Source organism: Larkinella terrae, from assembly GCF_009668025.1.
GTDB classification, from domain to species: Bacteria; Bacteroidota; Bacteroidia; order Cytophagales; family Spirosomataceae; genus Larkinella; species Larkinella terrae.
On record NZ_WJXZ01000001.1, the window covers coordinates 115,814 to 231,156 of the forward strand.

Below are 115,343 nucleotides of genomic sequence, written 5' to 3' on the forward strand. Positions count from 1 at the left end.
TGCGCGGCGCTCACAAACACCGCTTTTTTTTTTCTAGCCCCCCGCCACCAAAGGCAGTGAAACGGTTTCAGTTTTTACAAACATTCGGTCGCTACGCGACCAGAAAAGAGGTATTTATATTTTAGAAATGTACCCACGGACCCGGACATAGGTATCTTATATGTTATTTTACCAGCAGTTTCTTCACGAACTGCCGGTTTTCTCCGGTAATCTGAATAAAATACGGGCCGCTGGATACTTTCGGAAGCAAAAACCGCTTTTCAGTCTCGTTCAGTTGAAAAGTCTGTTCCTGAATGACCCGTCCCTGAACGTCGCTCAGCGTCGTCTGAACAGCTTCGTGAACGCCAAACCCTAAAAACCGCAGGGTTACCTCCGACTGGCTGCTAACCGGATTCGGGAAAACCAGCACATCGGTTTTGCCCCCATCCTCAACCGCAATTCCCTCCCGCGCCGTAGCCGAACTGGCCAGATAAATTTTATCTACGTAACAAACCGGGCGCGCGCTTCCCGTAGCTTCCTGGAAGTAAATGTCAGACACCGAAGTCGGATTATTGAAGGTCGAAAGCGGAATCGTAATTTGCTTCCACTGATTGGCGGTGGTCGTGAGGGTATAATACGGCCCGCCCCCGTTCAGGATAATCCGAATTTGCTGTCCGGTGTTGGTGCCGCCGTGAATCCAGAATTTAAGGTGCGTCAACCCCGATAAACTCACCGGCGAATTGGCGTGCAAATACAATCCGGCCCAACCCGCATCGTATTTGACCGACAGGGACTTTGTGCCGCTCTGGACGGGCGTTGTATTGCCGAAATTTCGGGTAGTGCTCCACGACCAGTCGGCCCAGTTGTTATTGAGTGCATCTTCATAAATCAAATAAGTCGTTGCCGTTGAACCGGTTACAGTCACCGACGTGGTTGCGGTTTTGGTGCAGAAATTCAGCCCGACGATCAGCGAATACGATCCGGTAGCCGCTGTTGTCACGTTTGCAATGGACGGATTTTGCGTGTTGGCGGTAAAATTATTCGGCCCGCGCCAGGTGTACGTTGCGCCCGTTCCGGCATTCGCAGCGGTCAGGTTCAGCGTCTGACCGGCTACAACCGGGCTGTTGCTGCCAGCCACCGCCGTCGGAATCGCGTTGACGGTTACGGCTGCCGTGGCAGTTTGTGACGTCCCGCCCGAAAGCATTGCGGTTAGCGTGTACGAACCGGTTGCGCTAACACTCGCGTTGGGAATTGTCGGATTTTGTTGAGTAGATGTAAAACCGTTTGGCCCGCGCCAGGCATAGGTCGCTCCCGTTCCCGCATTCGACGCCAGCAGGTTTAGCGGTTGTCCGGCACAAACCGGGCTGTTGCTCGATGCCGTAACGGTTGGGGGCGGAGTTGTGCCGCCGTTTTCGGAGAAATAAGCCACCACAAAGGTGTAAGCGGCCTGGTAATAAATGGCGGGTTCCGTCACTTCCCACGACGCATCCGGCCAAACCGTATTCCAGTCGCGGTAGGCTTTCATGGGTGGTTCGCCTTTCGGGGGTGCCGATGGGCCGGAGTAATACTGATTAGCTCCCCCCGCGACAAAACCGGGTGCCGGACCAAATTGCGAATTGGCTCCGTCGTACTTCGCCGAGCCATCCCGGTACCAGCTGTGGTAAATTTCCATTACACTGTTGTCGCCACCCAAATTCGCTCCTTTTGCGCCCATATTGCTCAAATACAGCCACGCCAGCGGATTTCGGCCGTGCATGTAATGCAGGTATTCTTCGGCAATTTCCCGGTAAAGAGCGGTTTTGGCGGGATTTATGCCCAGCTCAGCCGAAAGAATGGCCAGTTGCGCCCACTTCATTTTCAGTTGATTGGAACCCCAGGTGTAATGGCCGCTCCACATGAAGCCCAGATACGGGTCGTTTTTGCTGGTGTAATTCGATTCAATGTTCCAGTCCATCGCGTTCTGGAAACGGCTTTTTAGCTCGTTAACAACGGTTGGCGTGGCATTCGGTGTCTGGCAATACACGAAATAGGCCCGGTTCAGGTCCCAGCAAAGTGATGCATCCAGATTGCCGTTTGAGAAGGGATGAAAACCGTTCTCGCTGGTCGCGCCCACGTTTTTGTACAAACTCTCAAAATAGGTCTTGTACTTGCCGGTTCCGGTCGTGCGAAACAATTCGGCGGCCGCGTACACGCGCAACCGTTTGTCGGCGTTGGTGTTGGCTCCGGCATCGGCAGCAGCCATAGCAGCTCCGTCCGTTCCTGAAGCCGGAGCCATCGATGCGTTGGTTTCCAGATACGTCCAAGCCTTTTCCGCAGCCGTCCGAAGCGTGGTCGCGTAGGCCGGGTTAACCGTCTGGTACGTCCGGGCCGCGTGGGCGGTCAGAGCTGCGAAGGTAGCTGTTGCCCAGGTTGTTACGTTCGTATAATACCGGGCTTGCGTATCGGTTGCCGGATTATCGGTGCCGTTTTCGTAGCTCGTTACGGCCACGCGGTTATTGACGCCACCGTTGCTTTGCTGCATTTTCAGCATCCAGTCAAGTTCCCATTTCAACTCGTCGAGCACATCCGGAACCCCGTTCCCCGATTCGGGAATGGCGGTATTATCCGGAAAAACCGCCGGGCGCAACTCGTAGGCCACCAGCAAATCCCAGACCGTACCGCCCAAAAACGGAATATACTTGTTGTAATCACCCGCGTCGTACCAGCCGCCGGTAACATTCCGGGCCGTACCGGTTTGCGCCGAAGTGGTGTAAAGCAGGGCGTTCGAATCCTGTCCGTGGGCCATCGGGTGGTTCCAGTTGCCGCCGTGGGTAGCCGAAATGGCCGTGCCGCTGCGCTGGTAATAGAACGTTTTGACCGAGGTTTTCAAAACCGGTGCGTAGATGTCGTTCTTAATTTCAAAATCGTAGGATTTGACGTTTTGGGTCGGATCAAGGATGTAATAGGTTCCGGGGGTCGTTAAACCCGAAAAATCACCGTGCCAGATTTTATCGCCCGAATCGCCGTGGGTGTTTCCGTTATTCCAGGCCACTACATTTCCGGTAAAAACGACGCTGTTGTCCGCCTTTTTACGAACCTGAAATTGCGCTCCCGGCGTATAACTTACACTTCCGTTCTGTCCGTTAATTGGATCAGAAAAAACAATTACTTTTTTTGCATTGGCGCGCCAGCCAAACTGATCGACAATAAGCTGCTTGCTGAGCGTTTGGGCATTTGCGGAAAAAGAAAGAAGTAATAAACTGACAATGAAGCAGCAATAGAAGAAACAATGAAACGGTATTGCTGATTTGGGCAAACTGGTAGACCGGTTTTTCATAGCATTATTGCAGTAAAAGACAGGATCTTATCTTAATACAATAATACTGTTATTGTCTGACAATTACCAGAAACGGGAAAGAGAAGAAAAGATGGTGGGTACATTCTCACATTTCGCTCGTCACACTCACCCACCATCTTTTACTAACTGAAACACCGACAGGAGCGTATTGTTTAAAACTAATGTTCAAATGATGTTATTTTTGTAATTATTTATTGAGAAGAAAATTCAGTCCTCCATCGGGCTGCGTTCGAGACTGAATTCGACGGCTGCCAGGGCGTGCAGCGTGGTGGTATCAAATAAGGGGACAGTTGTATGTTCGGCCTGAACCAGCAACGGAATTTCGGTACAGCCCAGAATGACACCTTCCGCTCCTTGCCCGGCGAGTTTTTCGATGATGGTTACAAATTGAGCTCGCGTGCTGTCGCTGAAAATTCCCTTGCTGAACTCTTCGTAGATTTTCTGGTGAACGTAGGTCTGTTCCTCTTCGTCGGGCAAAATCACGTCGATGCCGTACCGGTTTTTCAATCGTCCGCGAAAAAACGGACGCTTCATCGTGAAGCGGGTTCCGAGTAAACCCACTTTCCGAAAACCGGCTTTCTGAATCGCTTCGGCGGTTACATCGGTAATGTGCAAAAGCGGTATGGGCAAGCGTTCGATGACGCCCTCGGCTACTTCATGCTGGGTGTTGCAGGCAATCACCACGCAATCGGCTCCGGCGCGAACGAGGCTTTGCGCCAGTTCATCGACGGCTTTCTCGACCGACGCCCAGTCATCGGCTTTTTGCCAGATGGTATACTCCTCAAAATCGGCGCTGGCCATCACCAGTTTCGCCGAATGATGACCGCCCAGCCGACGCCCAATTTCCTGGTTGATAATACGATAGTAAACCGCCGAACTTTCCCAGGTCATGCCGCCAATGATGCCGATGGTTTTCATACGTCTGAGAAATTTACTGGATGAATGCGGTTTTCAGATCACCATCGCCACGCCCCACAGCACGACGAAGAGAAGCGTCGACAGCGCCAGTTGGCCCAGTCGCGGGTTCAGTTCACCCGGTTTTTGGTGGTTCGCCACCGCCCGGCCGTTCAGCACAAACAGGGGAAAAGCGAGCAGATACAGCCAGCTAAACCAGTTATGGCCAACGATCAGGGTATATAAAACGGCACAAATCATTCCTCCCAGTAACAACAGCCAGTGGTAGCGAATGGCGCGCGCACGGCCCAGCCGCACAGGAATGGAGACTTTCCCGGTTTTGGCGTCGGTTTCAATATCGCGGATGTTGTTGATATTCAGCACGCCCGTGGCCAGAAACCCTACGCTCGTGGCCGGTAAAAGCAGCAGAGGTTCAAACGATAAAGTGTGCAGAAAGTAGGTACCCAACACACCCGTCCAACCGAAGAAGAGCAGGACAGCGAGATCGCCAAAACCGCTGTAGCCATACGGATGTTTCCCGTTGGTGTAGGCGATAGCGGCCCCAATGCAGAGAACACCCAGCCCCAGAAAAATCCAGAAATAGGCCGATGGCGCATCTCGCAATGCCGCAACCAATAGCCAGATACCGGAAATCAGCGCCAGCACCGACATCACGATCATGGCACGAAACATGGACTCTTTGGTGATCAAACCGGTGGCAACGGCCCGGCGGGGACCTACACGCTCGGCGGTATCTTTCCCCGAAACCGCATCGCCGTAATCATTGGCAAAGTTGGAAAGGATTTGCAGGAAAATGGTGGTGAGTGACGCCAGCACAAAGATCGTCCAGCTAAACTGACCTGCCGATGAGGCCAGAAAACTACCCAGAATAATGCTGGCCAAAGACAGCGGTAATGTACGCGGCCGGGCAGCCGCAAGCCAACTTTTCATTTTTCGAATGAAAAATGAACAATGAATAATGAACAATGAAAAGGAATTTTACCGGTTTTCATTATTCATTATTCATTGTTCATTAGTAATTAAATTCCAACAGCCGCTTTGAATTCGGCGTCGGTTGGTAAAACTTTGGAAGGGAAGAAAGCTACCAGTTCGCCTTTTTCGTTGATCACGTATTTACAGAAGTTCCAGCTCGGAACTTTGTCGTTTACGCCCCCATTCAATTCTTTGTCCGACAGCCACTTGTATAGCGGAGCCTGGTTTTCGCCTATCACATCGATCTTCTCGAACATCGGGAACGAAACGCCGTAATTCTTTTTGCAGAACTCGGCAATTTCAGCATTGGTGCCCGGGTCCTGGCTTTTGAAGTTGTTGGAAGGGAAGCCCAAAACGACAATTTTGTCGCCGTGGTCCTTGTAAAACGTTTCCCAGTCAGCAAACTGTTTGGTGTAACCACATTTCGAGGCCGTGTTCAGAATGACTACTTTTTTGCCTCTGTACTGTTTCAGCGGTACGGTTTTTCCCTCAATGGAGGTCATCGTAAAATCATACAGCTTTTTGGAAGGAGCCTTCGCTACGGTTTCAACTCCGGCCAGATTTACCAGTGATGTTTCGGCCACAAAGCTGGACAAGGTTACAGCCATGACGCCTGCGGATACTAAAAGAAGCAGCTTTTTCATTTGAGTTGGAAAAGGTTTACATTTTTGTAGGTACTTCAATGCCTAATAACTCCATACTTTTCCGGATAGTTTCGACAACGGCTTTTGACAGCGCAACCCGAAATTTCAGCTTGTCCGCGTCCGGTTCCGACAGAATCGACAGCTCACCGTAAAACTGGTTGTAGGCCTTGGCCAGATCGAAGGCGTACTGGGCCAGGTACGACGGCGCATAGTCGGTGCCGGCTTCGGTAAGCCGCTGAACAAACTGCGTCAGCAAATATACCAATTGTTGCTCACTCTCAGCCAGTTCAACCGAATTTAATGTACCGACAGGATTTACGCCCAATTGCTCGGCTTTCCGCAAAACCGAGCAGATCCGGGCGTGCGTATATTGGATAAACGGTCCCGTATGACCCTGAAAGTCAATCGATTCTTCCGGATTGAACGTCATCCGTTTTTTTGGATCAACTTTCAGCAAATAGTATTTCAACGCGCCCATTGCCAGCATGTGGTACAGCTGGGCGGCTTCTTCGCTCTCAAAATCGTCGATTTTACCCAACTCCATCGTGCGGTTTCGGGCGGTCGTTACCATTTCTTCGATCAGATCATCGGCATCGACAACCGTGCCTTCGCGGGATTTCATTTTGCCGCTCGGCAAGTCGACCATTCCATATGAGAGGTGGAATAAACCGTCGGCATACGGGCGGCCCAACCGGCGTAAAATGGCGAACAAAACCGCAAAGTGATAATCCTGCTCGTTGCCCACCACCCAGATGCCGCGCTGAATCGGAAAATCCTGAAACTTCAGGTCGGTGGTTCCCAGATCCTGCGTAATGTAAACCGAGGTGCCATCCGACCGCAGCACCAGTTTCTGATCGAGTCCTTCGTCGGCGAGGTCGATCCAGACGGAGCCATCGGGTTTCCGGTAAAACACGTTGCTCTGCAAACCGTATTCGATGACGTCTTTGCCCAGTAGATAGGTCTCGGATTCGTAGTAGGTTTTATCGAAACGAACGCCGATTTCGTGGTAGGTTTCGGCAAAACCGGCATACACCCAACTGTTCATCAGCTTCCAGAGCGCCACGGTTTCGGGGTCGCCCTGCTCCCAGGACCGCAACATTTCCTGCACTTTCAGCAGCAAAGGCGTTTTTTTCTCGGCTTCCTCCCGCGACATTCCCTCCTCGACCAGTTCCTCGATCTGCTGTTTGTGCGCTTTGTCGAACCAGACGTAGTATTTGCCAATCAGGTGATCGCCCTTCATGCCTGTCGATTCGGGCGTTTCGCCGTTGCCAAACTCCTGGTACGCCAGCATCGACTTGCAGATGTGAATGCCCCGGTCGTTGACCAGACAGGCTTTCACGACGTCATAGCCGTTGGCTGTCAGGATCCGGCTGACGGAATCGCCCAGAAAATTATTGCGCAGGTGGCCCAGATGCAGCGGTTTGTTGGTGTTGGGTGACGAAAACTCGACCATCACTGATTCGTTCCGCAATGGCAACTGGCCCCAATTGGGGTCGGCCAGCATATCGCTCACTTCGTCGACCCAGACCGCATCCGAAATGCTCAGATTCAGAAAGCCCTGAACCACGTTGAACTTGCTGATGATCTTCGTATTTTCCTGCAGATAAGTCCCAATCGCCTGCCCGATTTCGACCGGCGGTTTTCGGGTTGATTTGGTCAGCGGAAAGGTGACAAAGGTGTATAATCCTTCAAATTCCTTTTTAGTCGGTTGAATTAAAACGTTTTCAACGGGCAAGTTGAACAGCGAACTGATCGCTTCTGCAATGGCTTGTTTGAGTTGTGCCTGAATGTCCATTCGACAAGGTAAGATTCAAAGCACAAAACTACGCCAAAAATTACTTTCAATCCGTGTTGGGGGGAAGGAACTGAATTAAAAACCGTTTCTTCTTCTGTAGCCTTTCAGTTGTGAGTCGAATGAGATACGCAGCGGTCAGGAAAAACCGGTATTACCGGTAGCCCATACAAGTTGCTGCTAATAGACGTTTAATCGATCCGACAAGCCACTTTTCTTCTATTTAATCCTAATGAAGTACAAAATCTGTTTTGCGTAAAAACCGGATTTATGATTTGAGAAGATAACCGGAATACGTACCTTTAATCAGTATTTAATTGAAATGCTGATGAACAGACGTCTCGCGATCGGGTTGTGGAGCTTGCTGCTGGTGGCGTGTCTTCCTGCGCTGGCCCAGTTTGAACCTTCCGCCCGGCTGGAATTACCCGTTAGCCAGAACACGGAAGAGTTTTTCGACGTAACCACCCTTGGCGACCAGGGCCTGTTGCTCAACATCCGGCAGGGCGATTACTATTCATCCGCACCCACCAAATTTTTGTTCCGGCGGCTGGATACCAACCTTAAGCAACTGTGGGCCAACGAGTATAAAATCGATCCGTTTTACGAACCGGTACGCTCCTGCCGAACTGAACATTACGTCTACTGGCTGCTGAAAGAAACCCAGAATGAGAAGGTTGCGGTAATGCGGATTCACCTCACAGACGGTGTCATTGAAACTTTTCGGGGCGATCTGGTGACGCCTATGGACATTTTCCATTTCAAAGTGCTGGATAACGTTGCCTACTTCGGCGGTTATTACCGCTCCCGCCCGGTGGTGGTTTCGTTTTCCTTTTTCGACCTGACTTCCAAAGTATTACCCGGTTTATATACCAACCACATTCAGCTCAACAACATCGAGGTCGATGAAGACCGGCGGCTGGTGCACGTTATGACCGATGCCACGCACCAGCGGAATTGTGAGTTTACCGTGCGGACGTATTCCTACGAAGGAAAACTGGTGCGGACCGTCAATCTCGACGGCCGGGCGCACAGCCTGATTTCGGGCAAATTACTGCCGATCAACGACGAAGAATCGCTGCTGGTCGGCAATTACTCGAACGATTGCACGCCCTATTCGCAAGGCGTTTACATCACCCGGATTCGCAATTCCGCAGCTACGGTCGGAGCCTCCGAAACCGGGGAAAACATGACCATTACGCCCACCGAAGACACCCGCTTCATCGATTTTTCGGAGCTTCAGAATTTCTTTAACTACATGAAACCCAAGCGCCAGCAGAAATTGCTGGAACGGTTAGCGCGCCGGAAAGATCAGGGCAAAGACACCAAATTCCGCTACCGACTGCTGGTTCATGATCTGGTGCCGACCGATGAAGGCCTGATGCTGCTGGCCGAAGTGTATTATCCGCAATACCGTGGGGGCGCCTATCCGTACCTGGGCAGTGGCCGCTCCTACGACCGGTATCAGGAAGGCTACCGGTATACGCACGCTTTTTTATGCGGTTTTGACAAAAAAGGCCGGCTTTTGTGGGACAATTCGCTCTCGATTCCTGATCTGAGCAGCTACGATCTGCACCAGATGGTTCAGGTCACCCGGCACGGCAATTCGACGGTGCTGGCTTATCCGCACGAGGGCGAAATCAACGCGGAAATCATTCAGGGTGGTCAAGTGGTGAAGGTGCAGGAAAAATATTCACTCAAGAAACTCGGCGAACACGAGAAGGTGGTGTATTCCGAAAACGACCAGTTGGAAGCCTGGTACGACGGGCATTTTCTGGCCTGCGGTATTCAGAAAATCTCCACCGAACGCTCGCTCGCTCCCCCGCGCGAGGTGTTTTACATCAATAAAGTAACCTGCAACTTCAAGGATCTGAATGCCAATCCGGCCAACTGGTCGTCCAATCCGGAGGGCGGAAATGCTACCCGAGAAACTTCCGAATCAAAACAATAATCAGGTTCAGCAGAAGACTCACCACGATGCAGGTCACGATCGGAAAGTAAAAACCGCCGTTTTTGCCTTCCACCCGAATATCGCCCGGCAGCCGACCGAGCCAGCTCAGCTTATCGCCCAAAAAATAGACGACCAGCCCGATCAAAACAATCACGATCCCGATTCCAATCAGGTATTTCCCAATTCCTGCGTTCATACGTATCCTTATCGTACCCACGGCGGGCTTAAATCCGTGTCTTAATGCTCCTTGAATAACCCAAAATGCGGGATGGCGATTCAACGGAGAGTTGATTAATTTGTTTCTGAACCGGTCATCTCCATCGCCCATGCCCCGACTTCTCCCCCAAATTATCCTTTTTTGCGGTTTTCTCCATCCGGTGCTGGCTCAACCCAACGCGCTTTTTACGACATCTGGTTTTCGGATTGTAAAAACCTCTTTTTTCTCACTTATTTCTTCAAGCCAAAACCCGCAAACGGCGCTTTGGCGTCGTCCAAAACCAGCACCCAGTCCGTGGTTGGTCCGGCGATGGTGGGTTTGAATTCCTGCGGACCGGTATTCGGAAATTCGCCGATCTTCTGGCTTTTTCCGTCGCGGGGATTATACCAGTAGGCCAGAATTTTCGGAGCCGCCGTCAGCCGGGCGAGGTCGATTTTTAGCGGACTGCCGTTGGGCGTGTAGGCAAACAGAAAATTATCATCTTCCGAAATGGCCGCGACCTGGTGGTTGCCGTCGTCGGGATTGGTGTTCTGAAGCAGCCGGTCGTCGGGCATCAGCCGCGTCCAGGGGTGCGACTCGTACAACCGGCGCAAAATGCCCATCTGAAACGCCCCGGAATGATCAAGCGCCCGCTTCCAGTGCGTGCGCGCCAGACCCGCCGGAGGATTGCGGTCGGCATCGAAAAACTGCCAGATGTTGTGGTCGCCGTAGGTATGTCCGCAGCCGCCCGACAAAACCGCCCACCAGGCCGCCTGCCGCACGTCGAAGTCGTCGAAATACCCGAGTTCCGGTTTCCAGTTCACCGGGTGATCTTCGTAGCGCGGTTCACCGTCCAGCGTTGGCTTGGGGGGAAACATGGCGTAATTCTGCCGCTGAATGACGTAATTCTTTTTGTTCTTCGCGTTGTGCCCCGATTGAAACATATTGATGTTCAACCACTTGTCGCTATGAAAAAATCCGGCCGAATTGCTGTCGCCCTGCGGGTGGTACGTCATCAGTTTGGAACCGCCATCGCCTTTTTTAATGCCTTCGGCCATTGCGCGGATAATCGCCAGCCGCTGTTCGCCCTCCGGGTTCCTGTCACCGCCCAGAATCCAGACAACCGGTTTTCCGCGGTAGCGTTTCCCGATGTATTCGCCGTAGGTCCGGGCATTGGCGGTATTAAAAATCTCCGGCCCAAAACCGGTTTTTTTGTTGAATTTATCCCCCCAGGTGGGCAGCAAACCCATCACCAGCCCCAGCTCAGCCGCCCGGTTGACCACCCAGTCCACATGCTGGAAATAGGCTTCGTTCGGCTTGGTCGGGTCGCTGTCGACCAGCGGAATCTGGCCGTATTGGTTCGGTTGTTTCAGGCCGTCGATGTCCGCCAGAATAACCGCCTGAATCACGGTAAAGCCTTTGGCGGCCCGGTTTTTCAGGTAAAGGTCGGCTTCCTCGCGGTTCAGGCGGTGGAACAATTCCCAGGCCGTGTCGCCCAGCCAGAAAAACGGTTTGCCGTCGCCCCGCATGATGTAGCGTTTATCGGGAATGATGTAGAGTTTGGAAAGCGCAATGGCCTCTTTGGAGGCCGCAACGGGTTTCTGCGCCTGCGTCATCCATGTCGACAACAGGCTGATTATGGCGAAAGCAAGCGCCTTTTTTAACGGGTTTTGGGAAAGAATGGCAAAACGATTTGTACCTAAATTCATGGGAAACATGATACTAAAAAAACGACATTTGAATGAAATCTAAGACGGTTTCCTTATAATTCAAATACCTTTCCAAAAACTTGCCGTACTTTTGCGGCTCGTTACAACTATGACACCAACTCCGCGCGATATTGTTGCCACACTCCGGCAGGGAACGCTGATCCAGCTCTCCGACGAAACCGGGGTTTCGCTGGCTTGCGATCCTGCTCATGCTGAGGCCGTTGAGCATTTGCTGGACGTCCGGAAGGACCTGGTTCCGGCACCTTTGCCCACCATTCTCATTGCTGACAGCGGTCAGTTGAACCTCTATGTTCGCCCGGTTCCCGATGTGGCCTGGGATTTGATCGATTTTGCCGAGAATCCGTTGACGGTTTTGTTAGCCAATGGCATTAATCTGCCCGAAGCGTTCCGGGCGCAGGTTCCGGTGCGGAAAACGTTCAGCGAACCGGTGCGAAAATTGATCGGTGCGCTGGGCCGGGGTTTGCTTACGCTGCCGTTCGAAGATGCCGAATGGCCGGTTGGTCTGGCAAAACCGCCCATTTCCTGGGGCGAATTGCCGGGTAAAATCCAGCTCCCGCGTATCATGGAGTTGGGTCCCAAAGGAGAAGTAGCTTTTTTAAGAAAATAATGAGCCAAACCGCAGTCGCCGACCGTCCGTGGCCCGATTCATTATTGTTGTGTTCTATGAATTTTGCTGAAACGTTACATACCAATCCGATTTTTGACGTAGTTGCCCGGCAGGCGGCTGCGCTGGACGTGCGTGCTTACGTCATCGGCGGTTTTGTGCGGGATTTAATTCTGAAGCGTCCGTCGAAAGACATTGATATTGTTTGCATTGGCAGCGGAATTGACCTGGCCGAAGCCGTTGGTCGCGAGCTGAAAGTACCGGTCGTGGTTTTTAAAAACTTCGGAACGGCCATGCTGCCCTCCGGCCGGGAGCCGGACGTCGTAACCGAAGAATCTAAACCGGTTCCAGCGGGTCCAACGCTGGGGTGGGAAGTGGAATTTGTGGGCGCGCGGAAGGAATCCTACCGCTCGGAATCGCGAAAACCGATTGTGGAAGACGGCACGCTGGAAGACGACCAGAACCGCCGGGATTTCACCATCAATGCGATGGGTATCAGTTTGAACGAGAACGACTTCGGTCAGTTACTCGATCCGTTTGGCGGCCTGGAGGATTTGCGCCGGAAAACGATTCGCACCCCACTCAGCCCGGCCATTACGTTTTCCGACGATCCGCTGCGCATGATGCGGGCCATCCGGTTTGCAACGCAGTTGGGATTTGACATTGAGCCGGACACGTTCGATGCCATTGTGGAAATGAAAGACCGGCTTGCCATCGTTTCGCGCGAGCGGATTACCGATGAGCTGAACAAGATCATTCTGTCGCCCAAACCGTCCTACGGTTTTAAACTGCTTTACCACGCCGGTTTGCTGGATTTTATTTTCCCGGAATTGCTGCTGCTGAAAGGCGTCGAAACCATTGAGGGGAAAGGACATAAGGATAATTTTTACCACACGCTGCAAGTCCTCGACAACGTGTCCGAACGCTCGGATGACCTCTGGCTGCGCTGGGCGGCTTTGCTGCACGACATTGCCAAACCGGCCACCAAACGCTTCGATCCGAAAGTTGGCTGGACGTTTCACGGCCACGAGGATCTGGGCGCGAAGCAGGTTCCCGGAATTTTCCGCCAGATGAAACTGCCGCTCAATGAGAAGATGCGGTTTGTTAAAAAACTCGTTCGGCTGCATTTACGGCCCATTGCGCTGGTAAAAGAACAGATTACCGACTCGGCGCTCCGGCGGTTATTGATCGAAGCGGGCGACGATCTGGAAGCGCTGATGAACCTGTGCCGGGCCGATATTACGTCGAAAAATTACGACCGGGTCAAGAAACACCTCGCCAATTTCGATAAGGTCGAACGCAAGCTCCGGGAACTTGATGAACGGGACAAACTGCGTAATTTCCAGCCGGTTATTACGGGCGAACTCATCATGGAAGCCTTTGGGCTGAAACCGTCGAAGGAGGTCGGGCAGATTAAAATTGCCGTTCGCGAGGCAATTCTGGAAGGAACCGTTGTCAACACGCTCGAAGCGGCCATCCCGTTCATGCTCGAAGAAGGGCGCAAAATGGGACTGGAACCCGTTAAGGATCTGATCAGTAACCTCAACTCAACGTCAGCGGAAAATACGCATTAAACGCACACAACCCCTATCATTTCATTTAAAAAACAATGGATAAGAACAACTTTCGGCGTTTTTTTGGCGCTACGTTAACCATTCTGGGCATCATCGTCGTTTTGTTTGCCTGCGTAGCTTTCCTGTCGGATGCCAAACCGGTTTTGGGCATGAGCATTAACAAGTGGGAATCGCTGGCACCTTTTATTGTCGGACTGGTATTTTTAGGTGCGGGGGTCAGTATGATCAATAATTCATAGCGGTTTTACCTTTTTTTACATCCGCCATTGTTCCATTCACGAGTACCCACTTCCCCGGATCGGGGTTATTTATCTACAACTAGTCTAAATCAATAACCTATTTATCAAGCACTTATCAGCTGGTATGGCATTTGGGCAATGGTGATTGCAAAATCATTTTATTAACCCATTAATCTACATACCAGTATGGCTTCGTTCACAGATCAGTTAGCCAAATTTTTTGGCGCAAATGAAACGGACACGTCACTACGTGAATTGTTTATCAGCGAATTGAAGGGCATCTACTACGCTGAAAAACAGATAACCGACGCTTTGCCAGACATGGCGGAAGCAGCTACGACCGATGTGGTACGCGATGCGTTCCGGCAACACCTCGCCGAAACGGAAAACCAGATCCGGCGGATCGAGCAAATTTTCCAGCAACTGGGTATTGAAGCGGACGAAAAAACCTGCAATGCGATCGACGGTTTGGTCGACGATGGCGAAGTAGTCATTTCAGACACTGATGCCGGTACGTTAACCCGCGACGCGGGACTCATCATTGCCGGACAAAAGGTTGAACACCACGAGATTGCGGCTTACGGCTCGCTCCATTCACTGGCCCGCTTACTGGGTTACCACGAGGCTGCCCGACTGATCGAGCAGAGTTTGGATGAGGAAAAAAACACGGACAAGAAACTGACCGAAATTGCCGAATCGTTCATTAACGAGCGCGCCAAATTGGAATCCGATACCGACGACGATACCGATCGTGACGGTATGCGGAATCAGGTGAGAGATACCGTGAAGGAAGGTGATTACGGACAGACCAACTGGCCGAACCAAAGTGGGAGCAGCTATTCTGGTGTGACCGGAACCGGCACGGAAGAAAATGCCGGGGCTACGGCCTGGCGGAGCGATGAATCAAACCGGGCCGATCTCGACTGGACCACGGGCGGCAACAAACGGACTGAATCTGACTACAACACCAGCCGCCGGAGCGATAACGATCCAACGCTGGGTGGAACAAGCGGAGTATAGTTTAAAAGACAAGCGAGGATAGAAAAAGGCAAGAGAGTAAGGATGTGGGGATTGGGACTTGTTAAAACCTGTTCTCTATTGTCGCGGCTTTACTCTCTTGTCTTTTGCCTATCCTCTCTTGTCTTTTGTCTATCCTCTCTTCTCTATTTCACCAAACTCACCCCGATCTGACACGAAAGGCATTTCTTCATCTGGCAATAATTTCTGTAGAGCTCGATGGAGGCCTGTGAATCGAAAGCCGTGCGGATGGGAATCTTCAATTGCTGCCAGATTCGGGTTACCCGGTTATTTTCGGCGGCTAACTGTTCCAGCAAATCAACGGCGCGATCCCGGTATTCCGGCAAATCTCTGTGGTGTGAATAGGCCGTCAACAGGGGTACAACGGCATTGATAATCAGATTTTCAGCCGCCGTCTGGCCCAAAGTCGCCAGGACTTTCTCCGATGATTTTCCAAACCGGTAGTGCGCTTGCCAGTACGCTGTGGGCGTCACCTGTAAATATCGCAGCAAAACCGCACTGTCGCCGGTTTCGATCAAATACGAAAAAATACTGTTTGCCGACGTCAGCAGTTTTACAAATTGCGCCAGCCGCAATGTCGGAAAATTAGCCGGACGAAGTTTCGACCATTTCCAGGAGTAAGCTGGTAATTTTCTGTCGGTTAGCTGGTACTTCGTTGCCAGAAACCGGTATTCCCGCAGCAAAATCGTTTCATACTCATCCGGTTCTTCACTAGTCAACAGCCCGGCGGTTCCAAACAACAACGCTTCCAGTTGCAACGGGTTATCGCGGTGTTTATGCAATACCTTCAGCGGTACCTGCCGACTCAATTGCCCAAACGGCTCGGCGTTGACCTGAAAACCGAAAGCGGTTGCCAGCAACTGATAGGTGGTTTCTTCCCAATCCTGGTCAGCGCGATGAAACAAGGTCATCACACCGCTGGCTTTGCGCTCCAGGCGCTGCAACAGGGTCATATCGAACATGGCCGTTCGGCGAAACGGTTCCACGGCGGCTACGCGCCCGGCGCAGGGAATCGCTCCCGACTCCGCCAGCAGCGCCTGATACCGGTGCAGTAAAGTCACATCCGCCCATTCGCTCAGGCACAAGGTAGGAATCACCGAACCGTCGGATCGTTTCAGAAAAATGGGATCTTTGTCCCAGACAATGTGCAGAATCACATTGTCATAAGCCCGGTCGAATTGGTGGCGATGGAGCAGCCAGTCGGAAGCCCGGATGTGCGCTTCGATGGTTCCGGCCCACTCGACCTCACCAATAAAAAGCCGGGCCTGGGTAAAATCCGGTCCGGCATCGGGATTTCGAAATCCCGGATGAATCACCCGAACCGTCTCCCCTTCCACCGTCCGCAAATCGGTCGTCCGGAAGTACTGAAACTGCCAGAGGAAATAAATAAAGTCTTCGGACACGGTGGGGGGTTAAGAGTGATGAGTTATGAGTTAGAAGTAAAAAGCCGCGAAAAGTCACATTTCCAGCTTAATTCTTACTCTCTCATTCTTAACTCATAACTTTTAACTTATCACTCTTAACTCAAAGAAAGCCTGCCATTTCCTGCTGCAGGGTGCGGGCTTCGTCGGCGGCTCGCCGGGCAAAATCGGGGCCATCGGAGGCATACAGGATGCTGCGCGACGCGTTAACCAGTAAGCCGCACTGACTATTCAGCCCGTAACGCGACACTTCAGCCAGACTGCCACCCTGCGCGCCTACGCCCGGAACGAGCAGGAAATGATTCGGAATCAGGGTGCGGATGTGCGCCAGTTCGTCGGTGCGGGTGGCGCCTACCACGTACATCATCCGGTCGGCTCCCGCCCAGGTTTGCGAGGTACGAATTACTTTTTCGTAGAGTTTTTCGCCCGAAACCGGTAACTGCTGAAAGTCGGCGCTGCCGTTGTTGGAGGTTAATGCCAGCAAAATCACCCATTTATCCTCAAATTCAAGAAAAGGCTCGACGGAATCGCGGCCCATATAGGGCGCCACGGTGACCGAATCGAAATTCAGACCCGACGAAGCCGGATCGAAAAACGTGCGGGCGTATAAACCGGAGGTGTTGCCAATGTCGCCCCGCTTGGCATCGGCAATGGTAAAGCAATTTTCAGGAATATATTCCAGGGTTCGTTGCAGGCTTTCCCAGCCGCGCGGCCCCTGTGCTTCGTAAAAAGCGATGTTCGGCTTGTACGCTACGGCATATTCCGCCGTGGCTTCGATGATCTGTCGGTTAAATGCCGCCACCGGGTCCGGTTCCTGCCGGAGATGCGCCGGAATTCGTCGGATATCGGTATCCAAACCCACACACAAATAAGACTTTTTAGTTAAAATTGTCTGGTACAACTCCTTAGCCGTCATTACTAGTTCGTCTACGAAAATGAAATTAGTTGGATTCCTTAAAAAGGTGAGCCTCAAAATTACTGGAAGTAGATAGAGTTTCCTAAATTTGTCCGCTGATGCCGGACAAACCGGTTCAGTAGGCCAACCGTATTTCATGCAGATTATCAAAACGTCGATCGAAGGGTTGATCGAATTGCGCCCTAAGACATTTAAGGACTCCCGGGGAAGTTTTCTGGAGACGTATAATCAACCGGTTTTTGAGAGTTTGGGGATTCCCGCTCATTTTGTGCAGGATAATCAGTCATTTTCAGTAAAAGGCGTCTTGCGTGGATTGCATTTTCAGAAAGAGCCTTTTGCCCAGGGTAAGCTGGTGCGGGTCATTACCGGCAAAGTGATGGACATCGCCGTCGACCTGCGCGAAGGTTCGCCCACATTCGGCAAATACGAAGCCTTTATTCTGGATTCAGAAAGTAGCAATATGGCTTATATTCCGGAGGGATTTGCCCACGGTTTTGTAGCGCTGGAAGACAGCATTTTCAGTTACAAGTGCACCAATGTCTACAACAAAGCCTGCGAGTCGGGCATTATCTGGAACGACCCGGATCTGAACATCGACTGGGGAATCGACAATCCGATCGTGTCTGATAAAGACCAGATTCTGGCCGGTTTCCGCGACCTTTACCCGCAATCGTTAGCCTGACTTTAAACGAACGGATAGGATTACTGAGCCGCCCTGATGGGCGGTTTTTTTTGTATCTCGTTAACTAACTATTACTACCCACATTGTTAGTTTTGGCACGATTCATGTCCGTTAAAGATGGATAGTGAGGGTGCCGTGCCAAACTTTCGTTTGCTGCGCAGCCCTCTTAACTTCATAGTTAGACAGAACAATGCCTTTCGGTTTTCTGACTCGTTCCCGTTCAAAATATGCTAAGCCTGACTCATCGGCGGCCGGTTCTGAGCTTCGCGTCGATGTACATGCCCAACTGCTGCCCGGCAGTCAGGACGGAACCGATTCGGTTGAACACAGCATCAGCCTGCTCCGTGAACTGGCGGCCCTCGGCTATCGGAAAGTGATCGCAACCCTCCACATCATGGACGGTTTTTATCAGAATACCAACGACAGCATTTTTGCGTCGGCCTCCCTGCTGAAATACGAATTACAGAAACTGAAAATCAATATTGAAATTGAGGTTGCGGCCGAATATTTTGTCGATATCAATCTGTTGCGGGTCCTTTATTCCAAAACCGAATTATTGACGTTTGGTCAGAATACGACCGAGCGGTATTTACTTTTCGACACCAGTCTGGTAAAACGCCCTTTTGAACTTGACAAGGTCATTACGGCCCTTCAGCAGCGGAATCTGGTACCGGTTATGGCTCATCCTGAGCAATATATCTATTTGCAGAAGAACCCCGAAGCAATGCGGGAGCTGCATTACCAGGGGGTGAAGTTCCAACTGAATATGCTTTCCCTGTCGGGACATCCTTCGCGGGAAGCCCGGAATCTGGCCGAATGGATGGTCGATCAGCGACTGGTCTCATTCATCGGAACGGACATTTACCACGAAACGCAATTGCCCGCGCTGAAACAAACCCGGAAACTCCCCTATTATCAGAAAGCGCTGGACGGCGGTTTATTGAACAATTCCCTGATTTAGTCAATTGATGGCTCCAGCCATCCGCCTATTTCTCAAACATCTCTTCCATTACTTTTTTGCCAACTTTTCGGGCCGACAGCGGATTCTGACCGGTCACCAACCGTTCGTCAACTTCGATGAAAGGCAAAAAAGGAATCAGACTTCTACGGTACAACGCCTTTTGTTTTCGCAGCTCGTCTTCCAGTAAAAAGGGCACTTCGTCCGTCAGGCCCAGCAACTTTTCTTCGATGTTGGCAAAACCCGTAATCTGCCGGTTTTCGATCAGCAGGCTTCCGTCTGACAAGCGCACGTTTAGCAATCCCCCAACACCGTGGCAAACCGCAGCTACCATTCCACCGCTTTCGTAAATCTGGCGGGTAATGAGCTGCAAGCGTTCATTATTCGGGAAATCCCACATTGTCCCGTGTCCGCCGGTAAAGTAAATCAACTGGTAATCCGCCGGATTGACGTCCTCCGGTCTGAGTGAGTTTTCCAGTTTTTTGCGAAACTCCGGGTTGTGATACCACTTGTCGTTCGTGTTGTCTTTCCGTTTCAAACTCCGCTCATCAATCGGAACCGCTCCGCCTTTTGGACTCACGATGTCATACGGCAGGTCTTTGTCCGACAACTCATCGTAAAAATGCGTAGCCTCGCTTAACCACAGACCCGTTTTCTGCGGCCTGGTTTTGTAATCGGTATGGTTGGTGCAAACGATGAGTACACGGATGGAAGAATTCATAACTACCTGGGCGAATGATCTGAATAAACAAATATCCGCAAAATCACCGAAAAGAAGGCGGTAGTTTTTTCCGAAAACTACCGCCAACTAAAATTCTTCATATGTTGAGACAGACCATTAGTTTGTTTGGATTATTTCATTATTTTTGGGTTAACCGTACTGAAAACTTGTAAATAACCGATTATCATGAAAACCGTATCTTACGACTCGATCAAAGCTGATCAGGCCTGGATCACCGTAACTCAACTTCTTCAACGCCGAAATCAACTCCTCGCCGACGGAATTAAATTTCTAGAAAAACATTCCGCCGACCAGGCGCTGGCGGGCCGATTAGTCGTTATTCAATACCATTTACGCGCCACGGTTCGGCGGCTGGTGGACGAAACCTCCACTGCGCAATCGCCGGCTCAGTTGGCTCAACAGGTGAAACGGCAGTGGCTTATGGTTCATCAGCTTAATTTTTTGCTGCGCCAGATCGACGATGAGTTAAGCAAAATGGGCGTCAGCTACCCCAATTTCCGTTCGTGGATCAATACCAAGCAAAAGCACTTTTCCTATAAAGCGCCTTCCGGTTTGTTCCTCAATTAGTTGCAACAATCGATTAACTGTTTTTCGGCCTCAAACTGCTGTAAGCCTTTTCTTAATTTTTCGAGGTCTTCAACGGGCCAGTCCAGGCGTTTGTTAGACGACATCCGCCGAAGTCTCAACTGAGTAGCCTGTTCCAGCCGCCGACGTTTCCCGGCGGGCATTTGCAACGCCTGATTCATAAACGGCACCAGTTGTTTTTCCAGGCGAACGCAGGCGATTTCGGATAAACCAAAATACGCTGCCAGTAACCGCACTTCGCTTACACGCCAGAGGCCCGGTTTCTGGCGACGTAAACGAATGGTATTTTCCGTTAAGCGAACGGTTTCGCTCAAGCCACGACTGTCGACATCGCCGTCTTTCATGCGCCACATAATGGCTTTGAAGGTGTTCAGGTACGAGTCGAGTAACTGCTGAAATGATTCCATTAATTAATCTTTGAATGTGATTTGGGTTAACTTCAAAGATTATATTCAAAAAAAAAGCCATCTGACGGATCAGATGGCAGGAAGTGACTTATCGCAACTCCTTGAGTAGTATGCAGCTTAACTCGTAACTATTACAGAATTAGCATTAATTACATGTAATGATTGCCCAAAGAATGGTTACACGTAAACGCCACTGGCAATTACTATGCCTTGTTGCCGTTCCCTGGACTTAATTCGCCAGTTGATTCACTTTCTGGTTTAGCGTTTCGTCCGAAACCGTACCCGAAGTAATCAATACCTCGTATTTGAACGTCACGGATTTACCGGCGGGCAGCACGTAGTTCATCGGCTTGTCTTTGCCTTCGCTCATAATGCTGGGAGCCAGTGGATTGGCGGCATACAAACCGTAGCCCCGCGAGTGCCAGTAGGTCGGATAACCGACGTTTTTCGGATTATCGATAATCGCAACCGAAACGTTTTCGCCGTTGATGACGCCCGTCAGGTTCATCCATTTGGCACGGGTTCCCCATACTTTTTCGCCTTCAACGCCTTCGCTGCTTTTGTATTTGCCGGTTACACCCGAGTTGTCCATTTGCGCCACTTTGGTAGCGACCCCGCTGGCATCCGTAAACACTTCCGGTTTGTTCGACGGGTGTTCCAGCTGACGAGCCAGCCGAATGGCGATCATGCCCTCTTTGTTGTCCTTAAACGTAACGTCCTTGTCCAGCGCCTTCAGCGTGGTGGTGCGATCAATGGTGCGGTCTTTGGCCGTTCCGCGAAAAACAAACGTAGTCGTTTCCTGGAGCATCGGTTTGCCGTCTTTATCCAGCCAATCGGCGGTTACAACCAGTTCACCCACGTCCTTACCGCTTTTCAGGGATTTGATGGCGGTGTGAACGATGGTGCCAAACGGACCGCCGTGGCCTTTCACATCATTGGAGTTATTCCAGAAATCGTGGCCGTTCACGTCGCCGTAATTCAGCCACATGCCAACGTGGTGGGGGTGGTCAATCCGTTCGCCCGGCCGGGGGTCCATCGGCCAGCCCCGGGTAATGAAGTTTCCGCCAGCGGTCCGGATTGGGTACAGAACCGGTTTTTTCAGCACATCCGGTCCCGGATAAATGTAGGAAGTAAACGGTTTTCCGTCGATCGTCACATCCACGCGTTTCTGCGCGGTATTATTGATTAATTGCACGGACTGCTTCTGAGCCATCGCACCAAACGCCAACAGGCAGAAGGCCAAAGTGAGTTTTTTCATTTTCAGGTGGCTATTTATGGGAACGCGGATTAGACGGATGCCACAGATTCGAACAGATAAATCTGTTTAAATCCGTCCAATCCGTTTAATCCGCGTTCCTACCAAATTCAATCAAAATTAGACTTTAACGGTTTTTCCACTCGCCAGGATTTCCTGCTTGGTGTTATCAAAGGTAACCCGCTCACCAGTCTGGTAAGCGATGGTCGACATGATGCTGGCAACGGAGTGATTATAGCCGACTTTGGCCGGTGCATTCGGTTCTTTCCGGCTGCGAACGCACTCCATCCAGTTCCGCATGTGCGCCGAAGTCATCGGGTCAGCGCCGGTATTGGCCGAAGTCACCTGTTTTTCGCCCGTAGTCGCCAGCGACTGTGCAGTCAGCAAATTGGCTTTCATGCCCATTTCAGCCGCAGCTTTCGCTTCCAGACCACCTTCGGAAGAAATTTTGTTCGTATCCAGGTTGATCATACCACCGTTCGAGTAGTACAACTCTTTGGTTCCGCCCGCTTCGTTGTTCATCCGCGAGCTATACAGCACCTGAAACCCTTTGCTCTTGTCGTCGTCCGGGCCGTAATCGAAAACCGCCGTGAATGTATCGGGGTTTACGCGTCCGTCTTTCCAGACGTAAATACCGCCGTTGGCCACCACGCTGCGTGGGTGATCGTAGCCACTGAACCAGTGTACGGTATCGATCTGGTGTGACATCCACTGACCCGGAATACCGGACGAATACGGATAGAACAGACGGAATTCCAGGTATTTACGCGGATCCCACTCCACCTGCGGCCGGTTCATCAAATACCGCTTCCAGTCGGTATCTTCTTTCCGGATTTCGGCAACCAGTTTGGGCCGACGCCAGCGCCCCGGCTGGTTGACGTTCCAGGTCATTTCAACCATCGTAATGTCCCCGAATTTACCCGATTTGATGTATTCATTGGCAGCCCAGTAGTTCGGCGTACTCCGGCGCTGTGAACCCACCTGAACAATTTTCTTGCTTTTTTCGACGGCTTTCAACGCCTTGCGGGCATCCTCCAGCGATTCGGCAAACGGTTTTTCGACGTACACATCACGTCCGGCATCAACAGCTTCCGCACAGTGCAGGGCGTGCTGGAAATCCGCCGTACTGATGATCACGGCGTCCACATCCTTGCGGTCGTAGAGTTCGTCGTTGTTGCGGCATTTGACAAAGTTGTCACCGCTGATAAATCCTTTTTCCTTCAGATACGCCTGCGCTTCGTCGCGCCGACGGCTCCAGATATCGGAAACCGCCACAAACTCGAAGTTAAGTTCTTTGGCGTGGCCGGCAAAACTGGGGGCCAAAGCGCCCCGAAAGCGGTCTGAGAAACCGACAATACCGACCCGAACACGGTCGGCAGAGCCGAGAATGCGGGCATAACTGGCGGCTGAGAAACTCATTCCGAGTCCCGCCAGAGCAGATTTCTTTATAAAGTCGCGACGATTTTCCATGCAGCTGGTCGTTTAAATGATAAATACAATACGTCTGAATGCTGACAAAAGACTAGTACTGAAAGACTTATTTCTTGAAAGTCTACTGTAAATAGTTTACGGTTTACAGAACTTCCGTGTTCGTTATTCGATATTCAGTATTCGTTATTCGATATTCGGTGTTCGACATTAAGGTACGTAATAGCGAACACCGAATATTGAATAACGAATAATGAAGTTGATTGCGGGTCTACAAGGTTTTTATCTTGATATTCCGGAAAGCAACCCGGTCGCCGTGGTCCTGCAGCAGGATATGTCCTTTGGGGGCTTCGCCGAAACGACCGTGGGCATTATACGACGGCGCTTTGTACTTGCTCTGGGCAACCTCATTCCGGAATGCTTCGCTGCCCCGCTCGTATTCAACGACTTTTTTGCCGTTTAGCCAGTGCTCAACGTGCTTGCCTTTCGACACCACGCGCCCCGTGTTCCACTGGCCGATCGGGTTGGCCTTCTTATCTTTGGCCGGAATCAGGTCGTAAAGGGAGCCAACGGTCCGGTTTCCGTTGCGGCCCAGTTTCGCATCCGGGTGTTTGTCATCGTCCAGCACCTGAAACTCCAGGCCGTACGCCGAGCCTTTGGGTTTGGGAGATTCTTCCACCACAAAATACTTCAAACCGCTGTTGGCGCCTTCGGTCAGTTTGAAATCAAACATCAGGTCGAAATCGCCGTATTCGCCATCGGTTACAATGTCGCCGTAGTGCGTCGATTCGGAGCCGTCCGTTTTCGAAATGACCAGCGAACCGTCTTCGATCAGCCAGCCTTTTTCGGGGAAATTATCCTTGTAAGCGCCCCGCCAGCCTTTAGACGTTTTTCCGTCGAAAAGCAGTTGCCAGCCTTCTTTTTTCTCCCTCGCAGTCAATGTGTTAGGCGCCTGCGGATTTTCGGCGGCAATCAGGCTTACCCATAAAACCGCTGTAATCAGTAATGCTTTCATACCTATTGGGTGATTGAGTGAATGAGCGGTTGAGTGAGCGGTCCAGTATTCACTCAATCGCTCATTCACCCAATCACAATTATTTAAAGTGGGAAATTGAGCGTTTTGGTGATGTAATCTTTATTGATTTGCGCGCATTGCAACGGCGTTTTGTTCGTTTCCGGAACCTGATCGAGTTCGACGACACCCCAGCCTTTGAATTTGATTTTCTCCAAAGCCGCAAAAACCGCCGGAACGTCAACATTCCCCTGCCCCAGTTCCACGAATTTATACGCTTTCGGATCATCCGGTTTTTCCGGCAACGGGCTTTTGGTATCCTTCAGGTGCAACGCGTGCAGCACGTCTTTGTATTGCAAAACCGCCTTGGCCGGATCGCCCCCGCCCTGCTTATAATGCGCAATATCGAGCAGCAGTTTGACGTATTTCGGGTTCATTTCATGCACCAAAATATCCACCTCTTCGGGGGTTTCGCCCCACTGTTTCATGTGGTTGTGGTAAGTTGCCTGAACACCCAGGTCGGCGGTTTGTTTGCCCACCTCATTCATCACTTTAGCCAGTTGCTTCAATTCGTCGGTCGTTGGTGCCTGGCCACCTTTCCGCAAACTATTGGTCATCTGAAACGCCGAACCGCCCAACGCTTTCACAAAACTGGCGTGGGCGACGTGCGTATCAATGGTGCTCTGGAATTTCGCCGGATCAATTTCCACATTTCCGCTCGAAAACATCGCCAGTTTGATGTGATGCTGATCGAGCAACGCTTTCAGTTCCGACGGTTTGGCTTTGTAGGGAGCGAAGGTGTTGGCCCGAAGTTGTATGCCTTTATACCCCAGCGACGAAAGGTCTTTGATGGCCTGCTCGTCTTTGCCTCCCCAGGTAATGCCGGAGTAGCCGATCATCAGTCCCGATTTTTTGGCGGTTTCGGCCAACAGCTTGGTTTTAGTAGCCAGCACCAGCGCCGACAATCCGGCGGTGGCCAGAAACTGGCGTCTGTTCACGGTATTCTGTATCATCAATTTGTCCAAGTGACCGAACGTTTTATGGTTGAAAGATTCCAACACAAGAAGAATGCCCGCGCACGAATCTACTCAGCCCGGCCGCAAACAAACAGGCCCCGAACACGCTGGGCGGTTCGGGGCCTGAATAAGTTTAAGTGAGCTTTTCAGTACCCTGGATTCTGAGCAAAACCGGGGCTGCCATCGGCTCCTTTTTCCGTACGGTCAATTTGCGTTTGCGGAATGGGCCGCAGGTTATGCGTCTCTTTCACGTTCACGGCTCCCTGCGGATTGTATTTTTTAACCCGCTCAACCAGATTTCCCCAACGTTTTAAGTCCATCCAGCGCATTTGCTCGCCCATCAGTTCGCGGCCGCGTTCTTCCATCAGAAAGTCCATCGTCATGTTAGCGGCCGTGATTTCCATTGCGGCTTCCTTACCCGGCCAGGCGGCCCGGCGACGCACTACATTGATTGCGGTTGTCGCTTCGGCGGTTTTTCCCTGTTTTAATTGGGCTTCGGCCAGAATCAAATAGGTTTCGGCTAACCGGAACGCCAAATAATCCCGGCTGCCCGGTTCATAGGTCCGGTCCGGACGCAGGGGATCGAAGAACTTCGACAAGGGCAGGAACAAGGTTTCGGAGTAGGCACTCGGCACCAGAACCTGATACGGTTTTTTGGCCCGTTCGGCCAGCGGCATTTCGTAGCCCGGAATAAAAATGGCCGTATCGCCCGATTTGAACGTAACCGTTGCTTTCGATTTATCGAAGGCCGTGCTGTAGGTTCCGGGGTTATTGCTCAGCCACGTATCCCGGAACGACTTTTTATACCGGGAATCATTCACCCGATCCGCAAAAACCGTCTCCAGAGCGTAGGTGGTCGGGCGTAAGCGCCGGAATGGCCGGCCGTAAAAAATATCCCGCGTCATACCGGCCTGCGTATCGTACTGCATCCCGAAGAACAGGTGGAGGTTGTTCCCCCCGGTATTTCCCCCGGAACTGGCTAATGGCGGTGAGGCCGCATTGGTCAGCGGATCAGACGTATACTGAACCGAGAAAACGACTTCATCGTTGATTTCGCCCGCTCCCTGGGCAAATACGCTGGCAAAATCGGGGAGCAACTTAAACCCGTAGTTGGCAATAACATTCTGGGCATACGTCGCGGCTTTCGCATAATCGTCGGTTGCTTTCGCCGACGAGGTAGCTTTGGTCAGGTACACTTTAGCCAGAAGATGTTCCGCAGCGGCTTTCGTAGCGCGGCCGTAGTCCGACGATTTGGCTTTGTTCTCTAAATCCGGCAAGGCCGACTCAAGATCCGCCAGAATCGCTTTATAGATATCGGCTTCCGTGGCCCGGCTGGTTTTTTTGGTTGGCCCCAGCGTTTCCGTCAATCGCAGGTCGACCCCACCCCACTGCTGAACTAGGATAAAGTAGTAGTGGGCGCGCAGGAATTTGACCTCAGCTACCCGCTGCTTTTTCAACGCGTCACTAATACCGGTTGCGGTGGGAGCCCGATCAATCACCGCATTGCAGGTGTTGATACCCCGATACAGTTCTTCCCAGACCCCTTGCAGGATGTCGACGAAGCTATTCAGCTGCGTATCGTAGAAGTGGAAGCCTTTGTAACTGCCGTCGGAACCAGTTGCGTATAAGTCCGTCCCAAACTCGGTCATTGTCAGGCCCTGTTGCGTTGCGTAGAAACTCCGCAACGCAGCATAGGATGCGCGGACGGCATCTTCAAATCCCTTGGGCGTATTGATGTAATCGTTGCCGATGCTGGCAATTACTTTTTCATCCAGAACATCCTTACACGACTGGCCACCAAGCAGGAGTGCTGCCAGGCCCAAAATCCGGAATGATTTTATGGAAAATAGCGATTTCATATTTTAATAGCTGAAGATTGTAGTAAAGCAATGGAGCATTGCCGTTGCTTAGAATTTAATGTTTAAACCAAAGGTCGATACCCGGGTGGCTGGCGTCACGTTGTTGTTGATCGTACCATCGGCGGTTTCAGGATCGACGCCGTTGTATTTCGACCGGTAGGTCGAGAAGATAAACGGCTGCTGAATGCTGGTAAACACCCGCAACGACTGCAATCCCAGCTTCTGGGTCAGCTGGGTCGGGAACGTGTACCCAAAGTTGATGTTCCGAACTTTCACGAACGTGCCATCGAAGTAAAACAGGGCCGAGTTGTTGACAGGAAATTCCTGGTTGTGGTTGGGCCGTGGGAATTCGTTGGTTGGGTTATTGGGCGTCCAGTAATCCACTTTGATTTGGTTATACCGACCCGCCAGTTGGTTATTATCCCGGTGGAAACCGCTCAGGATGGTCTGGCCAAAACGACCGTAGACAAAGAACGACAAATCGAATCCTTTGAAATTGAACCGGTTGGTAATCCCACCGCTCCACGAAGGAATATCCGAACCCAGAAAGACACGGTCATCTGCCGTGATTTTTCCGTCCTTGTTGGTATCCTGAATCTTGATCATCCCAACGGCGCTCTGGTAGGTTTTGGCAACATCCGCTTCGCTCGTCTGCCAGATACCGGCTTTTTTGTAATCGTAGTAAGCCGTCAGCGGTTTACCGATAAACCACTTGTTTCCGACATCATCAATCGCTCCATTGTAGAGTGAAATGATGGCTTCCCGGTTGCGGGTGAAGGCAAAATCGGTCGTCCATTTAAAACCGCTTTTCGAATTGATATTGGTCGTCGAGATGCTGATTTCGATCCCCCGGTTGCGGGTTTCACCCACGTTGCGCGTAACGGCGTTGAAACCGATGGAAGTTGGTAACTGGTCCGAGAGCAGCAAGTCGGTGGTGTTGGTCTGATAAAGTTCGATCGAACCGGCCACCCGACCCCGCCAGAGGCTAAAGTCAATCCCGAAGTTGGAAGAGGTTGAGGTTTCCCATTTCAAATCAGGGTTCCCAATGGTGCTGGGGCGATAACCGTAAGCCGCCGTGTTGTTCCAGGCGTAAACGGTACGGCTCAACAATCCCTGCGTTTGATAGGGAACCACACCCTGGTTTCCAACCGAACCGCGGCTCACCCGGATTTTCAACTGATCCAGCCAGGAAACGTTTTTCAGGAACTCTTCATTGCTGATGTTCCAGGCCAGGGCAATCCCCGGGAAGTTACCGTACTTCGTATTTTCCCCGAAACGGCTCGATCCATCCCGCCGAAGCGTGGCCGTTACCAGATACTTATCTTTGTAGTCGTAATTGATCCGGCCCATGAACGAGTTGATCGTCCACTGGATCAGGTTACTGCCCACGCCCAGCACCAGGCTCGCATTACCCACGTTGTTATACTGCTGCGTCTCGGCCGGAACACCCTGTACCGACAGGTTACTGTATTCAAAATTATCCCGCTGAATGGATTGCAGGGCCGTTATGCCCAGGTTATGATCGCCGAACGTCTTGTTATATGTCAGGATATTTTCCAGCGTGTAATTGAATCCAAACTGATTATTGTTGGAAGCCGTTGGATCGCCCCCTTTCCGCTCGTTTGTTTGAGACCCAACAAACCGGCCAGCCTGCGAAACCGAGAAATCCGGTCCAAAATTAAGGCGGTATTTCAAGCCGTCGATAATCTTGGCTTCCGCATAAATACTGTTCAGGATGCGGTATTTTTTGATTTTGTCCACCTGCGCACCCGGTACAATTTCCGCTACCGGGTTGGTGAGCAGGGCGTCGTTGGTTGGCGAGAAGATGAGGTTTCCATTATCGTCGTACGGCCGGCCCAGGGGGTTTTGCTGAAGCGTAAAACCGTAGGGGTTCAAATTGGCTCCGTTCCGGACGCTATACATCATGTACGACGAAATCCCGGCCTTGAATATACTGTTGATTTGGTGATCAATGTTGGCCCGCAGCGAATAACGCGTGTAATCCAGGCCGGGGTTAATCCCTTTATCCTGAAAATAACCGGCCGAGATATAAAACTGCGTTTTATCATTCCCGCCCTGAATACCCAGCGAGTGGTTTTGCTGGAAACCCTGTTTCAGGATTAACGACTGATAATCCGTGTTCCGGTTGGCCGCAATACCGGCGGCTACGTTCGGGTCACCGCCCAACGGAGCCACGTGGGCGTCTGCATACGCATCGGCAACACCCGTCGGAACCGGTTTTCCACTCGCGTCATTGTATTCATTCGTCGACCGGTATGCTTCCCGCACAAATTCGGCAAATTCGGGCCCGTTAAACAAGTGAACCTTGTCCAGCGGATCAGTAACCCCGGCGTACGCATCGTAGCTGATGGTGGTTTTTCCGTTGGTATTGCCGCGCTTGGTGGTTACCAGAACAACCCCGTTGGCCCCTCTGGCTCCGTAGATGGCCGTTGCCGTGGCATCTTTCAGGATTTCTACCGAACCGACGTCATTGGGGTTTAAATCTTCGTAACCGCCGGTTACAAAATTGAAAGGCCGGGTGCCCAGCAATTCGTTCCGGTCGCCCGTCAGCGGAATGCCATCGACGACGTACAGCGGGTTGTTACCGGCATTGAACGACCGGCGGCCCCGAATCCGGATGGTCGGCGTTGCACCCGGTTTACTACCCGACTGCGCCACGTCAACCCCCGCTACGCGGCCCTGCATGGCCTGACCGATGTTAGTAATCGGCATTTCGGTAATCTGCTTGGCCGAAACGGACGAAATGGCACCGGTCAATTGGCTCTTTTTCACCGTACCGTATCCGACCACCACCACTTCATTCAGCGTTCGGTCGTCGGTTTTCAGCTGAATATCAACCGTAGAACGGTTTCCCACCGTAATTTCCTGGGTAATAAACCCAACCGATGAAATCACCAGTACGGCATTGTTGCTCGGAATGGCCAGCCGATAATTGCCTTCGGCATCGCTGGTGGTTCCGCGCGTTGAGCCTTTCACGGCGATGTTTACGCCCGGCAGTGCCGAATTGTCATCAGAACTCAGAACGCGTCCCGTAACCGTCCGATCCTGTAGGGCGGGGTCTGTCACAGTAACGGTTTTCGGGTTTGCAGCGCGAACGGCTGCCGGTTGCCGGTTTGGCCCGGTGGCTGCCTGAACCTGCAGACTGCCGGCCAGCAGACCGGCCAGTCCGCAGGCTCCCAAACGAGCGAGCAGCAGAGCCCCGTTTGGTTTCGCAAAATGGAAACGGGTAATCGTGTATTTCATAATAGAGATTGGTTGGTTAAAAAATAAATATGAATAGAAATTAGATTGTTGCTGGAGAAGGCACTAGGTGGAATGCACAACCGAAAAAAGTTGCCAGTCCGTGTCGTTGTGGATGTAAGATGTTTTGTTGTGAACGGTAACCGGTGCCGGTATTTCAACGGATTCACCGGGTTTCATCTCGATAATCTCCGGCTGGTCGTTCAGCATCAGTTTTATTTTACCGGCCGACAACTCTACCCGCGTTCCTTTTTTTCGTTGAGATACATTAAACCGGGTTCCCTGCACTTCCACGGTGAGCATTGCGGTGTGAACCCGGAACTTGCTGCCTTCGCCGGAACCGCTGCGCTGGGCTACGGTAAAGAAGGCTTCTCCTTCGAGCCAAACCGCCCTCGGTACTTCTTCGGACCAGACCCGCGCAAAACGAATCTGGCTATCGCCCACCAGTTTCACCAGCGTTCCATCCGGCAGTTTTACGGTTTTAGTCCCGCCAACCGGCGTACGGACGGTTTCCATTGCGTGTGACCACTGCATCCAGAGCACCCAGCCTACGAATAAAACAATACCGGCAGCCGCACTCACCCAGCGGAAAATATACCAGTTGGTGACCCAGCTCTGAATTTGGGGCTGCAATGGCTGCAACTCCGGCATTTCCTGAATCGACGACCGGATTCGCCCCCACAACGACACCACCTCCTCGCCTTCCATCGGCCGCGATGCCGGGCTGGAAGCCAGGCGGACCAGTTCGCGGGCGAAATCGACCGTTTCCGATTTGTAGGGGTGGTGCGCTAACCAACCTTCCCAATACGCCGAAACTTCGGCGTCGTCGGGATGCTGCACCCACCGGATAAACAATTCGTCAGCGGCTAACTCCTCGGCAGTATAGGCGGAGAAGTGCTTCATTTAGTATTATTAGCAGATAAAGTTTACTAAGGGTAGAAAGAAGACCGGCGAAATGTTCTACTTGCCGTACTTTGAAATTTGACGACAAGTCTTTTTTCCAACTCTTTCTTCGGGGAGGTGAGTTTCGTTCTTTCAGCGAAAATGCAACCAAAAAGGGGCTTTTCAGGATTATACTTAAGTAATTTTTCCAGAAAAATCGAAATTAATTAATCATTGAGAAGGTATCTGCCGGGCAGAATTTACGGAATGGAATAGGCACAATCGGCCGCCGGGTCCACCAGATTTACCACCACAACATGCCCCGTTCGCTGATACCCGGGGAATTTGGCGCAAGGCTGGTAGTCAACTTTGGTAGCCAGTCCAACCCCCAGAAACCCTTCGCTGCCGGCCGGACCACGGTTGTTGTGAAATCCCTCCCCGCCCGAAGCATCTTTGTCCTGAATCAACAGCGTTTCGCGGTGCCCCCAGGCCACGACGGCATCCTGATACAACCAGGAAAAAAGGGCCTGTTCCACGATAAAAACCGGCATTTCCAGAACCGGTTTGTCGCTGGAGTAATAGCAAAACATGTAAATATTCTCCGCCCGCGACATGAATTCATAGCATTTGCCTTTAAAAACCGCCTGGGCATTGATGCGTTGCAGGGCCGTGCGGCCGTCGTGGCTGGTGTGTCCAAAAAAATTATGCGCGGTCATATCGGAAGCGTGCGCCTGCGCAACCGTGTTCAGGTGCGTTTCCAGCGCTTCGAATGGCAAACCGGGGTTTTTGCCCGAACCATAATCGACAGTTGCCCGCGCCGTTCGTTCCTGATTCGCCAGAAACAACATTCGTTCGGCGGGGGAAATAAGGGAATAATTTTCCGGCAATGACAACGTACCGAGACTATTGACCGGTAGCTTCATCTGTTTTTCTTCCTGCCGCCGGGCATAATTGAACGCACTCACAACCTGATTTTGCGTATCGAAAACCGGAAAACCGTTGGGTGCCGCAGTATAAGCCAGATCCTTGGGCAGTTTAATATCGGCCTTCAGGTTCTTCGGTGCCTGACCGAACGCAAAGCAGTGGACGAATAGAAGAAAACAAACAATTGGGCGCATTACAGCGGTGTTATGGGCAGAACCGGTCCTTTTGCATAATTACGAATAAAACCGCAAAGGGCCACCACTCCGGTCAACGCCGAAATTGCTTCCGTTGCGGTTTTCGATCCGGCCTATTACTGACTGATGAGCAAACGAAGCACTTTCTGCACCCGGCCATCGGCGTCCTGAACTTTTACCCAATAGAGGCCCGTAGGCAGTTGTTGCCCCGGCACGACGGCCACTGAAGCAGTATTGGCAACGGTTCGAACGGGAAATTCCATTCCGGCGGTATTGACGAGTTTAACCCGAAGGTGATCGCTCCCGGAAGCAACCAGGGTAAACCGCCCGTCAACACTCGGATTGGGAAACAGATAAAAATCACGGTCGGCGGATTCAATCTGAACAGCTATTATTTTCGATAGTTCTGTTCGGCCGTTCGCATCGATTTGCCGCAAGCGGTAATAATAGGTTTCGCCCACCGTCACTTCCGCATCCGTCCAGTGGTAGGCACTCGTTTCGGAATTCGTCCCGTTTCCCGGTACAAAACAGATCTTTTCAAAGGCTTTGGCATCCCGGCTTTTCAGCACCTCGAATCCCAGATTGTTCTCTTCCCGGCCTGTCGACCAGCCCATTACCACTTTGCCTTCGCGCGAAACGCCGGAAAAAGAAAGCAAGCGGACCGGCAACGCGTCCGTAGTGTTGAAGGTACAGCTGGCATTCGCCGTCGGATCGGCAATGTTCATCACGACGACGTGACCGGCAAAACCGCCGGAACAGGAAGCCGAATAGGCGCCAACCTGCGTCGACGCAATCCCGATTCCCAGAAAGCCTTCGCTCGACGCACTGCCGTGATCATTGACGTAACCCCGGAGCGTGTTGGGCGGAGGAGCCAGATAAATGTCATCATTCTGAATCAACATGGCTTTTCGGTGCCCCCAGTTGGTGGCCGAGTCCCGATAAAGCCAGTTGAAAATGGCCTGTTCAACCAGAAAGGTCGGCGTGGTTGCACTGCTGCTACAGGCGACGTAAATATTTTCCGAATAGCCCATAGCAGTTTGGCAGGCTGCCGGATATGTATTGCCGACCCGGGTATCGGGCGTCGAGCCACCCGAGCCGGCGTGGGAAAAAACATTATTGGCAACCAGGTAATTAGCCTGCGTTTGGGCCGTGTTAACCAGGGCACTTTCAACCGCTTCCATCGGCAATCCGAGAACTGCCGTGGTTCCGGGATACACCTGACCAGCACGAGCGATCCGCTCCTGATTGATCAGAAACAACGCCCGGTCGTTGGGCGAAAAAGTAGCGTAGTTTGCGGGTAGCGACAACGTACCCAGGCTGTTGGCTGGCAGGCCCAACTGCGTTTCTTCGGCCCTCCGAGCCGCGTTAAAAGCCGCAACGATTTGGGAAGTACTGGAGAAGAAAGCACTGGGTGCGAAATCGGTTTGCGCTGGGGCTACCAACGCCACATTGGAGGTCAGATTCGTTGGAGATTGGGCGTATCCATTTAAAAGAATTGTACAGAAAAAAAGAATTGCGTTAAACCGTTGAAGAAAAAGTAAGGTTGTATTCATAATCCGGCTGGTTTTTGTTACCAATGAGGAACAGGTTTTTATTGAGACTGTTCCCAAACGATTAAGTAACAGTGCCCTACGAAAAAAATGTTGTTACCTCCACACTGACTGTTTAGTAACCGTTTCCAGCGATTATTAACTAATAATTTCCGTATTAACTACAATTATTTCAAAAACAAATACTATTTTACACCTTTGAGAGACTGTCTAAAATTTATATTTTTTTTCACTTTGCCCCCAACCCCCTAAAGGGGGCTTTGAAATGCCGATTAAAGCCCCTTTTGGGGGTAGGGGGCAGACCGAAGTAAGGGAAAATCTGAATTTTAGACAGTCTTTGATAGTCAGCCAAACTTTTTTGACATGAATACGCTACGCTCTGATTTCCGAAGAGGACAGACGCTGCTTGACTATTTCTATTATTGGGAGAAACAACAACCCAAAAAAGTCTATCTGCGGCAGCCTGAAGGTGACCGATATCGCGACTATACCTGGCGCGAGGTTGGAAAACAGGCCCGTACGTTGGCATCGTATCTCCATTCGCTCCATCTTCCCCCAAAAAGTAATATTGGTCTCGTATCTAAAAACTGCGCCCACTGGATTATTGCCGATCTGGCCATTTTGCTGAGTGGTCACGTTTCCGTTCCGTTTTATCCAACCCTGACTGCCAGCCAGTTGCATCAGGTGCTTACCCACAGTGAGTGCCGGGTGTTGTTCGTCGGGAAACTGGATAAATGGGACGACATGAAGGCGGGCGTACCGGAAAACGTACACTGCATTGCGTTTCCCCCATTTGCTTCGTCGGCCGCGCCCGACTTGGCTCAGGTGCAATGGGACGACATTCTGGACCGGTTTGAACCGATGACGGATAATCCGCAGCCGCATTCGGACGATTTATTTACCATTATTTATACGTCCGGCACCACGGGCAGTCCCAAGGGCGTGATGATGCCGTATAAAGCTATGATCAGCGCCATCGATTCCACCAAACCGCTGATGGGCCTCGACGTGCCGGACCCGCGTTTTTTTTCGTATCTGCCGCTTTGCCACGTCGCTGAACGGAACATTGTGGAAGCTCTCAGCCTCATTTCGGGCGGTACGGTTTATTTTGTCGAATCGATGGCTACGTTTGCACGGAACCTGGCGACCGCCCGACCTACGCATTTTCTGGGCGTTCCGCGCATCTGGCTGAAATTTCAGCAGAACATTCTGGCCAAACTACCGCAACACCGGCTCGACCAGTTGTTGAAAATTCCGCTGGTTTCCGGTTTTATCAAACGGAAACTGCGAATGGTGCTGGGTCTGAACGACGCCCGTTTGATCCTGACCGGGGCTGCACCTACGCCCGTCGCCCTGATCCGATGGTTTCGACAACTGGGCATCACCATTCAGGAAGCCTACGGCATGACTGAAAACCTGGGTGTGGTGTCGCTCATGCACGCCAATGTCATTAAAGACGGCACCGTCGGGATGCTTTTCAGCGGTATTCAGGTCAAATTCGATCCGGTTTCGGGGGAACTCATGACGCATTCCGACTGGACGATGCGGGGCTATTTTCGGGAACCGGAACTGACCGCAGCCGCTCTCGATCCCAACGGCTGGCTGCATACCGGCGATGTTGGCAAGCTCGACAAAGACGGTTTTTTAACGATCACGGGCCGGGTTAAGGAAATCTATAAAACCACTAAAGGCGAGTTTGTTGCCCCGGCGCAGATCGAAACCGGTTTTGCGGGCAATAATTTTGTCGACCAAATCTGCGTGGCCGTGGAGCAGTTGCCGCAGCCGATTGCCCTGATCGTGCTGTCGGAAACCGGTCTGAAAGCCGATAAAAATGTGGTTTCGCTAAGTCTGGAAGAAACCATCAAAGCCTTGAACCCGAATCTGCACACCTACCAGCGGGTCAAAAAAGCCGTGATTGTGAAAGATCCCTGGACAGTCGACAACGACATGATGACACCTTCGCTGAAAATAAAACGCAAAATCATCGAACGACGCTACGAACCCCACCTGCAACCGTGGTTTGAGCGGGAAGAGATGGTGATCTGGGAAGGCTGACGGTTTGTTTAATGAATAATGAACAATTAATAATGAATGGGCGGACGCACGTTTTCATTATTAATTGTTCATTATTCATTAAAAATCAAAACCGGTCAGGTCTTTAAGACCTGACCGGTTTTGATTTTTACAAAGGTGGACGAGAATTAGTGGGTACGAGCGGAAAGGCCCGAGGGCTTAGTTCCGCGCCAGAACCACACGGCTCACTTGCGTTTTGATGGCGAATGACTGAGAAACTTTCTCTTTGCCATAAGATACTTCAATGACATATTTGCCGTCGGCCAGTTGCGAGAAGTCATACACCCGGCCAGCTTGATCAGCCTTAGCCAGCGTGCCGTAATACAGTTTGTTGTTGGAATCATCGACGATGGAAACAACAACTCTATCATCAACGGGCTGATTGACCGACACTTTAAATTTCAGGTTACCAACTTCGCGGATTGAAACCGGAGCGGCTTTCGTTTCGGCTTTCGGGCCGTCCGTTACACGGGCGTTTGCTGATGAAGGAGCAACTGCCAACAGAGTCGTTGCGGCCAGCATCGCCAGGCCCAACTTTATATTATTATTTACAAAATTCGTTTTCATGGCTTTTTTTCTACAGGTTGTATTCAGACTTGATATAGTACAATAAACTAAACGCTTACCTTACTTAATTCTTGTCAGCTCCTTTGTTGACACAAATTTATACAACATTGAATACAAGTCAATTACCCAAATATTAACAACCGAAAAGTTGTTTATTATTTGAAGGTAAAACTTAGCAAAATACAATACTTTACGGTTGTTTACTACTAATACTTTGAAAAGTGAAATGGTTATTTTCCCGGAGAAATACCAGGTTTTATAAAAAAGTACAATTCATTCATCCGGGAATGAAAAAAGCCCGAAACGGCGAGTTTCGGGCTTCAGCAGATTTTTGATTTTAACCACTAAAATTATCTTATTTTATCATAATCAAACCCTATTTCCGTATTTTTAGTATCAAAATAGAGTATACTCTATCGAGAATCGGGTTGATCTTTAAAAACTACCACAATTTCTCAGGGTACTTTCCTTCGTCGTGCAGCCGTTTGAAGGAAGCCTGAACCAACGGCTTATCTTCGGGATAGGTTACTCCAAACCATTCCGAGCGACTGCGGAAAACCCGGCATCGGCCCTGGTTCCGCTGAATCAGATTCGTCATAATGGTCGGGATGTAAAACTCTGCTTTCGGCGAATTGAAATTCGCGCGTGCGTAATCCGCAAACTGCTCCTGAGCAAGCGGAAAAACCGACGGTTTGAATCCCCAGAAATTCATCGAAACCGGGGTTTCGGGCGACAGAACCGTCAAGCCATCCGGCTCTTCAAAGACAATCTCGCCAGCCTGATCTCCTTCGGTCTGCCGGTAAATTTTCGTTCGTTCAATAACCGACGACAGCGTTTCGTCCGCATTCAGGTCGCAAACACCCCGCGAAACCGAACCGTAGTCCGACAGCGTATTCTGGACTTCGTAGCCCACCAGCGCGTGCAGATCCGCTTCGGCGTTATTGATCAGAAAATCGGCCAGAATCTGGAACGCTTCCTGACCGTAAAAATCATCGGCGTTGATCACCGCAAACGGCGTATCGGTTTGCTCCCAGGCACACAGCATCGCGTGTCCCGTTCCCCAGGGTTTGGTCCGCTGAACGTCTCCCAACTCTTCCGGCACGTAGGAGTTCAGAGCCTGAATGGCAAAATCCACTTCGATTTTACCGGCCAGTTTCGGCAGAAAAGTATCTTCAAAATCTTTTCGCAGCTCTTCGCGAATGATGAATACGACTTTGCCAAAACCGGCCCGAATGGCGTCATATAAGGAATAGTCGATGATGGTTTCACCGTTCGGACCAAATTGATCCAATTGTTTGATTCCACCGTAGCGGCTACCAATTCCGGCGGCCAAAATCAGAAGTGTGGGTTGCATCAGGTCTATGAATTTGAGAGTTAAGCCCCCATCCCCCTAAAGGGGGCTATTTAAAATCAGATTATTAAGCCCCTTTAGGGGGTGGGGTAAGTCTAAGCGCGGGCAAAAATAAGGAAATGCTGATTGGTCTCTATAGTGGTTTTCATTAAATGCTTTTCAGGTCCGAAAAATCCACAAAATCAATTTATAAGAAAAATTATTCCTGAAATTGTTCAATATATTTACTAATTGTCGTTATAATTGTAAGCAAAACAATAATTAGTAAAACAAGTATTATAATCTGTTTTAATCCCGCCAGCGCCATGCCATTTTATCATACACTCGGACAGATCCCGCCCAAGCGGCACACGCAATTCGAAAAACCGCCGGGGCAGGCCGGGACCGTGAATCTGTATTACGAGCAATTGTTCGGCACCATCGGCTTCGAAGGCATGTCGTCGCTGCTCTACCACGTCCACCGGCCGACGATGGTCAAAGCCGTGCTGGGAAGTGTAGACACAACGCCGGTTTTGGCCGTCGAAAAGAACATTCTTTCGCGGAAGCTGATCGGTTTCAATCTGGAACCGGTGCAGGGCGATTTTCTGGAAAGCCGCGTGCCTTTATTAATGAACAAGGATCTGGTGATCGGTTTGGCGGCCCCGACCCGTTCTATGACCGACTATTTTTACAAGAATGCCGACGCCGACGAACTGTTGTTCATCCACCGGGGTTCGGGAAAACTCCGCACCTTACTGGGTACGATTCCGTTCGAATACGGTGATTATCTGGTCATTCCGCGCGGCATGATTTACCAGATCGAGTTCGATGAAGGCACCCAGCCGCGTTTATTGTATGTGGAGTCGCACGCCCCGATTTACACGCCCAAACGGTATCGGAACCAGTTTGGCCAGTTGCTCGAACATTCGCCCTTTTGCGAACGCGATATCAAACGCCCGCAAAACCTCGAAACCCACGACGAAACCGGCGATTTTCTGATCAAGATCAGGAAACAGGGCGCTTTGCATTCGCTGGTGTATGCCACGCACCCGTTCGATGTGGTGGGCTGGGATGGCTATAATTTCCCGTACGGTTTTTCCATTTTTAATTTCGAACCCATTACAGGGCGCGTTCACCAGCCGCCACCGGTTCACCAGACGTTTCAGACCGACGCGTTTGTGGTTTGTTCGTTCTGCCCACGGCTGTACGATTACCACCCGCAAGCCATTCCGGCCCCCTACAATCACTCCAACATCGACTCCGACGAAGTGATTTATTACGTAGACGGCGATTTTATGAGTCGCAACGACATTGCACCGGGCCACATCACCTTGCATCCGGGCGGGATTCCGCACGGGCCGCATCCCGGCGCAATGGAACGCAGTATCGGCAAGAAAGAAACGCAGGAATACGCCGTGATGGTCGACACGTTCCGCCCACTCATGCTGACGGAAGCGGGCCTGCAAATCGACGATGGAACCTATTACAAATCCTGGATTGAATAACTCATCAACAACTATGGAAACCCTGGAATTACCGAAAACAAAACCGGCTTCGGATTCAAAAACCGACTTTTTACCGCTGAACGGTACCGATTATATTGAGTTGTACGTCGCCAACGCCCGGCAGTCGGCGCACTATTTTCAGACCGCGTTCGGCTTTCAGCCGCTGGCGCATGCCGGACTGGAAACCGGCTGGCGGGATTGCGAATCGTACGTCTTGGTGCAGGGAAAAATCCGGCTGGTGCTGACCTCGCCCCTGCACGGCGGCACGGAAATCGGCCAGCACATCGATAAACACGGCGACGGCGTTCGGGTGGTGGCGCTCTGGGTCGATGACGCGACGAGCGCTTACGAAGAAACCGTTCGTCGGGGCGCCGTTCCCTTTATGGTTCCCGCGCGCGAGGAGGACGCCGACGGTTTTGTGGTTCGGTCGGGAATTCACACCTACGGCGACACCGTGCATATTTTCGTGGAACGGAGCCAGTACAACGGCGTTTTTCTGCCCGGTTATCAAGCCTGGCAATCCGAGTATCAACCGGAAGACGTAGGGCTAAAATACGTCGATCACATGGTGGGCAATGTAGGCTGGAACGAAATGAACACCTGGGTCAATTTTTACGCCAACGTTATGGGATTCAACCAGTTGGTTTCGTTCGACGACAAAGATATTTCGACCGATTACACGGCTTTAATGAGTAAGGTGATGAGCAACGGCAACGGGCGCATCAAATTCCCGATCAACGAACCCGCCGAGGGCAAGAAGAAGTCGCAGGTGGAAGAATACCTGGATTTTTACGGCGGGCCGGGCATCCAGCACATCGCCGTGGCAACGGACGACATCGTAAAAACCGTATCGGATTTGCGCGACCGGAGCGTCGAATTCCTGAAAGTGCCGGACGCCTATTACGACGATCTGCTCGACCGCGTGGGCCACATCGACGAAGAAATGAACGCGTTACGCTCGCTCGGCATTCTGGTCGACCGCGACGACGAAGGCTACCTGCTCCAGATTTTCTCAAAACCGGTCGGCCCCCGCCCGACGCTGTTCTTCGAGATCATCCAGCGAAAAGGCGCCAAATCATTCGGAAAAGGCAATTTCAAAGCCCTCTTCGAAGCCATCGAACACGAACAGGAATTGCGGGGAACGCTTTAACAATTGTGATTGAGTGATTGAGTGAATTACCTACCGGATATTTTCACTCAATCGCTCAACGACTCAATCACTCAATGAAAGATGGATCAGGCATATCAAAACTACTCCGCCGACGACCAGGCCGTTTGGCGGTTGCTTTTTGAACGGCAGATGAAGCTTTTGCCGGGCAAAGCCAGTCAGGATTATTTGGATGGAATCGGGAAGGTCGGTTTTGTGGCGGATCACATTCCGGATTTCGAAAACGAGCTGAATCCGCGCCTGCTGCGACTGACCAACTGGCGGGTTTCGGCGGTACCCGGATTGATTTCCAACCGGGATTTTTTTGAGTTGATGCAAAATCGCAATTTCCCGGCCACCACCTGGCTGCGTCGGCGCGAACAACTGGACTATTTGCAGGAACCGGACATGTTTCACGACACGTTCGGGCACGTTCCGATGCTGTCGAATCAGGCTTTCTGTGATTTTCTGGCGGCTTTGAGCCGGATAGCGCTGGCGCACGTCGATCATCCGGAAGCCATCGAAATGATTTCGCGGCTGTACTGGTATACGGTCGAATTCGGGTTAATTCAGGAATCAGGCGGTTCGGGCCGATTGCGGCCGGGCCGCGATCAGTTGCGGATTTACGGCGGAGGCATTTTGTCTTCCACCGGCGAAACCACGTATAGCCTGTCGAGCCCGCACCCAAAGCGAATTCCGTACGACGTCGGAACCCTGTTGCAAACGCCATATGTGATCGACCGGTTTCAGGATCGGTATTTTGTGATTGACTCGTTCGAGCAACTGTACCATTCCATTCCCGAAATTGAAGAGAAGCTCGAAGAATTGTTAGTCACTTAGTTTGGACTACTTTTGCAGTTGGATTTGTCACAGCGCATCGCCCTGTGGCCAAAGAACCTGTTAACGGCTAACTGACGAATGACGCATCCTTCCGATCACCGGGCTTATTTTTTTAAGATTGACACGACCATTAAAAAGATTCGGAATGCGCTCCAGAAGCAATTCAACGAAACCGGTTTTGATCTGACGGTCGATCAGTGGGTGCTCATCGATCACCTGTACCGCAATCCCGGCATCAGCCAGAACGTGCTGGCCGACCTGACCACGAAAGACGCGCCGACCGTCACCCGGATGATCGACCTGCTCTGCAAAAAGGGCCTGACCGAACGACGCATGGCCGAGGACGACCGCCGGAAATTCCTGATTTTTCTGACGCCCGAAGGCCAGGCCAAGTACGACGAAGTGCTGCCGACGGTGGTCGACATCCGGCGCAAAGGCTGGGGCGACCTCAGCGAGGAAGATTACCAGCATTTTGTCCGGATCATGGATTCGATTTACAATAATATCAGTGAATGACGCTTCCCTACGGCATATTCAGCACCGGCGATTCCACCCCGCGCGTGGGCGTACGGCTTGACGATCAGATTCTTGATCTGGAAATGGTTGAACGGCTGGGCTTTTTCGACGATCTGGCAATCGACCGGACGGTTTTTGCCAAACCGGTGCTGAATGATTTCATGGAGTTGGGAAAAACCGCCTGCCGCGCCGTCCGCCAACGTCTGATCGATTTGCTGAACGATCCCGAAAAACCGCTCGACGGCTTTGCCGATTTTGTCTTCATTGACGCTGCACTGGCGACGCATCATCTGCCCATCCGCATTGGCGATTACACCGATTTCTACGCCAGCGAAGAACACGCCAGCAACGTGGGCCGCATGTTTCGCCCGCAGGCCGAGCCGCTGCTGCCCAACTGGAAACATTTGCCGGTGGCCTACCACGGCCGGGCGTCGTCCATCGTGGTTTCCGGAACACCAGTCCGGCGGCCCAACGGACAGTTTTTAGGCCCGGATCAGCAACCGGTTTTCGGCCCGTCACGGGCGCTGGATTTTGAACTGGAACTGGGAATCGTGATCGGAAAACCTTCGAAGCTGGGCGAACCGGTTTCGGTTGATGATGCAGAGTCGCATATTTTTGGCCTGGTTTTGTTCAACGACTGGTCGGCGCGCGACATTCAACGCTGGGAGTATCAGCCACTTGGTCCGTTTCTGGGAAAGAATTTCGCTTCCTCCATGTCGCCCTGGGTGGTTCCGCTGGAAGCGCTCGATCAGTTTCGGATCGACGGTCCCCACCAGCAGCCCGTTCCGCTGCCTTATCTCCAGTCAAGCGGAAAGAAACATTTCGACATTCATCTCGAAGTGATTTTACAAACGGCTGAAAATTCGCAGGAGATCGTGCTCAGCCGGACCAATGCAAGTCATCTCTACTGGAATGCGGCCCAACTGATTGCGCACCACACCGTCAACGGCTGCAACCTGAACGTCGGCGATCTGCTGGCTACCGGAACCATTTCTGGCTCATCGCCAACCAGTTACGGATCTCTGCTTGAACTTACCTGGAACGGAACCCGGCCACTGGCGCTTCCGAACGGCGAAATCCGAACGTTCCTGCACGACGGTGACACGGTAATCCTGCGCGGCTGGGCGGGCGAAAATGAAGTCATTTTCGGCGAAGTAATTGGAAAAATCAAGGCATAAACCAATTGCCATCGCTCGTCTTTTCTGACCGGTTTTTATCCCGAAACCGGAAAATCACTTTTAACATCTTAATCCGATCATTATCCGCCCAATAAGGCTGAATCTGATCGTGAACCGCTTTCAAGCGTTGTTTTCTTGGATTAAACAATTAAAATCGGCGCGATTATTGCACTTTTTTTGGATAAACTGTAGTTTTACCAAACTAAACCCGCGTATGACAAAACCTGTTGAAGCATTCCTGGCCGACTACAAGCCCGAAGTTCGTGACCTTACTCTGAAGGTTCGGGAGTTGGTACGGAGCATCCTGCCGGAAGCGCACGAAGCCGTGCACACCGGCTACAAAACCATCACATACGGAACCGGACCCCGTATGTCGGACGAAATCTGTTACATTGCTCCGCTTGCGTCGAGCGTTAATCTGGGCTTCAACTACGGCACCCAGTTGCCCGACCCCAACGGTTTGCTGAAAGGCACCGGCAAACTTCTGCGACACATTAAGTTTGAAACCGCTACCGAAGTCGAAACACCTGGCATTTCCGACCTGCTGGAAATCGCCAAAAACCACGGGCAGTTTTAATAGAATGATGAGTTATGAATTGCTCCGCAGTAGTACGCGTTAGCCAACTCATAACTCATCATTCATAACTTATCATTCTATTTTTTCACTCCCATTCGGGCCAGATAGGCCGACATCGGTTCCAGCTCCATCTGCTTGCGACGCTGATCGACATTAGCCTCATCTTCAATGGGATATACATCTTTCTGGCCCTGGTTGTTGATGTGAATCTGGGTGCCGTAAATCTGTTTTTCTTTCTTCTGGACTTTTACCTGATCGGTCAGGAAAGCCACGCCGGCTTTATCGAGTTCACCTTTCTGGGCTGCTTCCGTTACCATCGGCAGGTATTTTTCGTGGACCATCCGGTCGGTGCTGTGCTGAATGATCAGAAACGCCACCTGATCCAGCGGCTGCCCAACCAGGCTTTTACCCGGATAACCGCCTACCTGGGAAATGATTTTCTCCACTTCAACCAGGTGTTCTTTGTCCATATCCTTGATTTTTTGCCGGGCATCCTGCGCTTCTTTCGCGCCCCAGCCATATTGGCGTTCGATGGCGTCATACGCCGAGCGTTCTTTCTGGTCTTTTTCGTAAATCTGCGTCAACCGCTTGCGGGCATCCGCGATCGCAGCGGTATTTTTAGTAGCCTGTGCCCAAACGCTGGCACTGATGAAACACAGAACGAGCAGAGAAAGGAATTTTGTTTTCATGATTGTAAATCAATAGCTTACATGGTTTTTGATAAAACCGGTTTTCGGCCCGCAAGGTTTATTTTTTTCAATAGCCCACTGATGTATTATCGGCCCGCGGATCGGAAGCACCTTCGAGCGTGCCGTCGGGTCGGCGCAGAATGCAATCCATTCGCCCCAGCGAATTGGTCAGTTGTTCAAGGATATAGCCCCGCGACTGCAGCTTCCGGACGGTTTCTTCCGAAAAAGCGCCTTCCTCAAACGTGGTTTTGTCGGGCAGCCACTGGTGGTGAAACTTCAGCGCATTGACCGACTGCTGCATGCTCATGCCAAATTCCAGCACATTCAGGATCGTTTGGTACACCGACGTGATGATCGTCGAACCGCCGGGCGTTCCCACCACCATGTACAGACTCCCGTTCTGCTCCACAATCGTCGGCGTCATCGATGACAGCATCCGTTTACCCGGTGCAATGGCATTTGCCTGGTTTCCAATCAGTCCGAACATATTCGGCACGCCCGGTTTGATGCTGAAATCGTCCATTTCGTTGTTCATCAGAAAACCGGCCCCGTTTACGACCACCCGGCTGCCGTAACCGCCGTTCAGCGTGGTGGTGATCGAAACCGCATTGCCTTCCTGATCAACGACCGAAAAGTGCGTGGTTTCCAGGCTTTCGTACCCCGGCAACATTCCGCCTTTTATGTTCTGGCTGTCCGTTGCTCTGGCAAAAGTAAAATCCGACCAGCGGGTTTGCAAATACGCTTTATCGATCAACTGCGCAGTTGGCACTTTCACAAAATCCGGATCGCCCAGAAACTTGGCGCGGTCAGCATACACCCGGCGTTCGGCTTCGATCATCACCTGAGCCGTCGAATCGCTGTTCCAGCCCCACCGACGCAGCGGATACGGCTCCACCAGCCGCAGCAGTTGCAGCAAGGCCACACCCCCGCTCGACGTTGGCGGCATCGTGATAATTTTATAGTCGCGGAACGACCCGACCAGCGGATCGCGCCAGACGGCATGGTAGTTTTTCAGGTCATTTTCCGTAATGATTCCACCCCCGCGCTGCATTTCAGCCGCCAGCAAACGGGCGGTTTCGCCCTCGTAAAAACCGGCCCGGCCCTGTGCCTGAATCCGGCGCAGGGTTTGCCCCAAGTCCTTCTGAATCAGGAGCTCACCGGTTTTCCAGTCTGCCGTATCAGCTTTCATGAAATACCGCTTATCGGGGTTTACCTGCAAAAATGACTTTTTGGTGCGGTTCAGTCCCAGCGCTTCGCGTTCGGTCAGGGCCACGCCTTTTTCGGCCAGATCGATGGCAGGCTGCAGCACCTGCGTCCAGGGGAGCTTGCCAAACCGGCGATGCGCTTCCACCATGCCGTCGACCGATCCCGGCACTCCGCTCGCCAGGTGGCCCGTAATGCTCAGCCGTGGAATTACGTTCTGCGCGGAGTCTAAATACATGTCCTTGTGCGCTTTTTCGGGACCTTTTTCCCGGTAATCGAGCGTGTAAGCCTGACCGGTTTTGTCGCGATACACCATAAAACCGCCCCCGCCGATATTGCCCGCACCCGGGTAAACAACCGCCAGCGCAAACTGAACGGCCACGGCCGCATCGACCGCATTGCCCCCGGCTTTCAAAATCGCCACGCCCACTTTCGAAGCCTCAGGATGTGCCGATGCGACCATTCCATTCTTACCCGTAACGGCCTGTCGATCCGAATAATACGGTCCGGTTCGGCGCGGAGCAGCGGTTTTTTTTTCGTTATCGTACTGATAAACGCCGGAACTTTGACCCACGCCCGGCGCCTTTTGCCCCGTTCGGCAGGCTCCCAGCAGCACCAGAGAAAGGATTATTGCATTATTGAAAGATCGAGTTACCTTTTTCATAAAACCGTAAGTCTCAGCAAATCGCAAACCACTAATCTACAAAAACTAACCAAACATCCGCCGAAACTACCTTCGCTTTCAAATCGTTTGGTAGATTCCGAATGGTCTGATACCTTTAATCGAACATAAACCGTCAATCCCTTGAAATTCCTCCGTCAGACGTACGAAAGCTTTCGGTTCGCGTGGCAGGCCCTGCGATCGAACCTTCTTCGAACCACGCTCTCGCTGCTGGGCGTCACCATCGGTATCTTCGCCATCATTGCGGTTTTCACGATTGTTGATTCGCTGGAACGGAATATCAAAGATAGTCTGTCGGGCATCGGCGATAAGGTGCTGTACGTCCAGAAATGGCCTTGGATATTCGGCGGTGAATTTCAGTGGTGGAAATACTTCCAGCGTCCCGAACCCAGCCTAAAAGAATTCAAGTTTCTGGCCGAAAATCTGGAATCCGCACAGGCCGTCGTGGCGATGGACTTCAAAGGCCAGGTGACGGTTAAAAACGGCAACAACAGCATCCAGGCGCTGATACAGGGGACGTCGATGGATTACAACAAAATTTCGGATGTGCCAGTGGTTCAGGGACGGTATTTTTCCCAGCAGGAAATCGATGCCGCCCGCAATGTTTCCATCATCGGCGCCGACGTTGCGGAAACCCTCTTTCCGGGGCAGGACCCGGTGGGTAAAGAGTTCAAACTGAACGGCTTGAAATATATCGTTATTGGCGTACAGGAGCGTAAGGGCGAAAGTCTGCTTAATTTCGGCGGCAATCCCGACACCAAATGCCTCATCCCCATCGGCGCTTTTGCCAAGATGTACCACTCCGTTTACCCCAGCATCGACATTGCGGTGAAAGGCTACGACCAGGACGAAGGGCTGCTCGAACTGGAAAGCGAAATCCGGGGATTGATGCGCGCCCGGCGCGGTTTGAAGCCGGTCGAAGAGGATAATTTTGCACTCAACCGGCCCGACGCGGCTGCCAAAGCCATTTCCGGTCTGTTCGCCGTTTTAACGGTTGCCGGTTGGGTAATCGGCAGTTTTTCCATTCTGGTCGGCGGTTTTGGCATTGCCAATATCATGTTCGTATCGGTCAAAGAGCGCACCAATCTGATCGGGATCCAGAAATCGTTGGGCGCTAAAAACTACGTTATTCTGTTCCAATTCCTGTTTGAAGCGGTTTTTTTGAGTTTAATTGGTGGTGGCGTCGGCATCTTGCTCGTTTATTTGTTGTCATTTATGAAGTTGGGGAGTCTGGTGATTATTCTGACACCCGCCAACATCATCCTGGGTTTGGGCGTATCGAGCATCATCGGTACGGTTTCGGGGATTCTTCCGGCGCTGGTTGCCGCACGGATGGACCCGGTTATTGCCATTCGTTCCAAATAAACGGATTGCAATTTAAGCCCACAACGTGTTCATTTGTATGTCAATCAAATAAAACCGCCCCCTATTCCATGAGACGTTTTCTGTTCCTGTTCATCTTTCTGCTGGTTGTTTTCGGCGTCATTTATTACCTCACGGCCTGGAGTTACAGCGACGGCGAACGCGCCGGAACCATTTCCAAATACAGCCGCCGGGGTTTTATGTTCAAGACCTGGGAGGGCGTCCTGAACGTGGGCGGTTTTTCGGGCGAAACCGGTTCGCTGACCCCGCAGTATTTTGATTTTTCGGTCAAAGACGATTCGGTAGCCCAGCAAATCAACCAGGCGGTTAAAACCGGTCAGCGCGTCACGCTGCATTACGAAGAAAAACTGGTCAAACTTCCTTGGAACGGCGAAACGAAATACTTTGTAACCGGGGTTGAAATTGTGGAGCCTCAATTCCGCTACGGAGCGCCGGGGCAGCCGGTTTATCCGAATCCAGCAACTCCGCAAACACCGTCAACGCAACAAACGCAGCCCGCGCCGGTTGATACGCTACACCGGGATACAATTTAACGTACCCACGGTCGGAAACATATGTTAAAAACCGTCAATTCCAGCCGCACTTTTTCGGATGAAATGCTGAACCGCTTCCGGAAGCTGGGCGATTCGGCGGCTGATGCCGTCATTTCGTCGGTTGCGGCTCAGGGCGGTCGCGAAAAAGTTGGAATGCTGATGCGCTGGCTGGGCAATACGGCTGAATGGGATGACCGCACTCAACATCCGGCGGTTCAGGCATTTATGCATTCCCGGACCCAACTCCCCGACTGGGCCGACCCTCGGCAGATGGAGATCGCCATACGGTTTTTTCAGAAAAACAAAGTGGCCGTTGGCCTGACGCTGGGGTGTTATTCGCTGCCGTATTGTTACGCCGGGGAAGATGGCGCCCGGGTACTCTGGCTATCGCAGCGGATTCACAACGATACGCACAAGCGCCTGGAAGAAACCGGTGAATGGATCTTTGGCATCATGAAAAAACGGGAATGGGAAACCGGAAAAGCCATTCGCCGGACGCTGAAAATCCGGCTGTTGCACGCTGCCATCCGCTGGTTTACCCTGCACAGCGGGCAGTGGAATAGCGACTGGGGCTATCCGATCAATCAGGAAGACATGGCCGCTACCAACCTCGCTTTTTCGTACATCGTGGTGCGCGGTTTGCGAAAAACCGGTGTTCCGATGACCGAAGAAGAAGAGGACGCGTATCTGCACCAGATTAACGTGGCCGGTTATTTTCTGGGAGTTTCGGAAGAGCTTTTGTGTAAAAACCGGCGGGAGGCTTTTCACCTCGAACGTACGATCACCCGGCGGCAGTTTCGGGCTTCCGAAGCCGGAAAAGGTCTGACGCATTCGCTGCTTCAGGCGCTCGAAAATCTGTCTCCGCCCGCCCTGCGGAACCTCCCGGCGGCCCAAATGCGTTTCTTCCTCGGCGATGAGTTGGCCGATCTGCTGGGTATTCCCACCGTTGCGCTGGAAAAACGGCTGGTCGGACTGGCCACTTCATTGCCCATTTTTCCCAAACTATTGCCCTACAACCCCTGATAAACCCTGATTCCCTCTGATCCACCCTGAGAAATAACTCATTGTCAATCAGTACTTATCAGAGAACATCAGGGTTTATCAGCGTTTATAATGACTATTTTACAACAGGAACCGATTGCGGCTTTGGCGACCGCACCCGGCATTGGCGCCATTGCGGTGATTCGCGTTTCGGGCACGGACGCCATCGAGCTAACCAACCGGATTTTTCGCGGCAAAGATCTCACGCAGCAACCGTCGCACACGGTTCATTTTGGCACCATCCGGGATTCGGCAAACGCGATCATCGACGAAGTGCTGGTCTCGATTTTTCGCAGTCCATCGTCGTTTACGAAGGAAGATGTGGTCGAAATTTCCTGTCACGGTTCCGATTATGTGATCCGCCAGATCCTGCGGTTATTGCTGAAAGAAGGTGTTCGCATGGCCCAGCCGGGGGAATTTACACAGCGCGCGTTTCTGAACGGGCAGTTCGATCTGGTGCAGGCCGAAGCCGTTGCCGACCTCATTGCCGCCGATTCCGAAGCCACCCACCGGGCGGCCCTGACGCAGCTCCGGGGCGGTTTTTCCAAACAACTCAAAGCCCTGCGCCAGCAGCTGGTCGAATTTGCGGCACTGATCGAACTGGAGCTGGACTTCGGGGAGGAAGACGTGGAATTTGCCAAACGCGATGATCTGCGCAAACTCGTTTTGTCCATTCAGCGCGTGCTGCGGCCCCTGATCGACTCATTTTCGGTCGGGAATGCCATCAAAAATGGCGTGGCGACGGTGATTGCCGGAAAACCCAATGCTGGAAAATCGACCTTGCTCAATGCCCTGCTGAATGAAGAAAAAGCCATCGTTTCGGATATTCCCGGCACCACCCGGGACGTCATCGAGGACGAAGTGTTCATCGACGGTATCCGGTTCCGGCTCATCGACACCGCCGGTCTCCGCGAAGCCACCGACACCATCGAAGCCATTGGCGTAGAGCGCACCAAACAGCAGCTGGACAAAGCCGCCATTATTATTTACCTGTTCGACGCTGCCGAAACCACCCTGGCGGAAATCACCGAAGTTGAAGCCGGACTGAAAAACCGGAATGTGCCGTATCTGCTGGTTGGTAATAAAATGGATAAACTAAGCGAAGCTGAAATGGCGGACTGGCAGCTTCGGTTCGGCAAAGAACTGGTTCTTATTCAGGCCAATACCGGTAAGCACCTGGACAAAATGGCCCAGCGGCTAAGCGGTTTTGTGAAAACCAACGCCATTCCGGGCAGCACGGTGGTCACGAATCTGCGGCATTTCGAACACCTGGCCCAAACCGACGCGGCCCTCGTCCGCGTGCTCGACGGCATCGATGATGGCACGACGCAGGACTGGATTGCCCTCGAACTCCGCGACGCCCTCCGGCACCTCGGCGAGTTGACCGGCGAAATCACCACGGATGACCTGCTGGCAACGATTTTCAGTAAGTTTTGTATTGGAAAGTAAGTTTACTTACTTTCCAAATTACACCTCCCCTCTATCTCTTAGTAAATCCCTGTATTTCCGCCATTTGTCAACCCAACACTGCTTTTTTATTGAGTAATAGTGTTGGGTTATGCAGCATTAATTTGTACCTTAGTTGTACCTTTTCAACGATCTTATATCAATAGCCTGTTTTTTGGTGAAATTATGGCACATACTGACACATTCTGGCAAATATTGGCGCAATCTGGCAATTACTGACTTATGAGTTCAAATCTACGCATTACCCGTATTTGTGAACAGTGCGGCAAAGAGTTCGAAGCCCGAACTACTGTAACCAAAACTTGTAGCGATGCCTGCGCCAAACTGGCGTATAAGGTACGGAAACGGTCGGCAAAGGTTGAAGCCAGCGATGAGCAGGTAAGGCGGATCAAAGCCAAACCCGTTGAGGACTTACGGAATCAGGAATACCTGACGATTGAAGAAACCGCCCGCCTAATCCGCATTAGTCGCCGGACGCTTTACCGAATGAATGAGCGGGGTGATCTACCCTTTGTTAAGCTCAGCCGTCGCACAGTCATACGCCGGTTAGACATCGATCGCTTTTTCGAGTTGGCTACTCCAAGCCCAAAACCGGTACTAGCTTTAGTTCCTCTTTCGGACTGCTATACCATGAAGGAAGTTATGCAGAAGTACCTTATTTCAGAAAGTGCGTTGTATAACCTGATCCTTAGAAATCAAATCCCGAAGCAATACCATGGTATCTATGCCTACGTGCCCAAGACTCGGATCGATGAGCTCCTAACTCCCAGACTCCCACAACTATGATAAAGGTAAAACTACGGCGTAAACCGATTAGTGATGGGCGTTCAAGCCTTTATTTGGATTTTTATCCGGCTATCCCTCATCCAGATACTGGTAAGCCTACCCGTAGAGAATTTTTGGGGCTTTATGTGTTCAACAAGCCCAAAACCATTGTCGACAAGGACCAAAATAAAGAAACGATTGGCCTAGCTGAAAATATTAGAGCAAAACGCCAACTCGAAGTTCAACTAGGTGCCTATGGATTTTTATCCGATCGGCAGCGTAAAACGTGTTTTGTTGCTTATTTCAAGCAGCAGACTGCTAAACGGAAGGGTAGCAATCGGGATAACTGGACGAGTGCACTAGCTTACCTAGAAGAGTTTACAGGAGGAACGATCAAAATGTCTGAGCTTACTGTCAAAAAGTGTAATGAGTTTCGTGAATACCTATCGGCAGCTCCTAACCGGCGAAATGGCGATACGCTGTCCATTAATTCCGCCCTCTCCTATTTCAACAAGTTTAAATCCGCTCTGAGGGACGCCCACAGAGATGGTTTGTTAGCTGAAAATTTGGGTTCCAAAGTAGTGTCGATCAAACCAGAAGAGACTAGTCGAGAGTATCTTACTTTGGAGGAATTACAGGCAGTGGCAAATACGGAGTGTGCGATGCCGGTAATGAAAGTAGCCGCATTATTTTCAGCCCTAACAGGATTAAGGTTTTCGGATATTGAAAACTTGACATGGGGAGAAGTTCGACACGCGGCCGCTGGTGGCTACAGTATCCAATTCCGTCAACAGAAGACTCAGGGCGTTGAGGTCCTGCCTATTCCCGAACAGGCTAACGAACTACTAGGGCAAAGGGGTGAACCTAACAGCCGGGTTTTCCCTAACCTCTCCTACTCCGCTTATAATAATCAAATATTAAAGCAGTGGATAAAAGATTCCGGAGTTACAAAAAATATTACGTTTCATTGTTTCCGTCATACGTATGCTACGCTTCAACTAACTCTGGGGACCGATATCTATACCATTTCTAAAATGCTGGGACATCGGGAATTGAAGACCACCCAGATTTATGCCAAAATCGTGGATCAGAAGAAGCGGGATGCTACGGATAAAATCAAATTGGTATTCTGACCTTTACAATCATGGAAAATCCCTTTATTCAGTTGAAAGTAAAATATTATCATTCAACCCCATTTCAACCAATAGTAATCGGTAATTACCAGCCAAAAGAGAATTTTCCAGACTGTTGCCCATTTCACAAAGCTGTAATGAAATGGGCAACAGAATATGTCAAGAAAATACCTAACTGTTGTGATGCTCACCGCATTTTAGCTGCCAACCCATTCGTTGATATTTCTTATTACAAGACTGATGAATTTGCAGTAAGTATTGTTCGACGACTTTCTTACACTGAACATCATATAGAAAGGATGATAGATCAACGTAATTGGTATACAGACATTACAAATTATATAGAATATATCATAAGCAGCTTTGGAACGCCCTCTTTTGGCGATCACGTTTATAGTCATTCCCTAACCGACGTTATTGAATCAAGAAAGGAGGAGATTGGGCACAACAAAACACAACTGCTAATTGACTATGTTAGAAGCCTTTACCAACAACTGCCCAGCGAACCTGTTGCTGAAGAAATAGATTTAAATGAATTATACAATATTTATCAAAAATGGCTTTCTGTCTTTCCTTTTACTGTTCAGCCATTTAATAAATTGAAGGACAGATTTACCAATATTTTTCCTATTCTAGAAGATGAACCCGTTTACAACCCATATACAGGGTTTTCTAAATCCAGAATAATGACAAAAGGAAAATTGATAGAATGGTTAATCGACAAAACAAAGGAGATACTGAAATCCGCAAACTCTGTTCAACTCTTACAAGATGGATTTACGGATGTTAACACTCATCGGATCGACCTATTAAATGAACAGCACAAAGCCCGGCAAATGGCCTTGTTGAATGAGTTTTCAAAACACGAAAACCAGTATGTCCAGATCATTGCCAAATGGCTAAGCAATGAAGAAAAATACTATAAATCTGTTACCCCTTTACTCTCTAAACAAAGAACTACAATTAATTCAACATCACAAGCTTCAGATACACGTATTAACGTTTTTAACCCTTCTATGTCATTAGATGAGGTAAGAAAATGGTTTATCCAATTGGCGGAAAACAGCAGCAATAACGGAAAAGCATTCCTCACTGTAAATCAGGTTAAACAATTCATCGACCGGGCGTTTGTTGGCGAATCTTTCACTGATAAGCTATCTATTAATGAAAGGATAGGAGACAAAGGTAAAGTGATTGGCTTGTTTCATTTATTTTATACTCACTGTACTACGCATCTTCCAAAGACAGGAAAGATTGACAAAACAGCAACAGCAGATAAGTACATAAAACTGTTAACTGACTACTTCGACAACTGGGCTTTCGATGAAGTAGAAAACAATTTTAGACGTGGCGGAAACTGGAAAAAACCGGCCTGATACTATCAGTCCTTACAAACATCTTTACAACGCTTACAAAAGACTTTACAGACTTTACAACAGAAATTAACCTCCCTCAATATACTTATACTATTACAGCAAGTTTCACTAAAACAACTTGTTTGTAATGGAAAGCACCCCGCTTACTTTCGATCAATTACCAGCCTTCGTAGCTGATTTAGGCCGTAAAGTTGACGACCTAACTACTCTTCTACGGGCGCAACCAAATCACGCCCAACCCGCCCCCGACCGTTGGTTTTCCATCGAAGAACTCAGCGAATACCTACCCGGCCAACCGGCTGTAACGACCTTATATGGTAAAGTACAACGGCGTGAAATCCCATTTGTGCGAAAAGGTAAAAGGTTAGCGTTTCGGCAGTCTGAAATTGACCAATGGTTACAAACCGGGCGTGTAAAGACCAGTGAGGAGTTAAATTCAATGGCCGACAAGTACGTATCTGCATCTAAAATGAAAAACAGAGCTTAAGGTATGGCCGCGAACCAACACGAAAGCTCTGCTTCTACTCCTAAAGAACAGGGCAAATATACGACGCTAAAAAGGACTTCTGATATTGGTCCTAACTTCAATTTTGACGCTTGGAATGCCAGCCAACCCGAAACTACTATTCCGGTTGATGAAGTTAGACAGAGTACCAGCGGAATCTCTCAACCAATAACCGCTTTTCCGGTTGAAGTATTCCCACCAATCATTCAGCACATCATTCGAGCGACAGAAGAGACGCTAAACTTTCCAGTCGATTTTACGGGAACGTCTATTCTGTATGCTGTTGCTTTGACCATCGGTAATACCAACCGGGTTGAGGTAAAAGCCGGTTGGACAGAAACAGCCGTCTTGTACATTGCTATTGTTGGCCGGGCCGGGACAAATAAAAGCCATCCGCTCACTTTTGCTATTCAGCCAATTCTGGACCGCGATAAGGTGACTTACCACCAATACCGGGAACAGATGAAAGAATACTTTGCCTGGCAAAAGTTAAGCAAAAAGGAGAAAGAAGAACGGGGACAAGAGGAGTTTGAGGAGCCAAAGCACCACAAATTTATCGTCTCTGACATAACCCCAGAAGGGTTAGCCGCTGTGCATTACAACAACAAACGCGGTATAGGAGTCTATGTAGACGAATTGGCGGGATGGTTCAAGAACTTCAACCGGTACAATAAGGGGAACGAACAAGAAGTTTGGCTATCCAATTGGAGCGGCAAGGAATTGATTATTGATCGAAAAACGGCAATGTCTGTCTTTCTACCCAAGCCCTTTATTCCGGTCATTGGCACTATTCAGCCTGGCATTCTCAACGAACTAGCCAGCGACAACCGGAGCCAAAACGGATTCATTGACCGGATTTTATTTGTGATGCCGGACAATCTGAAAAAGAACGGTTGGCGGGAATCAGAAATGCCACGGACACTAATTGCCAGCTACGGGCAGATTCTGACTAACCTGATGGAAATTCCCATTACGCTGGACTCTCAGGAAGAGGTAACGCCGAGCATCATTCGCCCAACGCCCGAAGCGAAAGCCCGGCTATTCGATTGGGTCAATAACCACAATACAACGCTTTGTAACCAGCCCTCCGCCGATGATGTAGCCGGAATCCATTCTAAAATGGAAGTGTACGTTATCCGACTGGCCTTAATCCTGCAACTACTTCGTTGGTCCTGCGATGTGGACAACAAAGATTACATCGGTATTGAAGCCATTGAAGGAGCCATTACTTTAACCGAATACTTCCGGGCAATGGCGTTGAAAATAAATCAAATCGTTAAACACGCGACTCCCTTAGACCGCTTACCGCTCAATAAACGGACATTGTACGATGCTCTAGCGGACGTATTCACGACGGAAGACGGGTTACGCATTGCGGCTGTACATGGTGTTCCGGCCCGGACATTCAAACGCTTCATCAGTAAAGAGCCGGAATTGTTTCGACGCCTGAAGCAAGGTGAATATGAAAAGCTATTGTAATCCTAATGGTTGGCACTTTTGGCACAAATAGCATATAAGAAGCTATGAAATGCCAAAAGTGCCACAAATGCCAACTACATGAACGCTGTATACCGTTATATCTTGCAGCCTTACAAAGGACCGTCTACCCGCTATACTTGCCCGGCCTGTGAGAAGCCTAAGCAGTTGAGCCGATACATAGACACGGAGACGGGAGAACTATTACCCGATCACGTTGGCCGTTGTAATCGGGAGTCGAGTTGTAACTATCACTACACACCCCGCCAATACTTTGAGGAAATAGGACCGGCGCACCGGCAAATCTGGCAAAATGAGACTATGAACCAGCAAGCCCGACCATCATACCAGCCACCTAAACCAGTACCCGCCCGCCCAACTACTCAGCCGTCTTATATCCCATTTAATTTATTCCGGCAAAGTCTGAACCAGTACCACCAAAACGAGTTTGTCAATGGCTTGTATAGCTTGTTCAACGATGAAATTATGAACGATCTGATTAGCCGGTTTTATGTCGGTACGTCAAAGCATTGGCCAGGAGCAACGGTCTTTTGGCAGATCGATACAACGGGCCGTATCCGAACAGGTAAAATAATGTTATATGACCCGCTGACGTTGAAGCGTATCAAACAGCCCTTTAATCATATCAATTGGGTGCATAGCGTCCTGAAAAAACAAAGCAGTCTGGCTGAGTTCGAACTATGCCAATGCTTGTTCGGATTGCACCAACTGAAGGGCCAGCCCGCTACCCAGCCGGTTGCCATTGTCGAAAGTGAAAAAACGGCTATTATAGCCACGGTCTATCTGCCTGAGTACATCTGGTTGGCTTGTGGCAGTCTGAGCAACCTAACGACCGATAAGCTATTACCCGTTGCCGGACGTCCTGTTACGCTGTTTCCTGACCTTAACGGCTTTGCGAAATGGAGCCAAAAAGCGGAGGAATTGCGGCCCGTTATTGGCGGGCAGTTGCGCGTTTCAGAGGTATTGGAGCAGCGGGCTACCGATTATGACCGAAAGAAAGGCTACGATTTAGCCGACTACCTGATTTGTAACCGTGACCCGTTGGCGGGTTGGGCTTTGACCGATGCCGGGTATCCGCTGTTTTGGGACTATAACCGGCCATTCGTGGCCCGCCCGTACGCTACGGCCGAGCCGGTAACGAAAATGCCCAAAAATACCGAAGAGCAAGACGACCAGCCAGAACAAATTAACGACGTTCTAAGCGTTGCTGCCTTGCCGTTAACCATGACCGAGCGGACGTTGCAGCGAATGAATCAGCGTAACCCGGCTATACAAGAACTGATTACCTGCTTAGATTTAGTCAATCCCAAAACCGGCCAATCGTTCCGGCTAACCAATCAATAACAGGTTATTAACAGGTTATACGCCCCATGCTATGCGAGATGATATTTATTTAGACGGTGTAAAAACCCGTTTTCAGAAAAGACAAAGCGGAAACCCCAACGGCCGACCTAAAGGAAGAAAGGAAAAGGCCAAACAGATACGTCATTGTCTGAGCGTAACGGCCAAGGCCGAAAACTGCTTAACTGGCGAACCAATGACATTGAGCATAGAAGAGTTGATAACGCTGGCAATCATGGCCAAAGCCCTGAAAGGCGATACAGCCGCTTACCGGGCAATTATGGATTTCGCGTATGGTAAACTTTGAGAAGTTACAGTCTTCAGTACCAAACAAACCGGCCTTGCTCGCCAAAACCAACCCTATTCGAGTGCTTGAGAAAGCCGATTGATGAAAACGAGGTACTGAACCGGCTGGTACGTACTATGCAGAACGCTCCCGAAGGCCAGCGGCACGAATTTCAATTAAAAGCGGCCATTGCTGCAGGGGGCTATGTGGCAGCGGGCCGGATGGAGGAACAAACCGCTGTATATGCACTCGAAACTGTAGCGAGTGAGTGGGATATAACAAGTCACAAAAGACCATTCGGGATGGTATTCACTATGGTTTGGCCAAACCAATTTAAGACGCAAAAACTTCCTAGATTTGATAGTTAGATGCCAATCAAAACTAACTTACTTTTACATTTGAAATTCGTCTTCTTATTTTAGGAGAGAACCACTAGCCACAGCAATTACGCTTTATATAATTCTTCCAATGTCAGCCGAACAAAAAAGACAGTTAGAACAACAACTCTGGAACATTGCCAACTCCCTACGGGGCAAGATGGATGCCGACGATTTTCGGGATTACATTTTAGGCTTCATCTTTTACAAATACCTATCCGAAAAAATGGAGTTATACGCCAATCAGTTATTGGCAGAGGATGGGACTACCTACGTTAAACTAAACGAACAGAGCGAAGAGGGCCGGGCGTTTTTGGAAGCCATCAAAGAAGAATCCATTCAGAAATTAGGCTTCTTTCTAAAACCCTTCGAACTGTTTAAAGAAATTGTTAGACGGGGACAAACCAAAAGCGAGGAAGAAGGCGAGTCTAATTTTATTTTGGGCGATCTGGCCAACATTCTCAACCACATTGAGCAAAGCACAATGGGGACTGACAGCGAAGAGGATTTTAACCGGCTGTTTGAGGATATCGACCTTACCAGTAGTAAGCTAGGCCGTACTGAATCGGCAAAAAACGCGCTGATCGTTAAGGTTCTGGAACACCTGAACGTTATCGATTTTCAGCTAGAAAACATTGAAGCCGACGTGTTGGGCGATGCCTACGAATATCTGATTGGCCAGTTTGCCAGCGGAGCCGGAAAAAAGGCGGGGGAGTTTTATACCCCGCAACAGGTATCCAAGATATTGGCCAAACTGGTAACGACTGGTAAAACAAAACTGAAATCGGTGTATGATCCTACGTGCGGTTCTGGTTCGTTGCTGTTACGGGTTGCCAAAGAAGTAAAGGAGGTATCGAATTTCTATGGGCAGGAATTGAACCGTACGACGTATAACCTGGCCCGGATGAACATGATTTTGCACGACGTGCATTACCGCAAGTTCGATATTCGGCAGGATGATACGCTAGAACACCCGCAACATCTGGACAAGCGGTTTGAAGCCATTGTAGCAAACCCGCCTTTTTCGGCGCAATGGAGCGCGAACCCCTTGCACATATCCGACGACCGTTTTAGCCAGTACGGTAGGCTTGCCCCCGGTTCAAAAGCCGACTTTGCTTTTGTGCAACATATGGTACACCATTTGGCCGAAAATGGCACAATGGCCGTTGTTATCGCACACGGCGTACTGTTTCGGGGCGGGGCTGAGGGGCATATACGTGAACACTTGATAGCCGATAAAAACTACTTAGATGCGGTTATTGGCTTACCGGCTAACATCTTCTATGGTACGAGCATTCCAACAGCCATACTGGTCTTTAAGAAATGCCGGGAGAACCCCAACGACATTCTGTTTATTGATGCCAGTACCCATTACGAAAAGGGTAAGAACCAAAATACTTTACGCGATAGCGATATAGGTAAAATTGTTCAAACCTACCGAGAACGATTGGTAGAAGAAAAGTACAGCTACCGCGCTACATTGGAGGAGGTGAAGGCGAGCGAATATAACCTCAACATTCCACGCTATGTTGATACATTTGCCGAAGAAGAGGATATTGATCTACAACAAATAGCTGAGCAGTTGAAGGCATTAAACACTAATATAGCTTCTAGCGATGCCACCATAGCAGCTTTTTGTCAACAACTTAACATTGCTACACCATTTTAATCATGATTGCTGTTCAAAGTAAAGTACCTACGTTGCGTTTTCCTGAGTTCGAAGGGGAATGGAACCAACATAAACTTGAAGATTTTTTAGATGAATATATTGAAAAAGTCCCCGCTAAAACGGAGATGCCTGTATTAACGTCTTCAAGAACAGGCTTGAGATTACAGCGTGACTATTTTAATAATAGAGAGTTAGACAATGAGGGTGAATATAAAGTTGTACCGAAAGGCTATATGACTTATAGGCATATGAGCGATGATGCTACTTTTAAATTTAATATAAATAATTTAGTTGACAGAGGAGCCATTAGTAAGGAATATCCTGTGTTTACTACTAAGAATTTGGATTCTTTCTTTTTGCAGCAATTGCTAAATCAAGGAAATGATTTTAAAGAATTTGCCATACTGCAAAAGCAAGGTGGGACAAGGACGAGACTTTATTTTAAAAAATTAAAATCCTTTATTACATATCTCCCCTCCCTTCCAGAACAACAAAAAATTGTCGCATTTCTTACGGCCATTGATGCCAAAACAGAGCTGATAGCCAAAAAGAAAACCTTGCTGGAGCAGTACAAGAAAGGTGTCATGCAACAGATATTTAGCCAGGAAATTCGCTTTAAAGACGATAATGGTAACGATTTTCCAGATTGGGAGGAAAAGAGGTTAGGAGAATTGTTTACTATTACTTCAAGTAAACGCGTTTTTGAGAGCGAATGGACAAAGAATGGTGTTCCATTTTATAGAACCCGCGAAATTGTGCAACTTTCAGAAACAGGAATTGTTAAAAACGAATTGTTTATCTCAGTAGAAATGTTTAATCAATATAAATTAAAATATGGAGTTCCAAAAAAAGATGATTTATTAGTGACTGGAGTTGGCACGATTGGAAGAGTATATGTTGTTAAAGAGGCTGACCATTTCTATTTTAAAGATGGTAATATAATTTGGTTAAAAACATTAAATAAAGTGAATAGTATTTTTGTTGAGCAACTGTTCAAAACTAAAATAATTCAAAAGCAGATAGAAAATAACGCATCAATCACTACTGTTGGAACTTACACAATTGATTTTGCAAAAAAAACTAAGCTTCCATATCCCTCTCTCCCTGAGCAATTAAAAATTTCTAACTTTCTTACTGCCATCGATGCAAAAATAAATGCCGTTGATCAGCATTTAAGATATATTAAGATATATAGGAAAGCTCTATTTCAGCAACTTTTTGTCTAAACTAAATGGCCACACAATCCGAACAAGCTTTAGAAGAAAATCTACTGAGTCAGTTAGTCAGCCTGAACTACAAGCGAGTTGCTATACCGGATGAAAAGGCATTATTGGCCAACCTGAAGACCCAGCTAGAATCCCACAACAAAACCGCCCTTGCCGATACGCCCTTTACTGATGCTGAATTTGCCGTTGTGCTCAACCACCTCAACAAAGGCAACGTATTTGAGCGAGCCGGTATCTTACGGGATAAATTACAGCTTACCCGCACTGATGGGAGTAGCGTCTATATTGAGTTCATCAATCAGGAATTTTGGTGCCAGAATCAGTATCAGGTTACTAATCAAGTCACCAATGAAGGCAGCTACAAAAACCGCTACGATGTAACGATATTGATTAACGGCTTGCCCTTAGTGCAGATTGAGCTAAAACGGCGGGGGCTAGAACTAAAAGAGGCTTTTAACCAGACCAACCGCTACCAGCGGCATTCCTATTCGGCGGGATTCGGTCTGTTTCAGTTCGTGCAACTCTTCGTGATCAGCAACGGCGTCAATACCAAATACTACGCCAACAACCGCAAACAGTCGTTCAAGCAAACGTTTTACTGGTCGGATGTCGATAACAAACCCATCAAACAGTTAGAAGCTTTTACGCAAGCCTTTCTGGAGCCGTGCCACCTCTCCAAAATGATAACCCGTTACATCGTATTGCCGCAAACCAAAATCCTGATGGTATTGCGACCGTATCAGTACTACGCAGCTGAAGCCATTATGGAGCGGGTCAAGGCGGGCAACAAAAACGGGTATATATGGCATACCACCGGGAGCGGCAAAACCCTCACCTCCTTCAAAGCCAGCCAGCTACTCACGGCCCTGCCACAAGTACATAAAGTTGTCTTTGTGGTGGACAGGAAAGACCTGGATTACCAGACCCAACGCGAGTTTGACAACTTTGCACAAGGCAGTGTCGATACCACCAACAACACCAGCAAGCTGGTCAGCCAGTTTACCGATGATAGCAAAATCATTGTCACCACCATTCAGAAGCTCAACACCGCGATCAGTAAAACCCGGCATTTGAGCAAAATGGATGCCCTCAAAGACAAACGGATTGTTTTTATATTCGATGAGTGCCACCGCTCCCAATTTGGTGAAACCCATAACCGGATTAAAGCCTATTTCAGCAATAGCCAGCTTTTTGGTTTTACCGGCACCCCCATTTTTAAGGACAACGCCGTAAAGAATGAATTAGGCAAACGCACCACCAAAGAACTATTCGGGGAGTGTTTGCATAAGTACGTTATTACAGATGCTATTCGTGATGAGAACGTTCTACGGTTTTCGGTCGAATATATTGGCCGTTACAAACACAAAGACGATAGCCGTACAGATTTAGACATTGACGTAGAAGCCATTGACACCAAAGAGTTGATGGAGTCAGAAGACCGGCTAAACAAGATTGTTGATTACCTGATTACCAACCATAGCCGTAAAACCCACAGCAAGGACTTTTCGGCCATGCTGTGCGTGAGTAGCGTGGATATGCTGATGCGTTACTACGATACGTTCAAACGCAAAAAGCAGGAGGGCAAACATGACTTACGGATTGCTACGATATTCTCCTACACCGCCAACGAAGACGACAAAGACGCCAACGGCTACATTCCCGACGACGACGTAGAAATACCGGACGGGGCCGTTATCAACCAGCACAGCCGGGATAAGCTAGACGAATACATTGCCGATTACAACGCGCTGTATGGCACCAAATACAGCACCCGCGACAGTGAATCCTTTTACAACTATTACAAGGACATTGCCAAGCGGATGAAGGAGCGCGAGAAAGAAGGGTTTCTTGATAAAGACCGAGTTGATATTTTACTAGTGGTCAATATGTTCTTAACCGGCTTTGATGCTAAAAAGCTCAATACGCTTTACGTCGATAAGAACTTAAAGTATCACGGCCTGTTGCAAGCGTTTTCCCGTACCAACCGGATTTTTAATGAGCAGAAGTCACAAGGCAATATTGTTTGTTTCCGCAACCTAAAAGCGGCAACGGATGAAGCCATTACCCTGTTCTCCAACAAAGAAGCCATCGAAGAAATCATTATGCAGCCCTATGAGGACTATGTAACGAAGTTCGATGCCGCCTATCAGAAATTAATCGACATTGCGCCCACCCTGGAAAGCATTGATGAGCTACCAAGTGAAGAAGAGGAACTGGAATTTGTGAAAGCGTTCCGGGACTTGATCCGGCTAAAAAACATTCTCTCCTGCTTCAGTGACTTCAGTTTTGAGGGCCTGTCAATGGATGAACAGGATTTTGAAGACTACAAAAGCAAGTACCTGGACTTACACCAGAAAGTAAAATCCAGCACCCACAAAGAGAAAGAATCCATCCTCAACGACGTTGATTTTGAACTGGAGCTTATCCAGCGGGATGAAATTAATGTAGCATATATTCTGCGGTTGCTTGCCACGTTGGTAAATGCCAAACCCGCCGATCGGGAAAAACGAAAGCAGGAAATTCAGCGCGTATTGGCCAGTGAGGTACAACTACGGAGTAAACGCGAATTGATTGAAAAATTCATTGCTGAAAACATCCCTCATATCAAGAATGCCGATGACATACCGCAAACGTTTGACGAATACATCGAAGTAGAAAAAGGCAAGGCACTGGATAAACTTTCTGAAGAAGAAAAACTAAGCAAAGAAGGCTTGCAAAAGTTGATCAGTAATTACCTATTTACGGAGCGCATTCCGCTAAATGATGAGGTGGTAGGCATACTAACCGAAAAGCCCAAGCTACTAGCCCGTAAATCCATTGTGGAGCGGGTAAAAGATAAGATCCTGGATTTCATAGAAACGTTCTTTGACAATGTTCCAGTAGTTGAGTAGTTTGAAAATTGATATATTGGAAACACAGCGTTTGTTCGTATTTTGTATTGCAATTTAGTAGATTTTTAAGATAATAAATTGATTAATAGGTGACTATTATAGGTTTTTAAATAAGATCATTAGAAGCATATCTAGTGTGAGTTTGCCGAAAACCCTTTGATAACAGTCCAATGTTTAAATAAACAGACAATAAAACCGAATGGAATTACTCTACTTATGGATTGAAAATGATGGTATGACAATTAAAAACCAATCATTCAATTTCTCCAATCATATCACATTCGAATTTGATAATACAAGTGAATATGTTGGAAATTTAACACTGACGGAGAACTCCAACTTCATTTCAAATTTTTTTGGTAACAACCTAGCTCTTATTCGAGGAGAAAAAGCAACCCAATTTGATGGAAAAATAGTAAATGTTACTGGCATTATTGGAGAAAATGGAGTTGGTAAAACGAACCTACTTAGTTTCATAATTGATTTATTTACCGATAGATTACCAACAGGCGAAAAATTCATTATTGCGTTTAAGGATGAAAGAAATAAGTCAATAAAAATATTTCATACAATTAAAAATTTTATACTTACTGCGAAAGGCTCTATTTCAGATTACAAGATTGAAAATCCTATTGAACAAACGATTTCTTTTAGGGTGTCAAATTATATAAAAGACCCAAATATATTTTTACATAATTTCGGTTTAATTTTCTATAGCCCTGTATTTGATTTAAGAAACTATCCACCAAACATTTCTAACGAATACAAGGAATATATTGATGTATCTACAAACGCCTTAATAGAAAACGATGTCATTAGAAGCGGAGATACCTATCCAGATGAAGTAAGGGAAATTCAACTTCATAAGTCATCTAATATAAGAAGACAGTTTGATATGGTGATTAATTCGGGACTTGCAGATATAGAAGGCATAAATCTTCCCAATGAAGTAAGCATTCAATTTCATCGTAGCTACTTTGACCCAAACGCAGGGAAAAGAAATCTCACATTCAATAATGAAGCCATATTCGAACATCTTGATAAACTTACAACAGAAGCATGGAAAATTGTAAACTCAGCATTATATTCAATTGAAAGAGAATATGAAGGTAGTAGAAAAATTAAATCTGACTTCTCTAAATACTCAAAAATACCTGAATATCGTAAAGCACTTTCGGAGAAATTAAAAGTTGAGTTTAGTTATTCTTTGATTCACAATTATTTTTACAATTTAAGTGAGCATTACAATGAAGAAATTGGAATTAAGTTAGAAGATATTCAAGGGAATAATCTCTTTGAAAGAGCAGGGTACTTTTTTGAAAATCAAAAATGGAAAGGAAGAGAACCATATCAAAAGGTAGAAGCTGGTTTACTATATTCATCTATTTTTAATTTGATTGAAGCAGTAAATTTTGACAAAAACTGGATTGAGGATAATGCCCATTCATTTGTTACAGGTATTACAGGAGGAGTTGTAGCAATAAATAATTATGAAAATTACATTTCATCAATTCCATCAGATCACAAAAAAAATTTCATTTCAATAAGTTGGAGAAATATTAGTTCGGGAGAAAATGCACTTATGGATTTGTATTCAAGATTATACTTTGCAAAGAATTACAAACTGAAAGAGCAAATTAAAAAGCGGTCCCTAAACATTCAAACAAAAAACCAAGAAGTGGATCCAATTACTTTCCTATATATATTAATTGACGAAGGAGAAGTAGGATTTCATCCACAATGGCAAAGCCAGTACTTATATAATTTAACAAATTTTATTCGTCATTTATTCTCAGAGTATGAAGTTCAAGTAATACTGACTTCTCATTCTCCTTTTATCGTTTCAGATTTACCAAAAGAAAATTTAATTTTCCTTAAAAAGGAAAATGGAAATTGCAAAGTGGTTTCATTTAATGAAGAACAAACTTTCGCGGCCAATATTCATACCTTGTTGTCAAATCAATTTTTTATGCAGGACGGGGTCGTAGGAAAATTCGCCAAAACGAAACTTCATGAGGAATTAAAACCGCTTCTTGACAAAAATCAAAAGAATGTAGATGAAGACCGATTGAGAAAGATAATTGCCTTAATTGGAGAACCTGTTTTGCAGTCAAAGCTTACGGAAATCCTTAACTCAAAACTGAAAAAATAAATGTTCAAAATAGAGAAAGGAAAAAGCAAAATTCTGCTAGCAATTGCCAATGAACTTTATTCAAAACTAAATCCCGTTAAAAAGAAAACCGGTTCATTGCAAAAAAATTCACTGAAGAAGAGATTGCTAAAGAAAATCCGTAGTGAAAAAGATATCCAAAAGAAAATTTTCTATAGACTGCTTTCAGAACACAGATTCAAATTACTTCGAGAGATAATTACTGGTGACCCAACGCAATTGCAATTAATTCATAACAGAATTGAGGCAATGGTTGCTGCTAACACAATTCCGCCATTCTCACAGTCAGTGCGTGGAGTTTTATCTTCCACAGAGTTTGGGAATGAAATTTTAAAGCTTTTTGACTACAAATCATGCAGAGGTAGCATAAAATTTATTTGGCTTGTCGATGAGTTGGATGTTGTTGTTTGTCCATACTGTAACGATTGCCATACCCACAAAGTGAAAACAACTGATGATGAAAAAATTCTGTATGAGTTTGATCACTTCATTCCTAAAGTAATTGCTCCTTATTTGTCTCTTTCTTTTTTCAATCTTATCCCGGCCTGTCATGTTTGCAATTCAAACCTCAAGGGAACTACTATTTTTAACCTTAATGAGTACGCTCATCCATACAATGACGATTTACATTCTTGGGTTAATTTTTCTATCGACAGACCAGTAGATATAAATGACGAGAATTCATTTGATATTGAAATAAAAACTAAAACAACAGTGCCTGATGAAATCTTGAAATCAGGAAATAATATTAATCTCTTTGCAATCCAACAACGCTATAATAACTTTAAAGATGACATAATAAGATTAGAAAGAAAGAGGCATCAATACACAGAAGACGTAAAAAATGATTTACTGAACGAGGGGATATTTGGATTTGTTTTTAAAGATAGAAGTGAACTAAATGCCTATATCGCAGACGAATTAGATATTCCTGTGAGTGAATTTAAAGCGATGAGAAAAGAAAAGGGAAAGTTTAAAATGGACATTGCTAAAGAGTTTAAAATAATTGATTGATATTTATTTCCAGAGAATTATGGGTGTATAATAACATTAGATTTGTGAAATGGTAACCAAAAATTCAGCTACTATTAATCATTCTGGTGGGTTGCAGCGTAAATCTACTAATATATATGCTATATAGTGAAACCAAACTAAAACAATGTAGATGGAAGATAATAAACTCCCAGTTTGGGACATCCCTAAAGTTGAGGCAGACTTACAAGCCGCTTTTGACAATAATTCCGAAACTAACTTATTGAAAGTTTTAAAAGACAATTCTTTTTTATTTTTTCACTTGTATTCTAGAAAAGGTGGTATACAACCTATTTTCAGAGAAATCTCGTTTGGTGGAAAATTTAGGTGTGACTATGCTTGGCTAAATGATAATTCTGACGGACCTGAATGGGTATTAATGGAGCTTGAGAAACCCAAAATGAGAATTTTTAATGTTAATGGTAAGCCGGCATCAGAATTAAACGGAGCAATTGAACAAGTTAAAACTTGGCAAAGATATTTTCACGAAAATCAATCAGAGAAAAAGCGAATTTTTGGAGCAGTTGCTAAATTTCGGTTCATACTTGTTGCGGGTGACAAAAAAGAATGGGATAATGAAGACGCTATGAAGTGGAGAACCTATCACAATTTGACCAGTAATATTGAATTGAGAACGACAGATGTTTTTAGTAGAGCACTGGACGACTATAAGAAACAGCCAAATGAATTTTGGAGTTTTGAAGAAAATCCTGTGACTTTAGGATTTGCCGGACTTGAAGAATATTGGAAATCATATGGCTACATGGACTTAATGCGAAAACTCTATTAAACAGTCATAGAATAAAATAATGACTCTGTATATTTTTTGTTATCGAATAATCCTCAAATCTTTTGTTTCTTATTTGGCTTCGATTTCGGTATAAAATAATATCTTGTTATAGAACCAATAGTATGCTTTTGTATTTTAACCAGCAGGACAACTAGGCGGAAAAAGACCAAAAGTATTGCTAACGATCTAAATAGATATCCATTGCTCCGTTTTAAAAATAAAATAACATTATAGTGTTAATTTTTAAGAAACTGATCCTCTTTTCAACTTCTTTTTTAGCCTTATTTTCTCTAAATTAGAGAAGAAATAGAGTAGCTATGAAGTTTGAAAAAGGACGCGAAAAAACGGGGGGACGTAAGCCGGGGAGCACCAACCGAACAGCCAGCGATATAAAGAGCAAGATTGCTACTTTGATCGATGAACAGTTTGATACGATTCAAGCTGACCTAGAGACATTGGAGCCGAAAGACCGAGTAACAGCTTATTTGAAATTTATGGAATACGTTCTACCCAAACAGCGAGAACAGAAAATTGACCTCTCTACGCTGACCGATGAGCAGATTGACGACCTGTTAGAGAAGGCAATGGCTAAACTGGATTAAGCATGAGAGTTTCACAGGTTAGCCGTTCTCAAAAAATGAAGATCCTGCATGAATTGATCAATGGCAAGCCAGGTCCATTACATACGCTTTATGACAACCGGGAGCGTGACCCGTCCAAAATGACGGATGAAGAATTGAAGGCCGAACACGAACGAGTCCGGCAAAGGGTATTTAGGCAAACGGGAAAAATGCCCCCTCCCTTACCTGATTTTAAAGCAATGAGTGATGAGGAATTAAGAGCACATGCAGATAAATACCGCCATGCCATTTCTGACCAGAGCCGAAAAAATTAAGCTGGTATCGAGTGCATTGCAGGGGACAATGACGCCAAAACAGGTAAGTGACTTTCGAAAAAGCCAGGAGCCTATCTTTCTGACATTGAATTTAGGCGATGAGAAAACGGCAATACCCTATGATCCGAACCAAGCAACATTTCATATCTCCCTCTACAGTGATGGGACCAGCAAAAGCTACGACCGTTACCCGGATGGACGAATAGAATACCGAAAATAGTAACGATGAAACGGGCTGAAAAACTGAAGGTGCTAGAAAGGTTCTTGCAAGGGAAAAACGGAGTTTTGCAGGAAATGTACCGTGAGCAGCGGAAAAAAGCGATGCCCTTTCTTGAGGTATTTGGATTTGTTAAAATACCTCATTGTTCCCCTTTGCTTTTAAACCTATCGGTTATGCCTTCCGAAAGCATCATAAACCGTAAAAAAGATGACTATATTCCGCTGAAAGGCTGCCTACGTCGATTTGATGAGATTGACGCTAAAAAGCAGCCTTGCTATTCATACAGTGCCATAGGCAGTATTGATATTGAGGATGAGCGGTATGAAGCCGTACCCTTAAATGCTATTCAAATCCGTAATCGTGACTATTCAAACCGCTATCTGAAGGGCGGTACGGTAGCTGATTTACGCCGATACTTTTATCAAAGTGCCTCCTCCTTTGATTTATACCCTTTATTTCTTCTTTCTTTCGAATCGGACCTTCCCCGGTATGATTGGCCCCTCCGACACAAAGAATTGTATTAAATAAATTGAAAGTTTATAATGCTAATTAATTGGAAAGTCAGCCAACAATCTCTAAATAGGTCAAAATTTCCCCTATTTTATTATTTTATTATTCATTAACACAAATCTTCTGTATGAGAACAATCGTAAAAAAGGAACGAGTTAATCCAAATAACCCAACTATCGGTTACGTAACACCTGTCTTTGTAGAAGATAATAATAGATGGATTCCCATAATTGACCTAAAAAAGCAGTTTCCTAATAACGAGTGCATTTTTGTGCACCGAGGTTATGATACTATTAATACAAAATTTGGCTCTAATGAGTTATTTGTATTATCCTGCGAAACAAATACTAACCATAGGCCTGATAATGAAGGTAGCTCTCAATGGTCAACTACTGGTGACAAGGCACAAGCGCCAATTAATAATGAGTTTTGCCGTATACTTAATTCGAGTCGCTCTTTTGATGCAAATCGAGAATATTGGATTTGGCAAAATGATTCGCCACTAAATGATATATTCTTAAAAACAAATGAATACTTATATGGGCCATTTAACTTTTCTTCAAAAAAAGATGAGGATGAGGATGGAGTTAATCTCTTATTAAAAGCAGAAGCAGATCATGGGTATTGTATTTTCAAGGTTAAGGTTTCGGATGCTGAAAAAAAACTACACATATATCAAGAAGGGAATTATCAATACTTAATAAGTGTTGATGCATTATTAAATGATGAGCAAGTATTTAAAGAAGGTATTTACTATGGATCTGCAACGGATTTGCTTGATTGGGCTAAAAAAATTATTGATGAATCTATAATAAGCGATGTTAATAAATTAAAGAAGGCTGTTGATGCAATTACGAGTCAACCTAGTCTAGAAGAAGTAAAGCTAAAGAAACTAAAATCTCTTCTGAGTAATTCCCATGAATGGTTTGCTAAAAGGTTGCCAACTTTTATTTCTCAGTATCTTGAAGAAAACCCTATTGGTATAAAGAAAGTTCAAGATTATCTTAAAATTAATGAACAATTACAGCCAGATTCAAAGAACGAACTTAAGCAGTTACGTGAAGCTTTAGAACAGGCCGAGCAGCAAAAGAATGAAAATTTAAAAGATACAAGGATTGAAGCTTTACCCGAGTTAGAACGAAAATTTATAGATCAATTATTGGATGATGTAAATTTGCGACAACAATACATGCAAATCCAATTACTGGATAAACATGTACATAACTTAGAGGTTGATCGAGAAGTTAAGAAAAGGCTCATCGATGAGACAGACAAAGATTTAAAAGAGAAACAGCATTTGAAAGATGGTTTAGAAAAGAGCCTGAAAAAATTAAAAGAAAACTTTAGTAATACTGAGGAGGTGAGATCTAAATTTTTTGATATTAAACCTTACGTAGACTGGATAAATGGAATAATTCCTGTTACCTCTGATGAAGACCAAAAGGCAAAAGTTAATAAATTATTAGATTCTCTAAAATTAAAACAAGATGTGTTGCCTTTAAAAGAATATTTAAATGAGGTTACACAAAATTTGCATAAGTTAGATAGGCAGGTAGAATACAATGAACTTGCTAATTACCTTATTTCAATTAATCAAAATTTTTTAACTGTTTTTGCAGGCTTACCTGGCGTCGGGAAGACATCCTTAATTACGAAATTAGCTATAGCTACTGGTTTACAGAACAGATTTTTACCAGTTTCTACAGCGCGTGGTTGGACTTCTCAACGTGATTTAATAGGTTACTATAATGCTATATCAAACCAGTTCCAACCTGCGCGTACCGGTTTATTTGATGTATTACAGATATGCGATATTGGGGTTCGCAATGGAATAGACATTCCTTATTGGATACTTCTTGATGAAGCTAATTTAAGTCCTATGGAACATTATTGGTCTGACTTTATGAGATTTAGCGATCCTGAATCTGAGCGAATTCTCCGAATTCCTAAAGGAAACGACCAAGATGAACTATATATTGGTCAGGGCCTTCGATTTATTGCAACGGTTAACTATGATCATACAACAGAAGCATTCTCACCACGCTTGCTAGACCGCATATCAGTAATTCGCTTAACAGCTTCTCAAGATCTAATAAAAATAGCAAAGCCTATTGTTCTTCCCTTGCCCGAAGACTATTTTTCTACTATCCAATTAGAGCAAATTCTTAATCCTACTAATACCAACTTTGAAATGGCAGGTGGTACACTAAATCTATTCAATGAGATTAGACTACTGTTAGAGAATGAAGAAGAAGATACACCTATCATTATTAATCCTCGTAAACAGCGTGATATAAGCAAGTTTTGTACTATTGCTCAGCACATATTTGAAGACAATGGTAATCAGTTTAATGCACTTGATTACGCCTTCAATCAGCAAGTTTTACCATTAGTAGCTGGAAGAGGTGAAAAGTTTGGAAAAAGATTAACTGATCTTTATGATTTGATTAATACATATTTACCAATGTCTTCAATAAGCTTAAGGCGTATTATAAAAAATGGAGAAAATAATTATTATAACTATCGCTTTTTCGTTTGATTATGAACGTACTTGTATTACAAAAGACTGAGCGATATAAACCGGAGAGTTCATTTTCACTTTTGAATGAAAAGCCATTTGTTAGTGAAAATGACTTTATAGCTTTTCTTGTTCAGAGTGAGGAAAAATTACCTCCTGAATCCTTATTGTGGCTTTCTGAAATTTCTTACGAATTAAATCAAGTCGCGGTATTAACTACTGGAATTTTCATTTATGAATGCCTTAAAAATGTAGAGTTAGAAGATGAAGATGAAGGGCGCTGTCTTTCAGACATTGAGTTAGAACCCAACAATAGACAACGATTACAATTTGCTAAGATATTTATTAATCAGTTTGGAACCTGCGAAGTCTCTCTCGATATAAGTAGTGCAAGTATAAAGCCATTTAAGATTGGAGAATTGGAGGTAATTCCAAGTAAAATTAGGCCAAATGATCTTAATAATATTTTTGATTATTTATTCGAAAGAAATGTCACATATTGGCAAGCATTCTCATCTGTAAAATCTAAAAATACTAATGATCGTATTGAAAGACACCATCTTTTTTGGCTGCTAAAAAGAATTCAAAACGAGCTAACAATATTGATACGGCAACTTCCATTATTCAAATTAGCTCCGCGTTCAAGGTTGGTACCACGTCAAGAAGTAGTCCCTTGGTCTGATAATGTTGAAACTAATGAATCTTCATTGCAGTGGCTCATGGAAAACATGTCAGTACTTGAACAAACAAACAACGCAACTAAAGCTGATTTACGTATTCGTAATCGTTTATATAGGCTTACTGAAGTCCAAACTGAATATTTGCAAGAAAACACAGATGTGTATGAAAATCAAATTATACATGGCTACTTAAATAGTATACAAAGTTTTTTTGTCAACCAACGATTATTGCTCCGCCACCGAGTACAGCAGTTAACTCTTGAGGTAAATCAAATAGGAACATTACATACTAGACAGTTATTAAGATACTATCGAAAAATACTTGTTGATTGTACTTTAGTTATTCGACAAAGCGAAACAGCATTGAATTTCTTTCAACAATATATTCCTGTTTCATTGCCAAGGATAGAATTTCCTACTAAAATAGAAGGGTTTCAGAGCCAAGAGCATTACCATAGTATTCTTAATCCTATTCAAGAGTGGTTTAGTCGGGATATTGACCTGAATTTTGGAGATAATGAATTATTTTTTGGTACAAGGTCTATGGATAAGTTATATGAACTATATTGTTTGTTTCATGTAATTGCAGCATTAGAAAAATTAGGTTTTAAGCTAAAAAAAATACCATATTTTTTCCAGGGGAAAGCAAGCTTCGAAGAATCAGAACATACAGGCAAGTATTTATTTGAATTGCATCTAGGTATTGAAGTTACTTTATATTACGAAAGTCTGCCTTCTACTTATCAGACAGCTATATGGACACGGGGTAATAGACCATTAAAGCCAGATTTTATTATTGAATACAAACTAGTAGAAAGTCAAGTATCTAACTTAATGATTTTTGATGCAAAGTATCAAAGTGTCGAATCTATACGGCGCTTTACCTATAAAACAATGATTCCCAAATATCTGCACGGAATTTGCCATCGCAGCGGTGGTGATGCAAATATTAAAGGACTTTTTTTATTACACCCCGAAGATTTCGGAAAATATCCAGTTGAATCTTGGCACCTTTTTCCTTTTCGCTGGTTTGATAGCAAACCAATTTTACCAGCTATTGGTCGTGTTGAAATTCCTACTGCTAAAGGGAGTATAAATCAACTTGGTGAAGTTATTTCTCGAATTTTGGCTATTACTTTAAAGTAATAGCCAAAATTAATTTGACTGTCCAAGATTTAGGCTAAGGTCACAAGGTCATACCAATTATTTTTTAATTTATAAAATCTCCCCTGTTGTCTTGAACTTTCGAATTGAATTTACTTGTATAATATTTTTCAATTTAGGACGATCATTACAAGTTTTGGCTACTATTTGTACCTTAAGCGATTTAATATATAATTAACTATTTGATTATTAACAAACTATGCGATACAATTACTTTCTGTATTGGAAAGTAACCTCAACAATCCATATTAATAGGGCTCAATATCCACCTCTGCGTTCCGGCGGAACCGGCCTACCTACTGCCGAATTTTCTTGAGACAAGTAAAGTTTTCATTCATCCTCCAACCTCGAATGGGTGATAAAAACCGCCCGAAATTACCGATCCCTCATGTTTTGGCGTGCGGGTGATAAAACCCGTATTTTTACGCTAAAACCCTCTTTCTCTTCTGGTTATTTTCGACCATCTAATACACTCTTACTACTTTGACCTTATGAAACCATTCCTTTTCTGCCTTTTCCTCATTCTGGTAGGAAGTTGTAAAAGTAACAAAGATGGATCCGCAACGCCTGAAAAAACCGCTAATGACGTCGTCCTGACGGCGAAACAACTCAGTATGCCCCTCAGCTCCTTTGATGCCGGTGCGTATCCCATCCAATCCGTGCTGGTGGGTAATTCGATCTACTTCGGAAATTATTCCAATACGGCCAAGCCTCAATTTTTTGTCCGCTATGACCTGGCGAACAATACGTTTTCTTCGGCCCTGGCGAAGTCGAGTAATGTCTGCGGGTGTGGCTACTCCAGCAAGCTGGTTTCGGATGGAACCAATATCTTTTTCATTGCCAACGATGCCACTAAATACACCGCTTCGTCGAACACCTGGCAAAATATTACGTATCCAACCACGGCGAAGGATAATGCCGGAGAAGCGGGCGTCACGTACTTCAATGGCAATATTTATTTTCTGGGAGGCCGTACGCCCAGCACGCTCTTCAAGTATTACAGCATAAGCCAGGATAAGTGGTTTACGGTTCCGAATTATCTCTTTGCAACTACCAGCAGTGAATTAGCGGTTTACAAAGACAAAATTTACGCCCTGGGCGGTCAGGGAGCAAAGCAGAAAGGAGCTTACTTTTCAACCACAACCAACACCTGGACGGCGCTGAAAGATCTTCCCTTTGAGGTAACCAGCAGTTATCAGAATGTCTACTCGGCGGTTTTGAATGATTACCTGTTTCTGCTGCAAAACCAGTCGATCTACGTCTATGATCTGGTAAAGGACACCTGGGCAACGGCCCCGATCCAGCTGGAAAATGTTCCCAGCTACGGCAACCTGTTCTCGAATGGTCAGAAGCTCTACATAACCGGAAAAAACAATTCCAATATCCCGGCCATCACGGAATTGACGATGTCAATGAAATAACGGATTCTGCCGAATCAGACGTTGAGCCCGGTGAATAGGTTACTTTGAAGCCCGCTAACTGACCGAAAACTAACCATTTGGTTACAAACGAACCGAATGGCGCAGTTTGTGCGGGCTTATTTTTACACCGTTTCAGTCTATCCAACATGTCCCGTCAGCCCAAAGCGAACCGCTATTACTATGTCCAGACGGAGGTCGTTCTGCTTACCGATTCGCACCTGCGGACTGGTGCAGTCCGGCCAGCTCCAATCCGACTCACCAAACAATGGCTGACCTCGCTGGGATTCCATCCCGATACATCGGGCCATGCCTGGCATTACAACGATGTGAAGCTGGTGCAGGGGACTAACTTCTGGCTTTGTGTGGAGACCCGGAAGTACATGCAGTTTATCCACGAATTACAGGACCTGCTGGAAGATCACTATAACCTGACACTGTTACAGAAGAGCCAACGAAGTACAACTGCTCCCCTGGCTGTCAGGAATTGGATTTAACAACTCTTTGCTTGATCGCCTGGTAAAAAATGAATCTAAGCTGAATAGCGGCAAAAGTAAACATTCCGTTTTTTCTGCTGTTAATATTATTTCCGACGAAGTAGTTGGACTATGATTCATTTGAAACCAGCCGAGTTGTAAAGCCCCATGAAAAGTCAATTGATTGCAATCACTTTGGTGATTGGAGTTCTGGTTTGTTGTGCAGCCTGTTGTTTTGCCATTACCGATTGGGTAACCGACTACAAAACCGGGGTTTATCAGCGGGAGTACTTCGAAGCTTTCTACGAAACGTCGGCTATTGTTGCCTACGCCATCCTTGGATTTCGCTTCATGAACAAAAAAATAAGCGGCCTTAGATAAAAATCAGTTAAACCGCTTTATAACAAGCCAGGCCAGGCTGGCTGAAATCAAACCAATCACGGTTCCTGCGCTGCCCCACAAAATATCCTGCCATTTAAAATACCGGTGCGGCAGCATCAACTGACCTACTTCGGCAATGACGGCAACAATGGTCAGGCCAATAAATGCGAAAAACCACCATAAACGTGGCGATTTTGTTTGTAAAAGCCAAAGGCCGGTCAGGCCTCCCAAAAACACGAACGGAACGGCCGTTCGTAAATCGCCGTTGGACTGTTTGTCGGTCCAGCGCCCCAGCCAATCGGGAATAAACCAAACCTGTTCCATCATCGGACTCGGCCTCCAACTCAGGTAAAATACCAGGGCAACGCCTAAGGCAATTAATAAATAGATGATCCGCATCAGTTTTTGTGACTTTCCACGAAGATAGAGCGGAAGACAGGTTTTGCAATGCATTGGCAGTTTTTAAGCAAAAAACCGCCCGTACAACACACGAAAGACCGGATGGTACAGAAAAAGCAAGGCCAACTCCATCAGGAATCAGCCTTGCTTAGGGGTAAATTATTTCTCAGCTTACTGCTTATCCCACCACACCCGGGTTTTATAATTATCAGCGCCCTGACGGCCTACTGCGTTGTTGTAATTGTCCGCATTTAAAACCGGTTCATCGTCCGGGTAGCGCAAACGGTGGGGATAGGTTCCACCGGTTTCGTTGTCGGGGTAGTTGACCGGAACCAGTTTCGGATAGCCCGACCGGCGGACGTTGGCGTACGACTCGTAGCCGTTCAGGAAAGTCGCCACCCAATACTCGGAATTGATCTGTTCAAAGGCTTTTTCCTTGTCGGCAACGCCCACAAACGGAAATGCGGTCAAATACGCGTTGATGTCCGCATCCGGTATCGTGGCCGATGCGTCGTACTGCTGGAGCATCTTCATAGCACCGGTTACGCCGTTCCGGTAGTACTGGGCGGCATCGCCGGTCACCCAGCCCCGAACAGCGGCTTCGGCCAGCATCAATTGCACTTCGGCATACGTCAGCAGCATTCTCGGCCCGTCCAGCTTGGCAAACACATCCCGGTTCACCCCGGAATACTGGTGCTCCTGGCCCGGTGCGTTCGGATCGTAGCTGGGATCTTTCGGCAACGTAATCCGGTCCAGACCGTTTGGCATGCCCTTCTGAACGGCCGGATTCGTGTTTTTGGTCGCTACATTCGTCGGGTCCGTGTAAACCGCCACCGTGTATTTCAGCCGCGGATCGTTATGACTTTTCATGTAATCAAAAAAGGTCTTGGCGATTTTACCCGGGCTTCTTCCCGAAACGCTCAACACCCAGCTCTGGCCGTTGGTCAGCACTTCCTGCGTCCCGTTTTTGTCGGTTCCCTTGATAAACAGGTTATCATCAATGGCGGTAAAGACCCCACCGGCAAACGCTTTTTTAACCCAGGACTCGGCAGCCGCCGGATCTACCTTGGACATCCGCATGCCCAGACGCAGCATCATCGAATAACCAAACCGCTTCCACTTGGCGATGTTTCCGCCGTAGGCGATGTCGGCCGACGTAAAAAGGGGTTTGCTGGCATCAAGCTTGGCGGTGGCATCTTCCAGCTCGCTCAGCATGTTCGCATAAATATCCTTCTGCGCATCGTATTTGGGCTTGTAAATCTGTTTATAATACCCCTGGTTGGCTTCAAAATACGGCAGGTCGCCGTACATGTCCGTCAGCCGGTGGTAAATCACGGTTTTCCAGATCCGGGCCATGTGGTACAGATTGTAGTACTGCGGTTTTTCTTTCGACAATGTGATCACGTCCTCGATCAATTTGGAAGAACCGGCGATGGCATTGAACGTGCCTTTCCACATGGCTTCATTATTGCCCTTGTGGTAAACATATTTGTCACCCTGAAAATCAAAAATCCCCACGTTGCTCAGCGTCGCCATGTGCTGAACGAACGGCTCGGCATAATTCAGGCTGGTGGTTTCATCGCCCTTGGCCGTGTTGTACTGCCCGGTCGTAAACAGATAAGCCGGGTTGAATCGGTCGGCCGTAACCGCATTGGGGTCTTTATTCAGTTCTTCAAAACCGTTGTCACAGGCAGAAAGGGACAACAGGCTGCCAGCGAAGAATATCAAAAATCTTTTTTTCATCGGAAGTATTGTTAGCCGTTGCACCATTAGAATTTCAAATTCACGTTGAAACCGTAGCTCCGGGTGGGGGGTAGCGGGGTCATTTCGATTCCCTGATCGTTACCCGCCGACAGGTTGGTTTCGGGGTCCAGACCGGGCGTGTGCTTCATCAGAATGCTCAGGTTCCGACCCACCAGCGAGACACTGGCGCCCTTGACAAACCCGATTTTTTCGTACATGGCTTTCGGCAGACTGTAGGTGAGCGAAACGTACCGCAGTTTGATGAAACTGGCGTCGTAAATGTAGTCGTCGAGCGCATCCCGTCGCCGAACCACAATTGCCCGGTTATTGACGCGGTCGGCACTGACCAGCACTTTATTCTCTTCTCCGCTTTCGGTTACACCGGGCAAAATGGCGCCATTCGCCCGGCCCAGCAGCGAGCCCAGCGACATGCCGCGGTGGTCGAGGCTGTAATTGGTTTCCGAATAAATTTTACCCCCAAATTTTCCGTCCACCTGAAACGACAGCCGGAGGCCTTTGTAGGTAAAATTGTTGATCAAACCGGTCGTGTATTTGTTGATCCCGGAACCGAACGAAACCACGTTGGTAGGTACAATCGGCAAACCGGTTGCGTCGATCACATCCCGGCCTTGGGCATCCCGTTTGATTGTCCGCCCGACGATCTGCGAATATTCTTCGCCTTCGATGTGCTTGATAAAGGCTTTCGTCGACGTCGCCAGAATCAGTTCCTTCGACGTATTCGATATTTTCAGCACCTTGCTTTTGTTATACGCCAGGTTGAACGACACGTCCCAGCTGAAATTGGAGGTCGTTACCGGTTTGACGGTCGTCAGAAGTTCGATCCCCCGGTTGCGGATTTCGCCCACGTTCACGGATACCCCGGAATAACCGGTTGCGGAAGAGATACTCTCCACGGCAATGTCGTTCGTCGTCAGTTTGTTGTAGGCGGCAATATCGAAAGCCAGCTTGTTGTTGAACAGCCGCAGGTCCAGACCCGCTTCAAACTCGTTGACGCTCAGCGGCCGCAGGTTGCTGTTGGGTACGGTAAACTGGTTGATCGTACCGAGCGAACGGCCGTCGTAATTATACGGCAGCAAGCCATACGTCAGGTTAAGCAGATACGGATCGGTATCGCCCCCAACGGCGGCATACGCCAGCCGCAGTTTCCCGAAGCTAATAGCCTGAGGCATATCAAAGGCCTGCGAGAACACGAAGCTCACCCCGGCCGACGGATAAAAGAAGTTGTTCGACTTCGGATTCAGCGTTGAAAACCAGTCGTTTCGGCCGGTGAGGTTCAGATACAGGTAGTTCCGGTAGCTCAACTCCGCCGTGGCAAACACCGAATTGATCTTCTTATCGTAGGTCTGCGTGGTGGTATTTTTGGTTGCCGTGTTGTTGATCACAAACAGTTGCGGAACGACAATCCCCGAGCCGACAATCGTCGTGGTGTAGCGGTGCTGCGACATCAGGTTTCCACCTAAATTCACCGACAGGTCAAAGTCCTTGTTCAGGCTCCGGTTCAAACCGATCATTCCTTCAAAATTCCGTTCCCAGAAATTCTGCTGGGACTGATCAATCTGACCGCCCGGCCGGTAACCGGTTCCATCGGGAACGATCTTGTTGGACATAAAACCGTAATAATCCTGCCCGACTTTGCCCTGCACAAAAAGCCAGTCGAAGATATTGTACCGCAGGTTCAGGGTCGAAATAAACCGGTCTTTGTCCGTGCGGTTTTTGATCCGGTTCAGCGTGTAATACGGGTTCGTCGCGTTCAGGTCGGTGCCCAGCACTTTTTCCTTGAAGTTTTCGTCGTAACCCGGCGACAACGCGCTGGTCGGCATGTTGCTGTTGACGTACAGGATCGTTCCGGCACTGTTCCCGGAATTCCCCGTAAAGACGTACCGGTTATCGACGCGCTCGTTGATGTAATCGACATTGGCCGACAGGGTCAGATTTTTGGTAATATTCTGGTTGAGTCCCAGGCTGATGTTGTCCCGGCGCATGGTCGCATTCGGAATGATGCCCCGGTTCCGCATGTCCGTGATCCCCAGCCGGAAACTGCCTTTATCGCCACCGCCCGAAAAGGAAATGCTGTTGGTGCTGGTATGCCCCGTGGCGTAAAAATCATCCAGTACCTGATCTTTGACGTACGAATAGGGTCGCTTAACTCCGTCCAGTTGAATGGTTTCGGAGCCGTCGTACTTGGCTCCCCAGTGGTTCTGTCCGTGGTTGGCGGCATCCTGCTGGCTGGCCGGTTTTACCCCGCCGTAGCCCTGGCCGTACTCTTTTTGTAACTGCCAGAGGAAAAAGGGAACTTCAAAGGTGTTGTTGGAATTGAATTCAACACCCAGCCCTTTGTTGCCCTTTCCCGATTTGGTGGTGATGACGATGGCACCGTTTTTGGCCCGGGAACCGTACAAAGCGGCTGCCGTGGCACCTTTCAGCACGGTAACGTCCTCGACATCGTCGGGGTTGATGCTGGAAATGTTATCGCCAAAATCCGGGTTGTCGTTTTTCGGGCCACCGAACTGCGTATTGTCCATCGGCAGGCCGTTAATGATGTACAGCGGCTGGTTGTTTCCCGAAATAGACGTATTTCCGCGGATGGTAACCCGGCTGGAACCGGCCGGTCCCGTTGCCGCCGGACTGATGTTGACCCCTGCTACTTTGCCGTTCAACGAGTTGGCAAAGTTGGTTTCGCGGGTTTTCGTAAAATTTTCACCATCCACTTTGGTAACCGAATAACCGAGTGACTTCGTCTCCTTGCGAATCCCCAAAGCCGTTACGACCACTTCGTCCAGGGCCTTACTTTCAGCCAGAAGCTTGATTTCCAGCGTAGATCGGTTGGCCACCTCCACTTCCTGCGCCGTGTAACCGACAAACGAAAAAACCAGCACTGAACGCGGAGAAGGTACATTGATCGAAAAGTTACCTCCTGCATCGGTCGTGGTGCCCTGCTGCGAACCTTTGACCACAATACTAACGCCGGGAAGACCCTCGCCTTTTTCGTCGGTTACGCGTCCTTTAACCATTTCGACCGGTTTTAGCAAAGACCGGGTCAGTTCCGGCTTCTCCCCTTTTTTGTCCAGCGCTCCGGGGCTGGATAACGGATTGGAATGAGCCGTAGCCGACGCAAGGGCCAGGGCGGTTAGCAGGGTCCATCGCTTGCTGAAAAATGCGCGATGCGTCCCAGTGTCTGGTACTAGTTTTCGTTTCATTCAAAAGTTGGGTTGGAATAATCAATAATAATTTCAGGTTCACTCCAGCGACTCGATGTGTCCATCCTGTTACTTACATATACGCCCATATGCCCATTGTGTACTACGATTCTTTCTATTAAAAAAAAATAAACTGCAAAACGGCCGACTGACTTCTGAGTAAGTAATTCTCATTTGCCCGAATCGGCCTGTTTCAGCCAGGGAGCGGTTTTGCTTCGGATGGAGTGGAATACCGGTAAAAAAATGTAGACGCCTGAGAGGGCCGATTGCCTCCTTTTGAAGTACTTATCTTAACTATTCCTTGCTTCCTGATCCTTTATTCATCCCATGAAATCCTTCCCTTCCCTTTCCCGACGCGAATTCCTGGAAAAAATGACTCCGGCAACCCTGGCAGTGCTGGCCGGTGTCCAGACGGTTTTGCCCGTACCGGCCACGGCCAATCCGGCGACCGGCGAAACCAACCCGTTGTTCAAGACGGAAGTAAAAAAGTTTGTTCCGGTAATGATCACCGCGTACAATTCCCAGTCGGGGATTGATTTTGACGCGGTTTCCCGGCTGATCGACTTTTACCTGGCGGCCGGAGCCAAAGGTTTTTTTGCCAATTGCCTGAGCAGTGAAATGTACTTTCTGAGCGATCAGGAGCGCATCGATCTGACGCGCCACGTCGTCAACTACGTCAACGGGCGGGTGCCCGTCGTCTCGACAGGTTCGTTCGGAGATACGCTACAGGCCAAAGCCGATTTTGCTACCAAAATCCACGATACCGGCGTTGACGGGGTCATCCTGATTTCGAGCCATTTTGCGGAGAAACAGGAAAGTGACGAGGTTTTGCTGGCGAATTTTGAGAAATTCCTCGCCATGACCGGCAATTTTAAAGTGGGGACTTACGAATGCCCGACGCCCTACAAGCGACTGATTTCGCCCGAAGTGTTCCGGGCGCTCGTTTCCAACAAGCGTTTCATTTACCACAAGGATACGTCGGAGGACATTAAAAATATCGAAACCAAACTCCAGATCGCGCGCGGCACGCAACTCGAGTTTTACAACGCCCATACGGCTTCGGCCGCCGAATCGCTCCAGAAAGGCGCCCGGGGTATGTCACCGATTTCCGGAAATTTCTATCCCGAAATTCACGCCTGGCTGTGCAAATACGCCAGCGATCGGTCCAAAGCGGCCGATGTCAGTTGGATTCAGGCCGAAATCGCCCGCACCGAACCCATCATTTCCGTTTCCTACCCGCTCAGTTCCAAGTATTTCCTAAAAAAAAGAGGGGTACCTTTGGAGCTGATCAGCCGAACGAAAGCTAAAACCATTTCGGCAGAGCAGATGAAAATTCTGGATAACACCTATACGGTTTTTCTGGGCTGGTGCGATCGGCTTGGGATCAAGCCCGCCAGCCTGGCGATGAAATAACCGGTAGCGCGATTTATAGAGCGTGCTGCCCGGAAAAGATAAACCGCTTCTGAACCGGATCGTAGATGTAATCGCCATCCGGTTCCGTTAGACCACGATCTTTCAGGTATTCAAAGACCGCGAAATGATTTTCAAAAGTAATCGGAGGCTGGTTGTCGGCCTGAAGTTCAAAAACCGATTGATCACCGTTGTATGTAACCGCGTATTTCATAGGGCGGAGGGTCTAGAGCTTGAAGTAAGATAACTTCATTCGGTCGGCGACTGTTTAAGCCAATTCCATGAAGGCAGTTGACTTATTTCCAGGTTCCGTAGGAACGGTATCTTTATCTGCTGACAACCAGTAAGATGTCGTTCCTACGGAACTCTGTGCGTCTTAACGTCCGAACCTGTCTACAAAGATGCCGTCCCGATGGGACGTTTTTACGGATTTGCCTGATCAATCGGAATTCAGGCGTTTGGTGTTTTTGCCTGATCGATCCGGGAACTCAGGCGTTTTGCGGTTTTGCCAGCCGTTCGGTAATGCTTTTCGCAGCCGTCGTAAAATCGGACGGAATCATGACAATGGTGGTTGTATTGTTGTCGATGCCAATTTCGGACAGCATCTGCATGCGCCTTAATTCGAGCGCAGTCGGGCTTTTTTCCATTTCCATAGCTCCCTGCGTCAGTTTGATCGATGCTTCCAGTTCGGCTTCGGCTTTGACAATCCGGGCCCGTTTTTCCCGAATGGCTTCGGCCTCGCGGGCCATGGCTCGTTGCATGGCCGACGGAATCTCGACGTCTTTCATCTCGACCATCTCAATTTTAATGCCCCAGGGCTCGGTCGTCGAATCGACAATGCTCTGAAGGGTTTTGTTGATCTGTTCGCGTTCCCGCAACACTTCGTCCAGGGAATGCTGCCCGATAATATTGCGGAGGGCCGATACCGAAAATTGATAGACAGCTTTGTTGTAGTCGGCCACTTCAATGATGGCGTCCCGGGGCGTAATGATCCGGAACCACAAAACCGCATTCACTTTGATCGTTACGCTATCTTTTGTGATGGTTTCCTGTTGCTCCAGGTCAACGGTTTTCGTTCGGATATCGACACGCTGCTGCCGGTCAATAAACGGAATGAGCCAATAAAGTCCGGGGCCCTGAATGGATTGAAAACGCCCCAATCTGAACACAATTGCCCGTTGGTATTCCTGGGCAATCCGAAAACCGGTCAACAGCAGCACCAGAATAACGGCACTAATTTGTAAGAAGACCATCTGATTTCAAAGAAAAAGATACGGCACTGGCTTACCCACACAGCAAGTCGTTTTTAAGACTCAAAACCGCCCTAACCGATCAGTCCCGGATTCAATGGAACATCGATCCGCTTCAGTTTGATGTTTTCGACGGGCCGAATCACGAGCGGCACTTTTTCGATCTTGACCGAACTGGTATCCAGCCCAAACCAGCGGTCTTCGGTCGTAGTAAAGCCTTTAATGAAAAAATACAGGTTCATAATCATCCGTTCCATCCAGGGCAGGTCGTTCTCGAAAGAGAGGAATTTTTCCAGAACCACGAACCGAAAATCACCAATCACATGCTGGCGGCTCAGCGATTCATACCGGCTGGTAATATCGACCTCCCGGTTTTTCACCATGTCTTCAATCACCTTCCGAAAGAATAAATTAATCCGCTGCTCGACCCGGAAACCCAGCCGAAACGTAATTTTGTAGGCATCGTCGGTCGCAATCGTGTTGACTTTGTATTCCATTGTATACGGATCGTCCGTGATGTCGACGTGTACAAACCAGAAAATATCGGCGCGTTTGGGGCGCTTTTGAAAAATCGAATAAATGATCTTGGATTCGATCTCGGATTGCCGGGCCGCATTGCTCATAAAGACCAGGTGAGTCGCGTATTTGGGAATGCTGATGTCGCGACTCAACTCCTTGAGTGGTTGCAGGTAGCTGTCAATCCGGACGTATTCGGTCAGCCGCAATTTGATGTAAAAGGCTTTCAGCCAGGTGTACATCACGACCGCGATTCCGGCGCCGATCAGCAGCGAAACCCAGCCGCCATGCGGGAATTTGATCAGATTCGCGACGAGAAAAGCCCCTTCCAGGCCCACGTAAACGATCAGAAAAAGCAAAACGCCCCAGGCCCGGTAGCGGTGACTGTATAAATAGTACGTCATCAGCATGGTGGTCATCAGCATCGTCAGCGTGATGGCTAAACCGTAGGCGGCTTCCATATTCGAGGACTCCCGGAAGTAGAGCACGACTCCCATACAGCCCACCCACAAAAGCAGGTTAATACTGGGCACATAGAGTTGTCCCTTCTTGTTCGAGGGATACCGCAGCACCACTTTCGGCCATAAATTTAACCGGATCGCTTCGCTGATGAGGGTAAACGAACCGGTAATCAGGGCCTGGCTCGCAATGACCGTAGCCGCCGTTGCGATGCCAATCCCGGCAATCAGAAACCAATCGGGCATTAACGCGTAAAACGGTTTGCGCTCCGCCAGGGCCTGGCCTTCCATCGTCAGCAGCCAGGCGCCCTGACCAAAATAGTTGAGCAGCAGACATGTTTTGACAAACACCCAACTCACCCGGATGTTTCCCCGCCCGCAGTGCCCCAGATCGGAATAGAGGGCTTCGGCACCGGTCGTACACAGAAAAACCGATCCCAACAGCCAGAAACCGCCGGGGTACTCGGCCAGCAGCCACCAGGCGTAGTAGGGATTGATGGCCGACAGGATGGCGGGTGCATCGACAATATTCATCACTCCCAACACCCCCAGCATGACAAACCAGAGGAGCATAACCGGCCCGAAAGCCGTACCGACGACGCTGGTTCCCAAGGCCTGAATCAAAAACAAAACCGTCAGAATCCCCAACACGATGGGAACGGTCGGAATGTGCGGATAGAGCAGTTCAAGCCCTTCAATGGCGGACGAAACCGAAACGGGTGGGGTAATAATGCCGTCGGCCAGCAGGGCGCTGCCGCCAATGACGGCGGGAATGGTCAGCCACTTGGCGTGCCGGCGCACCAGCGCATACAGCGCAAAAATCCCGCCTTCACCTTTGTTATCCGCCCGTAAAATCAGAATGACGTATTTAACCGTCGTCTGCAGTGTCAAGGTCCAGAAAATGCAGGAAATGGCCCCACGCACAACATCGGCCCGGATTGGCTGGCTGGGACCGATAATAGCAGAGAGAACGTAAAGCGGGGAAGTACCAATATCCCCAAAAATAATACCCATTGCCACCAGCAAACCGGCAGCCGTTACTTTATCCAGATGATGCTTATTTTCCATTGCGGCAGGCACAGCAAATTCAGGCTGCTCGACAGGGACCTCCGTTTTGTGAGGTTCAAATTCAGTTGCAGCCTATTCGGTCGTAACCAAAGTAATGCCAGATTTATAAATCAACTCACATTTAACTGAAAGTCAATAGAATAAAAACCGATTATCCGCAGTTGGTAGCATGTGGCTTTTTCATTTTGGAAGGGTTATTTTCCATTTTGAAAAAGCTGGAATCAGGTAAGCTGAGGTAAAAAGGCAAACCGCTTTTCGTATCAGAATGGAATTCAAGCTCATTTTAATCAAGTTTACGATTCCGGGCTTCTTTCGCATTTCGCGGGTCTATAACCCATTGTTCACCGTAAATGGATCGGTAATAAATAACCGTAGCAATGCTATCATTCTGCCGATATAGGTGCCTGACCGCCCGGCTGTTCGTTGTTTTATAAAGATAAATCGTTTCGCCCTGCGGGATTACCTTATCTTTCCATAAATCACTCACTGTCAACGTAGAGTCGCCGATATGGTCTTCAGCCAAAACGTCTTTCACGAGGCTATACATGTCGGGATAGCGTTTCTTTCCGTAATAGTAGTGAACGCTATCGATAAAGGCCGGTCCGAGGCCAAAATTGGCGACTGTAATTGCCGAAGCCGGAATATCATCTTCAAAGCGACCCGTGTGATAGATATCCAGTACGGGCATCACCGATGCATACTGCTGGGCTCGTTGCAGGTAAGCCTGATAAAAGGTTATACCGATTGCGCAAAAGCTGGAAACAACTGCCAGGATGCTCAGGTATGTATCGAGCGAAACGACAAATCTAATTTTGGATTTAGCCATCGTAGTAACTGAAAACCGCTTTATTTTTTCCGGCGCCGGGCGGTTGTAAACTCTTTTAATGCCTCTTTACATAACCGACAGATACCGGTGGAATAACTGGCCGATCCCGGCTGAATGAGGTCGTCGCAGATCAGGCAGGGTTTGGCTGTAGGGAGTGGTGCTTCATTCATGGGTTGCAATGTTCAGGTTGACTGGCCCGATCCAATTTGGCGAAACGATGGGGCTTTGCGACCCGTTCAGACCCTCAAAATACAGACAACTTCGAACAGTTCCAATGCCATTCCGGCCCGTTTCCCTGTCTGATTAATAAAAATCCTCTTTTCGGAATTCTATTGCCATTGTGAATCGCAGCACATACCCGGTTTCAGGCCACTTTAGCGATGCAGGTAACAATTCCAACCCGAATTAATGCCGTCTATAATCCAAAGGGAGCAGTCGGTAAAACAACTTGATGAACCCCACGGAACCGGAGTAAATTAGTGCCCCGTTTGGATAAATCCAACGCTGATTAGTACATAGATAACTCTTATTTCCTGTACGATGGATACGAAATCAATTGTTCGCTTTTTGCTTATTCTGGTCACGACATTCTATGTTGTCAACTGGACATTCGCGCTGCTAAACCGTGCTGATTCGCTGCTGAATCTCACCGGTTTTTTGCTCATTGCGTCCTGGGGCCTGTTATTGATCGATACAAAATTCTTTACAACCAATCCACTTAAAAAATACACCCACAAAAATGGAAACACCCCTTCGTAAACGCCTGATTTCAATTGGAATAAGCGTCATAGCCTTCTTTATTTTCCTCACCTTCATTGGCCGGTTTTACACCCGGATTGATGCGGGCCACGTCGGGCTGAAAATCAACATGTCCGGCTCCGACCGGGGTGTTAGTGATATCACCGAAGTAACCGGTTTTGTCTGGTATATCCCGTGGCTCACCAAAATCGAGGAATTTCCGACGTTTACTCAAACCATAGACTATCAACCTTTTACGGTTAACACCAACGATGGGGCTTCGTTTACTGTTGACCCCACCCTGACCTACCACCCCAATCCGGCGGAGGTTCCGCAGATTTACCGGCAATATCGCCGACCGCTGCCGGTTCTGGAGCAGACCATCATCCGGAACATGGTTTTTGATGCTTACCGACTCACTACCAACGAGTTTAAATCGGATAGTCTGGTGGGCCAGCGAGCCCGGTTTGAAGCAAAAGTGGAAGCCGAACTGCGGAAATCGCTCAAAGAAGACGGTTTTATTTATGAACGCTTAACTTCTGCCGTTACTCCTCCGCCATCTTTGCAGGCCGCCATCGATGCCAAAAACACGGCGGTTCAAACAGCGATGGCGCTGCGGAACAAAATCGAATCGGAGAAGGCCCAGGCCGAAATCGCCATCACCCGGGCAACGGGAGCCGCCCGGGCCCGGCTCATCAACGCCCAGGCCGAATCGGAAGCGAATACCCTGAAACAGCGCACCTTAACGCCCATGCTGATTCAACAGCAATGGATTGAAAAATGGGACGGCAAACTGCCCACCACTTCCACCGGCTCGGCCAATCTGATGCTGGGCATCAAGCCCTGACAAAAAACCGCCGGACGGTTTATCGTCCGGCGGTTTTTATTCAATTTTGGCGCTGGATTAGGTTCACTCCGCCATACGGTATTTATGCTGCATACGCTGTTGAAACCAGGTTGCACCTGAGTAAGTAACTGCTACCAAACCCAACGTCCAGATGGCTCCCCACACACTCATGTACGACCATTTTTGTCCGCTAAAAACGGACAACAGAGCCACCAGCATCATGGCCAGCCCCAGACTCAGCACCAGGGCCGTCCGCAGCGATTTCCGGTATTCCTGCCGGAGATCGTACGCGCCGTAGGCTTTGTTCCGAAACTCAAACACGATGTCGTCCAAGCTGGCTTCCCGGAGTTGGTCGGCAGTCATGGTCAGCTCAATCTGGTAGATCTCGCGTAAATGCCGGACGGCTTTGGCATTGGCTTCCAGCAGCACCTTCTCCAGTGCCGTTTCAAACGAAAGACCAATCCACATGAAGTGCTCGACTTCGCAGGCCAGGTGATCGAGCAATTCTTCTATCAGGGCATCATCCGTGCCGTTTTGATCCAGGTGGCGGTATAGTATGGCTACTTGTTGCGGGTTGAGCTTTTCCATGGTTTGTTAGGTTTAGTAGCTGGCCATTCGGGGTCTTATTGACCTATCGACAGCGCCGGCACGGGTTGGAGAAGATGTTTCATTACTTCGACAAAACGCTCGAAATCAGAGACTTTTTGCAAAGCCGTTTCGTTGCCGCGCGGAGTGAGCGTGTAGTATTTGCGCAACCGTCCGTCAACTTCTACCGATTCCGTTATCAATAATCCTTCCTGTTGCAGTTTGTGTAAAACCGGGTATAATGCCCCAAACGTCAGCACAACCTCTCCCTGCGTACGCTCTTTGACGGATTGAGTGATTTCGTACCCGTACATGCGCCCTTGTTCGGTAAGCAATTTCAGCACAATTGTTTTCAGAGTCCCCCGTAAAAATTCATTACCTGATGGTTCCATGCTGAGCAGAAATATAAATCGTTAATACTTGTATTGAGTAAATATATAAAAGATTCCAATATATACTACAAAAAGAAAAAACTTTCTTGCGAAAGTTTTTCGAAAATTAATACACAAACCCCGAAGGGGTTACCTACTGATAACCCCGGATGCAATCCGGGGATCAACCCGGGAGCATATCTATCATCCAAAACCCCGAAGGGGTTGACTATTGATAACCCCGGATGCAATCCGGGGCCAGGGACTAAGACGGGGTATATCAATCCAACCCTGAAGGGGTTGACTGAAAAATCATTTATAATTCAACCCTTTCAAGGTTGGGTGCTGCTGCAGGATCCATCACAGCCCCGGATGTAATCCGGGGTTATCAACAGTCAACCCTTTCAGGGTTGGGGCGCAATCGGCCATCTTTAAGCCCCGGATTGCATCCGGGGTTATCAATAGTCAACCCTTTCAGGGTTGGATTGATATGCCTCGTCTTAGTCCCTGGCCCCGGATTGCATCCGGGGTTATCAGCAGGCGACCGCTTCGGGGTTTGGACGCTGCGGCATGATCTGCCATAATCCTGGATTAATTCGGGGTTATCCATCCTCAACCCCTTCGGGGTTTTCGTACGACAGCATGCCGCAATGCGGTTTTATTTAAGCATCGTATGACAAAACCGGCGACAGCCAGAGTTCGACGTCTTCAACCCGCATGTTCTTCCGATGGGCATAATTAAGTACCTGGTCCTTGTTGATTTTACCCACCGCAAAATACCGGGACGACGGGTGCGAAAAGTAAAAACCGCTCACCGACGAAGCCGGATACATCGCAAAACTTTCGGTCAGCTCAATATCGATCTGTCCGGCATCCAGCAGTTTAAACAGCGTGGCTTTTTCGGTATGGTCCGGGCAGGCCGGATAACCCGGTGCCGGCCGAATGCCCTGGTATTCTTCTTTAATCAACTCTTCATTGGTCAGGTGTTCGTCCGTCGCATACGGCCAGAACTCCGTCCGCACCCGTTTGTGCATCAACTCCGCAAACGCTTCCGCCAGGCGGTCGGCGATGGCCTTGATCATGATGCTGTTGTAATCGTCATGGTCCTTTTCGAATTCTTCAATCAACTTCTCGATGCCAATTCCCGCCGTAACGGCAAAACCGCCGATGTAATCCGTATGGCCGGTTTCCAGCGGGGCCACAAAATCCGCCAGACTAAAGTTGGGCAAACCGGGTGCCTTCTGGTTTTGCTGGCGCAGAAAATGAAACACGGTTTTGGTATCGTAAACCAACTCGCCAACCGATTTCTGTTCCTCTTCGGGGGTGGCCTGATGGCTCAGCTTATACTCGATGTGGGTGTGCGAACCGTGTCGTTCACAGGGGATTTCGCGGGTTACTTCTTCAAATTCGTGCAGCAGAATGTCGTCTTCGGCGGAATTGGCCGGATAGAACCCAACAACAGCTTTGGCCGTCAGGAGTTTTCCGTCAACAACTTTTTTCAGGAGTTGCTTCGCATCCTCGAACAGTTTCGTTGCTTCAACACCCACCACTTCATCCTGCAAAATCGCCGGGTATTTCCCGTGCAATTCCCAGGTCTGGAAAAACGGCGTCCAGTCGATAAACTCCGCAATTTCTTTCAGTGAATAATCCTGAAAATAGCGGTTTCCGAGGAACTGCGGTTTTACCGGTTCAAAAACCGTCCAGTCGATGGCGGTTTTATTTTTGCGGGCCGCATCGATCGTGAGCGTTTTTTTATCCTGCTTCCGTTTGGCGTGATCCGCCCGAAGTTTAACGTATTCGTCCTTGAATTCCCGGAAAGCCAGGTCGCGGGTTTCTGCCTGCTCACTGATGAGCCGCCCGGCAACGGGCACACTCCGGCTGGCATCCAGCACATGAACCACCGGCCCGGAATAATGCGGATCGATCTTGACCGCCGTGTGAATGCGCGAAGTGGTCGCGCCACCAATCAGCAGCGGCAGCTTGAAACCCTGGCGCTCCATTTCTTTGGCCACACCCACCATCTCGTCGAGCGAGGGCGTAATCAAACCGCTCAGGCCAATGATATCGACATTTTGTTTTTTGGCTTCTTCCAGAATTTTCTGGGTCGGCACCATCACGCCCAGGTCGATGATTTCGTAGTTGTTACAGCCCAAAACGACGCCGACAATGTTTTTGCCGATGTCGTGAACATCGCCCTTAACGGTGGCCATGAGGATTTTTCCGGCGGCCCGGGCGCCCACTTCTTTGCTGGCTTCAATAAACGGGAACAGATAGGCTACGGCTTTTTTCATCACCCGCGCCGATTTCACCACCTGCGGCAGGAACATTTTGCCTTCGCCGAACAAGTCCCCGACGACGTTCATACCGTCCATCAGCGGCCCCTCGATCACTTCAATCGGTCGCTCATACAGGAGTCGGCATTCTTCCGTATCCTGATCGATGTAATCCGTGATACCGCGAACCAGGGCGTGTTTCAGCCGTTCCGTGACCGGTTCCAGCCGCCAGCTTTCGTCCTGGACAACAACTTTCCCTTTGGCTTTGACGGTTTCGGCAAAATCGACCAGCCGCTCGGTCGCATCCGGCCGGCGGTTGAGCAGCACATCCTCGCAGTACTCGAGCAGGTCTTTCGGAATATCGTCGTAAACGCCCAACTGTCCGGCGTTGACAATGCCCATGTCCATTCCCGCTTTGATGGCGTGGTAGAGAAAAACCGAGTGCATCGCTTCCCGCACCACTTCATTGCCCCGGAACGAGAACGAAATATTGGAGACTCCACCGCTCACTTTGGCCAGCGGCAGGTTCTGTTTGATCCAGCGCGTCGCGTTGATAAAGTCAACCGCGTAATTGTTGTGCTCTTCGATCCCGGTCGCAACGGTCAGGATATTGGGGTCAAAAATGATGTCCTGCGCCGAAAAACCGACCCGATCGACCAGAATCCGGTAGGCCCGTTCGCAGATTTCAATGCGTCGTTCGTAACTGTCGGCCTGACCGGTTTCGTCGAACGCCATCACTACCGCAGCCGCGCCGTAGCGTTTGATCAGCCGCGCCCGTTCAATAAATGCTTCTTCGCCTTCTTTCAGCGAAATCGAGTTCACGATGGCTTTCCCCTGCACGCATTTCAAACCGGCTTCAATCACCTCCCATTTCGACGAGTCGATCATGACCGGCACACGGGCAATATCCGGTTCCGACGCAATCAGGTTCAGGAAGGTCGTCATCACCTCCACCGAATCCAGCATGCCTTCGTCCATGTTCACGTCGATGACCTGTGCGCCATTTTCCACCTGCTGACGGGCCACGGACAAAGCCGCATCGTAATCGCCCGCCTTGATCAGGCGCGCAAAGGCTTTGGACCCCGTTACGTTGGTGCGCTCACCGACGTTGATGAAGTTGGTCAACTCCGTGACCTTCAGCGGTTCCAGGCCGCTCAATTTCTGGTACGGTTCGGCGGCCGGTTTCTGGCGGGGCGGGTATTTGGCAATGGCGCGGGCAATGGCCTGAATGTGGTCGGGCGTGGAGCCGCAACAACCGCCAACGATATTGACAAAACCGTCTTGCACAAATCCTTCGATCTGGGCGGCCATTTCCTCCGGCGATTGATCGTATTCGCCCATTTCGTTCGGCAAACCGGCATTCGGATACGCCGACGTAAAAAACGGGGATTCTTTCGCCAGCGTCTGCACGTACGGGCGCATCAATTCGGCCCCCAGTGCGCAGTTCAGCCCGATGCTCAGTAGCGGCAAATGCGAAACCGAGTACAAAAAGGCTTCCGTCGTTTGCCCCGACAGCGTCCGGCCCGACGCATCCGTGATGGTTCCCGAAACCATGATCGGCAGGGGTTCGCGGCCGCTATCCGTAAAATATTTATCGACCGCAAACAGGGCGGCTTTGGCGTTTAATGTATCAAATATGGTTTCAATCAACAGAATATCCGACCCGCCTTCCACCAGACCGCGCACCTGCTCGTAGTAGGCATCCACCAGCTGATCGAACGTAATGGCCCGGTATCCGGGATTGTTCACATCCGGCGACAGCGACGCCGTCCGGTTGGTTGGCCCCATGGCTCCGGCCACAAACCGGGGTTTGTCGGGGTTCTTCCGGGTATATTCGAGCGTGGTTTCCCTGGCAATTTTTGCCGACTCAAAATTCAATTCATACGCCAGATCTTCCATGTGATAGTCGGCCATCGCGATGGAAGTACTGCTGAACGTATTGGTTTCGATGATATCCGACCCGGCTTCGAGGTATTGGCGATGGATTTCCTTGATAATTTCCGGTTGCGTAATCGACAACAGGTCATTGTTCCCCTGCAAATCGTGCGCCCAGTCGGCAAAACGCGTCCCGCGATAATCTTCTTCGCCCAGTTTATACCGTTGAATCATGGTACCCATTGCTCCGTCGAGAATCAGGATACGCTGCTGAAGAAGGTCAGTTATTTTTTCCAAGTTAGTGTATTGATTAGGACTATAAACCATAGCAAACGACCCGTTGTAGGAAAACGGGGCAAACACGACGAAAGGCTTATCGGAGAAAGGAGCAGGGTGCAAGCTTTCAACTTATCTACCCCCGTTGCCGGGGCGGAATTTGGCACCGTTTTTCTGAATAAATAATTACGGCTTACCGGCAAATGAAGAAAAAATCACTGGTAAGTGTGCACTGAAATTATTCAATCAAAAATGGTTGCCAAGACTTCGTCGGGTCCAATCCCTCCGTCTTTCTCGATAAGCATTTTACAAAAATAGAAAAAGAGCCGGTCTTCGCCAAAACGATCCGCTCTGGTCGAAAACAGGCTCTTCCGTAAAAAGATTCCGCTACCAGGTTTGTTCCAGGTCTTCTTTGGTGTACAAATGGTTGCGCTCGTGGTAGAGCGACGCGTCTTTAGTCCGTTTGACGGACAGGGGGTTTTTGGCCGAAAACCGGTAGAGCAACGCAATCGGCAGTAGAAACACCCAGAACAAAACCGTCAGAATGATTTTACCGTTGATGTTACCCAGCAGTTCGGCCAGTTTGAACCACACCCAGACGATGCCGTTGCCTGCTGCCGGAATAAATACGCTCAGCAACCCAACAGCCGCTGCGGCATACAGCCAATAAATAGATTTAAAAATAAAATACAGAACCACCAGCCCGGTTACGATAACCAGTTGGGCCTTCACACGATCTAATTGATTCATAAATGGAGGATGTTCCCGTTAAAACAAGGTGTAAATAAAGGGGGCCACGGCCGAACCACCACCAATGACGAGAATAACACCAATTAATAGTAATAATAAAATGATGGGGGCTAACCACCATTTTTTGCGCTGGCTCAGAAATCCTAAAATGTCGCTAAGAAAATCCATAACTATAAAGCGATAGGGGTTAAAATAAATTGACTTGGTTAAAGCGGTCTGTCCATCGACTGGATTGACGCGGGACTGGCTGATTATTAAACCGTTTCTTCTCAAAATTTATTTTGAGAAGCCGGGCGATAACTTAGTGAATGGTTTAAAACCGATCGGTCAATCCAGTACGAACTCTTCCTTCCAGTTATCTTTTTCCTGCCATTCCGGTTGTTTTTTCTTGTCGAATACGTAGTTCCCGACCACCAGGTAATCCATTTCGGTTCGCATGAAACACCGGTAGGCATCATCCGGCGTGTTAACGATCGGTTCTCCGCGAACGTTGAAACTGGTATTGACAATAACTCCGTAACCCGTCAGATCCTTAAAGGCATCGATCAATTGGTAATACCGGGGATTCGTGTTCTGGTGTACGGTTTGAATCCGGGCGGAAAAATCGATGTGGGTAATCGACGGCAGATCGGAGCGCTGGTAATACAGCTTGTCGCGCAGCGAAAGGCTGTCGTAATTGGCCGGTAACGGCATCCGGCGGCTTTCCCGAACCGGGTGTACCAGCAACATATAGGGCGAAATACCGTCGTAATCGAAATATTCCTGGCAATCTTCGGCCAGCACCGAGGGCGCAAACGGCCGGAACGATTCACGGTATTTGATTTTCAGGTTCAGCTTTTTCTGCATTTCGGCGCTGCGCGGATCGCCCAGAATGCTGCGCCCGCCCAACGCCCGTGGTCCGAACTCCATCCGGCCCTGCACCCAGCCAATCACGTTTTCGTTCGCCAGCAGCCTGGCCACATCGGCACTCAGTTTCCCGAAATCGTCGTAATGCGTATAAACTCCCTTGTATTTTTTCGCCATCAGCTCGACATCCAGATCGGAGAATGTGGGGCCGAGGTACGAGCCCCGCATAGCGTCGCCCTGGTAATCGATAATCCGTTCTTTGCCGAAATAAATATGGTAAGCCGCCAAAGCCGCTCCCAGGGCTCCACCGGCGTCACCGGCTGCGGGCTGGATGAATAAATTCTTGAAAACCCCCGATTTTTGCAGTTTTCCATTGGCCACGCAATTGAGCGCAACCCCACCCGCCAGCACCAGATTTTCGGCATTGGTCAGGCGCCGGGCTTCGCGGGCCATGTTGACCACCACATCCTCCGTAACGCGCTGAATGGCTAAACCGAGGTTACAGTGTTCCGGTTTCAGTTCATCTTCCGGGTTACGTTTGGGAATGCCAAACAACGCTTCCCATTTTTTCTCGTGAACCATCCGCAGGCCCGTTGCATAATCGAAGTAGTCCTGATTGAGCCAGACGGAGCCATCGTCCTTCACCTCGATCAGGGTGTCCTGAATGAGCTTGACGTACCGATCGATATCCGGTGAATGCGGGTCACCGTAGGGCGCCAGTCCCATCAGTTTGTATTCACCGGAATTAACCCGAAAGCCCAAAAAATAAGTAAAAGCCGAATAAAGCAGTCCCAGCGAATGCGGGAAATGCAGCTCTTTCAGAATGGTGATATTTTTCCCTTCGCCGAGACCAATGGAAGCCGTCGCCCACTCGCCCACTCCGTCGATGGTCAGAATGGCGGCTTTTTCAAACGTGGACGGGTAATAGGCGCTGGCCGCGTGGGACAAATGGTGTTCGGGGAATAATACTTTTACGGGCTTCTTCGTATCGTAGCCCATTTTTTTCAGTTCGTCCCGGATGAGCCGTTTCAGGAAGAGTTTGTCCTTCATCCAAACCGGCATCGACATCAGAAAGGACCGTAACCCGCGGGGCGCAAACGTATAATAGGTCTCCAGCAGTCGCTCAAATTTCAGCAGCGGTTTGTCGTAAAAGACAATGGCATCCAGCTTGTTAAGGGTTGTTCCGCCGTACTCCAGACAGTATTGAACCGCATGGGACGGAAAACCGGGGTCGTGTTTTTTACGCGTAAATCGTTCTTCCTGAGCTGCTGCCACAATTCGTCCGTCTTCAATCAAAGCTGCGGCAGAATCATGGTAAAAAGCTGAGATACCTAAAATAGTCATATTAATGTGGACAAAAGAGTTTCAATTATACTGACGGGGAAAGTTATTTTCAAATAATTCACAATTTGTTACTATAAATTTTCACAAATCAGAGTTAACGGTAACATCACAACTTGAGGTCTTTCGCCAGCTTTTCCATCACCATCCGGTATGCTTCCCCGTTGGGGTGACTGGCATCGAATGGGAGCATATATTTCCGGGAGTCGAACAAATTCGAATAATCAAGCATTTGAATACCAGCCTCCTGGAAGAGTTTTTTCATTTCCGGTTCCATCGGCTGACCGGGAAAAATCAGGAGGTAGAAGTTATTATTTTTGAACTGAGCCTGGTATAATTCTTTGGATTTCCTGACGACATCGACCATCCGCTGGTAGTGATGCGTATAATACCGCCCCGGAAAACCCACCGCAAAATACTCCCGGATGTTACTTTTATACATCCAGTCGATGAGCTGTTTTTTGGTGGGTTGCTTGTTGGCAATTGTACCTTCGATAACCATCGTTTTCGGGTTCAGATACGGAATCCGGCCGTCCATAAATCGCAGCCAGTGCGTATGAGGAGTTACCCGATTAATGTGGTGGTTGATATACGTATAAATCGCTACGCCTTCTTTCTCTTCAACTTCGGATGGCAGGTTACGGCTCTGAAGCAACCCCAGCATATGCAGAGGTGAGTAGCCTGAAAAACCGTAATTATACGCATGGTAGCCCGTGAGCTGGCTAAAGTAATACGGCATGGTTTTCTTTTCGTCGACGCCTTCGCCGTACGTGAATGAACAGCCGAAAAACAGAGCATATTTATTTATCGGAGCGGAGGGTTTCGGCACCATCGGTACAACCCGGCGCGATAAGCTGTCGATATGAATCCGGATGGTATCAAAAACTTTGTTGCCGACCTTCGCGACAAAATCAACCGAAAAACCGGGTTTGGCCCGGTATCCCAGCAGGCTGTCGGGAATCGACGAATTCTGGGTATCCAGCCGCTCGGTAATGACATTGGGAGCCACAACCGGGTCCGGACGCAGCCGCAGAAGCAGGCCAAAAACCCCTTCCAGAATGAGGTAAAAAAGGATAAATGTAATCAGTGAAACGAGGGCGCTTTGAATCCAGGATTTTCCAAAAAATAACAGCCAGGCCAGCAAGCCAACGCCCAGAAATGTGAAGACGGCCCGAAACGCCACTTTTTTGATCGAAACTTCCGCCCAGATCCCGTCCCCATTACCTACCGTATATTCCAAGGCAATGACCAGTAAAATGCCTCCTAAAATTACGGCTCCGATTATAGTAAAAATACGAAAAAATTGTGGTGCGGTTTTCTGCAGTTTCATGTGACGTTTCTTCGAATCGGAGACAAATTTCTGAATTTAATCGTGTTAACACAATGGATGATTTAAGGAATATACCTGGTTTTTATTTCAAACCGACCGTGGAACGGTATAGTGAGAACGTTGAGAGCCCCAACGCTGCACCAGTTGCCTGTCACGTCGCCCCGTATCTATCGCTTTCCGGATGGCTTTTTTGCCTCAAAAAAGCCATATCAAAGGTCTAAAACTATTGCCGGTCTGACGGCTGAGTTTTGCAGACAAGTAACCAACCGAAAAGCCATTTGATTTCGTCAGCGGAGTTAAATTCAGTATATTTGGGCGTTTCAGTACCACTTTTCCCAACTTCGCTTTGAAAATTGCTGCCATTGATATTGGTTCCAACGCGGCCCGGCTTCAGATCTCAACGGTTCTGCACGTCGACGACGCTGTGAGCTTCAAGAAGGTTGAATACGTTCGTTTTCCGCTCCGTCTGGGTCATGATGTGTTCAATTTTGGGGAGATAACGCCGGAAAGTGAGGTCCGCACCAACAAACTGATGCAGGTTTACAAGCTGTTGATGGAACTCCACGAGGTGGAAGACTACATGGCCTGCGCGACTTCGGCCATGCGGGAAGCCGTCAACGGGCATGACGTTGCGAAGCGCATCAAAGATCTGACCGGTATCGAAATCCACATTATCGATGGGCAGAAAGAAGCCCAACTGATTAACAATGTGGTCGTTCAGGCGCTCGACGAACGGCAGTTCCTACACATCGACGTGGGCGGTGGCAGCACCGAGCTGAATCTGTACCTGAATCGAAAAAAAATCAATTCCAAGTCGTTCAAAATCGGTTCCGTCCGCTTGCTGGAAGGCAAAGAAACCCGGGGCGCCTGGAATAAGATGAAAGAATGGGTGGAAGAAAATGTGCTGACTTCCCAGGAATTGGTAGCCGTCGGGACAGGTGGTAACATCAACAAAATCTTCAACCTGGTGGCCAAAGTGGCCGACACGACCACGCTGGCGGAAATAGAACGGATGCGGAATTACATTTCGGGCTACAGCCTGGAGGATCGGATCAACAAACTGCGCCTAAATGCCGACCGCGCCGACGTCATTGTTCCAGCCGCCGATATTTATATTTCAGTCATGAAATGGGCCGGTGCCGACACCATCATTGTGCCCGACCTCGGCCTGAAAGACGGTATTATTCAGTTGGTTCACGAACGCTGGGCGAAAAAACAGCAGAAAAAAAAATAGCTGGCTACGACTGACTACGTCCTTTCTGAACGAGCTGTGTACGAAATTCTTCACCTGGAAAATCCGCTCCCGGAAAAGTTTCCGCCATTCTGCCGCGACGGTTTTTTGTTTCTGCAAGCGCGACATCTCCTCAACCAATCCTGCCGACCGCTCCATTATTTTGCCCTCGTTGATTCCGAAACCGGTCGGGCCGATGCGCGTTTTGCGCTTTTTATCCGTGACGACTGGGCCGTAAGTCCGTGTGCGGCTTCGTTTGGTTCAGTTGAATTTTCGGAAGATTTACCGGACGAAGAATTACGACGGTTCGTTGGCGAAGTAATAACGTATAGTAAGAAGTTACCAGTTCAGGGCCTTCGAATAGTAAATTATCCGAATTGTTATTTACCAACTGATTCTGAGCGACTACACGCTATATTGTTGGACACCGGTTTTGCGGTGAAATACGAAGAGCTGAATCAACATCTAATAGTCAGCATTCGTTCCTTTACCGAACAGTTGCACAATGCCGAACGGCGACGGCTTCGGAAATGCCAACAGGCCGGTTTTACGACTCGTGTCTGGACCAATCCGGACGTTGACGAATTATTTGGTCTGGTCCGAAAAGCCCGGCTCCGGAAGAACCTGCCGCTCTCCATGAACAGCAAAGAGCTTGCCAATTTAGTAAGCAATTTCAAAAGTGATTGTCCGGTTTTTACGGTATGGAATGGTGATTTGCTGATAGCTGCTTGTCTGGGAATTCGGGTAACTGAAGACATTTTGTACTACTTTCTCCCCGCCGATCACGAAGATTATCAAAACTTTAGCCCGTCGGTCATGCTGGTCGAATCGCTCTACTCCTACTGCCAGTTCGAACGCATCTCGTTACTCGACCTGGGCATCTCAACGAGTCAAGCGGTTCGGAATGAAGGATTGATTCAATTTAAAAAGCGGCTGGGTGCGGTTGAATCGCCGAAGTTTGTGTTTGAGATGCGGTTTTGAGATGATAAACCCGCCATCGTTCATAATTCATCATCCATCATTTTCAATCACCGCTGCCGGAATGCCCGCGTTCGGCCCCACAGCGAGCCCGCCAAACCGGTTACATCCTCGGAAACCCGCAGCGCCAGCACCAGCCCGGCAAACAGGCCCGCCAGAATCAGCGACCGCACCGCAATGCTGAGTAGCGTCAGCCACAACGAACCGCTCCATTCCGGCAAAATGAGCGACACGGCGTACACCAGCCCCAAAACCGCCACGGCTTTGATCCCGGAAAACGTAAACGGCAGGATTCGGAAAAACACCCACACCAGCCCCACTTTACTCAGCGCAAAAACCAGCGTAGTCAGGGTGGTCGCAAAAGCCGCCCCGTCGATACCGTAGCGCGGAATAAAATACCAGTTGGCGCCAATTGCGAGACAGGCCATCAAAATCATCAGGTAGGTCGCGTAGCGGAAGTGTTTGGAGTAGTTGATGATTTCGCCGTTGACGCCGGTGGCCATCTCGAACAGCTTCGCCGAAGCCAGTAAAAACACCACCATTTTGCCCTGTCGGTAAATATCGGCTTTCGGCAGAATGCTGAAAATACCGTCGATATTGGTCCAGATCAGCAGAAAAACCAGTCCGCCCGCCAGCAGTTGATTCAGCGACGATTTGTGGTACAACTCCTCCACGTGCGCCATGTTGTTCTGCCGCAACGAATTGGAAACCAGTGGCGTCGAAATCTGCGTGATGGTTTTCCGGGGAATTTCGATAATCCCGGCAATATAAGTGGCAATGATAAAAATGGCGGCATTGGTCAGCCCTTCGCCCCCGGAAAGCATCGTCCGGTCGATAAAATACACCACCTGCGTGCCGACCCCGCCCATCACGACAAACAGACCGAAATAGACCATCTGGCGAAACATACCCTCTTTCAATCGACCCACATCAAACCGCAGCGAAAATTTGCCGAGCTGGTAAATGTAGACCAGCAAAATGACGACGGCCAGCCCGTAAGCCGCCACCATCAGGTACAGCATCCAGTCGAAGTTGTACCAGCCCAACCCGAACAGCAAGATCACCAGCACATTCGCCAGCTTCAGGTAGACTTCGCGGATGAACGTCGGAATGGCAATGCGGGCGTTGTTGCGGCAATAGGATTCGAGCACGGAAATGTAAATCCAGAAAATCGTCAGCGGCACGACAAGCACGTGATAGGGAATCAGACCGGCGGATTTCTCGGCAAAATAATCCTGAATGGGTTGTTCAAAAATAAAATAAGCCGCCGTAAAAAGGCTGATTCCGATGAGCGGAAACACCAGCAAAAAACCCAGAAAACCGTTGTTTTTCGTTTCGTCGTCGCGGAAATAGCCAAAAAACCGGTCGGTAATAAACGGTGCGCCGAGGTGCGCAAAAGCCGCGAAAAGCAGACTATTTTCGAGCAAAAGCCGCGAAATGGCCAGTTGATCGGTCGATAGAAATTTCAGCGAAACGTACAACTGGTTAATAATTCCGATGCCGACCCCGATGTAGGAACCGACGCTGGCTTTCAGGCTTTGGCGAATGACAATTCCCATGTTATTTCCGGTAAATGGCGACCACCGTTGCCCCATCAATGGGCAAAGGCAATCGCTTGGCAACGAACCGGGTAGCTTTGTATAAAAGTGATGTGAATGAACTCTGGCCCATATTTTTCTCCAGCCACAACCGGTAAGCCGCGCTGCGATGCAACACCGAAGCGGTTTCCACCCGAATGTCGGGCGACTGCAAACCGACGAACGAACCGGCGTATTGCAGCGAAACCGGCTCCCAGAGCAGCGTGTGATGCGGGGGCAAATTTAAGGTATGATACGGATCTTCGCGGAAATAATACGACGCATTGTTGGGGACGCCAACCGCCAGCAAACCGCCCGGTTTGACGCACTGAGCCGCCTGCCGGAAAAAATCCCCCACCTGATTGACGTGCTCGAACACCTGAAACGCGCAGACGACATCGTACTGATCGGCCTGCTGTTCAGCGTGAATCTTCAAATCCTGGTTAATGATTTCGACACCTAGCTTTTTGCCGTACGCAATAGCATCGTCGTTCAGTTCGAGACCCAGCCCAACTGCACCTTTTTCGGGGAGCTTTTTCAGGAAATAGCCGTTGCCGCTGCCGATTTCGAGCACCTTATCCCCCGGTTTGATCCGCTGAAAAACCTGCTCGTGTTCCCATTTCCAGGGACTGTAATAACCGGTGTAGTGCTTGCCTAAATCGGCGTAAAAATCGGCGTCGCCCGCCAGCGTAAACGGGTAATAGAATTTCAGTTTCGACTGGTTGCAGCGGTAAATCATCACCTTGTCCAGACCGGCAAAAAACCGGCTGACGTCCATCCCAAACTGGTCGCGGTAGCGCTGTTCAATCGTGCGGACGTTCAGGCTTCGAACGGGCGAAACATCCGGCGACTGGGTCAGGGGTGATAATACGGCCATATTTTATAAGTTAAGTTTAGCCAGCCTAACGGACTCAAGTCCGTTGGTACGTTTCCAAAATGCGGTTTAACTCCTGAATGCGGGCGCTCATTTCGTATTCATTGATCATTTTCTGGCGGGCATTCCGGCCCATTTCTCCGGCCAGTTCGGGCTCCTCCAGCAGCTGCACCATGTAAGCGGCCATACCCTGAACATCGCCCTCTTCAACCAGAAAACCGGTTTTCCCGTGATCAACGGCTTCCTTGATTCCGGCGTGGCGCGTGCTGACAATCGGCAAACCGGCCGCCGACGCTTCCAGAACGGTATTGGGCGTTCCTTCCGAATCGCCATTCGCCGGATTCACCAGCGAATGCTGCGCAAAAAGCCGGGCCTTCCGGTGCCATTCGGCAATTTCGGCGGCCGGTTTTACGCCCAGTAACTGAACGGCGTATTTCAGTTGCAACTCGTTTACCAACGTTTGACAGGACTCAAACAGTTCGCCGTCGCCAATCATCACCAGCCGCGCGTCCGGGTGACGATCCAGCACTTTATCAAATGCCCGAATCGTGAGCTGGGGCGCTTTTTTGGCCGTAAACCGCCCGACGGCTACGATAATTTTCTCCGCCTTCGCCGGTTCGGCCCCGGTAAACAACCCGGTTTCGACGCCGTACGGATTCCGGTGTACTTTCGCCGGATCGGCCCCCAGCCGGACGAGTTGTTCCGCCATATCGTTGGAAACCGCCACAATCGCCTGGGCCTGGGCAAAAAGTTGCCGGTATTGCGCGCCGTATTGCCGAATTGTTTCTTTCTCCACCGCGTCAAATCCGTGAAAATGAACCACCAGCGGCACATTGGCTTTCCGGCAGGCCGCCATCACCGCACAACCCGTCGGGCCGTATTCCGCCAGCAAGACATCCGGGCGGTTTTCGTTCAAAAACCGGGTCAGAAAATGGGTATAAAACGCCGGATACAGACTCGGCAAACCCCGCTTGATTCCCACCCGAATCGGTTCGGCCAGCGGCATCCGAATGATCGAATGACCGTCTTCTGTCCGGTACGGACGCCAGCCACCCGACAGCGACAAGGCGGGTTTCAGGTAGCTGAGGTGGTTGTGAATAAACGTCTCCGAATACCGGTTTTTGTTCGGAAAGGCAAGGCAGAGTTTCATAGTTTTCGCCCGACTACCAAAAAGGTACAGGCGTCTTTATCCTTCGTTTGCTGGGAAGTTGTCTTGTCAAATAAGCTGATGGAAGCCTGCATCACGAGCACGAACGGCGGCCACAGCCAGCGCGGAATTTTGAACAGAAAACCGTCCTGGAAAAGCTGCAAACCCATCGCCGACCGTCCGATAATGCCGCGAAAGGCAACGATTTCGAAGCCGTTGCGGGCCACAATTTTCTGTAAACCCGCCGAGGTCCAGCGCCAGAAATCGGTCGGGTCCGGGTGGTACATCCAGTAGCCGTGGGTGGTCAGCAGCAGCAAGCCGCCCGGTTTCAGAATGCGGCAGGCTTCCTTCAGATAACCTTCCGGATCTTCGACGTGCTCCAGCACCTGCGTCGACAACACCACATCCACCTGGTTATCAGCCATATCGATGCGACTATCGGAGCCAATGTAGACGTCGGCATGCGGATTCCAGTCTAGATCGATGCCGATGTATTGCACCTGATTGGCCGGAAAAAGCGAGACGTACGGTTTGGTACCACAGCCAAAATCCGCCAACTTGATCTGACCGGCCTTCGTCAACGGGTCGATAAAGGTGGTTTTGGCGTACTGCACCAGTTCCCGCAGTTTGATCAGGTAATACCGGCGGGGATTGGTCAGGGGCGGTTTTAGCCGGTAATGCTCCGACGGGTTGTCGGGCATCGCTTCGGCACGTACGTTTGAATCGGTCATTTCAGTTACTAAATTGGTTTATACAGCTTTTATTGCCACTGCATATTCCTTTTTCATCCATAAATCGTGTGAATAATCCCGGCAATCCGGCCAGCGGCCTGTCCATCCCACAGGGGCGGAATCACGCCTTTCTTCGCTTTTCCTTCCAGAATTTCCACCACTTTCCGGTGTACGGTTTCGGGATTCAGGTCGGCCAGCAACTGATTCGTTCCCAACTCGACGGTAACGGGCCGCTCGGTGCTGTCACGGAAGGTCAGGCACGGCACCTGAAGATACGTCGTTTCCTCCTGAATGCCCCCCGAATCGGTGACGATAATGGCCGCGTGTTCCATCAGATTCAGGAATTCCAGGTAGCCCTGCGGTTCCATCAACTGAAGGTTGGGAATGGCGTTCAGGCGCTCCTTCAGGCCAAAATTGCTGAGGTTATTGAGCGTCCGGGGGTGAATCGGGAACAGCACTTTTTTGTACTGAACCGTGTCTTCCACGACCTGCAAAATACTGCGCAAACCGGCTTCGGCATCCACATTTGCGGGGCGGTGCATCGTCATCACCACGTAACTACCCGATTCCAGCCCCAGTTTTTCGACCGTCCGGGTTTCGGCGGCTTTCCGGCGGTAATGCACCAGCGAATCGATCATGACGTTGCCCACAAAATGGACTTTTTCGTCGGCCACGCCCTCACGTTTCAGGTTATCGACACCCGCCTGTTCGGTAATAAACAATTGATCGGAAATGCTGTCGGTCAAAATTCGGTTGATTTCTTCGGGCATCCGGCGGTCACCGCTCCGCAAACCGGCTTCGACGTGCACGACCGGAATGTGCATTTTAACCGCCACCAGCGTACAGGCAATGGTTGAGGTGACATCGCCCACCACCAGCACCACATCCGGTTTTTCGGCTTCCATCACTTTTTCAAACTCCAGCATGATGCGGGCGGTTTGCTGGGCGTGCGAGCCACCGCCAACGCCCAGAAAATAATCCGGGTTCGGCAATTCGAGCTGATTGAAAAACACATCGCTCATCTTGGCGTCGTAATGCTGCCCGGTATGAACGATTTTCGACTGAAAAGAAGGATACTGCCGGAATGCACGGTGCAGCGGAGCCACTTTCATGAAATTAGGCCGGGCGCCAACGATATTCAGGATTTTTGTCATGGATTCTCTTAAGCAGCAGGTTTTTCAATTACTCATTTTTTAGGACTTACGCTTTTACCCCTAAATCCCCTGAAGGGGACTTTTAGCATCCGGATTAGCTGCGTCCAAGTCCCCTTCAGGGGATTTAGGGGTAGTTCTAATTTTTATGCCGACGACGTACTCGAACGCCCGAACGTATTCTTTCAAAACCGTGTGAATATTGACTTCGTTGCGAATGATTTGAAGCGAATGCTCACCAAAAGTTTTCACGCGCTGCGGATCGGCCAGCAGGTTGTCAATTTTTTCGGTCAGGCTGTCGGCGTTGCCATTTTCGAAATAACCGCCGTTGTAACCTTCGCGCACCAGCCGTTTTTCCGTACCATCGGCGACGGAGCACACCACCGGTTTGGCAAAACACATGGCGTCGTTGATCGACAGACCGCCCATGCCACCCAGCACGTAAATTGCGGAAGCGTGCAAAAACCGCCCCAGCGAAACCGAGTCGTAGACGCCACCGACAAACTTCACCCGGCTTTCGACCCCCTCGTCAACCGCCAGCTTTTTCCAGTTTTCCTCCTCCGGGCCGTAGCCCACCACCAGTAGTTCGATGTCCGGGTAGCTGGTTTGCAGTCGTTTGACGGTTTCGATGATCAGGTCGACGCGCTTCCATTTCACCAGCCGCCCAACGTGAATCAGTCGGTACGGATTGGGGGGCAAAACCGGTTCTTCGCGTTGAACCTGTTCAAAAGCCGCCAGCAGTTCGTCGGTATCGGGCGAATTGGCCGTAATGAATATTTTTTCGCGCGGAATCCCGTAACTGCCCGCAATCTGATAAGCGTCGTCCACGTAATAAACGTGCGCATCGGCCCGGTGCATGTAAATCCGGCGCATCAGCGTGAGTGCCAGCGTGTTCAGGTAACCGCTCAGCGTCTTTTTCCGGGTCAGGCTGAAATCTTCGTTCTGGTTGCCCACGCCATAATAGAACTCCCGGACTTTGCCCCATTCGGGCACATTGAACGGAATATCGCGGTAAATGAGCCGGATTTCCTGCCGCCGGGTCCATTGCCAGAACGACCGACTCATGGCAAAATGCAGGATATACGGCCAGCTCACGACCAGCAGATCGGGCTTTTTTTCCAGCAAAACCGATTGAATATCTTTAAAGAACGGTTTGCCGTACCAGGTGGTATATTCCTCCAGATCGAGGATCTGAAAGCGGTTATTTCCGGTTTCCTCGTGCACGCCCGACCCGATGCTTTTGCTGCGTTTATTCGGTTTGATGATACTGACCTCAATCGAATAATCGGTTGCTAACTTGTTCAAAACCAAGGTAAAATAATGCGGCAAACCCGCCATCATGAAGCAAACGTGCATCCGAAAATCGGTATAAAGAGGAAACGACGAATCAGGCAATTCAGGGGGCAAAAGTACAACTTTGCGGACAAATTATTGCATGCCGCCGACCCGACGTCCGAATTCCCGTTGGTCGCCCTTTTGAATCTGCCCGACAAGTGGCTATTTTTGGCAACGGAAAAACCGGCCGCTTTTCAAATTAGCACCTACCAACTTGACGCTGACCGACCGCCAATTCTGGCTCAATTACTGGGAATCGAAAGAAGGACTCATTTTTCAGGTACCGGAAAATTATCCGTTTCTGCCCCTGATCCGGCAGTTGGTGGCTGCGCATCCCGTCCGGTCGGCGCTGGAACTGGGCGGTTTTCCGGGCCATTATTCGGTCTGGATGAAAAAACGGCTGAACATTGCGGCTACGCTGCTCGACTACGTTGTTCATCCCAGAATTCTGCACGAGCTGGAAAAAGCGAACGGTTTGCCGGAAGGTGCCGTCGGCGTCATCGAAACGGATTTATTTCAATACACGCCCCAACACGGTTTTGACCTGGTGATGTCGAACGGCCTGATCGAACATTTCGACGACACAAAGGCTATTCTCGAAAAACACGTCGAATCGCTGAACCCCGGCGGTTTGCTGCTGGTGACCTTGCCCAATTTCCGGGGACTGAACGGCTGGTTTCAGAAAACCTTCGACCCGGAAAACTACGCCAAGCACAACATCCGCTCGATGGACCTGGAATTGCTCCGAAAAACCGCCGAACAACTTGGTTTGCAGGACATTCAGGCCTATTACAATGGGCGGTTTATGCTCTGGTTCGAGCGCGAATCCGAAAAACCGCTGCTGGGCCGCTTGCTCAAGAAAATCTTCTGGCTTCCGATTAAAGTGTTTTTCAAGCTGGTTCCGCTGGAAACCAAAGCGTTTTCGCCCTACATTGTTCTGACGGCCACCAAATGAAGGTTCTTCACCTGAGCACGTTTCACCAATTCGGCGGAGCAGCGATTGCGGCCAGTAGGCTCAATCAGGCGCTGAACCGCGCGGGTGTGTCGTCGGCAATGCTGGTGTCCGAAACCAGTGCCAACGAACCAACCGTTACTGCACTCGCCCAAACCGCCTGGCAGAAACGCTGGGCCACCGCCCGGTTTGCGCTCGACCGCCTGACGTTTCTCCCCTTCGAACGCAGCCGCGACGTCCGGTTTACGTTTTCACCGGCGCTGATCGGCACGGACATTAGCCAGCATCCACTCGTTCAACAGGCTGACATTCTGCACCTTCACTGGACAACTTTCGGTTTTTTATCGACCCGTTCATTAAGTAACCTATTTGCGCTGCAAAAACCGGTTGTCTGGACGATGCACGACATGTGGTCGTTCACCGGCGGCTGTCACCACAGCGGATCGTGCGAAGGTTACCAACACCAGTGCGGCAACTGCCCGTTCCTGCGCCTGCCCGCTCCGGATGATTTATCAAACAGCGGTTGGCTTCGAAAGCAAACCGCGTATCAAAATGCGCGGCTGACGCCGGTGGGTTGTAGCCAGTGGCTGGCCAAGCGGGCACGGCAAAGCAGTTTATTCGGCGGTTTATCCGTCCAATCGATTCCCAATCCGCTGGATACCCACTTATTTTCACCCCTTGAAAAAACCGCTGCCCGACAGGAACTGAAATTGCCGACCCATAAACGACTGCTTCTGTTTGCGGCTGCCAAAGTTTCAGCACTGGGCAAGGGATTTGCGTATTTTCAGCAGGCGCTGGCTCTTTTACGGCAGCAGTTTCCAAACGCCAATGACGTCGAATTGCTGATTTTTGGTGGTGGGGATGAAAGTCTACTGCAGGAATTACCCTTCAACTACCACTTTCTGGGGTCGCTGAAAAATCCCCGGCAGATCGTTGCCGCCTACAGTGCCGCCGATCTGTTTGTCATTCCGTCGCTGGAAGAAAATCTGCCGAATACGATTATGGAATCGATGGCCTGCGGAACGCCGGTGGTCGGTTTTGAGGTGGGCGGTATTCCGGAAATGGTTCAGCATCAGCAGAATGGCTATCTGGTTCAGTACCGCTCGGTGGAAGATCTGGCCCGTGGGATGCAGTGGGTTCTGGAACAACCGGAAGCGGTTTTCAGCCAATTGGCCGCCAACGCCCGAAACTATGTTGTGACTCACTACGACGAAGCCGTGATTGCCCGGCGTTATATTGAGTTGTATAATTCTGTTACACAGGCGGGGCCGCCCCCAACCCCCTAAAGGGGGCATTAATCGGCATTTCAATGCCCCCTTTAGGGGGTTGGGGGCAGACCAAAGAAAGGAAGAATCTGAATTTTAGACAGTCTATAACAACACTAAAAAATCGACAGATCACTCTTTTTCCGGCACAACACCGCGTAGGCGCTCGGTTTGATTTTCCGCAAAGCAGGAACTGCCTTCAGAATCTGCGTTTTGAGCCAGATTGCCCAGAACGCCAGCGTGCTCGGGGCCGATCGCCGGATGGCGGCCGTGTCGTAAAATACACTGTGTTCGGCCAGGATTTCGAAGCCTTCGGATTTTAACAGGAACTTGAAGAGCGAGGGCGTAAAAATATTGATGTGCCCGTAAGCCAGAAAATGATCGACTTTTTTATCGACGAAAAAGCTGAAATCGATGGGAATTTCGAAAAACTGGTAGTCCGAAACCCGGGCAATTTCGCGCAGCAAAAGGCGGGGATGTTCCACGTGTTCGATCACGTGCGAGCAGGTCGCCAGCGGAAACTCCCTGGCACCGTACGGTATTTTGTAACCGTCGAACAATTGCACGTTCTGCAGCGAGCTCAGCTTCCGCTCCCGGATTCGGTTGGCACCACTTTCCGAAATTTCGAGGGAATACATCGCCGGAGAAAACCGCAACTGGTCGAGCTGCTGCAAAACCGCTCCGTCGCCGGAACCGACGTCGAGCATCTTCGGAAAGTGATACGATTGGCACAGGCGTTGAATGGTTTCGGCCTTCATCCGGGCGCCCATATCCCGCCAACTCCGGTCAGAATCAGCGTATTGGGAGCGATAAGCATCCTGTAGTGCCGATGAGGTTGTTGAATTCGTTTCCATTCAGCCGTTGGTTCGCTCGTAAAAATACCGTTTTTTTGCGAATTGCCGCTCCTTTGCTATGCCCCTGCTTTCCATCATTACTGTCACCTACAACGCTGAACGCTTTCTGGAGCGCACCATTCAGAGTCTGCTGGCCAATCAGCCGGGCGACGAGGTGGAGTACCTGATCATCGACGGCAACTCCAAAGACCGGACGCTGGAGATTGTGCGGCAGTACGAAACGCACGTCAGCCGCTGGATTTCGGAACCGGATCGCGGGCTGTACGACGCCATGAACAAAGGCCAGCAACTGGCCACCGGCGATTTTGTCTGGTTCCTGAACGCCGGTGACGAAATTCACGACGCTTCGACGCTTTTTAATTTGCTGAATCAGTTACGAAACAACCCCGCCGACGTCTACTATAGTGACGCCCTGTTTGTCGACGACTCTGGAAAACCGCTGGGGTTACGCAGCGAAATTACGCCCCACAAGTTGCCGCACAACCTGACCTGGCGCGATATGGCGATGGGTATGAAGGTTTGTCACCAGGCTTTTGTTGCCCGGCGGACGCTGTCTCCGCCCTTTCTCGTCGATAACCTCAGTGCGGATGTGGACTGGGAAATCCGGTGTCTGAAAACCGCCCGCCAGATCGTCTGGCTCGATTTTGTGCTGTGCAGGTACCTGGTCGGCGGGTTGTCGGTCCAGCGGCACCAGAAATCACTCACGGACCGGTTTACGGTTTTGGCAACCCATTTTGGAACGGCGACGGCGGTCTGGAATCATGTAAAAATTGTGGCTCGGGCGGTGCGGTTTCGGTTTTTCGGGTGAATTAATAATGTCTCTTAACACACCAAAATGGCACAACGCATACGGTTTTTAGTAATTCTCTGGCTGACGTCCTTTCAGCTTTTTGCGCAAACCGCCGGTGATTCCATCCCGACGGCGCGACGGTTTCCGCTCAAATCGTTCCTTGTTCCGGCCGCGCTGGTCGGTGGAGGTGCCGCCCTGCTCGGTCACCCAACCCGCGCTCCTTTCGAGCAAACCGGTCACGTCAGTTCGGCGGACGACTATTTGCGGTTCGGCCCTTACGGTTTGCGGGTGGCGTTGCAGCTTGCGGGCGTCAAACCGGCGGTTAAACTGGGCGACGAAATTGCCGTGACGGTCTTGTCGAACGTGGTGATGGCCGGGGCCACGGAAGGTCTCAAACGCACCATTCACTCGACCCGTCCCGATGGCTCCGATCGCCGGTCGTTTCCGTCGGGCCACGCTGCGGTGGCTTTTACGAGCGCCGAATTACTGCATCAGGCTTATAAGCACAAGAGTCCCTGGATCAGCGTGGCGGGGTATGCGCTGGCCAGTGCGACGGCGGTGCTGCGAGTAGCCAATGATAAGCACCATTGGGCCGATGTTTTGGCCGGAGCGGGCATCGGGATTGCGTCCGTAAAGATAACGTATGCGGTTTATCCGGTTATTAAACGTAAGTTGCAACGCCATCGGAGATAAACAAAAAACAAAACTCAATTCACTTAAATTCAGGTATTTAACTTCAAAAAGGCAAGGTCTCTGGATTGATTAACCGGCGGTTTTCGGCTTTAACTCTGTATTAAATTCGCTTTTCGTTGAACACATTTGTCGGTTTGTTAAAAAATGAAAATAAATTTGCGGTTCGCGAGCAAAAGGCAGACGAATATTTTTTTGCACACAGGGAATTTAAAATAGACTTTTTATATGAAGCGCTTAGCTGTTTTTACTTCCGGCGGTGACGCACCCGGCATGAATGCCTGTATTCGGGCGGTTGTCAGAGGGGCTGTTTACCACGGCGTCGAAGTTTTCGGCATCCGTCGGGGGTACAACGGAATGATTAACGGCGATATTTTTCCAATGACGTCCCATTCGGTTAGTAATATTGTTCAACGGGGTGGAACTATCCTGAAATCAGCTCGCAGCAAAGAGTTCATGACCCCCGAAGGGCGGAAAAAAGCGCACGACCAACTGCTCAAACACGGCATCGAAGGCCTGGTGGCCATTGGCGGAAACGGGACTTTTACGGGCGCACTGAAGTTTTTTGAAGAATTCCAGATTCCGACCGTTGGCGCACCGGGAACGATCGACAACGACCTCTACGGCACGGATTATACCATCGGTTTTGACACGGCCGTGAATACCGCCCTCGAAGCCATCGATAAAATCCGCGATACGGCCGACTCACACGACCGGATTTTTTTTATTGAAGTAATGGGCCGCGACTCCGGGTACATCGCCATTCAGTCGGGAATTGCGGGCGGGGCCGAAATGGTGATGGTCCCGGAAGTGTTGACGCCGATCTCGGAAGTGGTCGAAACGCTGAAACAGGGCTGGAGCCGTTCCAAATCATCGTCCATCATCGTGGTTGCGGAAGGTGACGAAGAAGGAAATGCCGCCGAAGTAGCCGAAAAAATTCGCACGCAGGTGGGTGTTGATGTCGACATGCGCGTCACGACGCTGGGCCACATTCAGCGCGGAGGAATCCCAACGGCCTACGACCGGATTCTGGCCAGCCGGCTGGGTCTGGGAGCGCTGGAAGGCTTACTGAACGGCGAGAAAAACGTGATGGCGGGCGTTGTCAACAACGAACTCCTGTACACCCCGTTCATCGACACCATCAAGCTGCCCAAACCGATTAATGAAGATCTGTTGCGGATGGTGCGCATCCTGAGCGTATAGCGGTTTTCTGCCTCACACATAACCGGTAACCCAGTAGGCGACGTATCCAATGAATTCATGAAAAAGCCAGTAAAAATCAAATAAGGCTTTTTCGGACGGAAGCAGCAGGCTGTTGGGCGTAAAATCGCGGGCCGCACTGATGAAGGAAGTCGGATACGGGATTACCGCGAGATTCTGTTTCTGAAAGCATCCCACAGCCCGGCGCATGTGCCAGGCTGACGTAATCAGGACGCACTGATACGCCTTAAATTGTTTTTGCAGGATCGGTGCCGAGAAAAGGGCGTTTTCGTGCGTATTCCGCGACCGGTTTTCCAATACCACGTCCTGCGCCGGAACACCGGCGGTGAGCAGAAACTGCCGCGCCAGCTGCCCTTCCTCGGCAACTTCCCGTTTGATAATACCGCCGGTGCCCCCGCTGATCAGGATTTTCTGAATCTGGCCGGATTTGTACAGCAAAAGGGCCTGGCCCATGCGGTCGGCCTGACTTCCCAAATAGATGTGGTTGCGCGGCTGGGCATCCACCGCGACGAGCCCGCCCGTCAATACCACGCCGATCCGCGCCCCGGTTCGGGCCGGAAGATTGGCCGGAGGGTATTCCCAGAAAATCGCTAACTCATTGGTAATAAACCCATTTCCTGTAACCAGAAGCAAGACAACCGCCGAAATCAGGGCTTTCCGTCGGCGGGCATGATTTTTGGTAAATACTGCTAACAACAAAGCAATGGTTACCAGCCCCAGTGGCATAATCAGGAATGAAAGGACTTTGGAAAGAAAGTAGAACATCGTGTATGCGAAGGCCAACGCCCCAATCGTTATAAGTAGTATCTTTGTATGACAAACTCTGGTTATCCAACCGCTCTATCATGAACCGCCGATTCTGTTTCACGGCTCTGCTGCTGTTTCTTTCCGTATCGACCCTGCTGGCCCAATCGTCTGGCGGTCACCTCGTTACGGCCCGAATCAAAGGACTGTCCAATAAAACGGCTTATCTGGCCCATTTCTATGGTCAATCTCAGTTTACGCCCCGCGACACGGCGACCGCCGACGCCGAAGGCAAACTGGTTTTCGACGGGGCCAAAGAACTGCCCGGTGGCTTGTACATGATCGTGGTAGATTCCAAACCGGTTTTGCAACTGGTGATTGGCGAACAGCGGTTTTCGATCGAGGCCGATACGGCCAACGTCATCGAATCCATGAAAGTAAGCGGTTCGCGGGAAAACGAGCTTTTTTATGAGTACCAGAAATTCCTGAGCAAAAAGTACGGAGAAATCGGTGCTTTGCAAAAAAAGGGCGGAACAGCCGCCCAGATCGCTGCCGGTCAGAAAGAAGTGGAAGATTACCGCAAAGATTTTATTGCCAAAAACGCCAACACACTGACGGTGAAGCTGTTTAGAGCCGCCGAAGAGCCCGAAATTCCGGAAGCACCGAAGCTGGCCAACGGCCGCCCGGATTCCAATTTTGTTTTCAATTATTACCGAAATCACTTCTTCGACGGCTTCGATTTCTCGGACGAACGCATGCTGCGCACCCAGTTTCTCCAGAGTAAAATTGACCGGTTTATGAAAGAGCTGACCGTTCAAACCGTCGATTCGCTCATTCCGGCCGCCGATTACCTGGTCAACAAAGCCAAAGCCAACAAGGAAATTCTGCAATACACGATCTGGTACATCACCAATCAATACGAAGAGCAGAAAAAGGTGCTGAACACCGACGGGTTGTTCATTCACATGGCCGAAAAATACTGGCTGACCGGTATTATGCCCGTCAGCGACACGTCGACGCTCACCAGTATGCGCGACCGGGTGAAGATTCTGAAACCGCTGCTGGCCGGAAAAACTCTGCCGAACGTCACCTTGAAAGACACGCTCGGGCGTTTTCAGGCGCTGCATAACCTGAAAGCCGAGTATACGATTGCCTTCTTTTATGATCCCGAATGCGGCCACTGCCGCGAATCAGCTCCGTCGCTGAAAAAGTTTTACGATAAAAATAAGGCGAAAGGCGTTCAGGTTTACGCCGTTGCGATCAGCAAATCCGAGGCTCTCTGGAAAAAGTTTATCCGGGAATTCAAACTCCAGAATCTGGTAAACGTCTACGGCCCCAGCGCGCCGGTCGATTACAAAAATAAGTACGATGTCTATTCGACGCCGACGGTTTACGTTCTCGACAAAGACAAAAAAATCCTGGCCCGACGGCTGCCGGTTGAAGATCTCGAAGGCTATTTTAACTTCCTCCAACAACAGAAAATGACCAAAAAACCGGGCCCCATGAAGGATGCAAAAGCGAGTGTGAAGGGAAAGTAATGGGTTTTATTGCAACCGCTACGGTTTACTACCA

General features: G+C 49.2%; 98 protein-coding genes and 1 riboswitch. Of the genes, 51 read left to right on the forward strand and 47 right to left on the reverse strand.

Annotated features, from left to right (window positions below):
- Nucleotides 1-163: 163 nt before the first annotated feature.
- The 5 genes from GJJ30_RS00450 to argS all read right to left on the reverse strand — a co-directional run bounded on the left by GJJ30_RS00450 (nucleotide 164) and on the right by argS (nucleotide 7,642).
- On the reverse strand, nucleotides 164-3,295 hold the full coding sequence (locus GJJ30_RS00450; protein ID WP_154172018.1) for a glycoside hydrolase family 9 protein: 3,132 nt from the start codon (nucleotides 3,293-3,295) through the stop codon (nucleotides 164-166).
- 228 nt (nucleotides 3,296-3,523) lie between these two features.
- Nucleotides 3,524-4,234 carry an aspartate/glutamate racemase family protein gene (locus GJJ30_RS00455; protein ID WP_154172020.1) on the reverse strand — a complete coding sequence of 237 codons (711 nt, stop codon included), beginning with the start codon at nucleotides 4,232-4,234 and terminating at the stop codon, nucleotides 3,524-3,526.
- 33 nt (nucleotides 4,235-4,267) lie between these two features.
- A complete protein-coding gene (locus tag GJJ30_RS00460) occupies nucleotides 4,268-5,161 on the reverse strand; it encodes a 1,4-dihydroxy-2-naphthoate polyprenyltransferase (protein ID WP_154172021.1) in 894 nt (297 codons plus the stop codon).
- 89 nt (nucleotides 5,162-5,250) lie between these two features.
- Nucleotides 5,251-5,847, reverse strand: coding sequence for a glutathione peroxidase (locus GJJ30_RS00465; protein ID WP_154172023.1), 597 nt, complete (start codon nucleotides 5,845-5,847; stop codon nucleotides 5,251-5,253).
- Between the two features lie 16 nt (nucleotides 5,848-5,863).
- Nucleotides 5,864-7,642, reverse strand: a complete 1,779-nt coding sequence (gene argS / locus GJJ30_RS00470; RefSeq protein ID WP_154172025.1) for an arginine--tRNA ligase — start codon at nucleotides 7,640-7,642, stop codon at nucleotides 5,864-5,866.
- Between the two features lie 325 nt (nucleotides 7,643-7,967).
- Between argS and GJJ30_RS00475 the strand changes: the two genes are divergently transcribed.
- Entirely contained in the window at nucleotides 7,968-9,587 is a 1,620-nt protein-coding gene (locus tag GJJ30_RS00475) for a hypothetical protein (RefSeq protein ID WP_154172027.1), read from the forward strand.
- On the opposite strand, the gene GJJ30_RS00480 is transcribed toward GJJ30_RS00475, so the two are convergent.
- A complete protein-coding gene (locus GJJ30_RS00480; RefSeq protein ID WP_154172029.1) occupies nucleotides 9,556-9,783 on the reverse strand; it encodes a DUF2905 domain-containing protein in 228 nt (75 codons plus the stop codon). The two genes, GJJ30_RS00475 and GJJ30_RS00480, sit on opposite strands and share 32 nt — an antisense overlap.
- A gap of 251 nt (nucleotides 9,784-10,034) precedes the next feature.
- On the reverse strand, nucleotides 10,035-11,492 hold the full coding sequence (locus GJJ30_RS00485) for a glycoside hydrolase family 140 protein (RefSeq protein WP_229312882.1): 1,458 nt from the start codon (nucleotides 11,490-11,492) through the stop codon (nucleotides 10,035-10,037).
- A 109-nt stretch (nucleotides 11,493-11,601) separates the two neighbouring features.
- On the opposite strand from GJJ30_RS00485, the gene GJJ30_RS00490 reads away from it, so the two are divergent.
- The 4 genes from GJJ30_RS00490 to GJJ30_RS00505 all read left to right on the forward strand — a co-directional run bounded on the left by GJJ30_RS00490 (nucleotide 11,602) and on the right by GJJ30_RS00505 (nucleotide 14,950).
- Nucleotides 11,602-12,120: an L-threonylcarbamoyladenylate synthase gene (locus tag GJJ30_RS00490; protein WP_154172031.1), complete on the forward strand. Its 519-nt coding sequence runs from the start codon at nucleotides 11,602-11,604 to the stop codon at nucleotides 12,118-12,120.
- Between the two features lie 56 nt (nucleotides 12,121-12,176).
- Nucleotides 12,177-13,691 (forward strand): CCA tRNA nucleotidyltransferase, encoded by a 1,515-nt coding sequence (locus tag GJJ30_RS00495; RefSeq protein ID WP_154172033.1) that lies wholly within the window; start codon nucleotides 12,177-12,179, stop codon nucleotides 13,689-13,691.
- A 35-nt stretch (nucleotides 13,692-13,726) separates the two neighbouring features.
- A complete protein-coding gene (locus tag GJJ30_RS00500) occupies nucleotides 13,727-13,930 on the forward strand; it encodes a hypothetical protein (protein ID WP_154172035.1) in 204 nt (67 codons plus the stop codon).
- A gap of 186 nt (nucleotides 13,931-14,116) precedes the next feature.
- On the forward strand, nucleotides 14,117-14,950 hold the full coding sequence (locus GJJ30_RS00505) for a YciE/YciF ferroxidase family protein (protein WP_154172037.1): 834 nt from the start codon (nucleotides 14,117-14,119) through the stop codon (nucleotides 14,948-14,950).
- Between the two features lie 143 nt (nucleotides 14,951-15,093).
- On the opposite strand, the gene GJJ30_RS00510 is transcribed toward GJJ30_RS00505, so the two are convergent.
- Entirely contained in the window at nucleotides 15,094-16,371 is a 1,278-nt protein-coding gene (locus tag GJJ30_RS00510; RefSeq protein ID WP_310588146.1) for a DUF2851 family protein, read from the reverse strand.
- A 121-nt stretch (nucleotides 16,372-16,492) separates the two neighbouring features.
- Nucleotides 16,493-17,305, reverse strand: a complete 813-nt coding sequence (gene pyrF / locus GJJ30_RS00515; protein ID WP_154172039.1) for an orotidine-5'-phosphate decarboxylase — start codon at nucleotides 17,303-17,305, stop codon at nucleotides 16,493-16,495.
- Nucleotides 17,306-17,441: 136 nt separating this feature from the next.
- Between pyrF and rfbC the strand changes: the two genes are divergently transcribed.
- Both rfbC and GJJ30_RS00525 read left to right on the forward strand, forming a co-directional pair.
- The gene (gene rfbC, locus GJJ30_RS00520; protein WP_154172041.1) at nucleotides 17,442-17,987 is read left to right on the forward strand and encodes a dTDP-4-dehydrorhamnose 3,5-epimerase; all 546 of its coding nucleotides are present in this window, start codon (nucleotides 17,442-17,444) and stop codon (nucleotides 17,985-17,987) included.
- Nucleotides 17,988-18,177: 190 nt separating this feature from the next.
- Nucleotides 18,178-18,948: a tyrosine-protein phosphatase gene (locus GJJ30_RS00525; protein WP_154172043.1), complete on the forward strand. Its 771-nt coding sequence runs from the start codon at nucleotides 18,178-18,180 to the stop codon at nucleotides 18,946-18,948.
- A 25-nt stretch (nucleotides 18,949-18,973) separates the two neighbouring features.
- Here GJJ30_RS00525 and GJJ30_RS00530 read toward each other — a convergent pair whose 3' ends face one another.
- Nucleotides 18,974-19,666 (reverse strand): type 1 glutamine amidotransferase domain-containing protein, encoded by a 693-nt coding sequence (locus tag GJJ30_RS00530; protein WP_154172045.1) that lies wholly within the window; start codon nucleotides 19,664-19,666, stop codon nucleotides 18,974-18,976.
- A gap of 186 nt (nucleotides 19,667-19,852) precedes the next feature.
- Here GJJ30_RS00530 and GJJ30_RS00535 point away from each other — a divergent pair, with 186 nt between their 5' ends.
- Nucleotides 19,853-20,254, forward strand: a complete 402-nt coding sequence (locus GJJ30_RS00535; RefSeq protein WP_154172046.1) for a hypothetical protein — start codon at nucleotides 19,853-19,855, stop codon at nucleotides 20,252-20,254.
- Here GJJ30_RS00535 and GJJ30_RS00540 read toward each other — a convergent pair.
- From GJJ30_RS00540 to GJJ30_RS00585, 10 genes are all read right to left on the reverse strand, one after another.
- Entirely contained in the window at nucleotides 20,251-20,679 is a 429-nt protein-coding gene (locus GJJ30_RS00540; protein ID WP_154172047.1) for a hypothetical protein, read from the reverse strand. The genes GJJ30_RS00535 and GJJ30_RS00540 overlap by 4 nt on opposite strands.
- A 229-nt stretch (nucleotides 20,680-20,908) precedes the next feature.
- On the reverse strand, nucleotides 20,909-21,937 hold the full coding sequence (locus GJJ30_RS00545) for a DUF6807 domain-containing protein (RefSeq protein ID WP_154172048.1): 1,029 nt from the start codon (nucleotides 21,935-21,937) through the stop codon (nucleotides 20,909-20,911).
- Nucleotides 21,938-22,054: 117 nt separating this feature from the next.
- The gene (locus tag GJJ30_RS00550; protein ID WP_154172049.1) at nucleotides 22,055-23,404 is read right to left on the reverse strand and encodes a Gfo/Idh/MocA family protein; all 1,350 of its coding nucleotides are present in this window, start codon (nucleotides 23,402-23,404) and stop codon (nucleotides 22,055-22,057) included.
- Between the two features lie 229 nt (nucleotides 23,405-23,633).
- Nucleotides 23,634-24,377 (reverse strand): 3-keto-disaccharide hydrolase, encoded by a 744-nt coding sequence (locus GJJ30_RS00555; protein ID WP_154172050.1) that lies wholly within the window; start codon nucleotides 24,375-24,377, stop codon nucleotides 23,634-23,636.
- Nucleotides 24,378-24,460: 83 nt separating this feature from the next.
- Nucleotides 24,461-25,384, reverse strand: coding sequence for a sugar phosphate isomerase/epimerase family protein (locus tag GJJ30_RS00560; RefSeq protein ID WP_310588182.1), 924 nt, complete (start codon nucleotides 25,382-25,384; stop codon nucleotides 24,461-24,463).
- A 152-nt stretch (nucleotides 25,385-25,536) separates the two neighbouring features.
- Nucleotides 25,537-27,249, reverse strand: coding sequence for a RagB/SusD family nutrient uptake outer membrane protein (locus GJJ30_RS00565; RefSeq protein ID WP_154172054.1), 1,713 nt, complete (start codon nucleotides 27,247-27,249; stop codon nucleotides 25,537-25,539).
- 48 nt (nucleotides 27,250-27,297) lie between these two features.
- A complete protein-coding gene (locus GJJ30_RS00570) occupies nucleotides 27,298-30,513 on the reverse strand; it encodes a SusC/RagA family TonB-linked outer membrane protein (RefSeq protein ID WP_229312883.1) in 3,216 nt (1,071 codons plus the stop codon).
- 63 nt (nucleotides 30,514-30,576) lie between these two features.
- Nucleotides 30,577-31,413 carry a FecR family protein gene (locus GJJ30_RS00575; protein WP_154172056.1) on the reverse strand — a complete coding sequence of 279 codons (837 nt, stop codon included), beginning with the start codon at nucleotides 31,411-31,413 and terminating at the stop codon, nucleotides 30,577-30,579.
- Between the two features lie 239 nt (nucleotides 31,414-31,652).
- Complete coding sequence (locus tag GJJ30_RS00580) at nucleotides 31,653-32,510, reverse strand: CAP domain-containing protein (protein WP_154172058.1); 858 nt, start codon at nucleotides 32,508-32,510, stop codon at nucleotides 31,653-31,655.
- 116 nt (nucleotides 32,511-32,626) lie between these two features.
- Nucleotides 32,627-34,063: a T9SS type A sorting domain-containing protein gene (locus tag GJJ30_RS00585; RefSeq protein ID WP_154172060.1), complete on the reverse strand. Its 1,437-nt coding sequence runs from the start codon at nucleotides 34,061-34,063 to the stop codon at nucleotides 32,627-32,629.
- A gap of 360 nt (nucleotides 34,064-34,423) precedes the next feature.
- Here GJJ30_RS00585 and GJJ30_RS00590 point away from each other — a divergent pair, with 360 nt between their 5' ends.
- Entirely contained in the window at nucleotides 34,424-36,115 is a 1,692-nt protein-coding gene (locus GJJ30_RS00590; RefSeq protein WP_154172062.1) for an AMP-binding protein, read from the forward strand.
- A 177-nt stretch (nucleotides 36,116-36,292) separates the two neighbouring features.
- Here the strand turns inward: GJJ30_RS00590 and GJJ30_RS00595 are convergent, their stop codons facing one another.
- Nucleotides 36,293-36,700 (reverse strand): hypothetical protein, encoded by a 408-nt coding sequence (locus GJJ30_RS00595; protein WP_154172064.1) that lies wholly within the window; start codon nucleotides 36,698-36,700, stop codon nucleotides 36,293-36,295.
- Between the two features lie 442 nt (nucleotides 36,701-37,142).
- Nucleotides 37,143-38,054, reverse strand: coding sequence for a nucleotidyltransferase family protein (locus tag GJJ30_RS00600; RefSeq protein WP_154172066.1), 912 nt, complete (start codon nucleotides 38,052-38,054; stop codon nucleotides 37,143-37,145).
- A gap of 302 nt (nucleotides 38,055-38,356) precedes the next feature.
- On the opposite strand from GJJ30_RS00600, the gene GJJ30_RS00605 reads away from it, so the two are divergent.
- The 6 genes from GJJ30_RS00605 (at nucleotide 38,357) to GJJ30_RS00630 (ending at nucleotide 43,793) form a co-directional block, all read left to right on the forward strand.
- Nucleotides 38,357-39,535 carry a homogentisate 1,2-dioxygenase gene (locus GJJ30_RS00605; RefSeq protein ID WP_154172068.1) on the forward strand — a complete coding sequence of 393 codons (1,179 nt, stop codon included), beginning with the start codon at nucleotides 38,357-38,359 and terminating at the stop codon, nucleotides 39,533-39,535.
- 13 nt (nucleotides 39,536-39,548) lie between these two features.
- The gene (gene hppD / locus GJJ30_RS00610; RefSeq protein ID WP_154172070.1) at nucleotides 39,549-40,685 is read left to right on the forward strand and encodes a 4-hydroxyphenylpyruvate dioxygenase; all 1,137 of its coding nucleotides are present in this window, start codon (nucleotides 39,549-39,551) and stop codon (nucleotides 40,683-40,685) included.
- Nucleotides 40,686-40,766: 81 nt separating this feature from the next.
- Nucleotides 40,767-41,522: a phenylalanine 4-monooxygenase gene (gene phhA / locus GJJ30_RS00615; RefSeq protein ID WP_154172072.1), complete on the forward strand. Its 756-nt coding sequence runs from the start codon at nucleotides 40,767-40,769 to the stop codon at nucleotides 41,520-41,522.
- A gap of 78 nt (nucleotides 41,523-41,600) precedes the next feature.
- A complete protein-coding gene (locus GJJ30_RS00620; RefSeq protein WP_154172074.1) occupies nucleotides 41,601-42,038 on the forward strand; it encodes a MarR family winged helix-turn-helix transcriptional regulator in 438 nt (145 codons plus the stop codon).
- The gene (gene fahA / locus GJJ30_RS00625; RefSeq protein WP_154172076.1) at nucleotides 42,035-43,216 is read left to right on the forward strand and encodes a fumarylacetoacetase; all 1,182 of its coding nucleotides are present in this window, start codon (nucleotides 42,035-42,037) and stop codon (nucleotides 43,214-43,216) included. The genes GJJ30_RS00620 and fahA overlap by 4 nt, the downstream gene beginning before the upstream one ends.
- A gap of 214 nt (nucleotides 43,217-43,430) precedes the next feature.
- Entirely contained in the window at nucleotides 43,431-43,793 is a 363-nt protein-coding gene (locus GJJ30_RS00630) for a DUF1801 domain-containing protein (protein ID WP_154172078.1), read from the forward strand.
- A 77-nt stretch (nucleotides 43,794-43,870) separates the two neighbouring features.
- Here GJJ30_RS00630 and GJJ30_RS00635 read toward each other — a convergent pair whose 3' ends face one another.
- Entirely contained in the window at nucleotides 43,871-44,482 is a 612-nt protein-coding gene (locus GJJ30_RS00635; protein WP_154172095.1) for a DUF6624 domain-containing protein, read from the reverse strand.
- A 67-nt stretch (nucleotides 44,483-44,549) separates the two neighbouring features.
- Nucleotides 44,550-46,349, reverse strand: a complete 1,800-nt coding sequence (gene ggt / locus GJJ30_RS00640; protein ID WP_154172097.1) for a gamma-glutamyltransferase — start codon at nucleotides 46,347-46,349, stop codon at nucleotides 44,550-44,552.
- Nucleotides 46,350-46,490: 141 nt separating this feature from the next.
- Here ggt and GJJ30_RS00645 point away from each other — a divergent pair, with 141 nt between their 5' ends.
- The 25 genes from GJJ30_RS00645 to GJJ30_RS00765 all read left to right on the forward strand — a co-directional run bounded on the left by GJJ30_RS00645 (nucleotide 46,491) and on the right by GJJ30_RS00765 (nucleotide 76,111).
- Nucleotides 46,491-47,732: an ABC transporter permease gene (locus GJJ30_RS00645; protein WP_154172099.1), complete on the forward strand. Its 1,242-nt coding sequence runs from the start codon at nucleotides 46,491-46,493 to the stop codon at nucleotides 47,730-47,732.
- 68 nt (nucleotides 47,733-47,800) lie between these two features.
- The gene (locus GJJ30_RS00650) at nucleotides 47,801-48,283 is read left to right on the forward strand and encodes a DUF8785 domain-containing protein (protein ID WP_154172101.1); all 483 of its coding nucleotides are present in this window, start codon (nucleotides 47,801-47,803) and stop codon (nucleotides 48,281-48,283) included.
- A gap of 21 nt (nucleotides 48,284-48,304) precedes the next feature.
- The gene (locus tag GJJ30_RS00655; protein ID WP_154172103.1) at nucleotides 48,305-49,306 is read left to right on the forward strand and encodes an oxygenase MpaB family protein; all 1,002 of its coding nucleotides are present in this window, start codon (nucleotides 48,305-48,307) and stop codon (nucleotides 49,304-49,306) included.
- 90 nt (nucleotides 49,307-49,396) lie between these two features.
- On the forward strand, nucleotides 49,397-50,773 hold the full coding sequence (gene mnmE, locus GJJ30_RS00660) for a tRNA uridine-5-carboxymethylaminomethyl(34) synthesis GTPase MnmE (RefSeq protein ID WP_154172105.1): 1,377 nt from the start codon (nucleotides 49,397-49,399) through the stop codon (nucleotides 50,771-50,773).
- Between the two features lie 240 nt (nucleotides 50,774-51,013).
- Nucleotides 51,014-51,577, forward strand: a complete 564-nt coding sequence (locus GJJ30_RS00665) for a helix-turn-helix domain-containing protein (protein ID WP_154172107.1) — start codon at nucleotides 51,014-51,016, stop codon at nucleotides 51,575-51,577.
- Nucleotides 51,574-52,689, forward strand: a complete 1,116-nt coding sequence (locus GJJ30_RS00670) for a site-specific integrase (RefSeq protein ID WP_154172109.1) — start codon at nucleotides 51,574-51,576, stop codon at nucleotides 52,687-52,689. Before GJJ30_RS00665 ends, GJJ30_RS00670 begins: the two co-directional genes overlap by 4 nt.
- A gap of 11 nt (nucleotides 52,690-52,700) precedes the next feature.
- On the forward strand, nucleotides 52,701-54,065 hold the full coding sequence (locus tag GJJ30_RS00675) for a hypothetical protein (RefSeq protein ID WP_154172111.1): 1,365 nt from the start codon (nucleotides 52,701-52,703) through the stop codon (nucleotides 54,063-54,065).
- A gap of 127 nt (nucleotides 54,066-54,192) precedes the next feature.
- A complete protein-coding gene (locus tag GJJ30_RS00680) occupies nucleotides 54,193-54,552 on the forward strand; it encodes a helix-turn-helix domain-containing protein (protein ID WP_154172113.1) in 360 nt (119 codons plus the stop codon).
- 3 nt (nucleotides 54,553-54,555) lie between these two features.
- Nucleotides 54,556-56,049: a YfjI family protein gene (locus tag GJJ30_RS00685; RefSeq protein ID WP_154172115.1), complete on the forward strand. Its 1,494-nt coding sequence runs from the start codon at nucleotides 54,556-54,558 to the stop codon at nucleotides 56,047-56,049.
- A gap of 78 nt (nucleotides 56,050-56,127) precedes the next feature.
- Nucleotides 56,128-57,411: a DUF6371 domain-containing protein gene (locus tag GJJ30_RS00690; RefSeq protein ID WP_154172117.1), complete on the forward strand. Its 1,284-nt coding sequence runs from the start codon at nucleotides 56,128-56,130 to the stop codon at nucleotides 57,409-57,411.
- A 31-nt stretch (nucleotides 57,412-57,442) separates the two neighbouring features.
- Nucleotides 57,443-57,715 carry a DUF5681 domain-containing protein gene (locus GJJ30_RS00695; RefSeq protein ID WP_154172119.1) on the forward strand — a complete coding sequence of 91 codons (273 nt, stop codon included), beginning with the start codon at nucleotides 57,443-57,445 and terminating at the stop codon, nucleotides 57,713-57,715.
- A gap of 447 nt (nucleotides 57,716-58,162) precedes the next feature.
- Complete coding sequence (locus tag GJJ30_RS00700; RefSeq protein WP_154172121.1) at nucleotides 58,163-59,740, forward strand: type I restriction-modification system subunit M; 1,578 nt, start codon at nucleotides 58,163-58,165, stop codon at nucleotides 59,738-59,740.
- Nucleotides 59,741-59,742: 2 nt separating this feature from the next.
- Nucleotides 59,743-60,966 carry a restriction endonuclease subunit S gene (locus GJJ30_RS00705; RefSeq protein WP_154172123.1) on the forward strand — a complete coding sequence of 408 codons (1,224 nt, stop codon included), beginning with the start codon at nucleotides 59,743-59,745 and terminating at the stop codon, nucleotides 60,964-60,966.
- A gap of 5 nt (nucleotides 60,967-60,971) precedes the next feature.
- On the forward strand, nucleotides 60,972-63,857 hold the full coding sequence (locus tag GJJ30_RS00710; RefSeq protein WP_154172125.1) for a type I restriction endonuclease subunit R: 2,886 nt from the start codon (nucleotides 60,972-60,974) through the stop codon (nucleotides 63,855-63,857).
- A 199-nt stretch (nucleotides 63,858-64,056) separates the two neighbouring features.
- Nucleotides 64,057-66,009 (forward strand): AAA family ATPase, encoded by a 1,953-nt coding sequence (locus GJJ30_RS00715; protein ID WP_154172127.1) that lies wholly within the window; start codon nucleotides 64,057-64,059, stop codon nucleotides 66,007-66,009.
- A complete protein-coding gene (locus GJJ30_RS00720; protein ID WP_154172129.1) occupies nucleotides 66,010-67,041 on the forward strand; it encodes a hypothetical protein in 1,032 nt (343 codons plus the stop codon).
- Between the two features lie 151 nt (nucleotides 67,042-67,192).
- The gene (locus GJJ30_RS00725; RefSeq protein ID WP_154172131.1) at nucleotides 67,193-67,849 is read left to right on the forward strand and encodes a Shedu anti-phage system protein SduA domain-containing protein; all 657 of its coding nucleotides are present in this window, start codon (nucleotides 67,193-67,195) and stop codon (nucleotides 67,847-67,849) included.
- Nucleotides 67,850-68,166: 317 nt separating this feature from the next.
- Complete coding sequence (locus GJJ30_RS00730; protein WP_154172133.1) at nucleotides 68,167-68,451, forward strand: hypothetical protein; 285 nt, start codon at nucleotides 68,167-68,169, stop codon at nucleotides 68,449-68,451.
- A gap of 2 nt (nucleotides 68,452-68,453) precedes the next feature.
- Nucleotides 68,454-68,744 carry a hypothetical protein gene (locus GJJ30_RS00735; RefSeq protein ID WP_154172135.1) on the forward strand — a complete coding sequence of 97 codons (291 nt, stop codon included), beginning with the start codon at nucleotides 68,454-68,456 and terminating at the stop codon, nucleotides 68,742-68,744.
- 225 nt (nucleotides 68,745-68,969) lie between these two features.
- Nucleotides 68,970-69,488: a hypothetical protein gene (locus GJJ30_RS00740; RefSeq protein WP_154172137.1), complete on the forward strand. Its 519-nt coding sequence runs from the start codon at nucleotides 68,970-68,972 to the stop codon at nucleotides 69,486-69,488.
- Nucleotides 69,489-69,601: 113 nt separating this feature from the next.
- A complete protein-coding gene (locus tag GJJ30_RS00745) occupies nucleotides 69,602-72,013 on the forward strand; it encodes a DUF8727 domain-containing protein (protein ID WP_154172140.1) in 2,412 nt (803 codons plus the stop codon).
- 2 nt (nucleotides 72,014-72,015) lie between these two features.
- Entirely contained in the window at nucleotides 72,016-73,818 is a 1,803-nt protein-coding gene (locus GJJ30_RS00750; RefSeq protein ID WP_154172142.1) for a nuclease domain-containing protein, read from the forward strand.
- 509 nt (nucleotides 73,819-74,327) lie between these two features.
- The gene (locus GJJ30_RS00755) at nucleotides 74,328-75,257 is read left to right on the forward strand and encodes a Kelch repeat-containing protein (RefSeq protein WP_154172144.1); all 930 of its coding nucleotides are present in this window, start codon (nucleotides 74,328-74,330) and stop codon (nucleotides 75,255-75,257) included.
- Nucleotides 75,258-75,403: 146 nt separating this feature from the next.
- Nucleotides 75,404-75,751 (forward strand): hypothetical protein, encoded by a 348-nt coding sequence (locus GJJ30_RS00760; RefSeq protein ID WP_154172146.1) that lies wholly within the window; start codon nucleotides 75,404-75,406, stop codon nucleotides 75,749-75,751.
- 147 nt (nucleotides 75,752-75,898) lie between these two features.
- Nucleotides 75,899-76,111, forward strand: a complete 213-nt coding sequence (locus tag GJJ30_RS00765; protein ID WP_154172148.1) for a hypothetical protein — start codon at nucleotides 75,899-75,901, stop codon at nucleotides 76,109-76,111.
- Nucleotides 76,112-76,114: 3 nt separating this feature from the next.
- Here the strand turns inward: GJJ30_RS00765 and GJJ30_RS00770 are convergent, their stop codons facing one another.
- The 3 genes from GJJ30_RS00770 to GJJ30_RS00780 form a co-directional block, all read right to left on the reverse strand.
- On the reverse strand, nucleotides 76,115-76,510 hold the full coding sequence (locus tag GJJ30_RS00770; protein ID WP_170299083.1) for a VanZ family protein: 396 nt from the start codon (nucleotides 76,508-76,510) through the stop codon (nucleotides 76,115-76,117).
- 171 nt (nucleotides 76,511-76,681) lie between these two features.
- Nucleotides 76,682-78,253, reverse strand: a complete 1,572-nt coding sequence (locus GJJ30_RS00775; RefSeq protein WP_170299084.1) for a SusD/RagB family nutrient-binding outer membrane lipoprotein — start codon at nucleotides 78,251-78,253, stop codon at nucleotides 76,682-76,684.
- Nucleotides 78,254-78,279: 26 nt separating this feature from the next.
- Complete coding sequence (locus GJJ30_RS00780; RefSeq protein ID WP_154172154.1) at nucleotides 78,280-81,471, reverse strand: SusC/RagA family TonB-linked outer membrane protein; 3,192 nt, start codon at nucleotides 81,469-81,471, stop codon at nucleotides 78,280-78,282.
- 327 nt (nucleotides 81,472-81,798) lie between these two features.
- Here GJJ30_RS00780 and GJJ30_RS00785 point away from each other — a divergent pair, with 327 nt between their 5' ends.
- Nucleotides 81,799-82,884, forward strand: a complete 1,086-nt coding sequence (locus GJJ30_RS00785; protein ID WP_154172156.1) for a dihydrodipicolinate synthase family protein — start codon at nucleotides 81,799-81,801, stop codon at nucleotides 82,882-82,884.
- A 13-nt stretch (nucleotides 82,885-82,897) separates the two neighbouring features.
- Here GJJ30_RS00785 and GJJ30_RS00790 read toward each other — a convergent pair whose 3' ends face one another.
- The 5 genes from GJJ30_RS00790 to GJJ30_RS00810 all read right to left on the reverse strand — a co-directional run bounded on the left by GJJ30_RS00790 (nucleotide 82,898) and on the right by GJJ30_RS00810 (nucleotide 87,169).
- The gene (locus GJJ30_RS00790) at nucleotides 82,898-83,095 is read right to left on the reverse strand and encodes a hypothetical protein (RefSeq protein WP_154172158.1); all 198 of its coding nucleotides are present in this window, start codon (nucleotides 83,093-83,095) and stop codon (nucleotides 82,898-82,900) included.
- Between the two features lie 274 nt (nucleotides 83,096-83,369).
- Nucleotides 83,370-84,134, reverse strand: coding sequence for a slipin family protein (locus GJJ30_RS00795; protein WP_154172160.1), 765 nt, complete (start codon nucleotides 84,132-84,134; stop codon nucleotides 83,370-83,372).
- 71 nt (nucleotides 84,135-84,205) lie between these two features.
- Nucleotides 84,206-86,173, reverse strand: a complete 1,968-nt coding sequence (locus GJJ30_RS00800) for a KUP/HAK/KT family potassium transporter (protein ID WP_154172162.1) — start codon at nucleotides 86,171-86,173, stop codon at nucleotides 84,206-84,208.
- 283 nt (nucleotides 86,174-86,456) lie between these two features.
- Complete coding sequence (locus GJJ30_RS00805; protein WP_154172164.1) at nucleotides 86,457-86,999, reverse strand: hypothetical protein; 543 nt, start codon at nucleotides 86,997-86,999, stop codon at nucleotides 86,457-86,459.
- A gap of 20 nt (nucleotides 87,000-87,019) precedes the next feature.
- Complete coding sequence (locus GJJ30_RS00810; protein WP_154172166.1) at nucleotides 87,020-87,169, reverse strand: hypothetical protein; 150 nt, start codon at nucleotides 87,167-87,169, stop codon at nucleotides 87,020-87,022.
- 370 nt (nucleotides 87,170-87,539) lie between these two features.
- Here GJJ30_RS00810 and GJJ30_RS00815 point away from each other — a divergent pair, with 370 nt between their 5' ends.
- A complete protein-coding gene (locus tag GJJ30_RS00815; RefSeq protein ID WP_154172168.1) occupies nucleotides 87,540-87,758 on the forward strand; it encodes a hypothetical protein in 219 nt (72 codons plus the stop codon).
- Entirely contained in the window at nucleotides 87,739-88,584 is an 846-nt protein-coding gene (locus tag GJJ30_RS00820) for a prohibitin family protein (protein ID WP_154172170.1), read from the forward strand. The genes GJJ30_RS00815 and GJJ30_RS00820 overlap by 20 nt, the downstream gene beginning before the upstream one ends.
- A 63-nt stretch (nucleotides 88,585-88,647) precedes the next feature.
- Here the strand turns inward: GJJ30_RS00820 and GJJ30_RS00825 are convergent, their stop codons facing one another.
- The 7 genes from GJJ30_RS00825 to GJJ30_RS00850 all read right to left on the reverse strand — a co-directional run bounded on the left by GJJ30_RS00825 (nucleotide 88,648) and on the right by GJJ30_RS00850 (nucleotide 98,141).
- Nucleotides 88,648-89,172, reverse strand: a complete 525-nt coding sequence (locus tag GJJ30_RS00825; RefSeq protein WP_154172172.1) for a hypothetical protein — start codon at nucleotides 89,170-89,172, stop codon at nucleotides 88,648-88,650.
- Nucleotides 89,173-89,207: 35 nt separating this feature from the next.
- Nucleotides 89,208-89,561 carry a PadR family transcriptional regulator gene (locus GJJ30_RS00830; RefSeq protein WP_154172174.1) on the reverse strand — a complete coding sequence of 118 codons (354 nt, stop codon included), beginning with the start codon at nucleotides 89,559-89,561 and terminating at the stop codon, nucleotides 89,208-89,210.
- A 641-nt stretch (nucleotides 89,562-90,202) separates the two neighbouring features.
- Nucleotides 90,203-93,931, reverse strand: coding sequence for a methionine synthase (metH, locus tag GJJ30_RS00835; protein WP_438821592.1), 3,729 nt, complete (start codon nucleotides 93,929-93,931; stop codon nucleotides 90,203-90,205).
- Between the two features lie 162 nt (nucleotides 93,932-94,093).
- Nucleotides 94,094-94,268: riboswitch (SAM riboswitch) on the reverse strand.
- Between the two features lie 83 nt (nucleotides 94,269-94,351).
- Nucleotides 94,352-94,714, reverse strand: a complete 363-nt coding sequence (locus GJJ30_RS00840) for a hypothetical protein (protein ID WP_154172178.1) — start codon at nucleotides 94,712-94,714, stop codon at nucleotides 94,352-94,354.
- Between the two features lie 18 nt (nucleotides 94,715-94,732).
- Complete coding sequence (locus tag GJJ30_RS32000; RefSeq protein ID WP_170299085.1) at nucleotides 94,733-94,882, reverse strand: DUF5989 family protein; 150 nt, start codon at nucleotides 94,880-94,882, stop codon at nucleotides 94,733-94,735.
- Between the two features lie 159 nt (nucleotides 94,883-95,041).
- Complete coding sequence (locus GJJ30_RS00845) at nucleotides 95,042-96,904, reverse strand: carbamoyltransferase family protein (RefSeq protein WP_154172180.1); 1,863 nt, start codon at nucleotides 96,902-96,904, stop codon at nucleotides 95,042-95,044.
- Nucleotides 96,905-97,010: 106 nt separating this feature from the next.
- Nucleotides 97,011-98,141, reverse strand: a complete 1,131-nt coding sequence (locus GJJ30_RS00850) for a hypothetical protein (RefSeq protein ID WP_154172182.1) — start codon at nucleotides 98,139-98,141, stop codon at nucleotides 97,011-97,013.
- A gap of 436 nt (nucleotides 98,142-98,577) precedes the next feature.
- On the opposite strand from GJJ30_RS00850, the gene GJJ30_RS00855 reads away from it, so the two are divergent.
- Both GJJ30_RS00855 and GJJ30_RS32570 read left to right on the forward strand, forming a co-directional pair.
- Nucleotides 98,578-99,465, forward strand: coding sequence for a Ppx/GppA phosphatase family protein (locus GJJ30_RS00855; RefSeq protein WP_154172184.1), 888 nt, complete (start codon nucleotides 98,578-98,580; stop codon nucleotides 99,463-99,465).
- Between the two features lie 36 nt (nucleotides 99,466-99,501).
- Entirely contained in the window at nucleotides 99,502-100,443 is a 942-nt protein-coding gene (locus tag GJJ30_RS32570) for a GNAT family N-acetyltransferase (RefSeq protein ID WP_170299086.1), read from the forward strand.
- Nucleotides 100,444-100,490: 47 nt separating this feature from the next.
- Here GJJ30_RS32570 and GJJ30_RS00865 read toward each other — a convergent pair whose 3' ends face one another.
- From GJJ30_RS00865 to GJJ30_RS00890, 6 genes are read right to left on the reverse strand one after another with little or no spacing between them, the layout of a single operon-like run.
- Nucleotides 100,491-101,999 carry a lipopolysaccharide biosynthesis protein gene (locus tag GJJ30_RS00865; protein WP_154172188.1) on the reverse strand — a complete coding sequence of 503 codons (1,509 nt, stop codon included), beginning with the start codon at nucleotides 101,997-101,999 and terminating at the stop codon, nucleotides 100,491-100,493.
- A 1-nt stretch (nucleotide 102,000) separates the two neighbouring features.
- Complete coding sequence (locus tag GJJ30_RS00870) at nucleotides 102,001-102,894, reverse strand: class I SAM-dependent methyltransferase (RefSeq protein WP_154172190.1); 894 nt, start codon at nucleotides 102,892-102,894, stop codon at nucleotides 102,001-102,003.
- Nucleotides 102,895-102,928: 34 nt separating this feature from the next.
- Nucleotides 102,929-104,041, reverse strand: coding sequence for a glycosyltransferase (locus GJJ30_RS00875; RefSeq protein ID WP_154172192.1), 1,113 nt, complete (start codon nucleotides 104,039-104,041; stop codon nucleotides 102,929-102,931).
- A complete protein-coding gene (locus tag GJJ30_RS00880) occupies nucleotides 104,038-104,769 on the reverse strand; it encodes a class I SAM-dependent methyltransferase (protein ID WP_154172194.1) in 732 nt (243 codons plus the stop codon). The genes GJJ30_RS00875 and GJJ30_RS00880 overlap by 4 nt, the downstream gene beginning before the upstream one ends.
- A gap of 53 nt (nucleotides 104,770-104,822) precedes the next feature.
- Nucleotides 104,823-105,923 carry a non-hydrolyzing UDP-N-acetylglucosamine 2-epimerase gene (wecB, locus tag GJJ30_RS00885; protein WP_154172196.1) on the reverse strand — a complete coding sequence of 367 codons (1,101 nt, stop codon included), beginning with the start codon at nucleotides 105,921-105,923 and terminating at the stop codon, nucleotides 104,823-104,825.
- Between the two features lie 60 nt (nucleotides 105,924-105,983).
- The gene (locus tag GJJ30_RS00890) at nucleotides 105,984-107,327 is read right to left on the reverse strand and encodes a glycosyltransferase family 4 protein (protein ID WP_154172198.1); all 1,344 of its coding nucleotides are present in this window, start codon (nucleotides 107,325-107,327) and stop codon (nucleotides 105,984-105,986) included.
- Nucleotides 107,328-107,469: 142 nt separating this feature from the next.
- Between GJJ30_RS00890 and GJJ30_RS00895 the strand changes: the two genes are divergently transcribed.
- Nucleotides 107,470-108,210 (forward strand): class I SAM-dependent methyltransferase, encoded by a 741-nt coding sequence (locus GJJ30_RS00895; protein ID WP_154172200.1) that lies wholly within the window; start codon nucleotides 107,470-107,472, stop codon nucleotides 108,208-108,210.
- The gene (locus GJJ30_RS00900; protein WP_154172202.1) at nucleotides 108,207-109,493 is read left to right on the forward strand and encodes a glycosyltransferase family 4 protein; all 1,287 of its coding nucleotides are present in this window, start codon (nucleotides 108,207-108,209) and stop codon (nucleotides 109,491-109,493) included. The genes GJJ30_RS00895 and GJJ30_RS00900 overlap by 4 nt, the downstream gene beginning before the upstream one ends.
- Nucleotides 109,494-109,588: 95 nt before the next feature.
- On the opposite strand, the gene GJJ30_RS00905 is transcribed toward GJJ30_RS00900, so the two are convergent.
- On the reverse strand, nucleotides 109,589-110,326 hold the full coding sequence (locus GJJ30_RS00905) for a class I SAM-dependent methyltransferase (RefSeq protein ID WP_154172205.1): 738 nt from the start codon (nucleotides 110,324-110,326) through the stop codon (nucleotides 109,589-109,591).
- Between the two features lie 58 nt (nucleotides 110,327-110,384).
- Here GJJ30_RS00905 and GJJ30_RS00910 point away from each other — a divergent pair, with 58 nt between their 5' ends.
- From GJJ30_RS00910 to pfkA, 3 genes are all read left to right on the forward strand, one after another.
- Nucleotides 110,385-111,134 carry a glycosyltransferase family 2 protein gene (locus GJJ30_RS00910; protein ID WP_154172207.1) on the forward strand — a complete coding sequence of 250 codons (750 nt, stop codon included), beginning with the start codon at nucleotides 110,385-110,387 and terminating at the stop codon, nucleotides 111,132-111,134.
- A 27-nt stretch (nucleotides 111,135-111,161) separates the two neighbouring features.
- Entirely contained in the window at nucleotides 111,162-111,809 is a 648-nt protein-coding gene (locus GJJ30_RS00915; protein WP_154172209.1) for a phosphatase PAP2 family protein, read from the forward strand.
- Nucleotides 111,810-112,034: 225 nt separating this feature from the next.
- On the forward strand, nucleotides 112,035-113,009 hold the full coding sequence (gene pfkA, locus GJJ30_RS00920) for a 6-phosphofructokinase (protein ID WP_154172210.1): 975 nt from the start codon (nucleotides 112,035-112,037) through the stop codon (nucleotides 113,007-113,009).
- A 12-nt stretch (nucleotides 113,010-113,021) separates the two neighbouring features.
- Here the strand turns inward: pfkA and GJJ30_RS00925 are convergent, their stop codons facing one another.
- A complete protein-coding gene (locus GJJ30_RS00925; RefSeq protein WP_154172212.1) occupies nucleotides 113,022-113,792 on the reverse strand; it encodes a YdcF family protein in 771 nt (256 codons plus the stop codon).
- 80 nt (nucleotides 113,793-113,872) lie between these two features.
- On the opposite strand from GJJ30_RS00925, the gene GJJ30_RS00930 reads away from it, so the two are divergent.
- Nucleotides 113,873-115,309: a TlpA family protein disulfide reductase gene (locus GJJ30_RS00930; protein ID WP_154172214.1), complete on the forward strand. Its 1,437-nt coding sequence runs from the start codon at nucleotides 113,873-113,875 to the stop codon at nucleotides 115,307-115,309.
- Nucleotides 115,310-115,343: the final 34 nt, after the last annotated feature.

Bases quoted from the DNA above. Each gene is read 5' to 3' on its own strand.
- GJJ30_RS00450 (WP_154172018.1), bottom strand. From the start codon at position 3,295: ATGAAAAACCGGTCTACCAGTTTGCCCAAATCAGCAATACCGTTTCAT.
- GJJ30_RS00455 (WP_154172020.1), bottom strand. From the start codon at position 4,234: ATGAAAACCATCGGCATCATTGGCGGCATGACCTGGGAAAGTTCGGCG.
- GJJ30_RS00460 (WP_154172021.1), bottom strand. From the start codon at position 5,161: ATGAAAAGTTGGCTTGCGGCTGCCCGGCCGCGTACATTACCGCTGTCT.
- GJJ30_RS00465 (WP_154172023.1), bottom strand. From the start codon at position 5,847: ATGAAAAAGCTGCTTCTTTTAGTATCCGCAGGCGTCATGGCTGTAACC.
- argS (WP_154172025.1), bottom strand. From the start codon at position 7,642: ATGGACATTCAGGCACAACTCAAACAAGCCATTGCAGAAGCGATCAGT.
- GJJ30_RS00475 (WP_154172027.1), top strand. From the start codon at position 7,968: ATGAACAGACGTCTCGCGATCGGGTTGTGGAGCTTGCTGCTGGTGGCG.
- GJJ30_RS00480 (WP_154172029.1), bottom strand. From the start codon at position 9,783: ATGAACGCAGGAATTGGGAAATACCTGATTGGAATCGGGATCGTGATT.
- GJJ30_RS00485 (WP_229312882.1), bottom strand. From the start codon at position 11,492: ATGAATTTAGGTACAAATCGTTTTGCCATTCTTTCCCAAAACCCGTTA.
- GJJ30_RS00490 (WP_154172031.1), top strand. From the start codon at position 11,602: ATGACACCAACTCCGCGCGATATTGTTGCCACACTCCGGCAGGGAACG.
- GJJ30_RS00495 (WP_154172033.1), top strand. From the start codon at position 12,177: ATGAATTTTGCTGAAACGTTACATACCAATCCGATTTTTGACGTAGTT.
- GJJ30_RS00500 (WP_154172035.1), top strand. From the start codon at position 13,727: ATGGATAAGAACAACTTTCGGCGTTTTTTTGGCGCTACGTTAACCATT.
- GJJ30_RS00505 (WP_154172037.1), top strand. From the start codon at position 14,117: ATGGCTTCGTTCACAGATCAGTTAGCCAAATTTTTTGGCGCAAATGAA.
- pyrF (WP_154172039.1), bottom strand. From the start codon at position 17,305: ATGACGGCTAAGGAGTTGTACCAGACAATTTTAACTAAAAAGTCTTAT.
- rfbC (WP_154172041.1), top strand. From the start codon at position 17,442: ATGCAGATTATCAAAACGTCGATCGAAGGGTTGATCGAATTGCGCCCT.
- GJJ30_RS00525 (WP_154172043.1), top strand. From the start codon at position 18,178: ATGCCTTTCGGTTTTCTGACTCGTTCCCGTTCAAAATATGCTAAGCCT.
- GJJ30_RS00530 (WP_154172045.1), bottom strand. From the start codon at position 19,666: ATGAATTCTTCCATCCGTGTACTCATCGTTTGCACCAACCATACCGAT.
- GJJ30_RS00535 (WP_154172046.1), top strand. From the start codon at position 19,853: ATGAAAACCGTATCTTACGACTCGATCAAAGCTGATCAGGCCTGGATC.
- GJJ30_RS00540 (WP_154172047.1), bottom strand. From the start codon at position 20,679: ATGGAATCATTTCAGCAGTTACTCGACTCGTACCTGAACACCTTCAAA.
- GJJ30_RS00545 (WP_154172048.1), bottom strand. From the start codon at position 21,937: ATGAAAAAACTCACTTTGGCCTTCTGCCTGTTGGCGTTTGGTGCGATG.
- GJJ30_RS00550 (WP_154172049.1), bottom strand. From the start codon at position 23,404: ATGGAAAATCGTCGCGACTTTATAAAGAAATCTGCTCTGGCGGGACTC.
- GJJ30_RS00555 (WP_154172050.1), bottom strand. From the start codon at position 24,377: ATGAAAGCATTACTGATTACAGCGGTTTTATGGGTAAGCCTGATTGCC.
- GJJ30_RS00565 (WP_154172054.1), bottom strand. From the start codon at position 27,249: ATGAAATCGCTATTTTCCATAAAATCATTCCGGATTTTGGGCCTGGCA.
- GJJ30_RS00570 (WP_229312883.1), bottom strand. From the start codon at position 30,513: ATGAAATACACGATTACCCGTTTCCATTTTGCGAAACCAAACGGGGCT.
- GJJ30_RS00575 (WP_154172056.1), bottom strand. From the start codon at position 31,413: ATGAAGCACTTCTCCGCCTATACTGCCGAGGAGTTAGCCGCTGACGAA.
- GJJ30_RS00580 (WP_154172058.1), bottom strand. From the start codon at position 32,510: ATGCGCCCAATTGTTTGTTTTCTTCTATTCGTCCACTGCTTTGCGTTC.
- GJJ30_RS00585 (WP_154172060.1), bottom strand. From the start codon at position 34,063: ATGAATACAACCTTACTTTTTCTTCAACGGTTTAACGCAATTCTTTTT.
- GJJ30_RS00590 (WP_154172062.1), top strand. From the start codon at position 34,424: ATGAATACGCTACGCTCTGATTTCCGAAGAGGACAGACGCTGCTTGAC.
- GJJ30_RS00595 (WP_154172064.1), bottom strand. From the start codon at position 36,700: ATGAAAACGAATTTTGTAAATAATAATATAAAGTTGGGCCTGGCGATG.
- GJJ30_RS00600 (WP_154172066.1), bottom strand. From the start codon at position 38,054: ATGCAACCCACACTTCTGATTTTGGCCGCCGGAATTGGTAGCCGCTAC.
- GJJ30_RS00605 (WP_154172068.1), top strand. From the start codon at position 38,357: ATGCCATTTTATCATACACTCGGACAGATCCCGCCCAAGCGGCACACG.
- hppD (WP_154172070.1), top strand. From the start codon at position 39,549: ATGGAAACCCTGGAATTACCGAAAACAAAACCGGCTTCGGATTCAAAA.
- phhA (WP_154172072.1), top strand. From the start codon at position 40,767: ATGGATCAGGCATATCAAAACTACTCCGCCGACGACCAGGCCGTTTGG.
- GJJ30_RS00620 (WP_154172074.1), top strand. From the start codon at position 41,601: ATGACGCATCCTTCCGATCACCGGGCTTATTTTTTTAAGATTGACACG.
- fahA (WP_154172076.1), top strand. From the start codon at position 42,035: ATGACGCTTCCCTACGGCATATTCAGCACCGGCGATTCCACCCCGCGC.
- GJJ30_RS00630 (WP_154172078.1), top strand. From the start codon at position 43,431: ATGACAAAACCTGTTGAAGCATTCCTGGCCGACTACAAGCCCGAAGTT.
- GJJ30_RS00635 (WP_154172095.1), bottom strand. From the start codon at position 44,482: ATGAAAACAAAATTCCTTTCTCTGCTCGTTCTGTGTTTCATCAGTGCC.
- ggt (WP_154172097.1), bottom strand. From the start codon at position 46,349: ATGAAAAAGGTAACTCGATCTTTCAATAATGCAATAATCCTTTCTCTG.
- GJJ30_RS00650 (WP_154172101.1), top strand. From the start codon at position 47,801: ATGAGACGTTTTCTGTTCCTGTTCATCTTTCTGCTGGTTGTTTTCGGC.
- GJJ30_RS00655 (WP_154172103.1), top strand. From the start codon at position 48,305: ATGTTAAAAACCGTCAATTCCAGCCGCACTTTTTCGGATGAAATGCTG.
- mnmE (WP_154172105.1), top strand. From the start codon at position 49,397: ATGACTATTTTACAACAGGAACCGATTGCGGCTTTGGCGACCGCACCC.
- GJJ30_RS00665 (WP_154172107.1), top strand. From the start codon at position 51,014: ATGAGTTCAAATCTACGCATTACCCGTATTTGTGAACAGTGCGGCAAA.
- GJJ30_RS00670 (WP_154172109.1), top strand. From the start codon at position 51,574: ATGATAAAGGTAAAACTACGGCGTAAACCGATTAGTGATGGGCGTTCA.
- GJJ30_RS00675 (WP_154172111.1), top strand. From the start codon at position 52,701: ATGGAAAATCCCTTTATTCAGTTGAAAGTAAAATATTATCATTCAACC.
- GJJ30_RS00680 (WP_154172113.1), top strand. From the start codon at position 54,193: ATGGAAAGCACCCCGCTTACTTTCGATCAATTACCAGCCTTCGTAGCT.
- GJJ30_RS00685 (WP_154172115.1), top strand. From the start codon at position 54,556: ATGGCCGCGAACCAACACGAAAGCTCTGCTTCTACTCCTAAAGAACAG.
- GJJ30_RS00690 (WP_154172117.1), top strand. From the start codon at position 56,128: ATGAACGCTGTATACCGTTATATCTTGCAGCCTTACAAAGGACCGTCT.
- GJJ30_RS00695 (WP_154172119.1), top strand. From the start codon at position 57,443: ATGCGAGATGATATTTATTTAGACGGTGTAAAAACCCGTTTTCAGAAA.
- GJJ30_RS00700 (WP_154172121.1), top strand. From the start codon at position 58,163: ATGTCAGCCGAACAAAAAAGACAGTTAGAACAACAACTCTGGAACATT.
- GJJ30_RS00705 (WP_154172123.1), top strand. From the start codon at position 59,743: ATGATTGCTGTTCAAAGTAAAGTACCTACGTTGCGTTTTCCTGAGTTC.
- GJJ30_RS00710 (WP_154172125.1), top strand. From the start codon at position 60,972: ATGGCCACACAATCCGAACAAGCTTTAGAAGAAAATCTACTGAGTCAG.
- GJJ30_RS00715 (WP_154172127.1), top strand. From the start codon at position 64,057: ATGGAATTACTCTACTTATGGATTGAAAATGATGGTATGACAATTAAA.
- GJJ30_RS00720 (WP_154172129.1), top strand. From the start codon at position 66,010: ATGTTCAAAATAGAGAAAGGAAAAAGCAAAATTCTGCTAGCAATTGCC.
- GJJ30_RS00725 (WP_154172131.1), top strand. From the start codon at position 67,193: ATGGAAGATAATAAACTCCCAGTTTGGGACATCCCTAAAGTTGAGGCA.
- GJJ30_RS00730 (WP_154172133.1), top strand. From the start codon at position 68,167: ATGAAGTTTGAAAAAGGACGCGAAAAAACGGGGGGACGTAAGCCGGGG.
- GJJ30_RS00735 (WP_154172135.1), top strand. From the start codon at position 68,454: ATGAGAGTTTCACAGGTTAGCCGTTCTCAAAAAATGAAGATCCTGCAT.
- GJJ30_RS00740 (WP_154172137.1), top strand. From the start codon at position 68,970: ATGAAACGGGCTGAAAAACTGAAGGTGCTAGAAAGGTTCTTGCAAGGG.
- GJJ30_RS00745 (WP_154172140.1), top strand. From the start codon at position 69,602: ATGAGAACAATCGTAAAAAAGGAACGAGTTAATCCAAATAACCCAACT.
- GJJ30_RS00750 (WP_154172142.1), top strand. From the start codon at position 72,016: ATGAACGTACTTGTATTACAAAAGACTGAGCGATATAAACCGGAGAGT.
- GJJ30_RS00755 (WP_154172144.1), top strand. From the start codon at position 74,328: ATGAAACCATTCCTTTTCTGCCTTTTCCTCATTCTGGTAGGAAGTTGT.
- GJJ30_RS00760 (WP_154172146.1), top strand. From the start codon at position 75,404: ATGTCCCGTCAGCCCAAAGCGAACCGCTATTACTATGTCCAGACGGAG.
- GJJ30_RS00765 (WP_154172148.1), top strand. From the start codon at position 75,899: ATGAAAAGTCAATTGATTGCAATCACTTTGGTGATTGGAGTTCTGGTT.
- GJJ30_RS00770 (WP_170299083.1), bottom strand. From the start codon at position 76,510: ATGCGGATCATCTATTTATTAATTGCCTTAGGCGTTGCCCTGGTATTT.
- GJJ30_RS00775 (WP_170299084.1), bottom strand. From the start codon at position 78,253: ATGAAAAAAAGATTTTTGATATTCTTCGCTGGCAGCCTGTTGTCCCTT.
- GJJ30_RS00780 (WP_154172154.1), bottom strand. From the start codon at position 81,471: ATGAAACGAAAACTAGTACCAGACACTGGGACGCATCGCGCATTTTTC.
- GJJ30_RS00785 (WP_154172156.1), top strand. From the start codon at position 81,799: ATGAAATCCTTCCCTTCCCTTTCCCGACGCGAATTCCTGGAAAAAATG.
- GJJ30_RS00790 (WP_154172158.1), bottom strand. From the start codon at position 83,095: ATGAAATACGCGGTTACATACAACGGTGATCAATCGGTTTTTGAACTT.
- GJJ30_RS00795 (WP_154172160.1), bottom strand. From the start codon at position 84,134: ATGGTCTTCTTACAAATTAGTGCCGTTATTCTGGTGCTGCTGTTGACC.
- GJJ30_RS00800 (WP_154172162.1), bottom strand. From the start codon at position 86,173: ATGGAAAATAAGCATCATCTGGATAAAGTAACGGCTGCCGGTTTGCTG.
- GJJ30_RS00805 (WP_154172164.1), bottom strand. From the start codon at position 86,999: ATGGCTAAATCCAAAATTAGATTTGTCGTTTCGCTCGATACATACCTG.
- GJJ30_RS00810 (WP_154172166.1), bottom strand. From the start codon at position 87,169: ATGAATGAAGCACCACTCCCTACAGCCAAACCCTGCCTGATCTGCGAC.
- GJJ30_RS00815 (WP_154172168.1), top strand. From the start codon at position 87,540: ATGGATACGAAATCAATTGTTCGCTTTTTGCTTATTCTGGTCACGACA.
- GJJ30_RS00820 (WP_154172170.1), top strand. From the start codon at position 87,739: ATGGAAACACCCCTTCGTAAACGCCTGATTTCAATTGGAATAAGCGTC.
- GJJ30_RS00825 (WP_154172172.1), bottom strand. From the start codon at position 89,172: ATGGAAAAGCTCAACCCGCAACAAGTAGCCATACTATACCGCCACCTG.
- GJJ30_RS00830 (WP_154172174.1), bottom strand. From the start codon at position 89,561: ATGGAACCATCAGGTAATGAATTTTTACGGGGGACTCTGAAAACAATT.
- metH (WP_438821592.1), bottom strand. From the start codon at position 93,931: ATGGGTACCATGATTCAACGGTATAAACTGGGCGAAGAAGATTATCGC.
- GJJ30_RS00840 (WP_154172178.1), bottom strand. From the start codon at position 94,714: ATGAATCAATTAGATCGTGTGAAGGCCCAACTGGTTATCGTAACCGGG.
- GJJ30_RS32000 (WP_170299085.1), bottom strand. From the start codon at position 94,882: ATGGATTTTCTTAGCGACATTTTAGGATTTCTGAGCCAGCGCAAAAAA.
- GJJ30_RS00845 (WP_154172180.1), bottom strand. From the start codon at position 96,904: ATGACTATTTTAGGTATCTCAGCTTTTTACCATGATTCTGCCGCAGCT.
- GJJ30_RS00865 (WP_154172188.1), bottom strand. From the start codon at position 101,999: ATGGGAATTGTCATTCGCCAAAGCCTGAAAGCCAGCGTCGGTTCCTAC.
- GJJ30_RS00870 (WP_154172190.1), bottom strand. From the start codon at position 102,894: ATGGCCGTATTATCACCCCTGACCCAGTCGCCGGATGTTTCGCCCGTT.
- GJJ30_RS00875 (WP_154172192.1), bottom strand. From the start codon at position 104,041: ATGAAACTCTGCCTTGCCTTTCCGAACAAAAACCGGTATTCGGAGACG.
- GJJ30_RS00880 (WP_154172194.1), bottom strand. From the start codon at position 104,769: ATGACCGATTCAAACGTACGTGCCGAAGCGATGCCCGACAACCCGTCG.
- wecB (WP_154172196.1), bottom strand. From the start codon at position 105,923: ATGACAAAAATCCTGAATATCGTTGGCGCCCGGCCTAATTTCATGAAA.
- GJJ30_RS00900 (WP_154172202.1), top strand. From the start codon at position 108,207: ATGAAGGTTCTTCACCTGAGCACGTTTCACCAATTCGGCGGAGCAGCG.
- GJJ30_RS00905 (WP_154172205.1), bottom strand. From the start codon at position 110,326: ATGGAAACGAATTCAACAACCTCATCGGCACTACAGGATGCTTATCGC.
- GJJ30_RS00910 (WP_154172207.1), top strand. From the start codon at position 110,385: ATGCCCCTGCTTTCCATCATTACTGTCACCTACAACGCTGAACGCTTT.
- GJJ30_RS00915 (WP_154172209.1), top strand. From the start codon at position 111,162: ATGGCACAACGCATACGGTTTTTAGTAATTCTCTGGCTGACGTCCTTT.
- pfkA (WP_154172210.1), top strand. From the start codon at position 112,035: ATGAAGCGCTTAGCTGTTTTTACTTCCGGCGGTGACGCACCCGGCATG.
- GJJ30_RS00925 (WP_154172212.1), bottom strand. From the start codon at position 113,792: ATGTTCTACTTTCTTTCCAAAGTCCTTTCATTCCTGATTATGCCACTG.
- GJJ30_RS00930 (WP_154172214.1), top strand. From the start codon at position 113,873: ATGAACCGCCGATTCTGTTTCACGGCTCTGCTGCTGTTTCTTTCCGTA.